Origin of the sequence: Lysinibacillus sp. IITD104 (genome assembly GCF_036698265.2) — a bacterium.
Classification (GTDB): domain Bacteria; phylum Bacillota; class Bacilli; order Bacillales_A; family Planococcaceae; genus Lysinibacillus; species Lysinibacillus boronitolerans.
On record NZ_JBAHYH020000001.1, the window covers coordinates 904,676 to 1,020,018 of the forward strand.

The 115,343-nt window shown below is 35.8% G+C and carries 98 protein-coding genes, 1 tRNA gene, 1 other RNA gene and 3 pseudogenes (2 of these 103 running past the window's edge); 79 read left to right on the top strand and 24 right to left on the bottom strand.

The genetic code is table 11. The features are described from left to right. From hprK to V1L66_RS04780, 18 genes are all read left to right on the top strand, one after another. Positions 1-485, top strand: partial view of an HPr(Ser) kinase/phosphatase gene (hprK, locus tag V1L66_RS04695; RefSeq protein ID WP_004227974.1) — the 3' portion only. 451 nt of this gene lie to the left of the window's left edge; only the last 485 of its 936 coding nucleotides appear in the window; its start codon lies off the left edge, out of view; the stop codon is at positions 483-485. A 46-nt stretch (positions 486-531) separates the two neighbouring features. Next, positions 532-1,353, top strand: coding sequence for a prolipoprotein diacylglyceryl transferase (gene lgt / locus V1L66_RS04700; RefSeq protein WP_016991708.1), 822 nt, complete (start codon positions 532-534; stop codon positions 1,351-1,353). 13 nt (positions 1,354-1,366) lie between these two features. Then, complete coding sequence (gene ppaX / locus V1L66_RS04705) at positions 1,367-2,008, top strand: pyrophosphatase PpaX (protein WP_016991707.1); 642 nt, start codon at positions 1,367-1,369, stop codon at positions 2,006-2,008. A 5-nt stretch (positions 2,009-2,013) separates the two neighbouring features. Continuing rightward, positions 2,014-2,556: a DapH/DapD/GlmU-related protein gene (locus tag V1L66_RS04710; RefSeq protein ID WP_016991706.1), complete on the top strand. Its 543-nt coding sequence runs from the start codon at positions 2,014-2,016 to the stop codon at positions 2,554-2,556. A 603-nt stretch (positions 2,557-3,159) separates the two neighbouring features. Then, positions 3,160-4,332, top strand: coding sequence for an ATP phosphoribosyltransferase regulatory subunit (locus V1L66_RS04715; RefSeq protein ID WP_333003749.1), 1,173 nt, complete (start codon positions 3,160-3,162; stop codon positions 4,330-4,332). Then, positions 4,325-4,960: an ATP phosphoribosyltransferase gene (gene hisG / locus V1L66_RS04720; RefSeq protein ID WP_333003748.1), complete on the top strand. Its 636-nt coding sequence runs from the start codon at positions 4,325-4,327 to the stop codon at positions 4,958-4,960. The genes V1L66_RS04715 and hisG overlap by 8 nt, the downstream gene beginning before the upstream one ends. A 42-nt stretch (positions 4,961-5,002) precedes the next feature. Next, positions 5,003-6,277, top strand: a complete 1,275-nt coding sequence (hisD, locus tag V1L66_RS04725; protein WP_016993563.1) for a histidinol dehydrogenase — start codon at positions 5,003-5,005, stop codon at positions 6,275-6,277. A 4-nt stretch (positions 6,278-6,281) separates the two neighbouring features. Continuing rightward, on the top strand, positions 6,282-6,881 hold the full coding sequence (gene hisB, locus V1L66_RS04730) for an imidazoleglycerol-phosphate dehydratase HisB (protein WP_333003747.1): 600 nt from the start codon (positions 6,282-6,284) through the stop codon (positions 6,879-6,881). After that, complete coding sequence (hisH, locus tag V1L66_RS04735; RefSeq protein ID WP_333003746.1) at positions 6,878-7,510, top strand: imidazole glycerol phosphate synthase subunit HisH; 633 nt, start codon at positions 6,878-6,880, stop codon at positions 7,508-7,510. The genes hisB and hisH overlap by 4 nt, the downstream gene beginning before the upstream one ends. Continuing rightward, positions 7,504-8,265 carry an imidazole glycerol phosphate synthase subunit HisF gene (hisF, locus tag V1L66_RS04740; protein WP_016993560.1) on the top strand — a complete coding sequence of 254 codons (762 nt, stop codon included), beginning with the start codon at positions 7,504-7,506 and terminating at the stop codon, positions 8,263-8,265. The genes hisH and hisF overlap by 7 nt, the downstream gene beginning before the upstream one ends. Further along, positions 8,262-8,879 carry a bifunctional phosphoribosyl-AMP cyclohydrolase/phosphoribosyl-ATP diphosphatase HisIE gene (hisIE, locus tag V1L66_RS04745; protein ID WP_016993559.1) on the top strand — a complete coding sequence of 206 codons (618 nt, stop codon included), beginning with the start codon at positions 8,262-8,264 and terminating at the stop codon, positions 8,877-8,879. Before hisF ends, hisIE begins: the two co-directional genes overlap by 4 nt. 90 nt (positions 8,880-8,969) lie before the next feature. Continuing rightward, a complete protein-coding gene (locus tag V1L66_RS04750; RefSeq protein ID WP_258860819.1) occupies positions 8,970-10,493 on the top strand; it encodes a tetratricopeptide repeat protein in 1,524 nt (507 codons plus the stop codon). 161 nt (positions 10,494-10,654) lie between these two features. Beyond that, entirely contained in the window at positions 10,655-11,599 is a 945-nt protein-coding gene (gene trxB, locus V1L66_RS04755) for a thioredoxin-disulfide reductase (protein WP_036078816.1), read from the top strand. 348 nt (positions 11,600-11,947) lie between these two features. Next, entirely contained in the window at positions 11,948-12,415 is a 468-nt protein-coding gene (locus V1L66_RS04760; protein WP_016993558.1) for an 8-oxo-dGTP diphosphatase, read from the top strand. A 9-nt stretch (positions 12,416-12,424) separates the two neighbouring features. Further along, complete coding sequence (rapZ, locus tag V1L66_RS04765; protein ID WP_026023440.1) at positions 12,425-13,318, top strand: RNase adapter RapZ; 894 nt, start codon at positions 12,425-12,427, stop codon at positions 13,316-13,318. 4 nt (positions 13,319-13,322) lie between these two features. Beyond that, a complete protein-coding gene (locus V1L66_RS04770) occupies positions 13,323-14,318 on the top strand; it encodes a YvcK family protein (protein WP_333003739.1) in 996 nt (331 codons plus the stop codon). 65 nt (positions 14,319-14,383) lie between these two features. Further along, the gene (whiA, locus tag V1L66_RS04775) at positions 14,384-15,331 is read left to right on the top strand and encodes a DNA-binding protein WhiA (protein ID WP_036078812.1); all 948 of its coding nucleotides are present in this window, start codon (positions 14,384-14,386) and stop codon (positions 15,329-15,331) included. Positions 15,332-15,443: 112 nt separating this feature from the next. Continuing rightward, positions 15,444-15,701 (top strand): HPr family phosphocarrier protein, encoded by a 258-nt coding sequence (locus V1L66_RS04780; RefSeq protein ID WP_004228023.1) that lies wholly within the window; start codon positions 15,444-15,446, stop codon positions 15,699-15,701. 54 nt (positions 15,702-15,755) lie between these two features. On the opposite strand, the gene clpP is transcribed toward V1L66_RS04780, so the two are convergent. After that, complete coding sequence (clpP, locus tag V1L66_RS04785; RefSeq protein WP_004228025.1) at positions 15,756-16,346, bottom strand: ATP-dependent Clp endopeptidase proteolytic subunit ClpP; 591 nt, start codon at positions 16,344-16,346, stop codon at positions 15,756-15,758. Between the two features lie 308 nt (positions 16,347-16,654). Here clpP and V1L66_RS04790 point away from each other — a divergent pair. The 4 genes from V1L66_RS04790 (at position 16,655) to V1L66_RS04805 (ending at position 19,541) form a co-directional block, all read left to right on the top strand. Beyond that, positions 16,655-16,729, top strand: a tRNA-Arg gene (locus tag V1L66_RS04790). A 497-nt stretch (positions 16,730-17,226) separates the two neighbouring features. Further along, complete coding sequence (locus V1L66_RS04795; RefSeq protein WP_016993913.1) at positions 17,227-18,021, top strand: basic amino acid ABC transporter substrate-binding protein; 795 nt, start codon at positions 17,227-17,229, stop codon at positions 18,019-18,021. A 90-nt stretch (positions 18,022-18,111) separates the two neighbouring features. Next, positions 18,112-18,822 (top strand): amino acid ABC transporter permease, encoded by a 711-nt coding sequence (locus V1L66_RS04800; protein ID WP_004228035.1) that lies wholly within the window; start codon positions 18,112-18,114, stop codon positions 18,820-18,822. Next, positions 18,819-19,541 (top strand): amino acid ABC transporter ATP-binding protein, encoded by a 723-nt coding sequence (locus tag V1L66_RS04805; RefSeq protein ID WP_048390865.1) that lies wholly within the window; start codon positions 18,819-18,821, stop codon positions 19,539-19,541. Before V1L66_RS04800 ends, V1L66_RS04805 begins: the two co-directional genes overlap by 4 nt. Before the next feature lie 51 nt (positions 19,542-19,592). On the opposite strand, the gene V1L66_RS04810 is transcribed toward V1L66_RS04805, so the two are convergent. Next, the gene (locus tag V1L66_RS04810; protein ID WP_036078811.1) at positions 19,593-20,207 is read right to left on the bottom strand and encodes a spore coat protein; all 615 of its coding nucleotides are present in this window, start codon (positions 20,205-20,207) and stop codon (positions 19,593-19,595) included. 133 nt (positions 20,208-20,340) lie between these two features. On the opposite strand from V1L66_RS04810, the gene V1L66_RS04815 reads away from it, so the two are divergent. The 13 genes and pseudogenes from V1L66_RS04815 to V1L66_RS04875 all read left to right on the top strand — a co-directional run. After that, entirely contained in the window at positions 20,341-20,922 is a 582-nt protein-coding gene (locus V1L66_RS04815; protein ID WP_036078810.1) for a LemA family protein, read from the top strand. Next, positions 20,922-21,671: a TPM domain-containing protein gene (locus V1L66_RS04820; RefSeq protein WP_333003731.1), complete on the top strand. Its 750-nt coding sequence runs from the start codon at positions 20,922-20,924 to the stop codon at positions 21,669-21,671. Before V1L66_RS04815 ends, V1L66_RS04820 begins: the two co-directional genes overlap by 1 nt. 142 nt (positions 21,672-21,813) lie before the next feature. Next, positions 21,814-22,008, top strand: coding sequence for a hypothetical protein (locus V1L66_RS04825; RefSeq protein ID WP_255601261.1), 195 nt, complete (start codon positions 21,814-21,816; stop codon positions 22,006-22,008). 83 nt (positions 22,009-22,091) lie between these two features. Further along, complete coding sequence (locus tag V1L66_RS04830) at positions 22,092-22,325, top strand: glutaredoxin family protein (protein ID WP_054549560.1); 234 nt, start codon at positions 22,092-22,094, stop codon at positions 22,323-22,325. Between the two features lie 261 nt (positions 22,326-22,586). Continuing rightward, positions 22,587-22,709, top strand: coding sequence for a hypothetical protein (locus tag V1L66_RS04835; protein ID WP_004228055.1), 123 nt, complete (start codon positions 22,587-22,589; stop codon positions 22,707-22,709). 175 nt (positions 22,710-22,884) lie between these two features. Next, the gene (locus V1L66_RS04840; RefSeq protein WP_333003729.1) at positions 22,885-23,937 is read left to right on the top strand and encodes a sugar-binding domain-containing protein; all 1,053 of its coding nucleotides are present in this window, start codon (positions 22,885-22,887) and stop codon (positions 23,935-23,937) included. 126 nt (positions 23,938-24,063) lie between these two features. Continuing rightward, complete coding sequence (gap, locus tag V1L66_RS04845; protein ID WP_333003728.1) at positions 24,064-25,080, top strand: type I glyceraldehyde-3-phosphate dehydrogenase; 1,017 nt, start codon at positions 24,064-24,066, stop codon at positions 25,078-25,080. A 542-nt stretch (positions 25,081-25,622) separates the two neighbouring features. Next, positions 25,623-26,807: a phosphoglycerate kinase gene (locus V1L66_RS04850; protein WP_333003726.1), complete on the top strand. Its 1,185-nt coding sequence runs from the start codon at positions 25,623-25,625 to the stop codon at positions 26,805-26,807. A 19-nt stretch (positions 26,808-26,826) separates the two neighbouring features. Beyond that, the gene (tpiA, locus tag V1L66_RS04855) at positions 26,827-27,588 is read left to right on the top strand and encodes a triose-phosphate isomerase (RefSeq protein ID WP_333003724.1); all 762 of its coding nucleotides are present in this window, start codon (positions 26,827-26,829) and stop codon (positions 27,586-27,588) included. Then, the gene (gene gpmI, locus V1L66_RS04860; protein WP_333003721.1) at positions 27,581-29,122 is read left to right on the top strand and encodes a 2,3-bisphosphoglycerate-independent phosphoglycerate mutase; all 1,542 of its coding nucleotides are present in this window, start codon (positions 27,581-27,583) and stop codon (positions 29,120-29,122) included. Before tpiA ends, gpmI begins: the two co-directional genes overlap by 8 nt. 2 nt (positions 29,123-29,124) lie before the next feature. After that, positions 29,125-30,417, top strand: a complete 1,293-nt coding sequence (gene eno, locus V1L66_RS04865; RefSeq protein WP_333003719.1) for a phosphopyruvate hydratase — start codon at positions 29,125-29,127, stop codon at positions 30,415-30,417. A gap of 585 nt (positions 30,418-31,002) precedes the next feature. Then, positions 31,003-31,530, top strand: a complete 528-nt coding sequence (locus V1L66_RS04870) for a DUF6241 domain-containing protein (protein WP_016994759.1) — start codon at positions 31,003-31,005, stop codon at positions 31,528-31,530. A 359-nt stretch (positions 31,531-31,889) separates the two neighbouring features. Then, positions 31,890-32,000 (top strand): annotated as a pseudogene (locus V1L66_RS04875) (hypothetical protein); the annotation flags it as partial. Positions 32,001-32,394: 394 nt separating this feature from the next. Here the strand turns inward: V1L66_RS04875 and dltD are convergent. The 7 genes from dltD to V1L66_RS04910 form a co-directional block, all read right to left on the bottom strand. Then, the gene (gene dltD / locus V1L66_RS04880; RefSeq protein WP_333003714.1) at positions 32,395-33,570 is read right to left on the bottom strand and encodes a D-alanyl-lipoteichoic acid biosynthesis protein DltD; all 1,176 of its coding nucleotides are present in this window, start codon (positions 33,568-33,570) and stop codon (positions 32,395-32,397) included. After that, the gene (gene dltC, locus V1L66_RS04885; RefSeq protein WP_016994756.1) at positions 33,567-33,800 is read right to left on the bottom strand and encodes a D-alanine--poly(phosphoribitol) ligase subunit 2; all 234 of its coding nucleotides are present in this window, start codon (positions 33,798-33,800) and stop codon (positions 33,567-33,569) included. Before dltC ends, dltD begins: the two co-directional genes overlap by 4 nt. A 42-nt stretch (positions 33,801-33,842) precedes the next feature. After that, positions 33,843-35,006 (bottom strand): D-alanyl-lipoteichoic acid biosynthesis protein DltB, encoded by a 1,164-nt coding sequence (gene dltB / locus V1L66_RS04890; protein WP_333003713.1) that lies wholly within the window; start codon positions 35,004-35,006, stop codon positions 33,843-33,845. Continuing rightward, on the bottom strand, positions 35,003-36,478 hold the full coding sequence (gene dltA / locus V1L66_RS04895; RefSeq protein ID WP_258860339.1) for a D-alanine--poly(phosphoribitol) ligase subunit DltA: 1,476 nt from the start codon (positions 36,476-36,478) through the stop codon (positions 35,003-35,005). Before dltA ends, dltB begins: the two co-directional genes overlap by 4 nt. A gap of 17 nt (positions 36,479-36,495) precedes the next feature. After that, positions 36,496-36,633 carry a teichoic acid D-Ala incorporation-associated protein DltX gene (locus V1L66_RS04900; protein WP_004228095.1) on the bottom strand — a complete coding sequence of 46 codons (138 nt, stop codon included), beginning with the start codon at positions 36,631-36,633 and terminating at the stop codon, positions 36,496-36,498. A 279-nt stretch (positions 36,634-36,912) separates the two neighbouring features. After that, positions 36,913-38,559 carry an alkaline phosphatase gene (locus tag V1L66_RS04905; RefSeq protein ID WP_333003709.1) on the bottom strand — a complete coding sequence of 549 codons (1,647 nt, stop codon included), beginning with the start codon at positions 38,557-38,559 and terminating at the stop codon, positions 36,913-36,915. A 148-nt stretch (positions 38,560-38,707) separates the two neighbouring features. Next, positions 38,708-39,955: a DUF5050 domain-containing protein gene (locus tag V1L66_RS04910; protein WP_016994801.1), complete on the bottom strand. Its 1,248-nt coding sequence runs from the start codon at positions 39,953-39,955 to the stop codon at positions 38,708-38,710. 205 nt (positions 39,956-40,160) lie between these two features. On the opposite strand from V1L66_RS04910, the gene secG reads away from it, so the two are divergent. From secG to ssrA, 5 genes are all read left to right on the top strand, one after another. After that, positions 40,161-40,388, top strand: coding sequence for a preprotein translocase subunit SecG (secG, locus tag V1L66_RS04915; RefSeq protein ID WP_004228101.1), 228 nt, complete (start codon positions 40,161-40,163; stop codon positions 40,386-40,388). 188 nt (positions 40,389-40,576) lie between these two features. Then, complete coding sequence (locus V1L66_RS04920) at positions 40,577-41,323, top strand: carboxylesterase (protein ID WP_016994797.1); 747 nt, start codon at positions 40,577-40,579, stop codon at positions 41,321-41,323. Between the two features lie 37 nt (positions 41,324-41,360). Further along, a complete protein-coding gene (gene rnr / locus V1L66_RS04925; RefSeq protein WP_333003707.1) occupies positions 41,361-43,835 on the top strand; it encodes a ribonuclease R in 2,475 nt (824 codons plus the stop codon). A gap of 71 nt (positions 43,836-43,906) precedes the next feature. Beyond that, positions 43,907-44,374, top strand: a complete 468-nt coding sequence (gene smpB / locus V1L66_RS04930; protein WP_016994795.1) for an SsrA-binding protein SmpB — start codon at positions 43,907-43,909, stop codon at positions 44,372-44,374. A 345-nt stretch (positions 44,375-44,719) separates the two neighbouring features. Continuing rightward, positions 44,720-45,075: a transfer-messenger RNA gene (gene ssrA, locus V1L66_RS04935) on the top strand. Between the two features lie 145 nt (positions 45,076-45,220). On the opposite strand, the gene V1L66_RS04940 is transcribed toward ssrA, so the two are convergent. The 6 genes from V1L66_RS04940 to V1L66_RS04965 all read right to left on the bottom strand — a co-directional run bounded on the left by V1L66_RS04940 (position 45,221) and on the right by V1L66_RS04965 (position 51,434). Then, on the bottom strand, positions 45,221-46,384 hold the full coding sequence (locus V1L66_RS04940) for a site-specific integrase (protein WP_333003704.1): 1,164 nt from the start codon (positions 46,382-46,384) through the stop codon (positions 45,221-45,223). 289 nt (positions 46,385-46,673) lie between these two features. Next, entirely contained in the window at positions 46,674-47,852 is a 1,179-nt protein-coding gene (locus tag V1L66_RS04945) for a tyrosine-type recombinase/integrase (RefSeq protein ID WP_333003703.1), read from the bottom strand. Between the two features lie 79 nt (positions 47,853-47,931). Beyond that, positions 47,932-48,117 (bottom strand): helix-turn-helix domain-containing protein, encoded by a 186-nt coding sequence (locus V1L66_RS04950; protein ID WP_258860346.1) that lies wholly within the window; start codon positions 48,115-48,117, stop codon positions 47,932-47,934. An 89-nt stretch (positions 48,118-48,206) separates the two neighbouring features. Then, positions 48,207-49,907, bottom strand: coding sequence for a YfjI family protein (locus V1L66_RS04955; protein WP_333003701.1), 1,701 nt, complete (start codon positions 49,905-49,907; stop codon positions 48,207-48,209). Between the two features lie 411 nt (positions 49,908-50,318). Continuing rightward, positions 50,319-50,723, bottom strand: coding sequence for a hypothetical protein (locus tag V1L66_RS04960; RefSeq protein ID WP_333003699.1), 405 nt, complete (start codon positions 50,721-50,723; stop codon positions 50,319-50,321). Positions 50,724-51,191: 468 nt separating this feature from the next. Next, entirely contained in the window at positions 51,192-51,434 is a 243-nt protein-coding gene (locus V1L66_RS04965) for a competence protein CoiA family protein (protein ID WP_333003698.1), read from the bottom strand. A 214-nt stretch (positions 51,435-51,648) separates the two neighbouring features. Between V1L66_RS04965 and drmA the strand changes: the two genes are divergently transcribed. The 9 genes from drmA to V1L66_RS05010 all read left to right on the top strand — a co-directional run bounded on the left by drmA (position 51,649) and on the right by V1L66_RS05010 (position 67,670). Then, a complete protein-coding gene (drmA, locus tag V1L66_RS04970; protein ID WP_333003697.1) occupies positions 51,649-54,756 on the top strand; it encodes a DISARM system helicase DrmA in 3,108 nt (1,035 codons plus the stop codon). Next, the gene (locus V1L66_RS04975) at positions 54,753-56,483 is read left to right on the top strand and encodes a DUF1998 domain-containing protein (RefSeq protein WP_333003696.1); all 1,731 of its coding nucleotides are present in this window, start codon (positions 54,753-54,755) and stop codon (positions 56,481-56,483) included. The genes drmA and V1L66_RS04975 overlap by 4 nt, the downstream gene beginning before the upstream one ends. An 18-nt stretch (positions 56,484-56,501) precedes the next feature. Then, a complete protein-coding gene (locus V1L66_RS04980) occupies positions 56,502-59,756 on the top strand; it encodes a helicase-related protein (RefSeq protein ID WP_333003694.1) in 3,255 nt (1,084 codons plus the stop codon). Continuing rightward, positions 59,753-60,484: a DUF4391 domain-containing protein gene (locus tag V1L66_RS04985; protein WP_333003693.1), complete on the top strand. Its 732-nt coding sequence runs from the start codon at positions 59,753-59,755 to the stop codon at positions 60,482-60,484. Before V1L66_RS04980 ends, V1L66_RS04985 begins: the two co-directional genes overlap by 4 nt. Continuing rightward, on the top strand, positions 60,474-62,558 hold the full coding sequence (locus V1L66_RS04990; protein ID WP_333003692.1) for a site-specific DNA-methyltransferase: 2,085 nt from the start codon (positions 60,474-60,476) through the stop codon (positions 62,556-62,558). The genes V1L66_RS04985 and V1L66_RS04990 overlap by 11 nt, the downstream gene beginning before the upstream one ends. A gap of 12 nt (positions 62,559-62,570) precedes the next feature. Further along, positions 62,571-65,525, top strand: a complete 2,955-nt coding sequence (locus V1L66_RS04995; protein ID WP_333003690.1) for a DEAD/DEAH box helicase family protein — start codon at positions 62,571-62,573, stop codon at positions 65,523-65,525. 18 nt (positions 65,526-65,543) lie between these two features. Next, positions 65,544-65,759, top strand: coding sequence for a YdbC family protein (locus V1L66_RS05000; RefSeq protein ID WP_333003688.1), 216 nt, complete (start codon positions 65,544-65,546; stop codon positions 65,757-65,759). 67 nt (positions 65,760-65,826) lie between these two features. Further along, the gene (locus V1L66_RS05005) at positions 65,827-66,603 is read left to right on the top strand and encodes a hypothetical protein (RefSeq protein ID WP_333003686.1); all 777 of its coding nucleotides are present in this window, start codon (positions 65,827-65,829) and stop codon (positions 66,601-66,603) included. Continuing rightward, positions 66,603-67,670, top strand: coding sequence for a DUF4145 domain-containing protein (locus tag V1L66_RS05010; RefSeq protein WP_333003684.1), 1,068 nt, complete (start codon positions 66,603-66,605; stop codon positions 67,668-67,670). Before V1L66_RS05005 ends, V1L66_RS05010 begins: the two co-directional genes overlap by 1 nt. Before the next feature lie 178 nt (positions 67,671-67,848). Here V1L66_RS05010 and V1L66_RS05015 read toward each other — a convergent pair whose 3' ends face one another. The 4 genes from V1L66_RS05015 to V1L66_RS05030 form a co-directional block, all read right to left on the bottom strand. Then, positions 67,849-68,265, bottom strand: a complete 417-nt coding sequence (locus V1L66_RS05015) for a hypothetical protein (RefSeq protein ID WP_333003683.1) — start codon at positions 68,263-68,265, stop codon at positions 67,849-67,851. Between the two features lie 1,326 nt (positions 68,266-69,591). Beyond that, positions 69,592-71,166, bottom strand: coding sequence for a helix-turn-helix transcriptional regulator (locus V1L66_RS05020; RefSeq protein ID WP_333003682.1), 1,575 nt, complete (start codon positions 71,164-71,166; stop codon positions 69,592-69,594). A 653-nt stretch (positions 71,167-71,819) separates the two neighbouring features. Continuing rightward, positions 71,820-73,058, bottom strand: a complete 1,239-nt coding sequence (locus V1L66_RS05025; protein WP_333003681.1) for a hypothetical protein — start codon at positions 73,056-73,058, stop codon at positions 71,820-71,822. A 518-nt stretch (positions 73,059-73,576) separates the two neighbouring features. Continuing rightward, on the bottom strand, positions 73,577-74,311 hold the full coding sequence (locus V1L66_RS05030; protein ID WP_333003680.1) for a DUF6615 family protein: 735 nt from the start codon (positions 74,309-74,311) through the stop codon (positions 73,577-73,579). Positions 74,312-74,371: 60 nt separating this feature from the next. On the opposite strand from V1L66_RS05030, the gene V1L66_RS05035 reads away from it, so the two are divergent. The 11 genes from V1L66_RS05035 to V1L66_RS05085 all read left to right on the top strand — a co-directional run bounded on the left by V1L66_RS05035 (position 74,372) and on the right by V1L66_RS05085 (position 87,038). Then, positions 74,372-74,602, top strand: coding sequence for a hypothetical protein (locus V1L66_RS05035; protein ID WP_333003679.1), 231 nt, complete (start codon positions 74,372-74,374; stop codon positions 74,600-74,602). Between the two features lie 315 nt (positions 74,603-74,917). Further along, complete coding sequence (locus V1L66_RS05040; protein ID WP_333003677.1) at positions 74,918-75,193, top strand: hypothetical protein; 276 nt, start codon at positions 74,918-74,920, stop codon at positions 75,191-75,193. A gap of 282 nt (positions 75,194-75,475) precedes the next feature. Further along, complete coding sequence (locus tag V1L66_RS05045; RefSeq protein WP_333003676.1) at positions 75,476-76,459, top strand: WYL domain-containing protein; 984 nt, start codon at positions 75,476-75,478, stop codon at positions 76,457-76,459. 80 nt (positions 76,460-76,539) lie between these two features. Beyond that, positions 76,540-77,406 (top strand): dynamin family protein, encoded by an 867-nt coding sequence (locus tag V1L66_RS05050; RefSeq protein WP_333003675.1) that lies wholly within the window; start codon positions 76,540-76,542, stop codon positions 77,404-77,406. Between the two features lie 9 nt (positions 77,407-77,415). After that, positions 77,416-79,668 carry a dynamin family protein gene (locus V1L66_RS05055; protein WP_333003674.1) on the top strand — a complete coding sequence of 751 codons (2,253 nt, stop codon included), beginning with the start codon at positions 77,416-77,418 and terminating at the stop codon, positions 79,666-79,668. After that, positions 79,661-80,125 carry a hypothetical protein gene (locus tag V1L66_RS05060; protein WP_333003673.1) on the top strand — a complete coding sequence of 155 codons (465 nt, stop codon included), beginning with the start codon at positions 79,661-79,663 and terminating at the stop codon, positions 80,123-80,125. Before V1L66_RS05055 ends, V1L66_RS05060 begins: the two co-directional genes overlap by 8 nt. A gap of 98 nt (positions 80,126-80,223) precedes the next feature. Beyond that, positions 80,224-80,544, top strand: coding sequence for a hypothetical protein (locus V1L66_RS05065; RefSeq protein ID WP_333003672.1), 321 nt, complete (start codon positions 80,224-80,226; stop codon positions 80,542-80,544). Position 80,545: 1 nt separating this feature from the next. Then, positions 80,546-83,629 (top strand): helicase HerA domain-containing protein, encoded by a 3,084-nt coding sequence (locus V1L66_RS05070; RefSeq protein ID WP_333003670.1) that lies wholly within the window; start codon positions 80,546-80,548, stop codon positions 83,627-83,629. Further along, entirely contained in the window at positions 83,629-84,186 is a 558-nt protein-coding gene (locus V1L66_RS05075) for an HNH endonuclease (RefSeq protein ID WP_333003668.1), read from the top strand. The genes V1L66_RS05070 and V1L66_RS05075 overlap by 1 nt, the downstream gene beginning before the upstream one ends. Positions 84,187-84,203: 17 nt before the next feature. Further along, a complete protein-coding gene (locus V1L66_RS05080) occupies positions 84,204-84,620 on the top strand; it encodes an SMI1/KNR4 family protein (protein ID WP_333003666.1) in 417 nt (138 codons plus the stop codon). Positions 84,621-85,250: 630 nt separating this feature from the next. Next, entirely contained in the window at positions 85,251-87,038 is a 1,788-nt protein-coding gene (locus tag V1L66_RS05085; RefSeq protein ID WP_333003664.1) for a hypothetical protein, read from the top strand. Positions 87,039-87,390: 352 nt separating this feature from the next. On the opposite strand, the gene V1L66_RS05090 is transcribed toward V1L66_RS05085, so the two are convergent. Next, positions 87,391-87,585: a tyrosine-type recombinase/integrase gene (locus tag V1L66_RS05090; RefSeq protein ID WP_333003662.1), complete on the bottom strand. Its 195-nt coding sequence runs from the start codon at positions 87,583-87,585 to the stop codon at positions 87,391-87,393. A gap of 680 nt (positions 87,586-88,265) precedes the next feature. Between V1L66_RS05090 and V1L66_RS05095 the strand changes: the two genes are divergently transcribed. From V1L66_RS05095 to V1L66_RS05120, 6 genes and pseudogenes are all read left to right on the top strand, one after another. Next, positions 88,266-89,294 (top strand): ATP/GTP-binding protein, encoded by a 1,029-nt coding sequence (locus V1L66_RS05095; RefSeq protein WP_016994210.1) that lies wholly within the window; start codon positions 88,266-88,268, stop codon positions 89,292-89,294. Continuing rightward, positions 89,291-89,794: a hypothetical protein gene (locus V1L66_RS05100; protein ID WP_016994211.1), complete on the top strand. Its 504-nt coding sequence runs from the start codon at positions 89,291-89,293 to the stop codon at positions 89,792-89,794. Before V1L66_RS05095 ends, V1L66_RS05100 begins: the two co-directional genes overlap by 4 nt. Before the next feature lie 629 nt (positions 89,795-90,423). After that, a pseudogene (locus V1L66_RS05105) lies at positions 90,424-90,561 on the top strand (Fic family protein); the annotation flags it as partial. A 280-nt stretch (positions 90,562-90,841) separates the two neighbouring features. Beyond that, complete coding sequence (locus tag V1L66_RS05110; RefSeq protein WP_333003659.1) at positions 90,842-91,600, top strand: hypothetical protein; 759 nt, start codon at positions 90,842-90,844, stop codon at positions 91,598-91,600. A 662-nt stretch (positions 91,601-92,262) separates the two neighbouring features. Further along, positions 92,263-92,748, top strand: a complete 486-nt coding sequence (locus V1L66_RS05115; RefSeq protein WP_333003658.1) for a hypothetical protein — start codon at positions 92,263-92,265, stop codon at positions 92,746-92,748. Positions 92,749-93,265: 517 nt separating this feature from the next. Then, the gene (locus V1L66_RS05120; protein WP_036078716.1) at positions 93,266-93,415 is read left to right on the top strand and encodes a hypothetical protein; all 150 of its coding nucleotides are present in this window, start codon (positions 93,266-93,268) and stop codon (positions 93,413-93,415) included. Positions 93,416-93,962: 547 nt separating this feature from the next. Here V1L66_RS05120 and V1L66_RS05125 read toward each other — a convergent pair. Then, positions 93,963-94,321, bottom strand: a pseudogene (locus tag V1L66_RS05125) (IS3 family transposase); the annotation flags it as partial. A gap of 342 nt (positions 94,322-94,663) precedes the next feature. Here V1L66_RS05125 and V1L66_RS05130 point away from each other — a divergent pair. The 10 genes from V1L66_RS05130 (at position 94,664) to V1L66_RS05175 (ending at position 107,865) form a co-directional block, all read left to right on the top strand. After that, entirely contained in the window at positions 94,664-95,041 is a 378-nt protein-coding gene (locus V1L66_RS05130; protein WP_333003657.1) for a DUF3221 domain-containing protein, read from the top strand. 1,592 nt (positions 95,042-96,633) lie between these two features. Next, positions 96,634-97,815, top strand: a complete 1,182-nt coding sequence (locus V1L66_RS05135; protein ID WP_333003655.1) for a DUF2399 domain-containing protein — start codon at positions 96,634-96,636, stop codon at positions 97,813-97,815. After that, positions 97,797-99,209: a hypothetical protein gene (locus V1L66_RS05140; RefSeq protein ID WP_312124124.1), complete on the top strand. Its 1,413-nt coding sequence runs from the start codon at positions 97,797-97,799 to the stop codon at positions 99,207-99,209. Before V1L66_RS05135 ends, V1L66_RS05140 begins: the two co-directional genes overlap by 19 nt. Next, positions 99,160-99,831, top strand: a complete 672-nt coding sequence (locus V1L66_RS05145; protein WP_016995229.1) for a hypothetical protein — start codon at positions 99,160-99,162, stop codon at positions 99,829-99,831. The genes V1L66_RS05140 and V1L66_RS05145 overlap by 50 nt, the downstream gene beginning before the upstream one ends. After that, complete coding sequence (locus tag V1L66_RS05150; RefSeq protein WP_333003652.1) at positions 99,828-103,028, top strand: AAA family ATPase; 3,201 nt, start codon at positions 99,828-99,830, stop codon at positions 103,026-103,028. The genes V1L66_RS05145 and V1L66_RS05150 overlap by 4 nt, the downstream gene beginning before the upstream one ends. A 182-nt stretch (positions 103,029-103,210) precedes the next feature. Beyond that, positions 103,211-103,759, top strand: a complete 549-nt coding sequence (locus V1L66_RS05155) for an XRE family transcriptional regulator (RefSeq protein WP_333003650.1) — start codon at positions 103,211-103,213, stop codon at positions 103,757-103,759. A gap of 137 nt (positions 103,760-103,896) precedes the next feature. Beyond that, the gene (locus V1L66_RS05160) at positions 103,897-105,153 is read left to right on the top strand and encodes a hydroxymethylglutaryl-CoA reductase, degradative (RefSeq protein ID WP_333003647.1); all 1,257 of its coding nucleotides are present in this window, start codon (positions 103,897-103,899) and stop codon (positions 105,151-105,153) included. A 3-nt stretch (positions 105,154-105,156) separates the two neighbouring features. Then, complete coding sequence (locus V1L66_RS05165; RefSeq protein WP_048394316.1) at positions 105,157-105,597, top strand: hypothetical protein; 441 nt, start codon at positions 105,157-105,159, stop codon at positions 105,595-105,597. Continuing rightward, the gene (locus V1L66_RS05170) at positions 105,594-106,949 is read left to right on the top strand and encodes a tripartite tricarboxylate transporter permease (protein ID WP_333003646.1); all 1,356 of its coding nucleotides are present in this window, start codon (positions 105,594-105,596) and stop codon (positions 106,947-106,949) included. The genes V1L66_RS05165 and V1L66_RS05170 overlap by 4 nt, the downstream gene beginning before the upstream one ends. A 19-nt stretch (positions 106,950-106,968) precedes the next feature. Then, entirely contained in the window at positions 106,969-107,865 is an 897-nt protein-coding gene (locus V1L66_RS05175; protein WP_333003644.1) for a hydroxymethylglutaryl-CoA lyase, read from the top strand. A 143-nt stretch (positions 107,866-108,008) separates the two neighbouring features. On the opposite strand, the gene V1L66_RS05180 is transcribed toward V1L66_RS05175, so the two are convergent. Further along, a complete protein-coding gene (locus V1L66_RS05180) occupies positions 108,009-108,740 on the bottom strand; it encodes a helix-turn-helix transcriptional regulator (RefSeq protein ID WP_333003642.1) in 732 nt (243 codons plus the stop codon). Between the two features lie 130 nt (positions 108,741-108,870). On the opposite strand from V1L66_RS05180, the gene V1L66_RS05185 reads away from it, so the two are divergent. The 3 genes from V1L66_RS05185 (at position 108,871) to V1L66_RS05195 (ending at position 114,181) form a co-directional block, all read left to right on the top strand. Next, positions 108,871-110,331, top strand: a complete 1,461-nt coding sequence (locus V1L66_RS05185) for an amidase (RefSeq protein ID WP_333003641.1) — start codon at positions 108,871-108,873, stop codon at positions 110,329-110,331. A 134-nt stretch (positions 110,332-110,465) separates the two neighbouring features. Further along, positions 110,466-111,752, top strand: coding sequence for an MFS transporter (locus V1L66_RS05190; protein WP_333003639.1), 1,287 nt, complete (start codon positions 110,466-110,468; stop codon positions 111,750-111,752). 200 nt (positions 111,753-111,952) lie between these two features. Then, positions 111,953-114,181: a 5'-nucleotidase C-terminal domain-containing protein gene (locus V1L66_RS05195; protein WP_333003636.1), complete on the top strand. Its 2,229-nt coding sequence runs from the start codon at positions 111,953-111,955 to the stop codon at positions 114,179-114,181. A 151-nt stretch (positions 114,182-114,332) separates the two neighbouring features. Here the strand turns inward: V1L66_RS05195 and V1L66_RS05200 are convergent, their stop codons facing one another. Next, positions 114,333-114,773, bottom strand: a complete 441-nt coding sequence (locus tag V1L66_RS05200; protein WP_004228176.1) for a cell wall hydrolase — start codon at positions 114,771-114,773, stop codon at positions 114,333-114,335. A gap of 134 nt (positions 114,774-114,907) precedes the next feature. Next, positions 114,908-115,343: the 3' portion of an ECF transporter S component gene (locus tag V1L66_RS05205; protein ID WP_048394329.1), read on the bottom strand. Its footprint extends 119 nt past the window's final position; the window shows 436 of its 555 coding nt (coding positions 120-555); the start codon falls outside the window, past its right edge — the gene reads right to left on this strand; the stop codon is at positions 114,908-114,910.

Consider the following 115,343-nt stretch of genomic DNA (forward strand, 5'->3'; position numbering starts at 1 on the left):
TAATTGGTAAAAGCGGTGTGGGTAAAAGTGAAACAGCTCTTGAGCTTGTAAAAAAAGGTCATCGTTTAGTAGCGGATGATTGTGTTGAAATTCGTCAAGAATCAGAGAACCTATTAATTGGAAGCCCTCCACCTTTATTAGAGCACTTATTGGAAATACGAGGCATCGGCATTATTGACATTATGACACTATTTGGTGCAAGTGCAGTACGCCCCTATAAACGTATTACCCTCATCATTGAACTCGAAATATGGGATCCACAAAAAGTTTATGATCGATTAGGCTTAGAAGAAGAAAAAATGAAAATAATCGATACGGAACTAACAAAATTAACAATTCCAGTAAGACCAGGACGCAATGTCTCCGTTATTATTGAAGTAGCAGCGATGAATTATCGTTTAAAGAAAATGGGCGTCAATGCGGCAGAGGAATTTTCAAGACGTTTAGATGAAGTGATTTCATCAAATGATGTGTTAGACGATTAAAAATTTTCAAACAATATTGTTAATGGCATATTGAGAGGAGTAGAAAATGGATTTATTACTATTGCAAATTGACCCGATTGCCTTTCATTTAGGCCCAATTCCAGTTCGTTGGTATGGATTACTGATTGTATCGGGAATCATTTTAGCCTATGTTGTTGGGCAGAGAGAGGCCGTTAAGCGAGGTTTGCCTGAAGACTTTCTCGCAGATTTATTATTATGGGCAGTGCCTATATCCATTGTCTGTGCACGTATTTACTATGTGTCAATGCGATGGGATTACTATAGCGAAAATCCAGGCAAAATCATTGAGATATGGAATGGTGGTATTGCCATCCACGGTGCACTCATCGGGGCATTTGTGACAGCTTACATATTTACTCGTATAAAAAATGTAAGCTTTTTACGAGTAGCGGATATTGCAGCACCTAGTATTTTAATCGGGCAGATTATTGGTCGATGGGGCAACTTTATGAACCAAGAGGCTTATGGTGGTGAGGTATCGAAAGCATTTTTAGAAAACCTAATGCTCCCAGATTGGATTATTAATCAAATGTATATCGAAGAATTAGGTTCTTATGTACACCCCACTTTTTTATATGAATCGGTTTGGAACCTGATTGGGCTTATCATTTTATTAGTTTTGCGCAAAGTGAACTTAAATCGTGGTGAAATTTTCTTTAGCTATTTAATTTGGTATTCTATCGGTCGCTTCTTTATCGAAGGAATGCGTACAGATAGCCTCTACTTAGTTGGAGATTTACGTTCAGCACAGGTTGTATCCATTATTGGTATTGTAGTGGGTCTAGGTGCCATTATTTATCGTAGAATAAAGGTGAAACCAGCCGTAAAATACTTGGATAATAAATAAGGGGTTGTAAAAAATGGCTGTAAAGGCACTACTATTTGATTTTGATGGAACTTTACTGAATACAAATGATTTAATCATTCAAACATTTATGCATGTATTAAATGAGCGATTTCCCGGGCAATATTCGCCAAAAGACTGCCTGAAATTCATCGGTCCATCATTGAAACAGACATTTAATGACATTGCACCAGGTGAAGAAGATACTTTGATAGAAATGTATCGAGCTTGGAATATTGCACACCATGATGAACTAGTTAGCCAATACCCTGATGTTGTGTCAACTCTAGAGCAATTAAAAGCGCAAGGTATACGATTGGCTATTGTTTCGACGAAACGTAATGAGACCATCGATCGTGGACTTGCTATTCTTGGTGCAACACATCTATTTGATGTACGTATTGGTACAGATGATGTGAAGAATGTGAAGCCTGATCCAGAGCCAGTATTACTTGCGTTGGAAAGATTAGGAATAGAAAAAGACTATGCGATTATGATTGGCGATAATTCGCACGATATTGAAGCTGGACATCGTGCTGGTGTAAGAGCAGCGGGTGTCGCTTGGGCAATTAAGGGAGAGGCTTACTTACAGCAGTATCAACCAGAATATATGTTGCAACATATGTCAGATTTATTTGATATTGTGAAAGAGGGGTAAGGTAGATGGCGCGTAAAACAGAACGTTACCGTGTCCAAGGAGCCAATTCACTTTGGAATATATATGACACGGTGTCCTTTTGGAAGGTGATGAAGTGTTTCATTGTCATTCAAATCGGACGCTTCACACCATTTTTACGTGTGAAAAACTGGCTTTATCGTACATTTTTAAGCATGACTATTGGTAAGCAAACGTCATTAGCCTTAATGGTCATGCCAGATACCATGTTTCCTGAACGAATTTTTATTGGAGACAACACTGTGATTGGATTTAACACAACCATTTTAGCACATGAATATTTAATAGAGGAATATCGCTTAGGTGATGTTCATATTGGAAATGAAGTAATGATTGGGGCAAATTCAACCATTTTACCAGGTGTAACAATTGGTGATGGCGCCATTGTTTCAGCTGCCACACTTGTACATAAGGATGTGCCAGCAGGCTGTTTAGCAGGGGGTAATCCGATGCAAATTATTTATACAGCTGAACAAATGGCAGAGCGCAAACGTAATGAGGTTGTAGAGTGGTGTACACCAAAGAAATAATAAAAACTCACGTAGTATGGTTCTATACTTCGTGAGTTTTTTAGCATAAAAAAGCTACTCCAAAACACACTAGTTTTTGGAGTAGCTTTTACTGTTTATATAAGAGCTATGTCATAGTCTGATTTGAATTTACAAGTGTCATGATCGCCTAAGCAAGTTGTTTCAACAAAAGTTAATTTAATTGCAGTTCCATCAATGTTTTCAGTTGAGTGAAGTGACACTTTGTCACCAGTATAAAATCACCTTTTCCATAATAAATCGCACCAATGTGTAGTGTAAATGGTTCTTTTTGTTATTAATGCTATTCTAAATTAAGTTTTTTGAAAGGTATTAATATAAAAGTTTGATAATTGTTTTGTCACATTTTAGACCTATTCTTGTTCTCGCTAAAGCATTTTGTCAAATTATAAGAAAAATGAGTCATGCTTTTTTTGCAAGTCTTTTCAATTCAATGTGTATAATTAACAGAATAATAAGTATTTAAAGATTTCGATAATTAATGAGGATAACGTTGACTGTTTTATTGAAATAAGTTAAAATTCTTTCATAATCTAATTCTCTAACACTCTAGTGAAATAAAGTGAAATGTGAGGAAGTGTCCATATGTCGTCGATAAAAATGTTTGAAAAACCACTTGGAATGCGCGATACATTTCCGCAAATCTATGAGAAAGTTGAAGCAGTTAGACATGCTGGTAGAGACTTTTTATATAAAAGGGGTTATGAGTTTATAAAAACGCCTGCGGTGGAGTATTTCGATACAGTGGGGAAGGCTTCAGCGATTGCTGATGCTCATTTATTTAAGTTAGTGGATAGCCAAGGGAATACGTTAGTGCTGCGACCTGACATGACTACACCGATTGCCCGAGTAGCTACATCGAAACTATTAAAGGAAATGATTCCATTACGCCTTGCCTATTTTGCCAGCGTTTTTCGAGCTCAGGAAGCAGAAGGTGGCAGGCCAGCTGAGTTTGATCAAATGGGAATTGAGTTAATAGGTGATCAATCAGTTTTTGCCGATGCAGAAGTTATTGTAACGGCAATGGAGCTATTAAAGCATTTTAAATTGGAAGAGTTTAAAATCACAATTGGACATGCTGGTATATTAAATTGCATTTTACAAGATTACACAGAGAGTATCGAACAGCAAACAACGCTTAGAACATTGCTTGTCCAACGAAATTACGTAGGGTTTGAAGAAGCAGTAGAGTCATTTGATCTGCCTAAAGCTAAATCCGATGCCCTCTTACAATTTATTGAAGAAGCCATGAATGTCAGAGATATACGAGATATTGAAAAATATGTCCGCAAAAATGATGCATTAGAATATATGCAACAACTTGCTCAACTACTTGAAATGGCTGATTTAGCTGATTATGTAGCTTTCGATTTCACACTTTCGAGTCATATGAGTTATTACACGGGTATGCTATTTGAAGTATTTGCTGTGGGAAGTGGCTTTTTATTAGGAAATGGTGGTCGTTATGATGGCTTGTTAGAAGTTTTTGGTTCAAAGGTTGGTGCTACAGGATTTAGTATTCGTGTGGATCGTTTATTAGAAACATTAAACGGGCAATCAGTGAAACGACAGGAAGCAACAGTTGTTCTTTTTGAAGAAGAACAATTTGAGGAAGCTTTACTAAAGGTTAAAACTTTACGAGCAGCAGGAAAATTAGCTACTTTGCAGTTACGTAGTAGTCTAGTCGATGAAGCGGCCTTTTTAGCATACTTTACAGAAGTGGTGGTAGTTGGACAGGAGGAAGTTGGCGGTGAATGAATTAACGATTGCAATGCCCAAAGGACGAATCTTTGAAGAGGCATATCAAATGCTGTTAGAGGCAGGCTTTAATTTACCAGAAGAAGTAGAAATGTCACGTAAATTAATGATTGAAATACCAGAGGAAAAAATTCGCTTTATTTTATCAAAGCCAATGGATGTTCCTGTCTATGTTGAACATGGTGTTGCGGATATAGGTATTGCTGGTAAGGATGTCTTGTTAGAGCAACAGCGAGAGGTGCATGAATTACTTGATTTGAAAATTAGTAATTGCTATATCGCTTCTGCAGGCTTACCAAACAACTCCATGAATGAGATTGCGCCAAGAATTGCTACGAAATATCCGAATATTGCAATGAAGTACTACAAAGGCATTGGTGAGCAAGTGGAAATAATCGAGCTCAATGGTTCTATTGAATTAGCACCAATGATTGGCTTAGCTGATCGAATTGTCGATATTGTTTCTACAGGTCGTACATTAAAAGAGAACGGCTTAGTAGAATATGAATTTATTACTGCTGTCTCTTCTCGATTAATTGCAAACCCAGTAAGTTATCGTATGAAAGGTGAGCGTATTATTGATCTTGTGAAGCGATTAAAGAAATGTGTGAATGAGCAGAAAGAGTAATCATTTTTAGCTACATATGAAGGACTAAAGGGGATTAATCCGATGAAAATAACAAAGCTTGAAAAAGGCATTTCCTTAAAAAGACCACTTGAAGGAGGAAATGAGGAACAAATAAAAGTTGTGCGACAAGTCCTTTCGGATGTTAAGGTACAGGGAGATGCGGCGTTACGTACCTATACTGAGATGTGGGATGGCTATGTCCCTAAGAGTTTGCGCGTCTCTGAAGAAGAAATACAAGAAGCAGTAAGTGAACTTGATCCTCAACTTTATAAGGACTTAGCGGAAGCAGCAGAAAATATTCGCTTTTATCATGAACAACAAATACGTTCAGGGTATCGCCTAGAACTGGGAGAGGGTTCTTGGTTAGGTCAACGGGTAACGGCCTTAGATGCAGTAGGACTATATGTTCCAGGTGGTACAGCAGCCTACCCTTCATCTGTATTGATGAACGTGATACCAGCGCAGGTTGCAGGGGTGAAACGTATTGTTATTACTTCACCTGCAGGGCAGAAAGGGAAACTACCAGCAGGTGTACTTGTGGCGGCTCACCTTTTAGGGATTGATGAGATTTATAAAGTTGGTGGGGCACAGGCCATAGCTGCACTTGCCTATGGCACGGAAACAATTTCCCCAGTCGATAAAATAACAGGTCCAGGAAATATTTATGTGGCACTTGCCAAACGTGAGGTATTTGGAGAAGTGGCCATTGATATGATCGCTGGACCGAGTGAAATTGCTGTGCTGGCTGATGATACAGCCTATCCTGATGAAATTGCTGCAGACCTTTTATCACAAGCAGAGCACGATCCGCTAGCTTGCGCAATTCTTGTCACAACCTCAGAGCAATTAGCTAAAAAAGTAGCTGAGGAAGTAGAGAAGCAGCTGCTGAACTTACCACGTCAAGAAGTAGCGCGTGCTTCTATAGAGAAATTTGGGGTAATTTATGTAGCTGAAACATTAGCGGATGCAGTGGAAGCTATTAATTCATTAGCACCAGAGCATTTAGAAATTGTGACAGAAAATGCGGAGGCACTAGCTGAGCAAATAAGACATGCTGGCGGTATTTTTATAGGTCGATATAGTTCTGAGCCAGTTGGTGATTATTTTGCAGGGACCAATCATGTACTACCAACCAATAGTACGGCTCGTTTTGCAAGTGGCTTAAATGTCGATGATTTTGTGAAAAAATCAAGTATTGTTTACTATAGTAAAAAAACCTGGAGTGACAATGCATCAAAAATTGCACGTCTAGCGCGTATGGAAGGCTTAGAGGGACATGCTCGTGCAGTGGAATCACGTGGATGGGAGAAGGAATAGGACGATGACAGAAAAGAAACGATATGCAAAGATAGAGCGTACAACGAATGAAACGCAAATTTCAGTAGCCATTGATTTAGATGGTGAGGGCAAGGTTGATATCCAAACAGGCGTAGGTTTTATGGACCATATGCTTGACTTATTTATTAAGCATGGACTATTTAATGGCACAATACATGCTAATGGCGATACTTATATTGATGATCACCATACAACAGAGGACCTTGGTATTGTATTAGGTCAGGCTGTTCGAGAAGCACTTGGTGATAAAAAAGGCATTAAACGCTATGGTAACGCCTTTGTACCGATGGATGACGCACTAGCTCAGGTAGTGGTCGATTGTTCGAATCGACCTCATTTAGAGTATCGTGTGCCAGCATTAAAAGAAAAAGTAGGAACATTTGATACAGAATTAGTGCATGAATTTTTATGGAAATTTGCCCTTGAGGCAAGGATGAATGTTCACGTGATTGTACCTTATGGCCAGAATACACATCACATTATTGAGGCAATTTTCAAAGCATTAGCACGTGCGATTGATGCCGCAGTGGAAATTGACCCGCGTGTAAAAGGCGTACCATCTACTAAGGGGCTGTTGACGTGAAAATAGGTGTTATTGATTATGGTATGGGCAATTTATTTAGTGTGGAGCAAGCATTAAAACGGCTTGGCTGTAAGGTTATTATAACTGCTGATGAGAAGGCGTTAGATACAGCTGACGCACTTTTATTACCCGGGGTGGGTGCATTCCCTGATGCCAGAAAGCGTTTAGCTGAAACAAACTTAGATCAATATTTACAGAAGGTACAAAGCGAAAACCGTCCTCTTTTAGGGATTTGTCTAGGCATGCAATTATTATTCGAGCAAAGTGATGAAGTAACCCCAACAAAGGGGTTAGGCTTTTTCAAGGGATGTATTAAACGCTTTAGTGGTAGCCAAGAGGGCCAAGCATATAGAGTACCACATATGGGGTGGAATGAACTGATTGTGGCAAATCGTCCTGCATGGTTACACAATGAAGTATCAGCCAAGCATGTCTATTTTGTTCACTCCTTTTATGCAACAGATATAGTAGAATCAGAGCTTGTTGCCTATGCTGATTACTATGGCATTAAAGTACCTGGTATTGTGACGAATGGTTCTGTGACTGGCATGCAATTTCACCCTGAAAAATCAGGGGAATTAGGTGTTTATTTATTAGAGCAATGGTTGAAAGGTGTGAAAGCATGCTAACAAAACGTATTATCCCATGTCTTGATGTGAAAGAAGGTCGTGTTGTAAAAGGTATACAATTTGTCTCTATCCGAGATGCAGGAGATCCTGTAGAGCTTGCGAAGTTCTATGATGAACAAGGAGCAGATGAGCTTGTATTTTTAGATATTTCTGCTTCACATGAAGGTCGAGAAACGATGGTAGATGTCGTTCGTCAAACAGCGGCTACGCTTGCCATACCCTTTACTGTTGGCGGAGGCATTCGTACGTTGGATGATATGAAGCGTATTTTACGAGCAGGTGCTGATAAAGTTTCGGTGAATACATCCGCGTTGGAAAGACCTGCACTTATTAAGGAAGGCTCTGATTACTTTGGCGCACAATGCATTGTTGTAGCAATTGATGCTCGCTATAGTGAGGAAGATGGCACATGGATGGTTTATACACATGGTGGACGCAACAAAACATCTTGGTCAGCTATTGAATGGGCAAAAGAGGCTGTACGCTTAGGAGCTGGTGAGATTTTATTAACAAGTATGAATCAAGATGGAGAAAAATCAGGCTTTGATTTAGCCTTAACCAAAGCAGTACGTGAAGCTGTGACAGTTCCTGTGATTGCCAGTGGTGGAGCAGGACATGCCGAACATTTTTACGAAGTATTAGCACATGAGGTAGATGCAGATGCTGCACTAGCAGCCTCCATCTTCCATTATAAAGAAACGAGTGTAGCGCAAGTAAAGGAATACTTACGTGAAAAAGGAGTGGCGGTAAGATGATAGAGAACATTCAATTTGATGAGAGAGGTCTTGTTACAGCTGTAGTACAAGATGCCAATACAAAAGAGGTATTAACAGTAGCATATATGAATAAGGAGTCATTAGCTAAAACCATTGAATCAGGGGAAACTTGGTTTTATTCTCGTTCCCGTCAAGAGCTTTGGCATAAGGGAGCAACAAGTGGCCATACACAAAAAGTAGTGTCAATCAAAGCAGATTGTGATCAAGATGCGTTAATAGTGGAGGTTCTACCGACGGGGCCAGCATGTCATAATGGTACAATTTCTTGCTTCACTGAAGTCATTCAGCAAAATGAGAAGGTAGGCTCTATTGACATCATTTCTAAACTTGCTCGTGTCATCGAAAAGCGAGAGCAGGAAATGCCAGAAGGAGCGTACACTACATATTTATTTGATAAGGGTATTGATAAAATCTGTAAAAAGGTTGGGGAAGAAGCAACAGAGGTGGTTATTGGTGCCAAAAACCGAGATGCTGAGGAAGTAAAATGGGAGGCTGCTGATTTAATTTATCACCTACTAGTATTATTACAAGAACAAAAAGTAAGCATTTATGATGTTCTACATGTGTTGGAAAAACGTCACGAGGAGAAATAACAGCATATTATTGATTGTGTGGTATAATAGGAGATACTGTGTAAAGGAACGTAAAATACGTTCCTTATTTCTTGTTTCGGAGGAAATATATTGGAAAAGAAACGTCAAAATGAGACTCAATCGAATATAGTGTCGTTCATTCCAACAGGCGACTATTATTATAAGAAATCAATTCAAGCAATGAACAGTGGACAAATGAATAAAGCCTATAAATATTTACAGCGTGCGGTAGATTTAAGCCCCGACGATCCAATGATTATCTTGCAGTTAGCCATAGTAGAGTTAGAAGGTCAACGCTTTGAGGAAGCGTATGATCTACTTCGTCGCGCCTATCAAATTGATCCAGATAATCCAGAAATCATATTTTACATGGCAGAAGTATCAGGATGTGTGGGCATCATGCATGATGCAAAACGCTTCGCTGAAGAATATTTAAAGCTAGAACCTGAGGGTGCTTATGCAGATGAAGCGGCAGAAATATTAGAGTTTGTCGCTTTTGAGCAAGATGATTTTGAAGAGCTTGAAGGCTCTGGTGAGGATTTATATCGTCAGGAGCAAGCTCGTCGTTGCATGGAAAAGGGAGATTTTCCTGAAGCTATTACTATTTTAGAAGATTTAATTGAAGATCGACCAGCATTTTGGTCCGCCTATAATAATCTAGCACTCGCTTATTTTTATGTTGGAGAAGAAGAGCAAGCAAAGGCTCTCTTGCATACAGTGCTACGTGAAAATAAGGGCAATCTACATGCATTATGCAATTTAACGGTGATTGCGTATTATGAAAAAAATGAAGAGGATTTACAGGAACTGTTAAATGTTCTTGTCAAAATTCAACCCTATACTTGGGAGCATCGATATAAACTTGGGGCTACATTAGCCTTAATCGGCCAATATGAATTAGCCTATAAATGGCTGCGCAGTATGCAAAAGAGAGGCTATGTAGGAGATGCAGGATTTTACTTTTGGTTGTCGCATGCTGCCTATTTCTCAGGACATGAGGAGATTTCGAAAAGTGCTTGGGATCAGCTTCTAGAATTAGACCCAGACAAAGAGGGCTTTGAACCTTGGCGTCAACAAGAAAATGAATTTGGGCTTGATGCATTGGAGCATGATCGTGATTTTATTGTTGAAAAATTAGAGAGCACTTATACAAGTGAGCGCATTTTTGGCTTGTTTTTACTGAAAGGCACAGCGCATAAGCAAGAAATTATTGCCCATCCAAAATGGATTAATATTGAACAATTAGGCTCTTTTGAGAAATTATTTTTGGCTTATGCACTAGGACATGAATTTGATAAGAAAAACAAAGTAGAAGCAAGCTTTTTACGGTCAGTACAGGTCTCAGAAATTTTATTAGAACAGTATGGAAAGCTATCATCATTAATAGTACCTATGTTTCAAATGTGGTTTGTGCTATGTGAACAAGCTTTAGTAGAAAATTATCGTTTTACAAATCCAACAGCAATTGCAGGAGCAAATGATTATTTATTCAGATCTTCACAAATGCTCAAAGTGACAAAAAAGGAAATTGCACAGCAATATGGAGTATCTGTATCTACATTATCGAAGTATATTGATGAAATCTTAACGTTTTTGCCAAACAGTCATAATTAAAGTATGAGCAACATAGTTGAATAACTTTATACTTTCACATACGATGAACATACTAACGCTATCACCAATTTTTTCGTAGCGTCATTAATCTTCTTCTATAATGACGTTATGTGTATTGGTTGAATGAAGATAAAAAGTATTCTGTTTAGGGGGAAGTATTTATGTCAGAAGAAAAAATTTATGATGTAGTAATTATTGGTGCAGGTCCTGCTGGGATGACTGCTGCCGTCTATACATCTCGTGCGAATTTGTCAACATTAATGATTGAACGTGGCATTCCGGGTGGACAAATGGCAAACACAGAAGAAGTGGAAAACTACCCAGGTTTTGAGACAATTTTAGGACCAGAGCTTTCTACAAAAATGTTTGAGCATGCTAAAAAATTTGGTGCTGAATACGCCTATGGTGATGTAACGGAAATCATCGATGGAGAAGAATATAAAACAATTAAATCAGGCGCAAAAGAATATAAAACACGTGCTATTATTATTACAACTGGTGCAGAATATAAAAAAATGGGTGTGCCAGGTGAAAAAGAACTTGGTGGCCGTGGTGTCAGCTACTGTGCAGTATGTGATGGTGCATTCTTTAAACAAAAAAATCTTGTTGTCGTAGGTGGCGGAGATTCAGCGGTTGAAGAGGGTGTTTATTTAACTCGCTTTGCAGATAAAGTGACAATTGTCCACCGTCGCGATAAATTACGTGCACAAAAAATTTTACAAGATCGTGCCTTCGCCAATGAAAAAATTGATTTCATTTGGAATGCAACTGTCAAAGAAATCAATGAAGCGAATGGTAAAGTTGGCAGTGTAACACTACAATCAACTGTTGATGGTACAGAATCTGAATTTGCTACAGATGGTGTATTCGTCTATATTGGTATGCTACCTTTAACTAAACCATTTGAATCATTAGGTATTTTAAATGACGCTGGCTATATTTTGACAAATGACACGATGGAAACAAAAATCCCAGGTATCTTTGCAGCTGGAGATGTTCGTGAAAAATCACTTCGTCAAATTGTAACAGCAACTGGTGACGGTAGTATTGCCGCGCAAGCTGTTCAACATTATGTAGAAGAGCTATTAGAGAAGATTAATGCCTAACATGGCTATTTTAAGGAAAAAAATACAATTTTAATGTGGTTTTAATATTGCTGTAACTTGAATGACATATAAAAGGTGTATGATTAAAAATGTAATTAGCAATCCCCCTTTTATTTTGTTTAGTAGGTTGTTTCCGCCTCCATTAGGTGGGAGCAGCCTACTTTTTTATGTGTAAAAAATCAAATAATAATATCACGAAACACGTAAATTTCGCCCAAGATGAGATGGTTATCTTTGAATAGAACTAAATTGTTAATAGTCTGCGTACAAGAGTTGTAAATGAGGACAAATCTTACAAGGTCTTGTTATAATGAAGAGTAGAATGCAAAAGTGATTAGAGGTGTGCCTATGCAAAGAATTGCAAATTTAATTGCCGTAAAAGACGGTAAAGTATTATTACTTCAGAAACCAAGACGAGGCTGGTATGTAGCTCCAGGAGGGAAAATGGAGAGCGGCGAGTCAATCTTTGAGGCTGCTATTCGTGAGTTTCAAGAAGAGACAAATGTCACACCTTTACATGTTCATTTAAAGGGTGTTTATACGATGATCATTAAAGAAAACAATGATGTAGTGGATGAATGGATGCTCTATACATTTGTTGCAAAGGATGTAGATGGAGTACCATTTGAAGAAACAAGAGAAGGCAAACTTGCATGGCACCCAGTAGAGGATTTAGCACATTTGCCAATGGCTGAAGGAGATCGAACTAATTTACAATTTGCTGTTTCGCAATCAGGCATTCAGTATGGCACGTTTGACTATACAACGGATTTTGAATTACTTCATCAAAAAATACAAATTTCAAAAGAACAATAAAGGAGTTGCATGACAGTGGTGGTTGAAGGCCAACAAAGTACACATGAATTGGTTATTATTACAGGAATGTCTGGGGCTGGGAAAACAGTAGCTATTCAAAGCTTTGAGGATTTAGGGTATTACTGTATTGATAATTTACCACCTGCGTTACTTACAACTTTTTTAACCTTACTAAGGGATTCTGGTAAAAACAGTACTCGAATTGCAGCAGTGATGGATATGCGCGGAGGCGACTTTTTTGATGCTCTAATTGGCGCATTAGACCATATACTAAAAGAAGGCGATATTGTTGCTCGTATTTTATTTTTAGATGCAGATGATGCCACATTAGTCAGACGTTATAAAGAAACAAGACGTGCACATCCATTAGCAGTGAATGGTTTACCTCTAGATGGGATTAAACAGGAACGAGAACTTTTATCTGTCGTAAAAGGTCGTGCCAATTTTGTTTATAACACATCTAACATGAAACCAAAGCAATTACGTGAAAAAATCGTCAAAGAATTTGCGAGTGAGGCAGATACTATTTTTACCGTTAATATTATGTCTTTTGGCTTTAAACATGGAATGCCGATTGATGCAGACTTAGTGTTTGATGTTCGTTTCCTTAAAAACCCGTACTATGTGGAGGAGCTACGTCCAAAAACGGGTCTTCAAACGGAGGTATCTTCTTATGTGTTAGCGTTGGAAGATACACAAATACTAATACAAAAACTAACGGATTTATTAGACTTTATGATTCCGCTCTATCGACAAGAAGGCAAATCACAGCTTGTTATTGCTTTTGGATGTACTGGGGGCCAGCATCGCTCCGTGACATTAGCAGAATTTTTTGGTGCATATTTTGCGGGCAAGGAAAATACGGTTATTACGCATCGTGATATTAATCGTAGAAAGGAATGAGTGAATGGGGAAAAAGCAAACAAAGCTTGTGGTAATTGGTGGTGGCACAGGGCTTTCCACGTTACTTCGCGGGCTGAAGCATCACCCATTTGATATAACTGCTATTGTAACAGTAGCAGATGATGGTGGATCTTCAGGTCGTTTACGTGATGATTATGATATCCCACCACCTGGTGATGTACGCAACGTGATTGCAGCATTATCAGATATTGAGCCCCTTGTAGAGCAAATGTTTCAATACCGTTTTTCGGCATCTGAAGATTTACGAGGTCACTCCTTAGGAAATTTAATGCTTACAGCCCTTACTGATATTACCGGAGATTTCAGTCATGCTATAAGTGAGATGGGAAAGGTTTTAAAAGTTCATGGTCGAGTAATTCCAGCTGCTAATAAAAAAATCACCCTACATGCTGTACTTGATGACGGCTCAATTATAGAGGGCGAATCAAAAATCCCTACAGCGACCAAACGCATTAATCGCGTTTTTTTAGTACCTGAAAATGTGCAACCGTTACCAGAAGCTATTCGTGCAATACTTCGTGCAGACTATATTTTAATAGGACCAGGAAGCCTATATACAAGTATTATTCCGAATTTGCTTGTGAAGGAAATAGGAGAAGCAGTTGTTAAGGCTAAAGGAAGAAAAATATATGTTTGTAATTTAATGACACAAAAGGGCGAAACTATTTCTTATACAGCAGGCGATCATGTAACAGCCATACATAAGCATGTTGGCCATGATTTTATCGATTCCATTTTAGTAAATGATGAAGAACTACCGAACCCTGTAAAAGAATTGTATAAAGAAGAAAGAGCGGAACCAGTAACATTTGACGTAACAAAGCTTGAAAGTATGGGATTAGAAGTTATTAAACGGGACATTGCTACAATTCGACCAGATGGAACGGTTCGCCATAATGCTACGAATGTTGCGGAATGGCTGGTAGATTATGCTGATATTTACCATCAAAAAGTAAGAGGACCAATAATAGAAACATAATGGCTTTATTGTATATGGTAAGATGAACATATACATAGAAATCATGATTGAAAGGGGGGCGTGATATGTCTTTTGCTTCTGAAACAAAAAAAGAATTGACACAAATAGAAGCGGACGATCATTGTATGAAAGCAGAAGTTTCTGCCCTAATTCGTATGAATGGTTCATTATCCTTTGCAAATAAACAACTAAGCTTAGACGTGCAAACCGAAAACGCTGCAATAGCCAGAAGACTATATACGATTATGAAAAAATTGTATCCGTACAATGTGGAATTACTTGTTCGAAAGAAAATGCGATTGAAAAAAAATAATGTGTATATATGTCGTGTAAGAGAAGGTGCGCGTGAGCTATTAATTGATTTAGAAATCATCTCAGACGACTTTCAATTTAACCATACTATCTCAAGAAAGCTCATTCAAAAGAGTGGCCAAAAAAGAGCTTATTTAAGAGGAGCCTTTTTAGCAGGCGGTTCTGTCAATAATCCAGAAACATCGGCTTATCATTTAGAGGTTTATTCTTTATATAAAGAGCATGGTGAAGCATTAATGGATTTGATGAATGAATTTGAACTCAATGCCAAAACAATCGAACGTAAAAAAGGCTTTGTGACGTACTTAAAGGAAGCGGAAAAAATTTCAGATTTCCTTAATATTGTTGGCGCACATCAGGCTATGATGAAATTTGAAGATGTTCGGATTTTGCGAGATATGCGTAATAGTGTCAACCGTATTGTGAACTGTGAAACTGCCAATTTAAATAAAACCATTGGTGCAGCATTACGGCAGGTAGAGAATATTCGATTTATTGAAAATTCAATTGGTCTTGATCAACTACCAGAGAAGCTTCGTGAAATAGCTCGTCTCCGTGTTGAATACCAAGATGTGACATTGAAAGAGCTTGGTGAAATGGTATCTAGTGGAACGGTTAGTAAATCTGGTGTTAACCATCGATTGAGAAAAATTGATGAGATTGCGGATGCATTAAGGCGTGGTGAAAAAATAGGTGGTTAAGTTATCATACTTTTCAGGTATGAATGTCATGCTAATCGCTTATTGTTCTTTTGCCTGTAAGTAAGGTAAGATAAAACTAATAGATGAACGGTAGTGAAGGGGAGTTTTGAGAATGATTGAGAGAAGAGTCCAGGTTAAATTAAAATTAGGACTACAAGCTAGACAAGCAGCACTATTTGTGCAGGAAGCAAATCGTTTTAGTGCTGATATCTTTCTAGAAAAAGACGAGAAAAAAGTAAATGCCAAATCCATTATGGGTGTCATGAGCTTAGCAGTTGCTAAAGGTACTGAAGTGACTTTAAGCAGCGAAGGTAACGATGCTGAGCAAGCGGTTACAGCGTTGGCAACAATTATTGAAAATGAAGATTAACATTCAATAAATACAAAAGGCATCACAGAGCAATTCTGTGATGCCTTCTCTTTTTTATTTATTATCGCTACGATGCATAATGTGGTCAATTAAGCCATATTCTTTTGCACGTTCAGCAGTCATGAAGTTATCACGATCTGTGTCTCTTGCAATGACTTCAAGTGGTTGACCAGTGCGTTCAGATAAAATGCCATTTAATTTTTCACGTAAGAATAAAATACGTTTAGCAGCAATTTCAATTTCTGTCGCTTGCCCTTGCGCACCACCTAGTGGTTGGTGAATCATAACTTCAGCATTTGGTAAGGCAAAACGTTTACCAGGTTCTCCAGCTGCAAGTAGGAAAGCACCCATTGATGCAGCCATACCAATACAAATTGTTTGTACCTGTGGTTTAATAATTTGCATTGTGTCATAGATTGCCATACCAGCCGTAATGGATCCGCCAGGTGAATTAATGTAAAGAGAGATATCTTTATCTGGATCTTCTGCTTGTAGGAAAAGAAGCTGAGCGACAATGGAGTTGGCAACATTGTCATCAATGGCACTTCCTAAAAGGATAATACGGTCTTTAAGTAGACGTGAATAAATGTCATATGCACGCTCACCACGACTAGTTTGTTCAATAACTGTAGGAATTAAATTCATGTTAAATCCTCCTTAAAAAGCTAAATTCGAATACCTTTGCTGAAAATTTTCCTTTGTTTTTCAGCTGTATCCTTATCATACACATTATAGTCAGGGAAGGTCAAATATTAACCCTGCTAAAGTGAAATTAAAAAAATAAATTGTTTTTGCAATCTATGGTTGAATTATATAGGATAGGCTTGTATAATGATTAAGGTTATAAGGTTTAAAGTACAGAACACTATTTTGCAGGTATGCTTCAAAAATGAGGGTTATCTACATCATGCTTTTCGTAAGCCTAGAGTGAGTACTTTTTTTTTGTGTCTTTTGCCCTCGTGGTGTAATGGATAACACGTAAGATTCCGGTTCTTGCACTGGGGGTTCGATTCCCTCCGAGGGCGCCATTTTACTGATTAATTGATATACTGTTATAGCTCATCTCCTAATAAGTAGTTTAGCAGCCTGCTTACTGGAGATCGAGAGGAAGAATAGGGAATACTGTCCTAGTTGGCATTATTCCCCTATTTATTCCTTTCAAACCTTCAAAAAAGCAACAACTCCAAATTATTTTTTAGTGAACATACTGTACGTGAGACTAGCAATAGTCGAAAAAAAAGAATCCTATCTGAGGGGATTCTTTTTTTTTGCCTAAATTTATCGAAATTTGGCATGGTTCTCATTGTATATATATTAGTTTTAGGTTTATTTTCTTGTTATTTATACATGTTTTTTCAAATTATATGAATTTCATATAAATTTATATGAAAAAATATTTAGTTTTATGCGAAAAGTTGTTGTCTAAATACTATAATGTTAATATAATTGACCTAATAGTCTAACATTTCCGAATTGCGAAAAATAATACGTAATTTGGAAAATTATCGAACTAGGGGGAAATATAATGAAAAAAACAGGTTGGATGTTACTGATGATTATTGCGGCATTAACATTAGCGCTTGCAGGATGTGGTACAAAAGATGGGGCATCTTCAGGTAGCTCTTCTTCAGAAGATGGTGGAGATGGCAAAAAGGTCTATAAAGTAGGTACTGAGGCCACTTTTGCACCATTTGAATCTGTTGACGATTCAGGGAAAATTGTAGGGATTGATGTCGATATTCTACAAGCTATTGCAGATGAGATGGACTTTGAGGTTGAGTGGAATAATATTGGATGGGAGCCAGTGTTCCAAACAATTAAAAACGGTGAAACAGATATCGGTGCTTCAGGGATCACAATTACAGAAGAACGTAAAGAATCGTTTGATTTTACAGAACCATACTATGAGTCTCAGTTATTAATTGTTGTGAAAGAAGATTCAAAAATTAAATCTCTTGATGAATTAAAAGATAAAAAAGTATCAGTACAAATCAATGCTACTGGTCATATGGCGGCGAAAAAGCTTCAAGGGGAAGCAAGTACAAATATTATGGCTTTTGAAAGTCAGCCAATCGCTATTCAAGAGATGCTAAATGGTAATGTTGATGCAGCTATCGGAGATAACGCAGTCGTTTATGAATATATTAAGGCTCATCCAGATCAAAAACTTAAAGTAATTGAAGATGACGCATTCGAAAAAGAATACTATGGCTTCATGGTTCAAAAAGGCAATAAAGAATTACTAGATAAATTAAACGAAGGTCTTAAAAAGATTAAAGAAAACGGTAAATTAAAAGAAATTACAGGTACTGATTTTTAGTAAGAAATGAATGACATGATGCTACTAACATAGTAACTGTGCTAACGGCTCATTTATTAATCGTAATTTAAAGGGGAATGGGGTTTTCGGATGGACATCTTTGACTTACGCTGGGACATTGTCTGGAACTACCGAGATATGTTTATACGAGGTATTGGCGTAACACTTATTTTGACACTTAGTGGTTATTTTGGCGGTATTCTATTAGGGCTATTTTTAGGCCTTGGAAAATTATCGAGTAAAAAATGGATCTATTGGCCATCTAAACTATATATCGATTTATTCCGTGGAACACCGATGCTTGTACAAATCTTGTTAATTCACTTAGCAGTTATTCCAACAATTTTTGGTCATTCTTTAGGTTATATGGTATCAGGGATTACAGCGCTTATTTTAAACTGTGCTGCTTATAATGCAGAAATTTTCCGTGCAGGGATTCAAAGTATTGCAAAAGGACAAATGGAGGCTGCTCGCTCTCTTGGATTAACGCATAACCAAGCGATGCGTAAGGTCATTTTACCTCAAGCATTTAGACGGATGATTCCACCATTAGGAAATGAATTTATCGCATTATTAAAAGATTCTTCACTCGTAACAGTAATTGCAGCACCAGATATTTTATACGCTAGTAAGGTCGTAGCTGGTGCAAGCTTCCGCTTCTGGGAACCGTATATCGTTGCAGCATTATTATATTTAGTTTTAACATATGGTGTAACGAAAATTGTGGCATTTATCGAGAAACGATTTAGCAATAGCTATGTCCCTCGTAAAGCTAAGGTAGAAGGGCGGGAAGCTAGATGATAAAAATTGAAAACCTACACAAATACTTTGGCAAGCTTGAAGTATTAAAAGGAATCGATTATGAAATTCAAGAAAAACAAGTTGTCTGTGTTATTGGGCCGTCTGGTTCAGGAAAAAGTACATTTCTCCGTTGCATCAATATGTTAGAAGAAGTAACGGATGGTGCTATTTATATTGAAAATGTAAAAATTAATGATCCTAAAACGAATATCAATGAAATTCGCGCTGAAGTGGGTATGGTGTTTCAACAATTTAACTTATTCCCGCATATGACGGTTATTGATAATGTCACGATGGCACCTATGCAAATTCGTAAAATGAATCGTACAGACGCAGAAGCTTTAGGACATGAGCTATTAAAAAAGGTCGGGCTCGACAGCAAGGCCTATAATTATCCTGAGCAGCTATCAGGTGGTCAGCAACAACGTGTGGCGATTGCTCGTGCCTTAGCAATGAAGCCAAAAGCTATTTTATTTGACGAGCCAACTTCAGCACTTGACCCTGAAATGGTAAAAGAGGTGCTAGATGTTATGAAAAATCTAGCAGCTGAAGGGATGACAATGGTAGTTGTGACACATGAAATGGGCTTTGCTCGTGAAGTTGGTGATCGAGTAGTCTTCATGGATGGGGGCTATATTGTAGAAGAAGGGTCTCCAGAGGAACTATTCGGCAATCCACAAAGCGACCGTACGAAAGCGTTTTTAGGAAAAGTATTATAAAGCTGAAAAAGCGAACGACATGCTCGTTCGCTTTTTTTGTGCTGTTCTTATTTAATGAAGGGGATTAGATGTTGTGTCGTATGCATTCAGCATCGCTTGCATATCCTGTTGAGAGTACTGAGGCACCTGATAATAGCCGTGTTTATTTTGATAAATGGATAATTCGTATCCCATTTCGATACAGTTAGGAATACTATCCGCAACAACGCGACGAACTACAGGGTTTGTTGTCTCCAACGCAGCAGTTGTCATGCATTTTGCTGCTCCTTTTTGAGCGCCAAGTAAAAATCCAGAAATGGCTTCATCATTGATTTCATTTGCGTTTTGCATTGGCTTTTTTGGTTGACCAGGATTTAGGCCATATTTGAAGTCATTTCCTGTTTCCATTTGGTAGCGTCCTGTTGGAACAGATGGATCGTGTCCTGTTTTGAAGGATTCTACGATCGTATTGTACATACCAAGAGTGAAATTATATTGGCGATCCAAAATATTGAGTAATTCAGGATCTTTTACATGGGGACGCAAAATAATCGCTTGGTTCATACCTGCAATAATTTCGCCAATTGTTTCATGCATGTCCATCATTTCATGTCCACCATGATTTAGGCTATGTTGTTGATTGAAATTTGTTTGGTTTGATGATTCATTGTAAAACGATTGTGACAAAAAAAACGCCTCCTCAATAATTTTTTGTTGCAGTATTTAGTATGTCGTGTCAATTCAATTTCATACGGTATAAATGTAAAGGTAAAAATGTAGACTAAAGATAGAAGGAAATGCAAGTCAAGGAGGCTTAAAATTGAAAAAGTTACTTGGACCAATTGGAATAATTGTCATCATTCTTGTTGTAATCGCCTTATTATTTATACCTAAATATAATAGCCTGGTGACAGCCGAGGAAAATGTTGATTCTAAATGGGCACAAGTTGAAAATCAGCTCCAACGTCGCTATGATTTGATTCCCAATCTAGTGGAATCTGTGAAAGGCTATGCGAGTCATGAGCAAGAGGTGATAGCGAATATTACGCAGGCACGTGCACAAATGGGAAGTGCAAGAACACCAGAGGAGCAAGCTGTTGCCAATGATGCTTTAACTGGTGCTCTTAGTCGTTTACTAGTAGTGGTAGAAAATTATCCAAACTTAAAGTCAGATGCAAACTTCCGCCAGTTAATGGATGAGCTAGCAGGTACCGAAAATCGTCTAGCTGTAGCACGTGAGGATTACAATAATGAGGTGCAACAATTCAATAAACATGTTAAACGTTTCCCGGGGAATTTAATGGCAGGAATGTTTGGCTTCGAACAAAAAGAATACTTTAAAGCCGCAGCAGGAGCTGACAAAGCACCATCTATCGACTTTAGCCAATCGGGTACCCATTAATGAAACGTTGCATTGTACAGATGATCATCGTTTGTTCGGTGCTTCTTTTTTTCTCAAATCTAGCGAAAGCAACGATGCCGTCACCTATGAAAAATACGTATATACATGACTTTGCTAATGTCATTTCGGCGAATGTCAAAGAAGAGATAAATCATTATTCCGAGCAATTGGATCAAGGCACAGGGGCTGAAATCATGGTTGTCACAATTGATAGTCTTCATGGACAAGAACCGAAAATGTATGCGACAAAATTGATTCGTTCATGGGGCATAGGAGATAAGGAAAAAAATAACGGTGTCTTGATTTTAGCTACCTTTGGTCAAGGGGAAGGAAATAACGACGTTGTAATTGCAGTGGGCCAGGGATTAGAAGGAGCATTACCAGATGGTAAATTAGGACGCATTTTAGATAATGCATTTTATCCCTCAGCAAGTATTGGTAATTTAGATCAAGCTTTTCAAGCAACTTATTCTGAAGTTTTTCGCGCTGTTGCCCAAGAGTATAATTGGAACGGTGATTTGCCGGCGCAAACAAAAGAAGAGGATGACATACCCACTTGGTTAATTATCCTAATCATTATCATTGTTATTATTATCTATTCATTCTTTTCGAAAGGTGGCGGAGGTCCTCGCTCTGGAGGCTATGGCGGTTATCCAGGTAGTTTTGGTGGAGGACATTCGAGTAGAGGGAGCTTTGGCGGGTTTGGTGGGGGATCTTCTGCTGGTGGGGGAGCAAGCAGGAAATTTTAATAGAGGTAATGGCGAACTATTCTATTTAGTTCGCTTTCATTTTGGCTAAATCAAAAACCTCTCAATTAATAATGCTAGAATTGTTATAATTTAAATATATCGACAATCGGTATAACGTAAACTGATATAGGGAGGAATCATTTTGAAAAAAAGATTTTTATCTGCATCGTTAGCAATTATTTTAACAACCTCTGTAGTTATTCCTGCAACAATGCAAGATGTTCGTGCTACCAATGAAACAAATAGCAGCGTAATAGCACAAGAAGAACGTGTGTCAGCGCAGGAATTTTTGAATTTAGCTGTAACAACTTTAACATTCCAGCACGGCTCAGGCTAAGACAGCTCAAATAACCATCATCAAAGAATAGTAGCCATTTCTTCATTGCCACATCGTTTATAATAAAGGAGGAGGTGCTATCTATGAAAATTAAATTTTTTAGTAGGGCGAATTGTCCTTTATGTGTAGAAGGGCTACAGACATTAAAGCTTGTTCAGGAAGATGTTCTATTTGATATTGAAATAATTGATATAGAGCAGGATGATCGTATACATGAAAAATATATGCTAATGATTCCGGTAGTTGAAAAAGAGGGTGTCGTCATTCAGTATGGTCATTTAGATTATGCCACGTTAATGGAGCGATTAGGCAGTTAATCTACTGAAAGTATAAAGAATTATTAACGGTATAAATGACTTTATTATTAGCTGTCATTCTCACAATTCACAAATTGTTCAATGAAAGCGGTTTGAATTTGAACAGTTTGTGAAGACCTTCACATTAGACTTTCTTTTCCTAAAAATCGGAGTAGAATAGGTATCAAGTAAGAAGTTGTTATAAAACAGTTTAGCAAATGTATCACAAATTTTAGTGGTTGTTATATTACAAAAATGAATGATGTGAAGGGAGATTTTACAATGTGGGTTATTACAGTATTTGAGAAAAAGGACGTTCGTATTTTTGAATTTACAAATAAAACTGAAGCAACAAAAGCTTTAGAAGGTTTTAAAAAGAACGCCATTTTATCTTTCACTAAATAAGTTCAACAAAGTCTTGTAGCTGTTTTTAGAGCTATGAGGCTTTTTTTTATCCAGAACAATACAACTACTTGCACTTTAAAACAATGCATATTATAATAAAACCATAAGTGGGACACAAAATAAATAAGTGGGTTAAAAACAAACCCACCACTATTAATTAGGGGAGTAGATAGATATGTTAACTGTTCCAGAGGCACAGCAAAGGCTACTTCCTGAAATGTATCCGCTTCTGCAAGCAAGATATCGAATATTGCAAGCCGTTCAACTTATGCAACCAATCGGACGACGTACACTAGCTGATTCACTGAAAATGACAGAAAGAGAAATACGCAAAGAAACTGATATTTTACGTGAACAAGGGTTATTAGATGCGCAAAAGTCGGGTATGGTATGTACAGATGATGGTGAAATAGTCATTGAAAAATTAAGAGCTATCGTTTATGAATGGTCTGGTTTAACCCAGCTTGCAAAAGTGCTTGAAAGCCACTTTGGCATCCAACGTGTAGTCGTAGTTCCTGGTGATTACAATGAGGATCATACAATCCTAAGCATGCTAGGCAAAGAAGCAGCATTGCAATTTATGTCGGCTGCTTTTGATGAGCAAGTTGTAGCTGTCACTGGTGGAAAATCTGTTGCCTCACTTGCGCAGTTTTTACATCCTTTAGACGGACAAAAGGATATCACTTTTGTAGCTGCACGCGGGGGGATTGGACATGAAATGCAAATGCAGGCCAATACACTTGTTGCAACATTTGCCATGCAAATGGAAACACAATACCGTACTTTATTTTTACCAGAGCATTTAAGTGAGCAAGCTTATCAAGCGATGCTAACAGAGCCGATGGTAACAGAAATGATGGCCTTCTATGATCAAGCAGATTGCGTCATTCATGGGATTGGCTCTGCAGAGGAAATGGCGATTCGTCGTAACTCATCTCCTGAGGATTTACGAATTCTTGAGGAAAAAGGCGCTGTGAGTGAGGCTTTCGGCTATTATTTCAATGCCGACGGAGAAATAGTACATCGTATACGCACAATTGGTATCCAGCTTGAGCAGGTACAAAACAGTGAGCAGATCATTGCAGTTGCAGCAGGAAAACAGAAGGTCAATGCAATGCTTTCTTATTTCAAAGTAGCACCTAAGCAAACCATATTTGTAACAGATGAAGCAGCGGCCAAAGCAATTGCTGCTAAAATATCTTCTATAGAAAATAAGCATCTTGAATGATGGCAAAGTTGTAAACATGTCACTCGATCTCAGAAAGTGCTAAAGCATTTTTTGAATGAGCATAAAGTAAATTTTGATGTCTCTATTCATAGAGACAGACATCACACATTATTGGAGGAATTAACAATGGCATTAAAATTAGCGATTAATGGATTTGGACGTATTGGACGTTTAGTATTTCGTGAGGCAATGAAGCATGATGAATTTGAAGTAGTAGCCGTAAACGACTTAACAGATGCTGGTCAGCTTGCGCACTTATTGAAATATGATTCAGTACACGGTATCTATGATGCTGAAGTCAATGCAGATGAAGATTCTTTCGTAGTAAATGGTCAACGTGTAAAAGTATATGCTGAAAAAGATCCTGCCCAATTACCATGGGGCGAATTAGGCGTAGATGTAGTGCTTGAATGTACTGGTCGATTCCGTTCAATGGAAGAAGTAGGCAAGCATATTGAAGCAGGGGCGAAAAAAGCGATTCTATCGGCACCAGCAAAAGGCGCAATGCCTACATTTGTTATGGGTGTAAACCATGAGGATTATAACCCAGCAACTGATGATGTGATCTCCAATGCTTCTTGTACAACTAACTGTCTAGCACCAGTAGCTAAAGTGCTTGATGAGAAATTTGGCATTGAACGTGGTATGATGACAACAATTCACTCTTATACAAATGACCAACGAATTCTAGACTTCCCACACTCTGACCCTCGTCGTGCACGTGCTGGAGCGGTGTCTATGATTCCAACAACAACAGGTGCAGCGGTAGCTGTATCAAAAGTATTACCACAATTAAAAGGTAAGCTAGATGGTTTCTCTATGCGTGTGCCAACGCCTAACGTATCATGTGTTGACTTAGTTGTAGAGCTAAAAGCAGATGTATCGAAAGAAACAATTAATGCAGCATTAAAAGAAGCTTCTGAAAATGAATTAAAAGGCATTTTAGATTACAATGAGCTACCATTAGTATCAATTGATTATAACGGTAACCATTATTCTGCTACGGTAGATGGCCTTTCAACAATGGTGTTAGAAAACAAAATGGTGAAAGTTTTAGCTTGGTATGATAACGAAATTGGTTACTCTACTCGCTTAATGGACCTAGCTTTATACATTGCTGAACAAGGCTTAAACCATAAATAAGTATCATATTTCGACATTTTGAGTAAAAAGTGTGACATATTACTGCTTTTTATGCACAAAAAGTATAGCCTTTATAATATCGAATAGATATAATATACAAGGGTATTGGGAGTAAGGGATAACCCTTACTCCTTTTTTTCTAGATTCAGCAGAAAACACCCACCTTTATAGGTGGTGAGATGCATACACAAATGACTCTCTTGGTTCATTGGTGTCCGATCACGACTGAATCAAGATAAAAGCCTCAGCGAATGTCACGGATTTTGAAGAGGAATGTTTCAAAGCAAGTTCTAAAAAAATCTGGACACAATTACGCTGAGACGTAATTGATACATGTTGATTGCAAGACATCGCAGTTAACTTTTGCTACTATAAAAACAAGTATTAGGGTTCATTATCAAAAGTTGGAGAATCATACTTACATGAGATAGTGACGCTGAAAGTACTAAACTGACTTTTCAATTTAGTAAGCATGGTGTAGAGCCAAGATGGGTAAAACACAAGGGTGTAAAACTAAAACAAACTTTGAAGGGAGTTTCTTCATGTTAAATAAGAAAACAATGAAAGATATTGATGTAAAGGGTCAACGCGTTTTTGTACGTGTAGATTTTAATGTGCCAATGGCAGATGGTGCTATTACCGATGAGACGCGTATTCGTGCAGCGATTCCTACAATTGAGTATTTAGTAGAGCAGGGTGCTAAAGTTATTCTAGCTTCTCACTTAGGACGTCCAAAAGGTGAGGTAAAAGAGGATATGCGTTTAACAGCTGTTGGCATTCGCTTAGGGGAATTAATGGGCAAGCCTGTTACGAAGCTTGATGAATCCATTGGGCAAGCAGTGGAAGAAGCCGTTGCAAACATGCAAGATGGAGATATTCTATTGCTTGAAAATGTACGCTTCCATGCTGGTGAAGAGAAAAATGACCCAACATTAGCACAGCAATTTGCTCAGCTAGCAGATATTTATGTTAATGATGCTTTTGGTGCAGCCCATCGAGCGCATGCTTCTACAGAAGGAATCGCTAAGCATATTCCAGCTGTATCTGGATTCTTAATGCAAAAGGAATTAGATGTACTAGGTAAAGCCTTGTCTAACCCTGAGCATCCGTTTACAGCCATTATTGGTGGTGCCAAAGTAAAAGATAAAATTGGTGTTATTGAAAGCCTATTAGAAAAAGTAGATCACTTAATTATCGGTGGTGGTTTATCCTTTACATTTATTAAGGCACAGGGCCACGATATCGGTAAATCATTGCTAGAGGAAGATAAAATCGAGCTAGCAAAGTCCTTTATTGAGAAGGCAAAAGCAAAAGGTGTGCAATTACATATGCCAGTCGATGCTGTTGTGGCAAATGAATTTTCACAGGATGCTGAAACACAAATCGTTGATGTAGATGCTATTCCAGCTGATTGGATGGGTCTAGATATTGGACCAAAAACGGCTGCAAACTATGCAGAAGTTATCAAAAACTCTAAATTAATCATTTGGAATGGACCAATGGGTGTCTTTGAAATGGACAAATTTGCAAACGGCACAAAAACTGTTGCTGATGCAATGGCAACAACAGCAGGCTACACAGTAATTGGTGGTGGCGATTCGGCAGCGGCAGTTGAAAAATTTGAAGTAGCAGATAAAATGGATCACATTTCTACAGGTGGTGGTGCTTCCTTAGAATTAATGGAAGGCAAAGAGCTTCCAGGGATTGTAGCACTAAACGATAAATAAGCTAATAGGAGGCAAAATGATGCGTAAACCAATTATTGCAGGTAACTGGAAAATGTTTAAAACATTTGAAGAGGCTATTCAGTTTGTAGATGCTGTACAAGAAAAACTTCCTTCCAATGACAAAGTAGATGCTGTTATTTGCGCACCAGCTCTTTACCTACCTACACTTGTGCAAGTTGCTAGTGAGTCAGAGCTGGCAATTGGTGCACAAACTATGCACTATGAAAATGAAGGTGCTTTTACTGGTGAAATTAGTCCAGCACAGCTAGCAAGTGTGGATGTTGACTATGTCATTTTAGGACACTCAGAACGTCGCGAATACTACAACGAAACAGATGAAGCGATTAATAAGAAGGTAGCAGCAGCACTTGCACACGCTATCGTGCCTATTATTTGCTGTGGCGAAACACTCGAAGAACGTGAAGCAGGCACAACAGAGCAAAAAGTGGCAGGCCAAATTAAAACGGCACTTGCTGGGTTTGAAGCACAGCAAGTAGAGCATATGGTCATTGCGTATGAACCGATTTGGGCGATTGGTACTGGTAAAACTGCTACAGCAGACGATGCAAATCAAGTATGCGGAGCGATTCGAGCAGTAGTAGAAGAGCTATATAATGCTGAAACTGCGAATGCTTTGCGCATTCAATATGGTGGCAGTGTCAAGCCTGATAACATTCAGGAGCTTTTATCGAAAGAACATATTGATGGTGCTTTAGTTGGTGGAGCAAGCTTACAACCAGAATCTTATTTAAAATTATTGGAGGCGGCAGCAAATGCCTAAAAAGCCAGTAGCATTAATTATTTTAGACGGCTTTGCATTTCGAGATGAAACATTTGGGAATGCAGTAGCACAGGCGCATAAGCCAAATTTTGATCGATATTGGCATCAATTCCCTCATGCGACATTAACAGCTGCGGGAGAAGCCGTTGGATTACCTGAAGGACAGATGGGGAATTCCGAGGTGGGGCACTTAAATATCGGTGCAGGACGTATCGTATATCAAAGCTTAACACGCTTAAATAAATCTATTCGTGATGGAGATTTCTTCACGAATCAAGCCTTTTTAGATGCAGTAGCACATGTTAAAGCTCATCAGTCAAAGCTACATGTTATGGGCTTATTGTCAGACGGTGGTGTCCATAGTCATTATGAGCATATGTTTGCACTATTGAAGCTAGCTAAACAGCAGGGATTAGATGAAGTTTATGTACATGGCTTCTTAGATGGTCGTGATGTTGGTCCAACAACAGCATTAGACTATATCGAAGAAACTGAAAAGCAAATGGCTGATATAGGCATAGGGCAATTTGCTTCAATTCATGGACGTTACTATGCAATGGATCGTGATAAACGGTGGGATCGTGTCGCACTGACTTATAATGTCCTAGTGGATGGCGTTGGTCAAACAGCAGAAAGTGCTAAAAGTGGTGTAGCAGCATCCTATGAGCGTGAGGTAACAGATGAATTTGTCATCCCATTTAGCATTCAAGAGCATGGCGAGCCAGTAGCAACAATTGGCGATCATGATGCTGTGATTTTCTTTAACTTCCGTCCTGATCGTGCAATTCAGCTGTCAACAGTGTTTACAAATGAAGCATTCGATGGCTTTGCTATATCTGCAAATCATCCAAAGAATTTAAAATTTGTGTCCTTCACACACTATAGTGATGAAGTCAACGCACAGGTTGCTTATGAAAATGACAACTTGAAAAATACAATAGGTGAAGTATTAGCGACGAATGGAAAAACACAGTTGCGCATTGCGGAAACTGAAAAATATCCACATGTTACATTCTTTATGAGTGGTGGACGTGAGGAAAAATTCCCAGGTGAAGAACGTATTTTAATTGCTTCTCCAAAGGTGGCGACATACGATTTAAAACCTGAAATGTCTGCCTATGAGGTGACAGATGCTTTACTTGCAGAAATTGCCGCTGAAAAATTTGATGGCATTATTCTTAACTTTGCCAACCCTGATATGGTTGGTCATAGTGGAATGCTGGAGCCAACTATTAAAGCCATTGAAGCAGTAGACGAATGCTTAGGAAAAGTAGTAGATGCACTCCTTGCAAAAGGGGGCGCAGCTATTATTACAGCTGACCATGGCAACTCTGATGAAGTGTTAACTTTAGCAGGTGAGCCAATGACAGCTCATACAACAAACCCTGTTCCAGTAATTGTGACAAAACCAAATATAATGTTAAGAAATGGTGGTATTTTAGCCGATTTAGCTCCAACCATGTTAGAATTATTAGAGGTGTCACAGCCTACTGAAATGACAGGACAATCATTAATTGAAAAAGAGGAGAATTAATTATGCCATTTATTACACAAGTTTATGCGCGCGAAGTTTTAGACTCACGTGGGAACCCAACAGTAGAGGTTGAAGTATTTACAGAATCAGGCGCATTTGGTCGCGCAATCGTACCATCAGGTGCATCAACAGGTGAATACGAAGCGGTAGAATTACGTGATGGTGACAAATCTCGTTACCTAGGCAAAGGTGTATTAAAAGCAGTTGAAAATGTAAACACAATTATTGCGGAAGAATTGGAAGGTAACTATTCTGTTCTTGATCAAGTAGTCATCGACAAAGCTTTAATCGAGCTAGATGGCACAGAAAACAAAGGCAAGCTAGGTGCCAACGCAATTCTAGGTGTATCCATGGCAGTTGCACATGCTGCGGCAGATTATTTAGATGTACCTCTTTATCAATATCTTGGTGGGTTCAACTCTAAGCAATTACCAGTACCAATGATGAACATCCTAAATGGCGGTGCTCACGCAGATAACAATGTAGACATTCAAGAATTCATGGTTATGCCTGTTGGTGCAGAATCATTCAGTCATGCATTACGTATTGGCGCTGAGATTTTCCATAGCCTAAAAGCTGTTCTAAAAGCAAAAGGCTACAACACAGCAGTAGGTGATGAAGGTGGTTTCGCACCAAACCTTGGCTCTAACGAAGAAGCGATTACAGTGATCTTAGAAGCGATTGAAAAAGCAGGCTACAAACCAGGTGACGAAGTGAAACTTGCAATGGACGTAGCATCCTCTGAACTATTCAATAAAGAGGATGGCAAATACCACTTAGATGGTGAAGGTGTAGTCAAAACTTCTGAAGAAATGGTGGATTGGTACGAAGAGTTAACAAATAAATACCCAATCATTTCAATTGAAGATGGCTTAGACGAAAACGACTGGGCTGGACACAAGCTATTAACAGACCGTATCGGCAGTCGCGTACAATTAGTAGGTGATGACCTATTTGTAACAAATACGAAAAAGTTATCTGCTGGTATTGAGCAGGGCGTAGGCAATGCCATCCTGATCAAAGTAAACCAAATCGGTACGTTAACTGAAACATTTGAAGCGATCGAAATGGCAAAACGTGCAGGCTACACAGCAGTTATCTCTCACCGTTCTGGTGAATCAGAAGACGCAACAATTGCTGATATCGCTGTTGCAACAAATGCTGGTCAAATTAAAACAGGTGCTCCATCACGTACAGACCGTGTAGCTAAATACAACCAACTTCTTCGTATCGAAGATCAACTTGGTTCAACAGCAGAGTATCTTGGTTTAAATTCCTTCTATAACTTAAAATAGGTATTTGATTGAAGAGAAAATAGGCAATACGGATGTATTGTTTCAACCTCTGATTTATAAGTGTGAGAAACACTTGTAGATTGGAGGTTTTTTCGTGCTTATTAAAGATTTGTTGAAAGAATTTACATTTGCAGATTAAAAATTATTCAATCAGAACAACAAAAATTTATAACTACAATACAACTCACTTCATTCAATATCTGGACGAGTTTCATGAGGTGAATGAAATTGAAAACGTTTCTACAGTTCATGTAAAAGGAGTCGCAAAACACGCCCCCCTTGTAAAAACGTTATGTACCTAGCAAAATGCTAGATACCTCAGCAATGTTTTTTTGAGGTACTCTCCTCTATAGAGAGCACCTGTGACGGATTAACGCATACAAAATTGTATTAGTTGTATTTAATTAAGGACGCAATTTTGCGTTGGTTAACATGCTGAATACAAAGTATATACCATTATCTACGAACAGTTTTCGTACTATAGTCATTGAACACTCTGTTATTATTATCCTAATTACATAATATAAACCAATACATAATTACATAATGATATAATGATATAAATTACAATGAGGAGTTAATAACATGAAGAGAAAAACAAAATCTGCAATTGTTATCATTGCAATATTGATAATTTTTGGAGGGATTTTTGGTTACATTAAATCCACCGAACAAAAGGAAAAACCTGTTACCAAAAAAGAAAGAGCCACTATTGTTGTTGACGGAGTAGCGCTTGAAGATAAAAAAGTTACAAAAGAAGAATTGCTTTATCCTGACAATTTAATGGAAAGCAAAGTAAATGAAACCATCCATAGCATGTCTCACCAAAAAGTGAAAGCTGCTTCTCAATGGGGTCGTGAGCGAATAACACAAGAAAAAGTTGACCGATTGTTAACTGTAGTTAAAATGAACGATTATAAATATAAAGATCTTTACATTTCAATATTAGAAAGATGGTCGAAAGGTGACTTTTCAAACGCCGTTGACGACCATAATAAAATTTGGGAATTGCAAGGTGGCGATGACACAACAAATTCAGGAAGAGCAACTCGTTTATTATCGCCCGAGGAAGAAGAGCAGTATATTGAACAATTTTACACAGATGAAAAATAGGTGAATTTTTAAATTGTATGCAAATTTTTCTGTTTGTTACCATTAATATTTATTACACAAAATCCACCAATTACTAGGATACAAAAACATTATCGGTGGAGGGTTTTATTAATGAACGAAGAAAGAACTTAACAGACAAAGGACTTTATCATTTAAATATCACTTTGAACGCAAAAGCCAATGGATTGAAGAACGTGTACAAGAAGAGTTTGGCGATTCAACCATTCATACAGTCACAATTTGGACCTTACAAAACGGAACAAGCGAAATCCGAAATTTCAAGTTTTTGTGTTCACTAAGACTCCCGAATTTATTGTAGACTTCATAGAATTGACCATAATCAATTAAGGTTCATGCCAGGTGCTCCATCACGTACAGACCGTGTAGTAAAATACAACCAACTTCTTCGCATTGAAGAGCAACTTGGTTTAACAGCTGAGTACCTTGGTTTACAATCGTTCTACAACTAAATAATAGACAAATAATACCTCAAAGTATGTACATACTTTGAGGTATTTTATTAGAAGTATGTATACCCCAAGCAGTCAAGTATAATAAAGAAAATTAGAGGGGGATAGGGCTATGGGGATCAAGAGGTAAGGAAGCTTTCTAGTGAGACAGCTACAGTAACAGAACAAATTGAAACCTCTCTTAAAACGATTACGAGTAATATTCAAGCACTTATGGAAAGCATGGAGCAAATTGAAGCAGCCTCTAATGATCAGGAAGAGCAGGTTCAACAATTAAGTGAAGCTATTGAAAAACCTAAATGAGATATAAGTGAGCAAATGGCGCTTTACATAAAAGGTCTCTTACGATAATAAGAAAAGACAGTCTACTAATATTAGACTGTCCTGACTATTGTTATGGCTGTGACCAATGCTGATCTAGTTCTTGATCGAGATAGACCCAGCCCTTCCAGGCAATATGAATCGTATCCATAATAAAGTAAGGATCATATTCATGATCTGAAAAATCAACATAGGCAACATTTGCATCCTTTAATACTTGCTCCATTTTATCGTAATACTTTTGACGACGTTCCTCAGGATAGCCATTATAATCATACCAATAGCCATTAACTGGAATGGAGACGAATAGTGGTTTGGCACCTGCATCCTTTAAAACATCGATAACTAGTTGGAAATCCTCATATTCAGGAGAGTTTGTATAATCCTCTTTTTTTCGTATATCTTTAAACTTTGAAAATTTAGCATTTACAAGTCGCTGATAGGCGCGATCTTCAATCATATAGTCGTTGGATACACGCTTCTCCCCATATGCCTCTGCATGCTGCAATTGTTGCTCAAAGCTTTGATTGGCAATGAGCTTGTCATTACTTTTTAATGCATGACCTTTACGTGGGAAAAGGGAATAATATAAATCCTTCTTTTCTAGTAACTCCTTGTGGAAACGCCCCGCGACCATGGCCATACGTCCAGTAATTGGTTTTTCCTTGCCGTTAGACATTTGATATTGGTACATGGTCTTTAAGAGGCGATCTCGTTTGACAGTATCAAATTCAAGTAGGCGCTCCATAGCTCTTTTACGAAGGTTGGCATCCATCTCCTGATTAAAGGCTAAATCATAAGCATGTAACATGGAATAATTCGGTGAAAAGTGAAATTCACCCATGCCCTTCTCTGTAAACCACTGCGGGGAGATGATAAAGACCACTTTTTTATCCTTTAAATTGTTTTCTTGTGCTGCGAAATTCAAGAAGTGGGTAATGGACTGCATGCCTCCACGCCCAATCATAAATGTCGAATACGGAGCATCAGTTGCTCGCGTATAATTGTATGGATGGAATGGATCAAATCGGTTTAATTCTGAGGAGCCATAAAGTGGCATGGAACTAGGCTCCTGCAACATTCGCTCCTGTAAATAGGTGCCCTGAAATACAAGTGGAGACATGTTTGTTTTGGCTTGCTCCACATCCTCATTGGATATCCATGCTTTAATCCAAGCATTAGGAAAAAAGACAAAGCCAGTAAAAAGAGCAAATGCAATAAATAAAGAAAGAAAGCCTTTTTTGATCATTGTCTTTCAGCTAATTTCCCTGCTATTCGATTAGGCGTATTCCATTCTTCACGATTGAAATCAGTAATAGGGACAGAAATATTAAAACGGTTTTCAATTTCAACTAATAAATTAATTGTCCCAAATGAATCTAGTAAACCTTCTTCAAATAAATCAATATCTGGATTTTCTACAATAATTTCATCTTCACATAACTCGACTAGCATTTCTAAAACTTGTTGTTGATCCATTAATAATTCTCCTTTAGTGAACAGGCTCTTACAGCCCTTTGTTTAAAATAATGTGCCAGAAAAAATATAGAAGCCAAAGCATACAGCATGAAACGTTATGATTACGCCAATAGCATGCGTCCATTTATTTTTTGGCCAACGCTTATGCTTTTTATTCCAGCGCTCAAATTTATCAAAGCTAATAATCAATAGGGCATGATAGAGTCCATAGACCACAAAGTGCCATTCCAGACCATGCCAAATACCCATTAAAAAGAATAGTAAAAAGAAGCCTATATACGAAATAGCAAATTTATTTTTTAACCATTTTTTCTTTGTCATCCAAAGGACAAAGCGCATATAGACATAATCCCTAAACCAGAAGGAAAGGCTCATATGCCAACGATTCCAAAAATCTTTAATATTGCGGCTGGCGAATGGGCGATTAAAGTTAATCGGTGTTTGGATACCCATTATCCGACTCACACCAACAGCAAATGCACTATAGCCAGCAAAATCAAAGAATAAGTAAAAGCTATACATATACATATACGCTAGCTGCCCCTGAAAAGGTGTCAAATAGTTATACGTATGGTTAGGCAAATAAATAAGCGTGTAGTTGTAAATTAAATAAGCCAAAATAAACTTATATAAAAAGCCGACAAAAATATAGTTAATGCCACTCAATAGCAGCTTTTGGTACTCCTCCGAGGAAGGCACGGTATGAAAATCCTTTGTAAAACGACGCCAACGATCAATAGGTCCCGATGATACGGTAGGAAAGAATAATAAGAAATAGACTAGCTCTACTACCGAAAATTTCTCTTTCATCAAGCCATCACGGGTTTCTAAAATCATTTGCACCGCTTTAAACGTAATGTAGGATACACCAAGGAAGCCAAATAAATGATGTAACCCGAGAATCGGCAAAACCTTCACAAGAATCAGGGGTAATATGGATAAAAGCACTGCTATTATAAAAATGGTTCCGCTATTTTGCTGAAGTCGGTAACGCTGATAAGCCACAATAAGAACTACCTGAAAGACAGTAAATAATACGAGCGAGATGGTCCCATTCATTGAATGTCCGAAGATTAATGCTAAGACAATGACCGAAACAAAAAGATTATAGCGTTTCGAAGATTTGCCTCGTAACCCTAAGAGGATGGTAGGTAGTAATAAAAGTCCGATGATCACAAAAAATGCTATATTTCCATAAGGCGTCATACTGTCTCCATAACCGCCAATCCTTTACGATCTACCTTACCATTTGGATTTAGTGGTAAAGCGTCCATATATTTAAACGTTTTCGGTATCATATAGGCAGGTAAGTACGCTGATAAAAGTGCCTTCAATTGCTTTGTTGTTTTAAAAGCACCGTCTGTTAATGGCTCATGTAAAACAATATGGGCACTAAGAGAAATGATTTCCTTCTCTTTATAAACAGGTACAACGACACAGCTTGAAACAGGTGGCAGGTTACTAATTTGTTTTTCAATCTCTTCAATCTCTAGACGGTAGCCATGTAATTTCACTTGGAAATCCTTACGACCTGAAAAGAACAAATAACCATCCTGCACATAGCCTATATCACCCGTTTGATAGATGCGATCGCCATCCACGATCGGGAAAGCTTTAGCTGTTAATTTAGGCGCCCCCAAATACCCTGCGCTAACGGTTGGCCCTGAAATAATAATTTCTCCATCTTCAGCTACAGATACGTTTGGCTCCGTTATAGGGGCAATCGGTAATTGTTCGAAGCGAGCTACTAGCTCTTTCGTCACCTTTACATAGGATACAGCGACGGTTGTTTCTGTAGGACCATATAAATTATAAATTATTGCCTGTGGAAAGCGGAGCATCAACTCGTTACATACCGCTATCGGTAAAACCTCTCCGCAAAATAAAAAAGTATCCAATGCAGGCATGAGTTTTTGATCCCATTCTTTGTTCATCAAACACATCTTGGCAAAGGAAGGTGTAGAAGTCCATACACGAGTATTTGACGTCGCTAATGAATCAAACAACGCTTTTGGATTAGCAATTTCTTGCTGTGTAATCGCATAAAGTGTGTGTCCACCAACAAGAGCTGGGTAGAGATCCATAACAGATAAATCAAAGGAATAAGGTGCTTGATTTAAAAATACGCCGTCTTCCTGTAAAGGAAAGTGCTCCTGCATCCACATAACAAAGTGTGTTAGATTACTAGCTGTTATTTGAACCCCTTTTGGTTGACCCGTTGAACCAGAAGTGTAAATAATATAATGGATATCCTCATCTTGAACCCATGTTGCGGATGATAGGATCACGTCCTTTGATGAGGCATCCAGAATATCATGCACTGCCATAACGGGAATGTTCATCTGCATCTGTAATAGCTCTGTTGTCAATACTAAACCTGCTCCAGAAGCTTCTGTAATGAGCTGTAATCTTTCCGATGGTGTTGATGAATCAACAGGTACATATGGATGGCCAGCCTTTACAGCTCCGATAAACGCAACAATTTGCAGGGGGGACATATGTCCATAAATGACAATAGGTTGTTGTCTCCGCAAGTTAAGCTTCATTAAATAATCGGCAAGACGATCCGATAAATGCCAAAGCTCACTATAAGTTAAGGAGGCATTGTGTGTCTGATAAGCAGTTTTTTGTGGCTGCTGGATGGCCACACGTTCAATAGCTGCCAAAATACTTAACATATTTTAATCTCCTTTATTTAAAATTCCGTATATATAAATGGTCCAGCGTTCATATCATGGAAGCCATGTATAAGAAACAACAGTACCAAAACAATCAAATAAAACAGCGTGAAGCCAATGAAGCGTAAATACTCATTATTTTTGATGGATTGCATTTGTCCACCTCCAATGAAAAAAAGTATAAGATTAAACTTTCAAAAAATAGTAATTTACTAGTTAAAAATCCTTACCTTATGTTTTTAACACTGATTTGACGGAATGTGGAGAAAAATGTTGCTGAATTAAGATGAATTCAGTAAATCATAAGATTAATTTAAGGTAAATTTAAGGTTTTGGGGGGATATGTAGAGTTTACAAATTATTGGCTGGTTTAGTTATGTAAAAAAAGCACGAACATAAGGGAATAATCTCAACTTATGTTCGCGCTATTATTTTTATTTCACTTCATTAATAACTTTTTTAGATACATAAAATTCAGAGCCATTGTAGACATTGATTGTATCAAATGTATGAGTCTTTGCCGTGTTTGTTGAAGTTTGTTCATAGATCATCGTGTTTTTATTGACTGGAATTTTCACTGTAACATCTGCTTTTTGTGCAATAAATGTTGGGTTTTCTTTATTCGATAAGTCAATTTTTGTTGTAAATCCTTTTTCCGTAAATGCCTTCGTTGCAGGCACATATAAATCATTTGTTAATGTGTTTAAGTCAAAGCCCATAAAGCGTGCCATTGTATGGGCTAAATCAGTGTTTTCTACTAATCCTGTCAATTTAGAAGGACCAAATGAATATAAGAATACATCTTCACCCGTATGGCCACCTGTTGTATAACCAATGTTTGCACGATTGGCTAGCATTTTTACCATTTCATTGCCTAAGTCTTTAGCAGAATGTAATGTTTTAAGCTCGTCCTCCGTTAATGAATCTAAGCCATAAAGAGCAGCGACCTCAACTAAATTCGAGCGATCTTCTTTTAGTTGGCTTAAAGCTCCTTCAATGGTCATTGTAGCTTTTTTTAACGGGTCGATGTACGCAGAGACTGGAATGCTGGAATAGGTACTAGTAGTGTTAGCGTTCCCCATCGTAATGCCACTATTTCCATGATCAGTTACTGCGATGACTAAAGTATTACCATCTTCCTTCGCAAAATCAACCGCTTCTTTCACTGCATCATCAAATGATAAAATATCGCTAATGATACCAATAGTATCGTTGGCATGTGCAGCCCAGTCAACTTTACTACCTTCTACAAAGAGGAAGAAGCCATCCTCATCCTTTTTCAGCGTATTGATTGCTTTATTTGTCATTTCAGCAAGTGTAGGCTCAGATGCTCTTGTTTTGGCACGATCTAAATCATAAGCAAGTGCACTTGGCGCAAAGCTTCCCCAAATTTTTGAGGATTGACTATTAAATAGCTCATCGCGCGTTTTAACGAGATCATAATTTTTTTCATTCAAAACCTTGATTAAATCCTCGCCATCTTGACGAGCATTTTTCGATGTGCCTGGTGATAGTGATTCCAGACCACCGCCTAAGACAACATCAATATTTTGATAAACCTGCTGCTCTGCAATATCCCCGTATTGACTTCTATTGTTGACGTGTGCAGAAAAACCAGCTGGTGTAGCATGTTGAATTTCGGAAGTAGAAATTAACCCAGTAGCCTTACCTTGCTGCTTAGCTCCTTCTAGCACATTGGCTACAGGTCGGAAGGCATCTTCCTTAGCGATTTGCGCTAATCCAGGGGAGTTGATCACAGAGGGGAGCACACCTATATATTTATCGTTCGATTTATGCCCAGTTGCTAATGCTGTAGCAGCAGGCGCGGAATCAGTAATGGCTGATTCAGCAGAATATGTGCGCATAGCACCTGATAAAATTTCATCCATTGCTAGGCTTTCACCTTTATACCAACGAGAAAGGGTGACAGCATTATTACTGCTACCATCCATCACAAGCATAATGACATTTGTCGGTTTCTTTACTTCGGCTGCATGTACCTCTTGCTGTGGGATACTAACTGCGGATAAAGTCACTGCACTTGCTAAAAACAATGAAGTCCATTTTTTTGCGTATTTCATGATTTTCCTCCTTTAGGTGAATTCAACTGTAAGTGTAAAGGAAGGGTGTAAAGCTAGCGTTAAAGGTTTGTTAATGAAAGATGGTAATTATGTAAATAAAGAGGAAGAAAAGAATCTGTGTAATAGTCACACAGATTCTTTTGGGGCATTACAAATTTTCCTGATGTTGTGCGCCATCAATCGTTTCATAATATAAAATGTCTTCTTCGATGTACAAGTTGAGGACTTCATCTTCAAGTAAGACTTCTTCTGAGCCGTCCTGAACATTAATTTTTGTTAAATAACCAGCATTGTCATAGTCACTGCAATAAATGGAATCATCATAAGTAGCTAAATAATAGCATGCCGCTTCTGTAATTTGATTGTTTTCATTGGTGGCTAAATTATAGGAATAGACCATATTATCATTGATACTATTATAATAAATCACATCATCCACAGTATTGGCATACCACATATCATGCATAAAATCATAATTGTTATTTGTAGCAGTAAAATAATTCTCTTTTACCCATAAATGATCTTGGCTTAGTTTTTCATCACTGACTAAAAAGTATTCATAGGAAATCGCGTAAGGCTCCGCTGAATCCACATCATTCCACGTTGTATCAAGATGATACCAATTGCCATCGATACTGACTAAATTCCAAGCATGCAGCTGATCCTCACTATAGCCATAAACATATTTCGCTTCTAAATCCGAAGCTAATAATAGGCGATAAGCTAGCAGAGCATAGGCTTGACATACCGCAGTTTCCTCGTCTATCAGCTCAAAAACCGTTTGTCCCTCAGTAGAGCCTTGTTCTGTATAAGTGGCTAACTGTACGACCGTATCATTAATGATTTTAGCACGTTCAAAATCTGTCATATCTGTCGTAATATACTGGTCAGCAAAAGCCTCTACATATTGATCGACCTTTTGCTCCTTTTTGGCATCTGTTAAGTAATCAATCGACAACTCTACCAGATAGCCATCATCTGTTTCCCAAGCCGTCCATTCATAAGTAAGAAAATAACCAGCTGTATAGGGATTAACGAAGGAAAGCAGGCTATTTAAGTCATTCAGCTGCACCTCAAAATCTTCGAAGTTTAGCTTCCCAGTATAAGGGACTTCAAAGTGCTGTTCAAACTTTGCTACTTGTTTTTCGACTCTTTTAGTGAATTGTAGTAAGGCAGGATCATCCTTAAATAATGAGGTTGAGAAAAGATCATTCGGTGAAAAAGAGGCAGATAACGCTTTACTTTCTGGTTTCTTCATATCATTCTCTGTATCTTCTGCTAAGGTTGTAGTTGTTACATCCTCTTCCTCAAGAAGTAGGTCAATGGCCTTTGAGCATGCCGTAAGAAAGGGAATCATGCAGCATAATACAAGCAGCGCTGCTATTTTTTTATTCATTTTCCCACCCTCCAAAAAAATTCATTTTTGCCATTATAATTTAATTTACAGGGAGTGACATCCACAAATAGTAGCATAAGTCGACAAGGATGGAAGCATGAGGCGGAAAATTTCCAGCAAAACATAAAGCGAAGTTTGTCATCGTAACCTTTTTTTGTTATAATGTAGTCTGTTGTGATGTTTCAAAGTTCGGGAGGTGCAGTGAATGCATACAGTAGTATTAGTTTCATTAGTTATCGTATCATTAGCGTTAATCGTTGTGGTATTACTTCAATCTAGTAAAAGTGCAGGCTTATCAGGTGCCATCTCGGGTGGAGCTGAGCAACTATTTGGAAAGCAAAAAGCACGTGGTATGGATTTAATCCTTCACCGTGCAACAATTGTGTTAGCTATAGTGTTCTTTTTATTAGCAATCGCTATTACAAAAATCTAATAGTTGAAGATATATCGCCTAACCGAATTGGTTGGGCGTTTTCTTTTATCATTGTTAAATGGTAAATTCTCTCTCAGTAGTTAAAAATGAATTGTGACGAAATAACCAATGCCATCCGCTGGGCATCATCGAGATGACGAGAATGGGTATAGTATGTATAAGTGTTTTAGAATGAAGGAGTGCTTACAGTGAACAAATCATTATCACAGCCATTTTTCTTTCAGGCAGGACCACGTGCTGTTTTATTATTACACGGCTTCACAGGAAGCTCTGCAGACGTACGAATGCTTGGTAGATTTTTAGAGAAAAAAGGGTATACTACATTAGCACCTCACTATAAAGGTCACGGTGTGGAACCAGAAGAACTAATCACAACAGGTCCAGCAGACTGGTGGCAGGATGTTGTTGCCGCCTACAAACAGTTACAGGATGCTGGCTATCAGGAAATAGCCGTTGCTGGCCTTTCATTAGGCGGTGTTATGGCATTAAACGTTGCATTAAATAATCCTGTTAAAGGAATTGTTACAATGTGTGCCCCTATGACAATGCGTACAACCGACGTTATGTTTGAGGGTGTCTTGAAATATGCAAGGGACTATAAAAAGTTCCAAGGGAAACAGGAAGAACAAATTGAAGCTGAAGTTGCAAGTATTGCTGACAAAGGCATGCCATCTCTACAGCAACTACGAGAATTTATAGCCCGCACTCGTCAAGAAATTGACATGATTTATGCGCCTATTTTTGTCGTACAAGCTACAAATGATGAAGTAATAGAGACAGAATCTGCCAACATTATATATAATCAAACTGAGTCACTTGAAAAGCACATCAAGTGGTATGAAAACTCAAAACATGTTATTACATTAGATCAAGAAAAAGATCAATTACATGAGGACATTTATCGCTTTTTAGAAAGCCTAAATTGGGCACAATAATTATAAATAGGATTTTCTCATGAAGGAGGGAATATGTATGAAAGATCAAAAAGATACACTACAAAGTCGTTTACTCGATTTTTTCAGCAAAGATGATTATAAACCACTAACCGTCGGTGAAATCGAGGATGAATTCGGCTTTGAGGATGCGGAGGAGTTCAAGGAGCTTGTAAAAACGCTTGTCCGCATGGAAGGGCAGGGCTTAGTTGTGCGTTCTCGCTCCAATCGCTATGGCCTACCAGAGCGTATGAATTTGCTAAGAGGTAAATTTATCGGACATGCGAAGGGCTTTGGCTTCGTGACACCTGATGTCGAGGGCATGGATGATGTGTTCATTCCACCGCATGAAATTAACGGTGCCATTAACGGAGACATCGTTCTGATTCGTGTTTTAAAGGAATCATTTGGTGATCGACGTGAGGGGACGGTTACAAAGGTCGTTGAGCGCGGTCAAACAAGCTTTGTCGGCACATTTCAGGCTAACCGTGGCTTCGGCTTTGTTGTCCTAGATGATAAAAAGCTACCAATGGATATCTTTATTGCCAAAGGAGATACATTAGGAGCTGTCGATGGACATAAGGTTGTTGTTGAGGTAGCAACATGGCCAGAGGATTTAAAATCTGCTACAGGCTATATTACAAAAATTTTAGGACATAAAAATGATCCGGGTGTGGATATTTTATCCATTTTGTATAAGCATGACATTCCACCTGAATTCCCAGATGAAGTCATTGCTGCTGCACAACGTGTGCCAGATGAAATTACCGAGGCCGATTTAGTAGGTCGTCGTGATTTACGTCATGAAACGATTGTGACAATTGATGGTGCAGATGCTAAGGATTTAGATGATGCTGTAACCGTAACGAAAAATGTAGATGGTACGTATAAGCTTGGCGTACATATTGCAGACGTAAGTTATTATGTAACGCAAGGCTCAGTCATTGACATTGAAGCTTACGATCGTGCGACAAGTGTTTATTTAACAGACCGTGTCATTCCAATGATTCCACATCGTTTATCAAACGGTATTTGTTCATTAAATCCACAGGTTGACCGTTTAACACTCTCCTGTGAAATGATTATTGATGCGAATGGTAATGTGGTTGCACATGAAATTTTCCAAAGTGTCATTAAAACGACTGAGCGTATGACGTATAAGGACGTTTACAAAATTTTAGAGGAGCAGGATGAGGCACTAATTGAACGCTATGAGCCACTTGTTCCAATGTTTAAAAACATGGCTGAGCTGTCTGGTATTTTACGCCGTAAACGCGAAATGCGAGGAGCCATTGACTTTGACTTCAAAGAATCCAAGGTGATCGTAAACGAAGAAGGATGGCCAGTTGATATTGAATTACGTGAACGAACAGTAGCGGAGAAATTAATTGAAGACTTCATGCTAGCTGCCAATGAAACAGTGGCAGAGCACTTCCACTGGATGAATGTACCGTTTCTATACCGTATTCACGAAGATCCAAAGCCTGAAAAGCTTCAACGCTTCTTTGAATTTGTCACGAACTTCGGTATTTTAATTAAAGGTACTGGTAATACCGTTCATCCTAAGGCATTACAGGATGTATTGAAGGCCATTGAAGGGATGCCAGAGGAGCCTGTTATTTCAACGATGCTCTTACGTTCAATGCAGCAGGCGAAGTACTACCCTGAAAGTCTTGGACACTTTGGCTTATCAACAGATTTCTATACACACTTCACATCACCAATTCGTCGTTATCCTGACTTAGTTGTACACCGTTTAATTCGCACGTATTTAATTAACAAGGATACATCGAGAGAAACCGTTGCACAGTGGAGTATGGCAATGGATGAAATTGCTGACCACACATCTGAGCGTGAACGTCGTGCTGTTGATGCAGAACGTGATACAGACGCACTGAAAAAAGCACAATATATGTCCGACAAAATTGGCGAAGAATTCGAAGGAATTGTTTCATCCATTACAAACTTCGGCATTTTCGTGGAGCTACCAAACACCATCGAAGGACTTGTCCATATTAGCAATATGACAGATGATTACTACCGCTTCGATGATCGTCAAATGATTATGATCGGGGAACGAACAAATCGCCAATTCCGTATTGGTGATGAAGTGACAGTTCGTGTGGCAAATGTCATTATTGAGGAGTCATCCATTGACTTTGAAATCGTTGGAATGGTAACTTCATATGGACGAACACGCAAAGCAGCACCAACTGTTATTCATGCACGTAAAAATTACAGCGATAACAAAGGTGGACGCAGTCGCCGAAGCACACGCAGTGATGAGGAAAAAGGCGGACGTGGTGGCAATCGTAGAGGTGGTCGTCAAGAGGATGACCGTGGAACTCGTAGCTCATCATCAAAGCAAGGTGAACGACGCGAAAGCGACCGTGATCCACGTGGACGCCGCAAAGATGACTCAAGCCCAGGTCCTAAAAAACGCGTGAAGCAAAAGCAAAAGTTCTATGAGGGCATTGCCAAAAAAGGCAAAAAGAAAAAAACAAAACGTAAATAAGCCTAAGCGAAAGTATCCATTGGAAGGGTGCTTTCGCTTAAGCTCAACCTTTTAAGTAGAGGGTGAAAGATATGGCAAAAGGTTCTGGTAAAGTATTAGCACAAAACAAAAAAGCAGGCCACGACTACTTCATCGAAGAAACAATCGAAGCAGGCATGGTCCTAACAGGTACAGAAATCAAATCCATCCGTGCAGGCAAAGTCCAACTGAAAGACTCCTTTGTCCGCGTCCGTAATGGCGAGGCATGGATCAACAATATGCACGTTAGCGCATTCGAACAAGGCAACCGTTTCAACCACGATCCACTACGCACTCGCAAGCTGCTGCTCCACAAAAAGCAAATCGGCGAGCTAGTCGGTGCCGTAAAACGTGACGGCTACACAATCGTTCCACTGAAAATGTACATCAAGGATGGCTACGCCAAGCTCCTAATTGGCATCGGTAAAGGGAAAAAAGACTACGACAAGCGCAACGACATGCGCAAAAAAGAAGCCAAACGCGAGATGGAACGTGCCTTCAAGGCAAAAAATCAATTTTAATAGATTTAGATAAAGCTCACTGCGAATAGCGGTGAGTTTTTTTCGTTGTTGGGTGGGGCGAGCGAGTGTGGCGGATAGAATGGCGAAAGTGACGGATAGAGGTTGAAAAGTGGTGGATAGAGTAGCAAAAGTAATGGATAGCAGACTTAATCTGGCGGATAGTATTTATAGCTAAGCCAATTTTTTCTATTAAAGCGGTACACTTGAACTCTCTCTCATTTTGTTTTATAATATGTATTACTGATTGCCAGATTTCATGGAAGCGTACTTTTAAGCTCCCACCGTACTAGAAGCAATTCTAGCTCTTTGTTTGAACGAGGCCAAGCTGCTTCGCTTCATATTCAAGGGGACGTTACGGATTCGACAGGGATGGTTCAAGCTTTGGTCGCGCGTCGGAGGGCTCGGCTCCGTCATCAACGACAGTTATATAATAACTGGCAAACAACAAAACTTAGCTTTCGCAGCGTAAGCTCGTAAGCGCTCTGCCTCTCTATCGCCCATGTAGAGAACGTGGGGCCCAACTTTAGTGGGATACGGTCGATGGTGCCACCTGAGTCATCGGCAAGAGATTTCCAGGTTAGCGTACAGGACGCCTGTTTGTCGGCATAATGTTACGTGAATCGTAAATAGGCAAACTACACGCGTAGAAGCTGAAGTATTGGAGTTTCTGGACGCGGGTTCGACTCCCGCCGTCTCCATACATTGAAATTTACCGAATTTCATGGAGTGTCATAAATGTTGATATATCAACGTTTATGGCACTTTTTTAGTGCCTTTGAGTTGTACTGAATTGGATTGAATCCTTATTAAAAACCTTATTAACCTTTGTTAATCCTTTGTTAGAAATTATTCGGATTCATTGTTTAAAAAGGCTGTAAATTTATTAATAGTACCTTCTTTCGTTTTTCGCGTAACATGAGCATAAATTTCTAATGTTGTTTTCACATCGTTATGGCCTAAACGATATTGTACTTCTTTAATCGAGGCACCCGCTTCGAATAACAACGAGCAATGTGTGTGACGTAGTCCATGTGTCGTAATATGCTCCAAACTGTGTTTTTCAAGGAAGTCTGAAAGCCATTGTACAGTTTTATTAGGGTCTTGTAGAACGTTGTAAATATTAGAGAACACTAATTGTTGCTTCTTATTAGTGTTAATCCCTTTCTCAGCAAAAATCTTTTCTTGCTCACTTCGCCATAATTTTAAAATCTCAATGGTTTCTTCATCAATTTTAATTGTTCGAGGTTTACCATTTTTGGTTGGTCCAAGATAAAGCCCTTTCTCGCCACGTTTCACTGCTTTAGTAATTCGAACATCAAAAGTATCAAAGTCGATATCCTTCCATTTTAAAGCGAAAATTTCCCCTTTACGCATTCCAGAGAAAGCGAGCAAACGAAAAACAGTTCGCTTTTTAATATTAGGGTCTTCTTGTAAAAGGGTTAAGAACTGTACAAGCTCCTCACGCGAATAAAAATTTTCAAATTCTTCACCGTCATCATCAATTGAAATTTTTGTTTTGATAATAGGCATTTCAATTAATTCAAAAGGGTTATTATCAATGATGCCATGTTTCATAGCGTACTTCATAACAAGAGCTGCGTAGTTCTTCACCATTTTGAAACGCTTTAGTTTTTTGGCCCATTGGTTTACATGCTTTTGACAGATTGCGGCATCAATATTAGCAATTCGATATGATCCGAAGGCAGTTAAAATGTGATTGGTAAAAATACGTTTAGTTTTTAATAGGGTGCTATCTTCTACTGTATTTTCATATTGTTCTAACCATAATTCATAGACCTCTTGATACGTGTCTTTAGAAACTTTTCCGAAAGTACCATTTTTAATTTCTTGTTGCAACTCATAATAAGCCTCTTTAGCTTCTTTCTTTGTTTTAAAGCCGCTACGAGTAGTTGTTTTTTCCTTGCCTGTTAATGGATCTGTGCCAATATAAATGTGGAATTTATATCGGATTTCATTAGTTTTTAGTTTATAACTTTTAATATTAACCATATGTTCCTCCTGTTTCGTGCTTACGGAGACAAAGAGGTTGTAGTAACTAGTACTACAGTTTCAGTTTATGTGATAGGCGACGCTTTAGCAAATAAGACATTGTAAGACAACAAAAAACGCAATAGAGTTTTGAGGCTCTATTGCGTATTAAATAAATATTTATTCGATTAAATATCGGGAGGTGCAGAGTGGAAAGTCATCGAATGAGAATTCCTTAGAGGCACTCTTCGTAACATTTTAAGTCCGGTATTTTCTTTTAAATTTCATTTTTCATCTGTTTTTTTCCTGATTAATTGATATCAAATTCTTTATAGTAATCAAGTAAACATTGTAAAGTATTTTGTTTTATTTTATTTGTAGCATGCGAATAAAACATATGAGTCGTATTCTCCTTTTTTGAATGTCCTACACGATCCTTAATACCAAAAAAGTCTGCTTCGGCTTCAAGAAGGTGTGTTACATGGGTATGGCGTAAACCATGAACTGTAACATACTTGATATTAGCTTTATCAATAGCTTCAGTTAGATATTCATTTGGAGAACTTGTTTTTAAATATTTATTGACTGTGTTATTGAAAATTATCTGTTCGTTATCCGATTTACGAGGTAGACCCAATTGCTTCAACTGTCTAAATTGTAACTCTTCCCATGTTTTCAACATCTCTAAGGTTGTAGGGTCTAAAGGAATAATATGACTAATTTTACCTTTGGTAAGACCAACATTTTTACCCCTGTTATGTTTTGAATAGGAGTAAGCTGAATGAATCGAAAGTTGTCCGTTATCAAAATCTACATCAGACCAGGTTAAAACCAATAATTCGCCTTTACGCATCCCTGTATACATAAGAAGACGTAATAAACATTGTTTTTTATAAGCTAGTTCGGGTAAAACTTGAAGTAATTTTTTGAAATCTGCTACTTCGATGTAATTGTCGTTTTGAGTATGAGGTACTTCCTTTGGAATTCGTGCAAACTTGAAAGGATTTTTATGAATATCTCCGAGACGAAACGCTGTTTCCATAACATCTGAAGCATAGTTAACAATGTGATGAAAATACTTCAGTTTTTTTGAAAGTCCGATAGCAAATTGCTCGCACATTGCGACATTAATTTTTGCTAATTTCTTTTCGCAGAAGAACGGTAAAATATGATTTTTAAAATAACCCTCTGTTTTAGAATAAGTACTCATCGTAATTCCTGATACTTTATATGCTTCTTCCCAAAATACATAAGCATCTTTAAACGTCTTTAACATATTTGAGGGATTTAGCCCGTTACTAAATTCAAATTTTAACTTTTCAATTGCTCGCTCCGCTTGTTTTACAGTTTTAAATTTACTTCGGGTTACGATTTTTTCTTTACCTGTTAAAGGATCAACGCCAAGGTATACGGTAAAACGAAATACTGTTGTTCCATCCTTTAATTGATATGATTTAATTTGTGGGTACTTTTTTGAAATATTTAGCATGTTATATATCCTCCTCGATTGAATTTTATTTAATTGAAGAGATTAGTTTTGCGAAGTAATTCCCCTCAAATCTCTAGTTTTAAAAGCTATTTTGTTTCATAAATTCATCTAATGCTGATTTTGATACACGTCGAATACGACCGATCTCTGCTACCTCTAATCCCTTTGCACGAAAAGACATTAGCGTTTTGTAAGATACATTTAAATACTCAGCAGCGGTTTTTAAATTCATCCATTCTTCATTTTCTAATTCACGTGGTTGCATTGAATTTCCTACCTTTCTCTAATCTAGCTTTGCTGTTTAAAAGCTGGAAATATAATAACAGCCGTTTTTTCATATTCGAATAGCTACTGTTAATTTTTTTTATCTTTGTTTACAAAAGGTGATAAGATAATAAATTCTTTTCGTCCTGATTTACCACCTAAGTCAAACTGGATAAAACCGCGCTCTTCTAAAATTTTTAATGATAGGTTAAAGGTTGGGGCAGTAGTAAAAATCTTTTTTGTCTTTTGCCATAAATCTTGCTTAGAAACTTTACGCTGTTTCTTTTCTTCTGTTAGTAGTTCTAACTTACCTAGTAAATATTGAGCCATATCGTTCGATTCTTTGCTAAACATGATGCCATAAGCGTTAATAATTTGGGAATCAAAATATTCCTTTAACTTTAGTGCCTCCTTTAACGTTTTTACTTCAATTGTTGTAGGAATATCTGATTTATCCTTTGCAATGTCGGTGTGTTTAGCAACATGTAATAAACCTGTAATTCTTAATAAATTACCGATAATTTTTCCACCCCAACTTTTTAAGGAGTCACAATATAGCTGTTCTGGTAAAAATAATGTCTCCACATGGTGTTCAAATTTCTTCAGGACATCGTATGATTCCGAGGAAAGTTCAAGTGCAACTGAATCTTTACCTTCGAAATTTAGTAGTTTAGAAATTAAATTGTTATATAAATATTTAGTTTCTGAATCTACTGGTTTAGCATTGTACACATCTCGTTTACCTAATAAATCTTCAGGCATAGAGATTAAAAAACGAGGAATTAAGCCTCGATCAATGATTTTCTGAGGCATATCCTGAATAACGGTCGGCTGGGCTGAGATGCAAATTGTTACTAAAGGTTCTTCTATTCGTTCAGTATCTCTTGAGATTCGGTCAGTTCGCAGGGAGTCACCCGAATAACCCTTTAAATACACATCTAGTTTACTTGCTTCAAATTTAATAGATGATTTTAACCGTTCAAATAAATCTCCTTCTGAAGAGGCAATCGCAATACGTTCAGAATTTTGGGAAATCCTAGATACTATTACTTCTTCAGTTGAGTTATCTAAAATGAGAGTTGGAGCTGGCTTTGGTTTTAATTTTTCTCTTAAGGTCCACAAATTTTCCAAATCGTCTAGTGGCTCAGTGTCACCTGATTTTGCATATTCATTTTCAAGTTTATCTATACGCCTATTTAGTAAAGATAGATGTTTTTCATTCTTTTTCTGCACTTCTTGATGCGATTTTATAAGATTCGATTCATAATCGAATAAAGGTCCCATCATTAATCCAAAAACAGCCGACTTACGATTTGATGCTTGTAATAGCACGGCTGTGTATGTGTTTAAAGGTTCTTTCCATCCTTTGATTGGTTCAACGTGAAACTTTTTTTGTAAAACAGTTGATAGTACACCAATTAAACAAATTGCAGCAAGATCTACTGGGGTCTGTGTAAAGCGACTTACTGCTAAAACCATACTTTTTAAAGTGTTAGGAAAAATATTAACGTCAAATTGCCTTAGAGCTGATTCTTCAAATGTTATGGGTGGTTGCCATTCAAACCCATACTCATCTAGGCTATTAATACTTTCGTACAACTCTTCATACAATTTAATACTTGATTGTTGTCCGTCGCTTTGAACATTAGATGGCTTTTCCTTAGCATGTTTTTTTTCACTTTTAATATCTATTTCTAATTTAGCTTCAGCTAATTTTAGTTCTGAAAAATCGTCTTCTACTTCTTGATTTTCTTCTTGTTCGAATTCATTACATTCCTGATTGTTTTGCATATCGAATTTTCCTCCGTTATTACTAATTTCATGCCTAGGTACCTAAAGATTAAAAAAATGCATTAATAGCAACCCTTCCGGATAGGATGCTGTTGAATCCTAGAAGGACTAAAAAGGCTTGTCCTACTAAAATTTGAAGTATTCTACCATGGCTTTTTAAGTATTCGAATAACTTTGATCATTTTTTTTGATTATTTTCGAAAATGTAAATGCCAGTGAATTGTTTCAAATCTGCAAATCATTATATCTTTAAACTTTTTAATTCTTATAGGTCTAAAGAATCTTTTTGAAGGTTGTAAAATAGTATTGTAATTAGCAATGAAAAAAGCAAAAAGGGTCACCCGTTAGGACAACCCTTTTCGCTTTTTGATATATGATTTGGTTTCAATTGAGGAAAAATAAATTTTGCATTTAATTATTAGAAAGGAAGGCTTTCATTACTAGTTCACGCTTTTTATCCTTATCTGATTTTACATAGTTACTTTGACTATATCTTTCTAAAAATGTTTGCTGGTTTTCGATAGCTTGTTTTCTGTTTTCTTCCGCCGCTAACTTAGCTAAAAGAGCCTTTTCTTCAAGTTGGCGTTCAAAAGCTTCCTTTGCCTGTAAAAAATGTTCAGCGTATTTTGATTGATTATTAATTTCGAAGTCTAGGTCCGCTAGGCTAAGTTTTTCATTGTTTATTTTAAATGCTTGAGCAAATGTTAGTTTATAAGGCATTGAGAAGAAGTGTGCTTTAAGTGGTAAAGTGTTTGGGTGTTCTAAAACATGGAAAGCTTCAATAGAAATGGCTTCATTAGCAGGCGTAATATACATTATACTTTTCACGTTTAAGTCTGTTTTAGGTAACTTTAGTACTGCCTGTAGGTCCCCTAATTCCCCTAGTTGTTTTAAAAAATTCTTCCAATGAATATCCGCTTTTTGACTTGTTAACGCCTGTAGTTCGGTTTTCCATAGAACAAGTGATTGTCCATCAATATCAATGCCCAGATGGTTGCGCTCAATGAAAAATAGTGGTTCATAACCTAATGATGCATAATAATTTTTTTGATTTTGAATGGATTTTGCAATAGCTTGATCTGTAGAAGCAGTAATGTGAGTGACAACTATAATTGCGTACTTATAATTATTAATTTTTAAAGTGATGTCTGGAATGTGTTTTGAAAAGTCCTGGTTTAGATATCCTGGGTTGACTGTAACGTGTGGATAAAGTTTTGCTAATACATTTAATTCGTCGTTTATTAAAGCTACTATATGTGGTTGTCGTGGTGTGTCGTTCTTCTTTTACTTTTCATACTTGTTATAACGTGCTTCGCTTTGTTTGGATGCTTCACAACTCTCCCTATGCAAATGTGAAAAGAAATTCCCTAAAATTTCTCCGCTTTTTACATATAACTTTGCTTTGCAGTATGGGCAAATAAACGTACCTTTTTTGGCAATTTGCTTGTAATTATCTATTTCAACGGCGGGTAAATTTTGTGGGATTATGTATAGTTTCTCTTCGTTCGTATGCCAAGCTTCTCTCATAATATAACCTCCTATAAAATGATATTTATAAGGTATACGGGTAATATCAGTAGAAGGTTTTAATATTTTTACATTTAAATAGGTTGTATTCTAAATATAGGGAATTTATACAAAATATTTTAAATTATCATTATTCTACACAAAATTTACTTCCTTTAATTACAAGGTGCTATAATAGTAGAAACTACCTAAAGTGAAAGGCTGTGTAAGTCAGATGGAGCAATATTCAATTTTACGTAAAGACTTAATTCATGAATTAGAATCATATTTAGTTGGCCCACGCAGAGAAGATGAAATACTTGGTGAAAACATTAGACCGATGCAGTTTTATTTAACAGGTAAATTAGTTCCGTTAGGTTCAACATCGGATGTAGTAAATGAGCGAGATAACGCAATAGAAACGCATATACAAGTAAGTGAAGAAGAGTTAAGTGAGCAACTTACAACAAAGAAGCTCTTTCGTCCTTCTACGATGGGATTTAGTTTTAAATTACAGGAATTAACGACTGTTGAAATAGAAGCATCTTGGGCTATCTATGAGGATAAAGAACATAAACGTATGTCACAATCAGAAAAGTGGCAAATTGACCTTTCAAAAAATAGAACCGATACGCTGGAAAATTTGAATGACTCTAAGTACGGCAAAGTACGTTATACCGTTACTTATCGAAATAACTTGTATCACGTAAATATTTTTTTAATGAATAGTTTAAAGCGGGAACAGTACCCATTACAAAATGAGGTCATGTTTCAAAGCTCGTTAAAGGTACATATACCTACAATTCATGTTGCTAAATTTACATCAAAGGCTGATAAGTATAATGTCCAAAATGAACTTCTTTATCGTGATAAAGAAGAGCTAGCAATAGGGCATGGTGTAGGGGTTGATTGGGAAGTAGTTGGAAATATTACAACGATTTATTCAACATGGATGCCACGATATGAATTGCCGAATGTGGAGCATTGTAAAATCGAAAATCAGTCATTTAAGATGAAGGATTTAAGTGAATATACTGCAGATATATTGAAAGAAAAATTAAGTGTTATACCAGCAGCTTATAAATTGTGGTTGAATCATGAAATGCAAATAGTAAATGAGCTACCAGATTATTTAAAAGTTGAGGCAAAACAAAATTTTTTAAAAGTAAATGAAATTATTCAGCGTTTAGAAGAAGGTATTTCACTTGTGACGGAAAGTAACAACTCTCTATGTTATCTAGCGTTTCAGTTTGCTAATCGTGCGATGTTATTGCAACGTGCGCAATCTTCGGTGGCTCAAACATATCGTACAACAGGCGAGCGAATAAAACCTACATTAGATGGCGAATGGCGTTTATTCCAATTAATATTCCTACTCATGAATATTGCTGGCGCATCGGATGAACAACATCGAGATAGAGAAATTGTTGATTTAATTTGGTTTCCAACTGGTGGCGGTAAAACAGAGGCGTATTTAGGAGTAGCTGCTTATGTCATGGCTTACCGTCGATTATTAGCGCCAAATCAAATAGACAAGTACGCTGGAGTTACAGTTTTTATGCGATATACATTACGTTTATTAACAACTCAACAATTCCAACGGGCTGCAGCTTTGATTTGCGCGGCAGAAGTTTTGCGTAAGCCAAATGCAAAATTATTTGGAGAAGAGCCGTTTAGTATAGGACTGTGGATTGGAAAGGATTCATCACCTAATAAATTTGAAGATGCAATGGAAAAGCTTGAACAATTACTAGAAGGTAAGGAAGTTAAAACTGGCAATCCTATTCAGCTAATGCATTGTCCATGGTGTGGGACGGAACTAGGTCCAGAGCAGTATGAAATTAACTATAATTCTCAGAAAATATGTTGTTCTAATAATGAATGTACTTTTAAACATGGGATTCCTGTATATACAATCGATGAGGCAATTTACAAGAAGTTACCAACATTGTTAATAGGCACAGTGGATAAAATCGCACAGTTACCATGGAAACAAAATATGCATGAGCTATTCGGAAATAAAAATGTTTATCACCGAGAGAAAGGATTTGAATATAGCGAATCTACTCCAAGAGGATACAGTCGTATTAATCGTTTGAAACCACCTGAACTAATCATTCAAGATGAGCTTCATTTGATTTCAGGTCCACTTGGCTCTTTAACAGGCTTATATGAGGTAGCGATTGATTTATTAACAAGACATAATGGAAGACCGGCTAAAGTCATCGCTTCAACTGCGACGATTAGTGGTGCGGACGAGCAAATTCGAGCGCTCTATGGACGAAAAATGCAGCAATTCCCATTAGCTGTGCAAAAAGTAAATGATAATTTTGTCTCAAAGGAAGTCCCTACTTCTGAAAAGCCAGGGCGATTTTATGTAGGAATATGTGCGCCAGGGGTAAGTAATAAAATTCAAGCGATTCAAACATATAGTGCTTATGCAACAATTACCAGAAGTGAACCAAAATATAAACTAGATCCATATTATACAATGCTAGGTTATTTCAATACGGTTAAAGAATTGGCAGGGATGGTCACTACGTTTAAAGACGAAATAAACTCACGATTAAATATGTTAGATCCAACTAACAAATTTGAACACGATTTAATAGTTGAAGAATTAACTAGTCGAAAAAAAGCGCAAGAAATTCCTCAATTACTCACGCAAATGGAAAAAACAATGGATGAAGCGGGCGTTCTAGACGCAGTACTCGCAACGAATATGATTTCTGTAGGCGTCGATGTGGATCGTTTAGGAACGATGATTGTACAAGGACAACCTAAAACGACTTCAGAATACATTCAAGCAACAAGTCGTGTGGGGCGTAAATATCCAGGGATTGTATTTATTCTATTAAATTCACTGCGTTCTAGAGACTTATCACATTTCGAACGTTTTAAAGTGTATCATCAAGCGTTATATCGTCATGTAGAAACGATGAGTGTGACCCCGTTTGCTAAAGGGGCATTATATAAAGGGTTGACAGGTACATTTATTGGGTATATTCGTCAAACGATTATGGAAATCAATGCTGAGCAAAGTCCGAAAAAAATAGTACAGCTACAAAACAAAATAGATACTGCTACCGTTCAATTTTTAGAAAGAGTCCAGGAAGCTTACGGTGCAACAATCGAATCGGAAGTAAAGGATATATTAGAATGGTGGCAAGAGCTAGCTTTCAAATATGCAGAAAATACATTAGCCTATAAAGAATCGAAATATGTAAAAGCATATTTATTAAAAAACTTTAATGAAGAAGTAAAAGTAAAAGATGCTCGTCCAGCTATGATGTCACTGAGAAACGTAGAAGCAGCTATTGAAATTGAGGTGTTAAAATCATGACCAAACAAAATGAAACAATCAGACCGTCCCAATTAATATATCAATCAGGACCAGGGGCAATCGTTGAACTATTAAATCAAAGTGTTATTGTTAAATCTGCGGATCAGTGGCAAACAAGAAGGGCGCCACAAGAAAAGGATGTCCGAATTACATCTTTTCTAGATGTAGATCATGTACGTATTTTAAATGAAAATCCTGATAAACAAAAAATAAAAGCAGTTGAATTCCCAAAATGGAAAATCTGTCCGAAATGCCACAATATGACGAGGTATGATAATGCTACGTGTTACTATTGTGCGCGCAAAAATGAAGACGATCTACAGGAGCTATATGCAAGCCGTTTTGTATTAGCATGTGAAAATGGACATCTTTCGGATTTTCCTTATGATGAATGGGTTCATCGAAATAAGCCTTGTACAGAACAATCTAAAGATCCACGATTAATGTTGAAAACACGTGGATCAAGTGGATCATTATCAGACTTACACGTAATTTGCTTGCATTGTAAGCATAGTGAAAGTTTGGGGAATATTATGAAGCCCGAAGAAAGAGATAATCACAGTTTATTTGATTGCCAAGGGGAAAGACCTTGGATTAGTGAAAGTGCTAAACAGAAATGTAACTGCAAAATGAAAACAACATTACGCGGGGCCTCTAATGTATATTCACCGTCGATTGTGAGCTTTTTGCAGGTTCCTTTAACAACTACTAGCTCTGAATTCGATGTTCTATATTTAGTAGAAAAAGATAAAGAAAATTTTAGTAAAGCGTATCTAGGTATGGGTGAATCAGGTCTTGAGATGGCGTGTAGTTTCAAAAATATCCCTTCTTCATTTGTACCTATTATCAAACAATATTTAGAGGGGGAAATAACGCTTGAAGAAAGTTCGACCTATGAATCGATTAAAAAGCAGGAGTGGAATACATTAATACAGGATGAAATAAACGAAGAACTTTTTTCATCTAAAAAAGTCGACATTGCACCAATTTTAGTGCCGTATTTCGATGGCATTTTCCGCATAGATTCTGTACCGGAAGTTCAAGTGCTAAAAGAATTTACTCGTCTAGATTACATTGACCGATTTTCAGATGATGAAGTGAAAACACAGCCAGTCGTTATAACAAATGAAGCCAAATGGCTACCTGCTGTGCGAAATTACGGCGAGGGTATTTTCTTTCAATTTAATATAGAGAAGTTACTACAATGGGAACAAACCGAACAGGTAACGAGCGCTATTATTAAGTCATATAATGCTTACCGTGAAGAATTTAATAATACTCAATTAGATATTTTGCCACGTCAAATCTTGCTGCATACATTTAGTCACGCATTGTTACAACAATTAGCTGCTCATTGTGGTTACACAACGACATCTTTAAAAGAGCGTATTTACGCGAGTGAAGATATGTATGGCGTATTTATTTATACTGCTTCGGGCGATTCAGAAGGAAGTTTAGGTGGTTTAACAAACTTAGCACAGAGTGAGAAATTATTACCTATTATTATTAGGTCGTTGGAGAAAATGAGCTATTGTTCTTCAGATCCAATCTGTTCAGACGGAGAATTTGAATATCATACGTCAGCGAACGGAGCGGCATGTCATGCATGTACTTTCGTATCTGAGACATCTTGTGAATGGGGCAATTTATTGTTAGATCGTCGCACATTAATCAATATTAATCCGAATGAAAAAGATGGTTATTTCGATCAGTTATTAGAAATGTAAGATAAGAGGTGTAGATGGTTGAAAATAGATTTAGTCGATAATAAAGGGAACAACACCCTTGTCCAAGCTATGAAAAATGAAATAATAAAAGGTTCGAAAATTGCAGTTGCTTCTGCAAAATTTAGTATGAATGTCTTTCAAGAGTTAAAAAAAGCGTTAGCTAAAGGAGAATCTTTTCGATTTCTCTATACAGAGCCAACTTTTTATAAACAAGAAATCGATGAAAATAATCAATTTAAATTGGTAGAAAGAAAAGGCCAACAGATTCAGTTAGAAGGAAATCAGTTTGAAATTCCTTTACGAAATCAGATGCTAGCTAAACAAATCGCAAGAGAATTATCAGAATGGATTCGTGAAAATGCGGAATTTAAAACGATTTTAGGGGAAGTAACGTATCCTAAACAAATTATGATTAAAAACAAAACAGATGAAGACGTTTTTATTCAATCGGAAATTGAATTTACAGCGGACGGATTAGGCATTACTCCTTCGAATCGACAAGCTAGTTATACAGTCATGAAAGAATCGATGGGCGTTACACAAAACATGCTCTCAGAGTTTGATCGACTTTGGCAGGATGAAACAAAATCTAAGGAAATTACTGCTGAAGTATTGCAACAACTGGACGCTTTTCAGAAAGAAAATGCGCCAGAGTGGCTCTATTTTGTCACGCTTTATAATATTTTTTCTGAAAATCTAGAAGGTCTTTCAGAGGACAATATTATTAAAGAAGGAACCAACTTTAAAGATACGGTCATTTGGAATAAGCTTTATCCATTCCAACGTGACGGTGTACTTGGCATGATCGATAAAATGGAGAAATATAATGGCTGTATTTTAGCGGATAGTGTTGGATTAGGGAAAACATTTTCAGCACTAGCAGTCATCAAATATTATGAGTTGCGAAATGACCGTGTATTAGTGTTATGTCCGAAAAAGCTGCGAGATAACTGGACTGTTTATACACAAAATGATAAACGAAATGTGTTAAATGAAGACCGTTTTAATTATGATGTGTTAAATCATACCGATTTAAGCCGTGAAAGTGGCATGTCAGGTGAAATACGTCTCGATACGGTAAATTGGTCTAATTATGATTTAGTTGTAATTGATGAGTCGCACAACTTTCGAAATAACAATGCGCACAAGGGCCGACTAACGCGCTATCAAAAACTTATGCGGGATATCATTAAAAAAGGTGTAAAAACGAAAGTGCTATTACTTTCTGCTACACCTGTAAACAATAAAATGAATGATATTAAAAATCAAATTGCCTTTATAACGGAAGATAACGACCATGCACTACAACAAGAAGGTATTGAAAGCATTGAGCAAACGTTACGCGCGGCTCAAGCGGCGTTTAATCGTTGGACAGCTTTACCAGCACCGAAGCGAACGACAGAAGAGTTTCTGAATATGGTTGAGCAAGACTATTTCCAATTGCTTGATTTTCTAACCATTGCTCGTAGTCGTAAGCATATTGAAAAATACTATAACGTCAAAGATATAGGTAGTTTCCCAACACGTTTAAAACCGATTTCTATTAAAGCCGATGTAGATATAGAACAACGCTTTGTTGATATGAACGAAGTCAATGAGCGCTTAGAGTCATTAAGTTTTAGTATTTATCAACCGATGAAATATGTCTTACCACATAAACGTAAGCATTACGAAGAACTGTATGACACAAAAGTAAAAGACGGTCAATCGACTTTTAAACAAACTGATAGAGAATATGCAGTAGCAGCATTAATGAAAGTTAACTTGTTCAAACGTTTAGAAAGCTCAATTCATGCATTTAGGCTTACACTTGAAAAATTAGTCGCACGAGTTGAAGGGACACTACAAACTTTACAGCTTCAAACGCAACAAACTTATTCGGAGAATTATGAAGATGCGACAGAGCTTGATGATGAGCAACTTGAAGCAATCACAGTTGGTAGTGATAAAGTACAAATTCAATTAAATGATATTGATGCATTAAAATGGGCAGGCGATTTACGTGCGGATTTAGCGACATTGCAAGATTTATTACAGCAAGCAACGCAAATTTCGACTACGCGCGATGCAAAGCTCGAACAATTAGTAAATTTAATTCGAGAAAAAATCGATAACCCAATAAATCCAGGAAATAAAAAGGTTATCATTTTCTCAGCCTTTGCTGACACAGCCAAATATTTGTACGATCATTTATCAGAGCGTTTACTGAATAAGCAGCTTCATTCCGCGTTAGTTGTAGGAAGCGGTGCGAACAAATGTACATTAAAAGGTGTCCGTGTAAAAGACATTAATGACATATTAATCAATTTTTCACCGAAATCGAAAGAACGTCACAAGGTGGACAATAAACGTACAGATGAAATTGATATACTTTTTGCGACAGACTGTATTTCGGAAGGGCAAAACTTACAGGACTGCGATTATTTAATTAACTATGATATTCACTGGAATCCAGTACGTGTAATCCAACGCTTTGGACGAATTGACCGTATCGGATCAACGAATACACAAATACAATTGGTGAACTTCTGGCCGAACATGGATTTAGATGAATACATCAACTTGGAAGAACGTGTAAAAGGACGTATGAAAATATTAAATACTTCTGCTTCGGGGGAAGAAGATATTTTAGATACGTCATCAAAGGAAATGAATGATTTAGAATATCGTAGAAACCAGCTAAAAGCGTTGCAAAATGATGTATTAAACTTAGAGGATGTTTCCGGTGCTATTTCCATTACTGACTTAACGTATACGGATTTTAAAAGCGATTTAAGTACAGCGCTAAAATCGTATAAAAAAGAGCTAGCAATTGCACCAATAGGCTTATATGCAGTTGTTAGTAACGAGGTTCTGCCAGAAGCAAAGCCAGGTGTTATTTTCTGCTTTAAACAGTATAAAGACGTAGCGATAGAAAGTAATAGCCTTGCCCCATACATCTTATTGTATGTTACTGATGCAGGTGAAGCGTTTATTCATTACACACATGCGAAAAAAGTTTTAGATGTTTATCGTAAACTAGCACTTGGGAAAAAAGAGCCAGAGATTGATGTAGTTAAATGGTTTAATGAGCAAACAAAGGATGCAGCGTATATGGAGCATTATCAGGATTTACTGAAGCAAGCAATTAATATTATTAAAGATAAGCAAGAAGAGGTTGGATTTGAAAGTTTGTTTAGCTTCGGTGCAAATACATTGCAAGCTCAGTTAGACTTAGGTGATGATGAAATCGAATTAATTTCATTTTTAGTTGTAAAGGATGAAACGCAATGAATGAAGGCCAGTTATTAAAAGCAATCAGTTTTCCCAAAGCAACACAAATACTGAAAACATTGCCGTATAATCAAATGGAAAACAAGCTAACAACTGCTCAAAAAAAAATCATTTCTGAACATGTTGTTTCGAGAGGTATTCGCATATTAGCGACAATCCAAACTAGTAATACTAATATCGACGTATTTGAAAGTGCAACAGAGCGTTATGATTCAATCGTTTTTTTAGCCATAAACGTAAAAGAATTAAAAAAGTCAGCACAAATTTATAAAGTGTTTATGAGCATTATGCCGAATCCTTTGGTTATTTTATTCTTTGATGAAACACGCACAAAATGGGTGTTTGCGACACATGAGAAGAAAAAGGATGGCTTGTTAGCAAGTAAAACTCTTTATGAGGTGCAAGAAATTGTAACACTTCAACAAGTGGAAGAACAGTTGAACTTTGAAAACCTTAATAAAACGAATTTAAAAACGTTTTATGAATCGTGGCTTGAGCGATTGTTACAAATTGAATTACAATCACGTTATAACATTTATTCACCAGTTTCATTAAAAGATAATGTGCTAGAGAAACTTGTTGTCATGGAAGCACAAATTGATGATTACGTGAAGCAGGCAAAGAAAGAAACACAACTTAATAAGCGTATTGAGTTACAACAAGCAGCAAATAAAGTAAAGCTTGCAAAACAAGCATTAATAGAAAAGGAGCAAGACAATGGTAAATAAAATGAACGGGGATTCAGTAGACATAACAGCACAAAACATTGCACGTTTAAAAGAGCTATTTCCAGAAGTCTTAACAGATGGCGAGAAAATTAATTTTGATATGCTTAAAACGGTATTAGGGGAAGTCGTAGAAACAGAACATGAACGCTACCAATTTACATGGCATGGCAAGAAAAAGATGATTGAAGGCGCACAAAAGCCTTCAAAAGGTACGTTACGTCCAGTGCCAGAAAAAAGTAAAAACTTTGATACGACAGAAAACCTTTATATTGAAGGGGATAACTTAGAAGTATTGAAGTTATTACAAAAATCTTATAATGGCAAAATTAAAATGATTTATATCGATCCGCCTTATAATACGGGGAAAGATTTTATATATAAAGATAACTTTAAAGATGGAGTTCAGAATTATTTAGAGCAAACAGGACAAGTAGATGCTGAGGGCAATGTGTTTTCAACGAATACTGAGAGTAATGGACGATTCCATACGGATTGGTTGAATATGATTTACTCTCGCCTAAAAATTTCACGAAATTTGTTACAAGATGACGGATTAATTATTATTCATATCGACGAACATGAAATCGATAACTTATTGAAGATTACTAAAGAAATTTATGGTGAGAAAAACGAATTAGGTATAATTATTTGGAATAAATTAAACCCAAAAGGCGATGCGAGAGGCGTATCCAATCAAAACGAATATATTATTCTCTTCTGTAAAAATAAAGAACAATTTTTAGCGAATAACGTAATGCAAAAAGAAAAAGCAAATGCCGTTAAAATACTAAAAAAGGCAGAATCGTTATTTAAACTTTTAGGGACTAAAACGGTTCCAAAATCAATTGTTTCGTTAGGGAAAAAATACGGTTTTTCTGCCGCGGATTTTAGTAAATTCGAAATTGAATATACCCTAGAAATGATTAACCGCGAGTTTTCAATTTGGATTTCGGAACAAAAAGGGTTCAGTGGAGGCGAAAAAGCTTATTCAAACATCGATGAGTTTGGCGAAGTATATCAACCAGTTTCGATGGCTTGGCCAAATAATACAAAAGCGCCTGACGAGTACTTCATTCCTCTTATCCATCCAGTGACTCAAAAGCCATGTCCAGTTCCTGCAAAAGGTTGGCGTAACCCGAAAAAAACAATGGAAAAGTTACTGGAAGAAAATAAGATTTTATTTGGTGTAGATGAAACAACTCAGCCGCGTCGAAAGTATTTATTAAAAGAAAACATGATGGACAATATTAATTCGGTCCTATCGTTTGGTGGAACGGATGATGCATTTTTTAAAGATGTAAATTTAAAGTTTGATAATCCAAAACCAGTACAATTAGTGAAAGATTTTATTAAAAGCTTCGTAAAACCTCATGAAATCGTATTAGATTATTTCTCTGGATCTGCAACGACTGCACATGCGACGATGCAAATGAATGCTGAAGATGGCGGGAATCGCAAGTTTATTATGGTACAGTTACCTGAAGCACTAGATGAAAATTCTGAAGCCTATAAAGAAGGTTATCGTACCATTTGTAATATCGGTGAAGAACGTATTCGTCAAGCTGGTGAAAATATTAAAGCTGAATTACTAGAAAAGAATAAGAACGCTGGTATACTCGATGATAATTTTCAAGATCCAATTGCTTTAGACATTGGCTTTAAAGTGTTAAAACTTGATGTGTCGAATATTCGTGAATGGAATGTTGATTTTTTAAATTTAGAAGACGAGCTAGATTTATATGAAACACCATTTATCGACGGCCGTTCCGAGTTAGATATTGTGTATGAAATTATGCTAAAGCAAGGTTTAGAGTTAACATATCCAATTGAGACGTTTGAAGTAAACGGGAAAATGATTTACGATATCGCTTTTGGAAGTCTATTTATTTGTTTAGCGAAAGGGATTACAACGGATATTGCAAGAGCGATCATTTCACGTCGAGATGAGCTTGGAACAGAGACAAGTAGCGTCATTTTCAGCGATGCAGGTTTCAACAATGATTCAGAAAAATTGAACTGTATTGAAATTCTAAAAGATGCGGGTTATCCAGAAGATAACTTTTTGACGATTTAGAGGTGAGCAGTAATGAAAATTCAATTTGATGAATTAACGTATCAAACAGATGCCATAAATGCCGTATTAAGTGTATTTGAAGGACAACAAATTCGTAAATCAGAATTTACGATAATGGACCAAGATGCCCAAGGGAAATTGTTTGGTGAAAAAGGTATCGGTAATAAAATTGATGTCTCGGAAAGTAAGCTTTTACAAAATGTACAGCAAATTCAGATTAAGCAAGGTATTCCGATTGCTCAATCTATACCATCCCCATTTCCGCAATTTAATATTGAAATGGAAACGGGAACAGGGAAAACTTTCGTATATTTAAAGTCGATTTTAGAAATGAACCGTAAATATGGATTTACGAAATTTATTATTGTCGTACCGTCTGTCGCCATTAAAGAAGGTGTCATGAAAACTCTACAAATGACAAAGGATTATTTTAAAACACAAATGCAAGGGTTAGTATATCGTGCGTTTATGTATGATAGTTCTAAGTTAAACGATGTCCAAGCATTTGCAACAAGCGATGATGTAGAAATTATGGTTATTAATATTCAAGCATTCAATAGCGAAGATAATATTTTCAACCGTAATGATCGTGATAGCTTATATGGCATTTCACCAAAAGATTATATTGCAGAAACAAATCCAATTGTTGTCATTGACGAGCCACAAAGTGTAGATAACACGACGAATGCTAAGGCTGCAATCGCTGCGTTAAATCCGTCATTCGTTTTCCGTTTCTCTGCAACACACAAAGAGGAAGGATATCCTTTACTCTATAAATTAGGCCCAGTTGAGGCGTATCAACACAAACTCGTTAAGCAAATTGAAGTTGCAGGTGTTAAACGTTCGATTGATGGCAATGAAGCTCACTTACGATTATTAGGTATTAAAGCGACAAAGACTTCTGTTACAGCATCCGTAGAGGTTTTAGAGAAAACGAAAACAGGCATTGTGAAAAAGACTATTTCGCTAAAGAAAAACGATGATTTAGTGAAAAAGATAAAGTTAACTTCTTATGAAGAAATCGGATTCGTGCGTGATATTTCGGCTGAAAAAGGTAATGAGTACATCGAGTTTTCTGGTGAACCAGCTATTATTTATTTAAGTCAAGCACACTTTGCGGATTTAGAAGTAAAGCGCGGTCAAATTCGAAAAACAATTGAGGAACATTTAAACAAAGAATTAAAATTAAATTCATTAGGGATTAAAGTATTAAGTCTGTTCTTTATCGATAACGTTGCGAACTATCGCCAATATGATGAGGAAGGTAAGCCATATTTAGGGGAATATGGCCGCATTTTTGAAGAAGAATATAAGGATGTATTAAAATCTGCGAAATATAAAAAGCTACGTGATTATCATATTCCAGCTAAAGAAGTGCATAACGGATACTTCTCTATAGATAAAAAAGGTAAGTTTAAAAATGGTGGAGAAAAGGATGAAAGTGCTTTCCAAGTCATCATGAAAGACAAAGAAGACTTACTGACGATGTATGATGAAGAAAAAGGTAAGACGAAAACAGCTCATAAATTACGTTTTATTTTCTCACACTCAGCTTTAAAAGAAGGATGGGACAACCCAAACGTCTTCCAAATTTGTACGTTAATTGATTCGAAAGATGAACTTACGAAGCGCCAAAAAATCGGCCGAGGTCTCCGCATAGCTGTTAATCAAAATGGTGAACGTGTGCATGGATTTGAAGTAAATACATTAACGGTTATGGCAAACGAAAGTTATGAGGACTTTGCAAGTGGCTTACAACATGAGTATGAAAAAGATGGCATGGAGTTTGGTATTTTCACGAACGAAACCTTTAGTTCTCTTGTGTTAGAAGTAGATGAGCTTACTGGATATCAAAAACCATTAGGTCATGAGTATTCGAAAAAGCTTGTAGAATATTTAACAGATCAAAATTACATTGATTCAAAAGGTAAAGGAACCGTTGCATTAGCGAAAGCCATTAAAGATCAAGTGTTTGAACTGCCAGAAGAATATACTGTTCTTGCACCAGATATGACGGAGAAGGTTATTGCTGCAATTGAGTTGAAGTTTAATACGGAAAAAGTTGAAATTAAAGATCATGCGAAAAAAGAAACGGTTCGATTAAATAAAGAAGCATTATCTGGATCATTTATAGAACTGTGGGAACGCATTAAATATAAAACGACTTATTCGATTCATTTTGATAGCGAGCAATTTATTAAAGATGCAGCAGACAAATTACGTGATGAACTCCTAGTACGTATTCAAAAACTCGAATATGAGCGTAGGCAGTTAAAAATTGAAGAAGCGGGAATTGAGGAGAAAACGACTGTTAAAACAAGCTTTAGCACGGTTCAGCGTGAATATACGAAAGCACCAGATATTTTAACAGAGTTACAACAAGATACAAAGCTGACTCGTAAAACGTTAATTGCTATTTTAAAGCAGAGTGGCACGTTACATGATTTTAAACGTAATCCACAAATGTATATGTTAGAGGCTGCACGCATTATTAATGCTGCTAAGCGATTAGCGATGGTTGATGGCGTTAAATATGAAAAACTAGAAACAGAAGAAGTGTACGATCAAAGCTTATTCAATCAAGAAGAAGTCGAATCGTATGAAGATAGTATTGTAAAAGTTTCAGACAATCGTTCGCCTTATGATCATGTTATTGTTGACTCTAACATTGAACGAGCTTTTGCAGAATCGTGCGAACAAGATCCGAATGTAAAGTTTTATATTAAATTGCCAGCAGATTTTAAAATCAAAACACCACTCGGAAACTATAATCCTGACTGGGCATTATCTGTTGAAGAAGACGGTAAAGAGAAATTGTACTTTATTGTGGAGACAAAAGGAAGTCTAGCTGCAGAAGATTTACGCAAAACAGAATTAGAAAAAATCCGATGTGGGGAAAAACACTTTGCTGCAATCAATACAGGTATTACATTCAAGCGAGCAGTTGAACTTGAGCAAGTTTATTAAAATTTAGGGGATTATTAAATGGCAGAAATCAAATATGAAGTTGTTGAACACATCGGCGTATTATCTGAATCCGTAAAAGGTTGGAAGAAAGAATTAAACCGTATTAGTTGGAACGGTAATGCACCGAAGTATGACATCCGCGAATGGGCGCCAAACCGTGAGAAGATGGGGAAGGGTGTTACATTGTCGGAGGAAGAGTTTGAAGCGTTAAAGGCCTTATTAAATCGAATATAACAATAAGAAAGCGTATCATGTTTTTATACTGGTACGCTTTCATTTTAAAGATATGGAGGGATGTTTTATGCACTTAGAACTAATCAACAATACATTAACGACTATGCTACTTGACTGTATTAGTCATTATCCAAATTGCGGTCAGCAAAAGGAATGCTTTGGTTTAATTTTTGGTGAGCAAGATAGAAATGCAGTTGGTGAGTATACATTTCCAGTTGCGAATGTACTGAATAAAACAGCTTCAAGTGTAAAGGCTAATGAGCAAGTAAATGATATTGTGAAGGAAGCGAGAAAGCTTGTGACAACAAGTGACTTTGTTGCTTATTATCATAGCCATCCATATGATGAAATATTTGATGAATGGGCAGATCCGAGTGTTGGAGATCTTCGAGTAGCAAAGGATATTAACTCTAATATAGAAGTAATATTTGCGATTGTGAAAAGTAAAGATGTGGATACAAGTGCAACGTTAAAGTATGAATATTTAACAGATATGCAGTATCGTTTTTTTGAAGAAAAAAGTGCAAAAAATAATGAAACACCTAAGGCAGAATTAATGGGAAAAGACGGTCACGTTATTCACGGTCACTATAGAGACTATGATTTTGCAGTACGTGCCTACATATGGACAGGAAGTGCTTTTGAAGAAATTAAATTATATTCGTCTGAAGTAGAAATGAGTCTGCTACTATATGAACAAGGCATAATTATAGAAGAACTATCCAAAGAAGCAATGTATCATTTGAAAAAGCTAGAGTACTCTTTACGCTTAGCAAACAAAGATAAGTATAAAGAAAAAATACCATATTTGATTGAAAAAATTAAGTCGGTAGGTGTGAAATAGTGTCGCAAAAATTACAAGAGATTTTATACGGAATTAATCCGAGTTTAGCTGAGCTAACGCAAGATATCGAAAAGCTCCTTTTTGTTTCACCTAGAGCAGCGATGCAAACAGCGCGGACAATGGCGGAAACACTAGTTCGTCAAGTTGCACAGTTGGAAGGGCTTGAGCATAGTGAGTTAAATTTCGGTGAAGTACAAATGAAGTTAAAAAATGAAGGCATCATTACGCCAACAACGGATAATGCGATTCACTTAGTTCGACGCCAAGGTAACATAGCAAGTCATGATGGTACGCGCAAAATGTTAATTCGAGAAGCATTAACTTGTTGGGAGTATCAGCATTTGATTTTGACATGGTTTATCGAAACATATGCTTCACCGGATATTGAGGTGCCAGAGTATATTGAGCCGGTTCCTGAAAAAAGCGCGGCTGATAGTGAATATTTAATTGAACATATTGAAGCATTAATGCAGACGTTTGTGCAAAAAGAGCAGGTGCCAGTAAATGTTGTAACCGAGCAAAAGGTTAGTCGTAGAATTTACTATAAAGATCAATTTGTTGAGATACCTGATTTTTCACGAGATGCATTTTTATTGCCACAGCGTTTCCCAAAATCTACAACGTTTTTAATTCGTTTGAATGGCGAACAGCAAGCGCGTATTATGAGTGAACTACCGTATCAATTAGACGGTATGCACCAGCATGTAAAGCGATTTAAAGAAGCTAATGATGAATGCTTCTTTGAAGAATTACGATTATTCGTTGAAGAAGAACAAAAACGCAAAATACTAATGGAGCAATATCGCGGGGAAGTCTTGTTATTTTACAAATCAGATTTTGTTATTTTAACAGAAGCATTAGGAAATGTTGCGTTAACGAAGGACAACTTTCCTGGCCAAACAAGCTTGCTTAACTCGTTACAAGAGCAAGGCTTCTTACATGTTAAGGATTTCCCAAAAGAGCTAGTACTATTAGGCAAGTACCGCAATGTCGGCGAGACGGCATTAGCGAATTTATTTAATCAGTTGAAGGTGAAAGGAATGGAGTTTACAAAGGTTGAAATTTAACGTTCGTAAGGAATGATAGAACTGGCTTTAATTAATATGTGTTATTCCAATATGGAGAAGCGGAACTAGTGCAGCAATACTGTCGTCTTGATACATTAATTAAGATAACAGTGTTGCTGCTTTTGTTTTATAAATTAACCTTTGATGTTTTTCAAAAATATGTTAACCATAAAGTAATTTATAAAGAGTTAGATCCTAAAATTGAAATTGCCTTTGGATTTAAGAGAATCAATTGCTTTCGTCCAGATACGCCACCCGAAGTTAAATAGATATAACCAAGCTCACATAGATAAGCAAGTGTCTTATTTAATTGATCAACAGAAGAAAAAATGGCTTTTGTTTTTTTATAGATTACTTGTTTAGACAATGTGATGTTATCTGTCAGTTGTGCCACTTTAATTATTTTATCTAACAATAGCTTGGATTGAATTCCAATTTTGCCTCTAGAAACAATTGAGCAACACTTTTTAAAAGCAATTGGATCTATCCAATCAGTTTCAGTAATACATAATTTGTTATTACAGTTAATATAGAAGAATGATGGGTGTGGAACATTAGTTAGTGCAGATGCTAAGAAATTGTTTTGTTTTTTCATACATAAAGATCTCCTAGATTTTTAAATATTATAGTCCGAAAAATTCCATATTTTAATAAGGATTTGAAATGAAATTAAAATTTTAGAGTGAATATTATAGAAACTAATATATAACGGGATTATTCATCAACCACAACACAAAATTTCACGGAAAACCTGACTTATTTGCTTTTTCATGGGATTTTCTTTAGAAGTTTTGCATTCAGCTCATGAAATTTGAGATGTGTCCATGACAGAAAGCTATGTAGAAGAATTGATCTATCTAGCAACCTCTTGGTCGAAGACTTGTCCACTCCCCCAGCTAATGAGCTGTTAATTTCGGATGCTTTTTTGGCGATTTTTGGTGGAAGGCTTCAATTCACGCTATTACCATGTCGAGGTACCTTGAGGGATTTTATAAAGAAGCGGAAGATGATTTTGGCTTAGATAAATGAAATTTTAAGGGATTCAAATCTAAACGATTCGAACATGTCTGATCAAAGTAGTGAGCATATTGATATATATTTAGATGCTTACGACAAGACTGTATTCTACTAGAGAAAAATAGAATGCCTTTAATTCTTAGGTATTTGAAGTCACTAAAAGACTCTGATTAAGAGCATAAATATTACAAAATAGTCCCCAAAAATGTGATGTGAATTAGATATGTTTTTTTGATCATTTTAGGGGTTTCCCAGAGATATTTGTCTGCTCGGAAGCCTTGTAATTGCACGTATGAAACATAGACGTATCATGGCCTTATAAAGGTTTGGGGTTATGAAGTTGGTCATACCCTTAAAAGGGTATACTTAGCTATACCCTTTTAAGTGTATGAAACGATGGTTAAATAGATTAAAAAAATTAGAAATATATTATATGGAGGCAAAGAGTATCAGAAGTTTGGATGGGCATTAAATAATCCAGAAGAAGGAACAACGGTAGATGATTATATAAATTTGAGTTATTCAATTTATGATGAGAATGGATAATTAATCTTTGCAACTATTAAAAATCGCTATAGCCTTCTATCATTTAAAATGTAAGGCAAATATTAGTAATGCCATTTACATCATAACAGATAGCTAGATCCCTAATTATTAGAGAAACCGCTTCATTTGAAATCCTAAATGATATCGAATAGATATTATTGAAAGTACTTAATTGCCAATATGATAACTAATAATAGTTACTATAAAACATGCTATAGTCACCATTATTGGTGACTATTCAGAATCCCTTCTGTAAAGAGGAGCTGACCAGTTTAGTCAAGTAGCAATATGATTAATATTATCAATTGAAACTATTGGTTATTATAAAAGAGCCAGTAATGGTAACCACTATTGGTAACTATTCAGAATCACTGTTATTAGGATGCATAGTGTTTTTTAACCAATCTGATATGGTTGGCTGACTTCGACCTAAAATTTTTCCAATTTCTACTTGTGTTAAACCCAGTTTTTTATAGTCTATAGCTTTAAGTTTTAGTTCACTAATATAATCAAAATTTTTATTTGCACATGTCGGACATCCCATAGCACCATTCTTTGACTTATTATAATTTTTAACAACTACATGGACATATTGATACCATTCTTCATTACAAGTTGAACAAATAAAAGGTCTTTTAACATCTTGTTCTGATGTAGTAATATAATTTCCTAATTGCGTTCTTACATCTTCTCTAAGTTGATCGTAAATAGGTTTTAATTTTAAATTATCTTTTAATAATTTTCCAGATTTGTGAAGAAAATTTTGAAATATATATTTTTCGTCTTCAATTACATTTGCAGTTTTCATTTCTAATAATACAGCATTTTTTAACGCTTCAAGTTTTGGGTTTTGTATATTTAAATTAACTGCCCAATTCATAAATCGTTTTAATAATTCTACTATAACGTTATTTAGTTCCTCTTTATCTTTACTATTTCGTTGTATTATATTATGAAAATCATTTAAAGTAATTCCCTTCAATGCTACATCTCTTACACGTTCAAGATGTGTCTCACTTCTCGAAGCATCATTGTTTTTATCTTCATCGCCTTTAATTGTATAAGAATGTTGAATCCCATCGACTTCTACCGCGAAATAGGAGTGTTTATTATTATCGGATACTGTCACATAAATATCAAATTCACGCTTCCCATTATATTTATACTTATGGGAAATACCGATGAATGGAAGGTTTGATAAACAACGAAAAAAAGATAGAAATATCGCCATTTCTGCAAAAGAGGTTCCTTGTTTAACTTTGTGCTCAGAACATCTTGCTGAATTTCTTATAGCATTAATTACTGTCATCGGGGTATCAATAATATTTCCGCAAACAAAACAATAGAAATAAAATTTGCTACGATATAAGTTTTGATCATTAGCCTGCAATGTAAATATTTGTGCTTTATTCTTATTTTCATTCCAAAAAGGTATAAGATTAGGATGTTTTTCGCCTATAGAATAGCATCTACGTCTGCAAAAATTTTTAAAATTTTCTCCAAATTTTAAATGATAAAGAACCCATCGAGCTTCTTTATAAGGGGTATCCTCTTTACAATCTTGACAAGTTAACAAAAGCGTATGATTTCTATAATTTATATTACTTAGTGGCGTTTTATTTTGAATAGAATAGAGTTTTGCAAACTGTTTGTAATTGATCTCAGAATTGACAAACCATTTGCAAATTCGGCAACATAATGACTCTTGTCTATAAATTTTCGTTCTCAGTTTTGTTAAGCTTATAAACTCAGGATGTCCGCAAAGAGGCATTCGGAAGTAATAATATTTTTTAGTTTTCAGCTCAGAAAAGTGTATTGGATTCGTATTAATTATTTCTTGTATATCATGTAAATGTTTTTCCAAGTTGTATTTTTCTATATATTGAGGATAGATGTAAAATTGTTCTAGATGTCTGTATTCATGTTTTTGCATAAAATATATCTCCTCCTGATTTCATTAATATTTCAGGAGTAGTTTTTTCCAAAATGTTTATACTATACTTCGTTTTATTCAAAATTTTATTACGGATCTACAAGTACTTATAATTCATATTTATTGAGTATAATACTTCCGACTAAGGTGTAATTTCATCCTTTACTGTTCCTATAAATACAACTATTACTAGATGCCATGATTTAAACGGCAACCGTCGGATGTTATCTTCTTTAACAACAGAGATATATGGTTGTATAGCATATAGACTTGTGAAATTTAGCGGTTGTATATGCACAGTATAATTAGAAGAAAGATTCAAAGTTTACTAAGGAGCGTTTTTTAGATGAGATTATAGATGCAATTGGAGTAGTATGAAAAGTGGTGAATATGTTAGATTATGCGTTTGTGTATCAAACAATAGTTTTATGGAAAAGGCATTTAAACAGAAGTATGGGGAAGATAGGTATTTAAATATAGTTAACCATCCAAAGTATATTGAGCTATAGGACTGAAATTTTCACTAAGAGTTAAAAATTATAAAATAAATTATAATAAGAAAAGATCGCAGAATTTTACGTTGGTACATAGGAGGTAGGGTTAGAAAATAAAAACTAGCAAGTAGGAAAAGCTTGCTAGAGGGTGAGGTATGACTACATATAATTCTTCTTTAAAAACTTAACTAATTCCATGGTGCCTATTAAACCCAAATTTTGATAATCTAAAAATTCTGTTGCAATAACGATAGTATTAGAGCTAACTTTCTCTTTAGAAACATAAATAGTTTTATTACTTTCTTCCAAAGTTACTTCATTAAATTCAATTTCTGGCCAAATCTTTTTAAAGAGTGTTAGTTTGGATTTAACTGCTCCAAATGAAAGTAAAAATGGAATATGGTATTTATTCAGAACGTTTTTAAAAATAGAAACTCTTTTATTCACCCATTCATTGTATGGGTTTTCAGCGCCTCCTTCAAAATTAAATGCTTTTAGATATAAATTACTATCTACATTAAGATAAGGAAAATCATAGTTCTTTTCATCTCTCCTAGGTAATGGCCTCCAATCTAATAATGCACTTTTTAATCCTGGTTTGTTGGAGTAAAGACCGCCACTTGCTATTAATTCTTTAACTTTACCTAATTTTTTTGAGTCGCCTTTTTTGAACCAATCATCAACTGATGATTCTTGATCTTCAAGTGCTAATAGAATACGAGCAGTTAAGTAGAGAAATGGACTATTAGGTACAATTGAACGTTTATTTAGATCATAATTGTTGACAGTCCAATATCCTAGTTTCCAATTCCCTTCATTAAAGTAATTTGTATTATTTTTCTTAAATTCATTACATAAAAGGTCAATATTATATCTAGGTGATGAATTTCCTAAACCTCCCTCGTTTCCTAAAAAGGCAATGAATGTTTTAGGAAAATCACCATGCCCGATAAAAGAGGTAAGGGATGATATTTCCTCATCGGAAAGATTAAAATGATACTCATCTGTTTGTTTATCATCATCATCGATATCAAAATCATCAACTAATTCTTCTTCGTATTCCTCGGGTTCAGGAGTTTCTACTCCTTGAGAACATACATACGAATTGTTCATTAGGAGAATTCCTCTAAAAACTTCATCTTCCTTTGCATCTTTTGAGAATTCATCAATAGATACTCTATTTAGATAATCGAAGTGTTGTCTCAATGCTGATGGAGTACGAAGACTAAAGATAGGATATTGATTTATGAGTTCTGCAGCATAATTTTCTCTTTTTCTTATTGATTTTGAACCAGAATTAATAAAATTAATATAATCCTTTAATTCATAAAAACAAACTGTATTTTCAGCAGTTGTCCATTTAATATTTCCCTTTTTATTTCTCATCTGATTTTCCATTATTATAAATCCTCTCTTAAAGATTAAGAATAATTTCATGCTTTTCATTATACTATATAGATATTGTTAATAAATGTATATTCATTAATTTATTCGCAAATTTCCTTAATAAGTAAATAGTCTAGTTGATTAAACGTATGAAATGAATAAAGTATATTGCTTGCTGGTAAGCAGAATTAAGTTGTTTATTGTTAGAAATTCATTAATGAGGAGGAAGTCAATGTTTAAATGTGTATAGGTAGGTTAAATGTACTGTAGAAAAGACTTCAATAATAACTATTTAAACAAATTATTAACAGCGTTATGTTTAACTTGAATTCCATAATGTGGCCAGATTGTGGAGCAACGAAAAGCCAAAATTCTAATGCTGAGAAATTTAGTATTTCAATATATTTTTAGGGGAAATAATAAAGGAAGAAGTTTAAGAATGAATGACCAATTAAGTAGAAAAAAATTTTTATTTAGACGATGAAGACTTATTAAGAGCAACTTCGGGTTGAAGTGCTCCTTTTGTGAAGTTATATATTCTTATCTTTAATCTTTGTAAGTAAGATAAATTTTGGTATCGGAGTATCTTGAAAGTATGTACTTATATTATCCTTGCTTTGTTTCTTTAACACATAGACTGGTAATTGATGTTCATTTTTAATTACATCTTGATAATTCGGACGCTCATAACCAGCATTCTTATAACCCGAACCATTTATAAAGTCATTTATTTTACTATTATCGCAAAAACAAGAATTCATTTCATATAAAGCGTTATTATTTTGTAAGTATATAGGATCTTTGTATTGCGTAGTAATACTTTTTATATATTTAATATCTTCTGCAAATGAAAAAGTCCATGAATTCTTAATAGTTTTACCTACAAAGTTATAGAAACAATATAATGGAATCATTCTCCTTGTATTTGAATAGTTTATTAGGCGATCAATCTGTGGAGTGTGTCCTCCAATTTTATGAGCTATTTTATCGTATTCAATACTATCCTTATACCGTTTTTTGGCTTGTATGTTTAATCCAATATAACAATCTTGGTAGATTTCTATCCACCATTCTATATCAGCACCTGTAGTAGCTTCGCTTGTTGAATGTATTAATCTAGCATCACTACAATTTTTTTGAATCTGATAAACAATTTCTTCAGTTAATGATGGTTCATTATATTTACCGCCAGATTTATAATAATCCATTCTCTCTTCAATGATTTTTTCAAGTTTCAATACATTTTTACATGTACATGAAGTCATAATATCTTCTCCTATCAATATTAATTAAGTAAATAATATCATTATTGAATAGAGTATAGTATGGTCACTACAAAATCCGAAGTATTTGTGGCTAACATACTCGATAAGATGGAAATTGAATATTACTATGAAGAACCATTAGACGTTAGTGGTAAAACCTATATTCCTGATTTTACTTTACGCTATCAGGGAAAAACTGCTTATTTAGAGCATCTTGGAATGCTAAGAAATAAATTAAATAAAAAGCATTGGGACAAGAAAAAAGCAAATTATAAAAGAGTGGTAATTTAGGTAAATATTACTAATATGATAATTACAGATGATTGATTAAAAGGAAGCTTTGATGCGACATTAATGGAGAGGAAAATTTAAACATGGATAAAAAATAGTTGATTAATTCCCACCAGCAAACATGTTCCTTTATACCCGTATCTAATTCATCATCTTATTCCAGTGCGAGACTGTCGTGAGGTAGAGGTTAGTTTAATAAAGCCTGTAAGAACAAATCCTAAATTGTAGGGATTTAGTCCCTTAGTGCTAATTTGTAAAATTTTATTCATCATATGGAAACTTAGAAGTTGTAGATTTTTATTGGAGGGAACATTTATGGAAGATGGAAATCGTTCGATAGCATACTTCAAAATGCATAAAAATCTTACTACAGATTTGAAACCGAATGAAGGTTATTTAAGTTGGTCAGAAAAATGCCACAACGAAGCAAATGCTTATTTTGAAGTATTATTTAGATGTAAGGGTATGATTCATAATGATTATAGGAACGCTTTTTTTACAAATGTTTCATTTAACCCCCACCGTATTTACACTAATCATTTTGAGATTATCAAAGCTGACTACAAGAACTTTTATCGTTCTTTTAATTAGCTTTTTTACATCAGAGTCTCACTAAATGACCTATTTATTACCTCTAACCGAATATCCAAATAATAAAATGCATTTATTTATGTTATTGAAATAGTATCTAAATTATGTCTGTGGCACGCAACTTTATTATATGGTCCTGGTATAATATCACGTTAAGAGACTGAATAAAATGTCATGATAAAAATGAAAATACTGGTATAATAAAGGTGTATAGTTTTATTTATTTGAGTGGTCATATTATGTCCAACTACATATGTAAGATTGATATAACGAGGTGATGCAATGAGCCAAGATAAGGGGTCGCAAATTTATCGTATTTTGTCGATGTATGAGCGTCTTACGAAGGGCGAAACGCTTATTAAAAAGGAAGAGGCAGCACGGTTCCAAATAAGTGGAAAGTCGATTCAGCGAGATATTGAGAGTATCCGTAATTTTCTAGAGTTAGAAAAGTGCAATGAATATGTTGATTACGACCGCTCGAAAAAAGCGTATGTTTTAGAAACGCGGACGCCAAGTTGGCTAAGAAATGAAGAGATTTTCGCTATACTAAAAGTCCTGATTGAATCACGTGCATTTCCTAAAGGTGAGATGGACAGCTTGATTGATAAACTAACGCATCTTGCAAAAAAAAGTGACCAAACAGTGATTAGGAAAATGATGGCGAATGAAAAGCATCTGTATGCCGAGTTGTTTCATAAGAAGGAATTGCTTGATACTTTGTGGCAGCTATCATTAGCAATCCAAGCGAATAAAGTCATTATTATGCACTATAAACGCGAATTTGACGAACAAGCAAGTGAGCGAAAGGTAAAACCGGTCGGCATTATTTTTTCGGAGTACTATTTTTACTTGACTGCTTATCCTGTCGATAAAGAATTTGATTTTCCAACAATTTATCGGATTGATCGAATCGAGAAATTTGAACAAACATCTATTTCATTTAAAGTGCCGTACCATGAACGTTTCCAAGAAGGGGAATTTCGCAAACGCGTGCAGTTTATGTATATGGGTGAGCTTATAAATGTAAAGTTCAAATTCACTGGTCCTTCACCGCAAGCCGTTGTTGACCGATTACCAACAGCAAAAGTTGTAGAAAAGCTAAACGATGGTTTAATTTTTGAAGCAGAAGTTTTTGGTAAGGGGATAAAGATGTGGTTGTTGAGTCAGGGAAGAAACGTAGAATTATTAGAACCTAAGAGTGTAAGAGAAGATATAATAAATGATTTTCATGCAATCAATAAACTGTACAAAATTACTTCTAAATAAGTATTCACTGTCAATTTAGCAGTAGTAAACACTTCGGCGTAAGCAATAAAGAAATTATTTTAAAGATTGGATGTTAGATAATGGCTAGCACAATGAATTTAGAACAATCAATCATTTTAAATGATAAAGATGTCGATAAATATTTAGCAATAGGAACAATGAGTTCAGGTAAATCTACATTTTTAAATAGTCTTATAGGGTTCGAACTATTCCCTTCAAAAAATGAAGCATGTACAGCTAAGATTATTTCTTATTATGCTAATCCAGTAAGAGATGAATTTCTATATAAAAATAAGAGATCCAAAAAACCTACCTTGCGAAAGAGATTAGATTATAAGCAGATTGAAGAATGGAATGAAAGTTTGAGAATAGATGAAATTTTTATAGAAGGTCCACTCCGTTCAGGCAAGAAAAAAAGCTTTGGAATTATTGATACACCAGGGCCAAATAATTCAATGGATAAGTCACATCGTGAAATGATGCAAAAAGCTTTAAGTAAAACAGATTATAGAAAAGTTTTTTATATTTTAAATGCTACTCAACTTGGTACAGAAGATGATTGTAATTTATTAAGCTTCGTGAAAGACAAGTGTGCAAAGTCTAAATTGGTATTTGTCGTAAATAAATCTGATGAAATTGATGATACTGAGGAAGAAAATTTAAATTTGGTTTCAAAAAATGTCAATGCATATCTACAGAAAAATGGATTTGAAAATCCAGAAATTTACTTTGTTTCATCATTAAGTGCTTTGTTAGCGATAAAGACAATTAATAACTATGAGCTAACAAGAAAAGAGTCAACAGATTATAAACGATTAAGTATTTTATTAGAAGAAAACCTAGCCTCGTACAATATCAATAATTTTGTTAAGAAACCTAGTAAATCAAAAATAGAAAATGAACTATGGAATAATTCTGGAATACCAGAGTTATTAAATATAATTTGAGGTGAAAAAATGAAGGTAACAATGAAATATAACCCATATAAAGTCGAGACTCAATTATATGTGGATAATGAAAACTTAATGGATAGTACAAAGTTTTCAGCTTATAAAAATGAGCGTTTACAAGTTTGGATTGAAATACTATTCCCAATGTTAGTGGATGAAATAAATGACGATATTTTTGATTTTGAATTTATTGGTACGATGCCTGATTTTGAAGACATTCAACTATACTCTTCATTTTATCCAAATGTAACTTTAACTCATATACAAGTTGAAGAAATTGATGATAAATTTAGCAGTCTTGAAGAGCTGGTTCAAATGATGAAGGTTGGTCCATTCGAACAATTACGCGATGAACGTATTGAACATAACTTCCAAAAAGCTTTAAATAGTGAATTTGAAATTGCTGTAATAGCTACGATGAGTTCAGGTAAATCAACATTGATTAATGCTATTTTAGGACAAGAACTAATGCCTTCAAAAAATGAAGCTTGTACTGCTAAAGTATCACGCATTAAAAATAATCCTAATATTACAAATTACTCAGCAATTGCCTATGATAAAAACGGCGAAGTTTTCAAAACAATTACTAATGCTTCGGTAGAAGATTTTACAGCATTTAATGATGATCGAGAAATTCATTTGATTGAAATTGAGGGGAATATTCCAACAATAAAATCTGGCAAAATGAATCTAGTATTAGTAGACACGCCAGGTCCAAATAACTCGATGGATGCATCACATAGACAACATACATTGTCCGTTATTAAAAGCGATGATAAACCAATGGTACTTTACGTGCTGAATGCTACTCAGTTAAGAACAGACGATGACTTAGCTTTATTAAATATCGTGGCTGAAGCAATGGCGGTTGGAGGTAAGCAATCTAAAGACCGTTTTATTTTTGCAATGAATAAAGCTGACGCTTTTGATCCTGAAAAAGGTGAAAGTATTGCTGGCGCTATCGAAAATGTAAGAGACTATTTAGAGCAACAAAATATTGAAAATCCAAATATTTATCCAGTGTCGTCTCAAGTTGCCAAGGTTATCCGTAAGCAACAAAACGGTTTAAAACTTACGAGATCTGAAAAAGCAGATTTAATTAATGTTGATTTATTTATTGAAGAGCCTTCAATGCACTTAAATCAGTATGCTCCAATTAGTCCTTCTTTAAATAGGGCTATTGAAGAAGCTGTTGAGAATACACGGGATGAACATATTCAAGCATTACATTACACAGGTATTACAAGTATTGAGGCAGCGATTAATGAGTACTTAGAAAAATATGCAGTAACTTCGAAAATTACAAATGCGGTTAATACATTCCAACGTATTGTGGAACAAGAAGATATGCAAAATAAACTCGAGCATGCCATCTTGGAAGACTCACAACAACGTGAGGAAATTAAAATGATTATGGAATCGATTAATGCTGAACTTGAAAAAGGGGATAAGGCAGCTGAGTTTAAGTCTAAAATTGAAAATATGGATGTTAACATGAGTAATTTCTTTTCTGATGTTAATAAAAAAACATTTAAAAAATTAACTGATATTCCAAACAAGCTAAAAGGTAAAGTTAAAAAATTTGAGGCAGAACGTATTTTAAGTAAGGTTCAGTCTGATGTTCTGATGTTACAAGATGAGTTAGTAACAGACTTAGAAAAAAACATTAGTCTAGCTCTACGTCAAAAAGCGGAGTCTTATGTGTCCGAATATCAATCCTATATCGAAGGTATTACAAGCTTTGAATCTAATTCTATTAAATTATCAAATTGGAATAAAGCTTTCACATCGGGAGAAATTAATGTTGAGAATTTAATTGATCGTTATTCAACTAATGAGAGGATTGTAGTAGGAACTCGAACAGTATCAAATTCAGATCGGAAATGGTACACATTCTGGAGACCGAAATATGTGGAAGAAAACGTTTATGAAGATATTGAGTTTGTAGATTTAGAAGCGATAGGGATAAACACAATGGACCCAATCGAGGATGCAATTGAAAAGAATATAAAGGATGCAGTTCAATTTACTGAAAGTGAATTGAAAAAATTGAAGCAATTCTTTATATCAGAAATATCTCGTTTAGAAAAAATTATGCAAGCTAGAATAAATGAAATAAAGGATTTAGCAAGTGAAACAGAAAATTTAGATGAACAATTGAGAGAGCATTATGTCAAACGTGAATGGTTAGAAGCATTTATTTATAAACTTGATAACGTATTAGAATTAAAAGAAAAGGAAGTGGCTTTTTGTGAGTAAATTATTACATGCTATTGAAACAAATAATATTGAAGATATTCAAAAGTTTTTGAAAGCAAATATTACTGTAAATCCAAATGATTCTGAAAACAGTATGAAGACAGCATTAAAAAAAATCGAACAAAAAAACTTACCAATTTGGGAACAACATGATGATGCTACATTTAACACTAACCGTACTGAATGGACTCAAGATTATTTTGTAGAATTACAAGTAGATTTACGTATGAACTTTTCAAAAGAGCGTTTTATGCACATGTTAGAAGTTGGTAAAGTAGCGTTCCCTGTCTTAATTGAAGAAAAGCAAACACAACAAAAAGTAACTATTAAACAAAATCAAGAAACAGATAATGATGGTACTAGCGAAAAAAAGAACCGAACGCTACTGGCGGGGCTAGTGGGGGTAGCAGTAATAGTTCTAGTAGCAGTTTTAATCAAAATGATCAAGAACGATTAAAGACAAAAGGAATTAGGCAAGTTTTTGAAGAGTATTGGGATGTATTTTTAGAAAAGGGGAAATTACCTCCACAAAAAATTGTAGATTTAGTATGTATTATGGTCGGAGGAAGATTTTTAACTGATTCTGATTTGCAAAAATATAAATTGCTACAATATGAAATGGAAAAACAGAAGCTAGAAAATGATGATTTAAAATTTGAAACAGATTGTTTGAAAAAACAAATAAAATCATTGGAAGCAATTGTTGCTACTACAAAAGTGGAAAACGATAAGTTGCAAAAAGCGTATACAAATTTACAGTATGATTTTGACCGGATTCAAAATGAATTTGATTCAAGAAAGAAAAATATGGTTGTTTCAGAAAACAATATTGAGAGTAAATCAGCAATAAATTCTATTCTTCAATGGGAGGATTAAAATGAATGAAATTACACAATTAAAGGAGCAAGTTGAGCCTGCTCTACAAAATGCAGTTCAATTAATGGAAAAATCCTACCTTCATAATTTAACACAATATAGTATTATTCCTTTATCAGATTCAACGATGATTTCACAAACTGAATCGTTAAGACAAATTCGATTATTTGAAATTGAAAAAATTGTTTATGATAAAACAGAGGATATTACCGAAAAACTAGTTAATGTATATAACACTTTAGGGAATTTAAGCAATTCCCTAGTGTTAATTATTGATAGTGATGGTAGTGAAGTGAAATTTTATGTAGGTACACGCTCAAATCAAATTTCAACTGCTCAAGAAAGCTTAATAAAAAGTATGAAGGGAAATTTCCCAGGTACTAAGCTTTCAAAAATTTCAAATACGCAGTATACGGATATAATTAATTCTGTAATAACGGGTAAAAAGGAAAGACTACGTCGAACAGTAGCAAGTGTATCAGGAATCCCAGCATTTAAAGATACAGAGAAGACAATGTATGTACAGGGACTTGAAAAATTTATTAATGCTATGCATGGTGAAAAATTTTCAACAATTTTAATTGCTGATGCAGTATCCAATGATCAAGCGTTAATTATTAAACAAGGCTATGAAAATATGTTTTCTTCATTATCCAAGTTTCAGAAAGTTGATTATACAGTTGGGAAAAATGAAAGCCAAGCATTGGCAGAGAGTCTAAGCGAAGGTATAACTGAAACGATAAATGAAAGCATTGGCCAAACACAAAGTTATACTAATACAGATACTCATGGTACGAATGAATCTAAAACTAAAGGTAGTAGTACAGGTGGATCCTTCGCACCTATGGGGATTGGTGCTAACAGAAGTCAAAACTCTAGTAAAACGGTAGGAGTTAATCGTTCTAAAGCATTTGCTGACTCTAAAGGGACTACAACAACACGTGGAAGCTCGAATGCTACGTCAAAAAACATTTCAAATAGCACAACTAATACTGAGGGTTCGTCTCAAACAATACAAGTACATGTTGAAGATAAGCGTGTGACAGAACTATTGGATAAAATTGATTTACATTTAGATAGATTAAATAGCGCAGCTGATTTAGGTTTATGGCATTATGCGGCCTATTTCTTAGCAGACGACGAGCAAACGGCAACTGTAGCAGCTACTAATTATCAATCAATTATTCGTGGGAATGAATCCGCAATCGAAGGCGCGGCTATTAATATTTGGAATAGTGAGCATATTTATAATGTACCAGTAAGAGAATCTTTAAAAAAACTACAACATCCAAAATTCCAAGTAAATGAAGCGGGTTTAAGTTCTATTACCCCTAGTTCATTAATTAATACAAGAGAATTATCTATTGCTTGTGGTTTACCTCGCAAGTCAATAAACGGGTTACCAGTTGTAGAAATGGCTGAGTTTGGTCGGAATGTATCTTACTTAACTGGGCTAGAAAAAGGAAAAAGTATCGAACTTGGTAATATTTATCACATGGGTGAAACCGAGGAAACCACGGTTGATCTAGATGTTAAAAGCTTAGCGATGCATACATTTATTACAGGTTCAACAGGTTCTGGTAAATCAAATACGGTCTATAAATTGTTAGACTCTTTATTGAAGCAGCAAGTGAAATTTTTAGTTATTGAGCCAGCAAAAGGGGAATATAAATATGTATTTGGTGGTTATGAAAACGTAAATGTATTCGGTACAAATCCAAAACAAACAGAAGTTTTACGTATTAATCCATTTTATTTCCGTCCTGAGATTCATGTACTTGAACATATTGAAAGGCTAATTGAAATTTTTAATGCATGTTGGCCGATGTATGCGGCGATGCCTGCTATTTTAAAAGAAGCGGTAGAGGAAGTTTATCGTAAAACGGGTTGGCAACTTGAGTCATCAATAAACTTCAATAGTGTACCTCAATATCCAACAATGAAATTGTTAGCAGAAGTGTTACCCGATGTTATCGAAAAATCGGGTTATTCAGAAGAAGTTAAAAGTAACTATGTCGGCGCACTCGTAACGCGAGTAAAATCATTAACTACAGGCATTTTAAGTAATGTATTTGTTGATAATGAAATTGAAAATGAATTATTATTCGATGAAAATTGTATTGTCGATTTAAGTTTAATTGGATCTGCTGAAACAAAATCTATAGTTATGGGTATTTTGTTCATGCGTTTACAAGAGCATCGTATTGCATCAGCATCAACTATGAATACACCTTTAAAACATGTAACTGTGTTAGAAGAGGCACATCATTTATTACGTAGAACTTCTGATACACAAGCAGGTGAAGGTGCTAATATGCAAGGTAAATCAGTAGAAATGATTACAAACGGAATAGCTGAAATGCGTACTTACGGTGAAGGATTTATTATTGTTGATCAATCGCCTAATTTACTGGATCCGTCAGCAATTCGTAATACTAATACTAAAATTATATTAAGATTACCAGATGAAGCAGATCGAGTTTTAGTAGGGGCAGCGGCAGCTTTAAATAATCTTCAATACAATGAAGTTACTAAACTTGAAACTGGGGTTGCAGCTATTTATCAAAATAACTGGTTAGAACCTGTGCTATGTAAAGTACATGCGTTTAATAATGAAAAACCATATAGTTACGAATTTAATATGGTTAATTATTTAAAAGAAAATAGGGAACATGCGGCAGAGATAATAACTAATATTGTAACTAATAGTTTTAATGCAAAAGAAATGTCATCAAAACTGCTGATAAATAATAAATTAAGTACGTTTTTAAAACAGCAAATCTTAACTGAAATAATTGATAATGAAGAATTATCCATTTTAAAGAAAGGGAACGAAGCCCTTTTGGGCGAATTCTTTGCTAGCTACATACCGTTACAAGAAGTAATAGCATTTGCAAATACCGCTTATTCTATCGATGAGTTTAATAAAAAATTCCAAAAAGCATTATCAATGTATGTGGGACATCATGAATTTAAAGACCTGATACAAGAATGTCTAATGCTTTATTATTGTAAATTAAATTCATCCTTTGTTGAATACTATATAAAATGGTTCGACCATAAAAAGGAAGGTGTAATTATATAATGTCAATAATAGGAGCCTCTTTATCAGAAGTTGCAAGTATACAAGAGATTCCAAAAGTGGAGGATGTCAAAGACTTACCTACATCTACTACCGAAAGAACTGAATGGAATTCAAATGCAGAAAGTTCTGGGGAATCTAGATATATTATTTGTAGAAATGAATCATTAGATGGTGATTGCCATCCTATTTCAGGTGTCGAATTCGAAAAGAAAACGGTTGAGTTACCTGATGGATCACAAGTTGAGGGGGTATTTCCTAAATTTGACTCCAAATTTGATGCTCAATTAGATGAAACACAGTACAATGAATCTGATGCGAAACAGTTTAAAGAAGCAAATAGTCAATTAAAAGAAGCTATTGAAAGTAACCCAGAGTTAAGAGAACAATTTACTGATGAACAATTAGAACAAATCGAAGCTGGCGATACACCTGAAGGGTATGTATGGCATCATTCAGAAGAACCAGGAACTCTTCAGTTAGTAGATACAACAGCCCATGCGCAGACTGGTCACACAGGTGGACGTTCTGTATGGGGTGGAGGTAGTGACAATCGTTAAAATTGGAGGGGCAAAATATGAATTGGGTTTTAGCTAAGCCATTAATAAATTTAGAATTAATCAATGAATTTGAGCAAAAATATAATGTTAAATTTCCTACTAGTTATGTTGAAATAGTCCAAGAATATAATTTAGGACGCCCAAGACCGAATGTATTTAATACGAATAAAAGTAAAGAGCGTATTGCAAAATGTTTATTATCATTTGATACTGAACACAAAGAAAATATTTGGGATATTTATTCAGTGTTAAAAAAACAATTACCTGCTGATGTAATTCCTTTTATGGTAGATCAATTTGGTAATTTTATATGCTTCTATTTTGATTCATTAACATTAGAAGTAACGATTGTTTTTTGGAATGTTGAAAATCAACAGATTGAAAATATTGCTGAATCGTTTGATGAATTTATTGCAACATTTTATGAACTGTAATAGTTAATAATACAGGTAGGGGGGATATCCACCATCTCCATAGTGCTAAATATATTTAGTTTCATTTTACGTCAAAATCCGTAGTTTCAAGGATTTTGGCGTTTTAGCATAATATGACCTAAATAAAGATCTTGCTCGATTCGAGCGACTTTCTTAATATTGCCTCTGTCTTTCTACTATAGAGGATGCGTAAATATTAATAGCAAAGCATAAGGGAATACTTTGTTAAATTTGGAAAATGTAGAAATTTCCGTTCTGGACGAATAAATGGATAAGATATGATGAAAAGCTATAAATAGCCACTTGATGGCAATCAAATAAACAATATTTACTGGTCAGTGAGAAATATTAGACAAACAATAAACGATTTATCAAAACTATGTAAGCATATCAGCCGAGTATAATTATACGAATGATCCTGTGACGTCGAAAAAGTTAGTAGTTAATTTATTTATAAATATTCTTGAAGGACAATCGTAAATGGATATAAATAAAAAAGGTGGAGTAAGAGTTAAAACAGTAATTAATACTGAGATTTAAGTACTTACTTCACCTTTTGGATTTGTGTTGTTATTATATGTATTAATAATAATAAAATACATTATATTTGTCAAGGGAAGGGGAAAATTAATGTCATTACATACAACGTTGTTCATTGAATTACTTGAGTCAAAATTAGAAACAAAAGATGATCTGAAATTTGATAGTTTTTTTATGTTAATAGAAGAATACTTAAACTTGGAAATTGATTTAGACAATGCTACAAAAGAAACGATAAAGTTATTACAAAGAGCAAGAGAGGATTATCTTGAAGATATATTGTTTGAAATAGATAATTCCCCATATTTGAAATATAGAAATTTTTATACGGATGATTTAAAAGTGATAAAAGCGATGCTTCAAAATTGCAATTTAGATTATGAAATGATAAAAATTGTATTTACAACATTTCACAAGAAGCGCACTGTAAATTATTTTGGGAATTTAAATGAAATGTTGGAAAAGAATAAACGTATAGATTTTGAAGATATTTTTAAGCTGGTAGATAATCTACTTCAAGAGATAATATATCATAATTTTTCATACGAAAAAATTCGTGTTATTATCAAACACTCTGACAATAAAAATAAAGTTTGCAAAGAAATACAAAATATTTATGATGAGAGTAAAGATAAAAAATATCCTTTATGTCTAATAAATGCAGAGGTCCCTAAGGAGTTAGAGGATAAAGAAGTACTGATAGTAGAAAATATTAAGCTATATAAAATTTTTAATGAAAAATGGGAGTTCACTAATTCGCAATTTGCTCAATTATATAAAGATTCTTTAGAAGAGTACTTTTTAAAGAAAGATAATAAGTCCAAATATAATTTTAAAGGAAGTCTTTATATCTTTGAAACATATAATTTAAATGGTGCTGATTATCAAACAAGGATTAGAAAGGCTGTTAGAAGTTTAGAAGTAAACTTAAAAGGATTAATGAGCCGAACTGGGCAAAGGAAAAAAAATATTATTCATAATACAGCTTTTACATTTCTAGAAGATAGCCCAACTAATTATAAGCGGTTAAATGTTTCTATTGGTAGTTCAAAGTATGTTTCTATACATAAAAATAGAAGTATTAATGACATTGAAGAATTTTATAAACACTACGTAATTTCTTATTATCAAGAAAATAATAACTATACTTCATTTAGAACTATATATAACTTATTGGATTTGATAAAAAATGCCTCTGAAATGACTTTAGAGAATAAACTAGTAATTTTGTGGTCTTGTATTGAAAAAATCTGTGTAGATTTAAATATGCGTTCAATTATAAATAAGGTGGTTACTATAACAAGTAAGTCACACTTAATGTATATTTTAAAAAGAGATTTAAATGAGATTTGGCAGGAATTGGTTCAGTATGGCTATAATGAGAAAATTGCATCATTGAAAAATGTGGGGATTTCACAAAGTGGGGAAATTAATAAATATAACCCTGAACTTTTATTGACAGCTATAAAAGAAATGAAAGAAGCAGAAAAGAAAGTAATCATCGATGAGAATATAATATTAGCTGCTAAAATTTATGTTTTTCAAGAAAATGTGAAGGATAACCAAAGTATAAAAGAATACTTATTAAAGGAAAAATTACTTGTTCAGCAAAATATACGTAGAATATATAGACATCGAAATATATTAACACACACTCATAATCAGGAAAGTTTTAATTTGCAATATTTTACTGATTTATTGGAAAAGTATCTAAATGGTCTTTTATCTACAATAATTCATTATACTTTACGAAATCCTAATGTTACCATTAAAGATATTATATACTCTATTGATAAAACATATGATTACTATGAGTCAGAAATAATTAGTAGTAATGATTATAAAAAAATATTAAAACCGCATTATTTATTATTATAATGTTATAGTCTCCGTAAGCGTTTTTAGCAAACCTTATTAATTCCTTTGTAAGAGCTATTCTTCACCATCAAAAAAGCCTCTCAAACGTTAATATAATAAGGTTTGTCTGTTTTGTATACTTAACACCCGCCGTCTCCATTTTATGAAATCAAATGATTTCAATGAACGTCAAAATCCTTGATAAATAAGGATTTTGACGTTTTTTCTATATCATGTGACTTCATTGTTCAATCGAATGTAGTCAATTATGTTACATATTAATATAGTCAGCGAACTTTAATATTGCCTCTTCTTTCGCCTTTTGCGTAACCATGTGCATAGATGTTCATGGTTGTTTGCACATCATTATGTCCTAACGATTCTGTACTTCCTTCAAGCTAGCACCCGCTTCGAATAATAAGGAGCAATGTGTATGACGTAAGCCATGTGTAGTAATTGTTTCAAGCTGATATTTCTTTTGCACATGTAAAATCATCCATTTACGAGTTTTTGTTGGCTGTAAATATGCATTCTTCTCTTTGCTAAATACAAGCTGCTTTGTCTGCATTGTGTTAAAGCCTGTTACTAAATAATCCCTCTTCTGTTTTTTTTTTCACTCTAAATAGCCATTGTTTTATCGTCCATTTTAAACGTGCGAGCAACGCCTGTTTTTGTGGATTTAACATACAGCTTATTATTTTTCCCTCGTGAAAGTGCTTTGTTAATATGCAATCTATTTATCGAGAAATTTAATTTATGGGGAATGTAATGAAATATACAATCAAGTATATATTGGTGAAGCATTTATGTATACTCTCATATTTAATTCATTTTAAAATGTTAATAATCCAGATATAGATAGATTTCATATTTTGTAAGTTAAAAGTTGAAAATGGTATAATATTTTAAAGAAATGTAAATCACTAATGTATGTATAATTGGTATAGCGTATCATGAAAATGTCCTTTAGCTAGAGGTGAATCTACTAATGAAAAATGTCTTGGAATTTTAGAGACTTTGAAGATTTAACCTTAAAATTAAATGGTAAAGTGCTGTAATAGTTGGAGCTAATGATGTGGGGAAATCATCCATTATCAATGCAGCCGTAACCTCGCTATCGGTGATGATGGATAAAATTTCATATAGTGTTTCAAAAAAGGTGGTTTTGATGAACGTCAAACTTCTTGATAAATAAGAGGTTTGGCGTTTTTTCTAATAGCAAGTGATTGCATGAAAGGGGTTGTGAGTATGACTATTCAAAAAATTCAATTGAGTAATTTTACCGTTTTTGAGCAGTTAGATATTGAATTTTGTGAAGGAATTAATTTATTTATCGGTGACAATGGTACAGGAAAGACACATTTAATGAAGCTAATCTATTCTGCTTGTAAGGCGGCAGATCCAAGAATTTCATTTTCACAAAAAATCGTAAATACGTTTAGACCAGATGATTTTAAAATTGGAAGACTCGTTCATAAACGACATGGGACAACTAGTTCAAGTGTGAAAATTTATGCCAAAAAAGAGGAAGTGCTTAAAACATTATCAATAAACTTCAGTACGAGAACAACTAAATGGGATGCAGAAGTGAAGAATGAAGAAAACTGGGAAAAAACATTAAGTAACATCGAGAGTACCTTTATTCCCGCAAAAGAAATTTTATCGAATTCGTATAATATCATTTCGGCAAATGAAAAAAATAATGTTGATTTCGATGATACGTATATTGATATTATACATTCTGCAAAAGTGGATATTTCAGTTGGACGGAATGCACAGGGTAAAAAGAAACAACTTGAACGACTTGAAAAAATTATCGAAGGCAAAGTATTCTTTGATGTGCCAAAAGATAAGTTTTATTTAAAATATGGTCAATCGAAAGTAGAGTTTAATTTGGTGGCTGAGGGGATTCGTAAAATTGCTTTACTTTGGCAATTAATGAAGAATGGGACCCTAGAAAAAGGATCTATTTTATTTTGGGATGAGCCTGAGGCAAATATTAATCCGGTGCATATTCCTCTACTTGTAGATATGCTATTAGAATTACAAAACGGTGGCGTACAAATCTTTATCTCCACACATGATTATACATTATGTAAATATTTTGATATCAAAGCAAGGACTGAAGGCACAGTTAAATTTCATTCGCTCTATAAGACAGAGCGTGGTGTGAAATGTGAAAGCAATGAAAAATTCAAAAATTTAGAGAGAAATACAATTCGAGATACATTTATTCAACTCTATAAAGATGAAGTCAAGATGGAGATGGAATCATGATACAGGTCAGAGAATCTAACATGTTATTTGAATTTGAAGAAGATCAAATTTTTCCTATTGAAAATTCTCAGTTGCATACTGAAATTGGTGAGGGCATTAAATCAGTTGAATTTGTTGTTTCGTTAAAGGAACAGGAATTTGCTTTTATTGAAGCGAAATCAAGTTCGCCACAGCCCACAAAGGACAATCAAGAAAAATTCGATACCTTTATAAAGGATGTATCAGATAAATTTGTTCACGCCTTCAATATGTTTTTAACGGCTATTTTGCGAAGATATCATGATGAGGCAATCCCTACAAATTTTTTAGAGATGAATAAAGAGCAAGCTGTGTTTAAATTTATTTTAATCATTAAAGGGCATCGAATGGAATGGTTGCCACCACTTCAAGATGCCTTTTCAAAACATTTACTATACCATCGTAAAATTTGGGGAAGTCATGTAGTTGTGATGAATGAAGAACTGGCGAGAGATTATAGCTTAGTGAAAGAATGGATATAGATGTTGTATATTTAGTGTTCTAGTGTATAAATTGTCTCTACACCATATACTTTATTAATTGAAGTCAAAAATCCAAGAAGTGCTGAAATAATTGATATTAGTGTAGTGATCAATACTTTTTACTAAAAATGGTAGAAGGAACTTGCATGAAGAAATTTCATTTGGAATCGCAGGAGTACAAACGTGTTGAAAAAAATTAAACATTAGAAAATTTTCAAGTTGATAAACGGCTTACATTGAAGGCAATTGAAATGGTAAACTATGGAAAAATATTATCACCAAAAATGATTAAAGAAGTGATTCAGTTTGGAAAAATATAATTTTGGAGAAGATGAACGTACTTGCTTAAACAATGCCATATAGCATTTGATAATTTTTATGATATAGAACAGGCTGAACAATTGGCTTTTACAGTAAGGTCTTTAGATCTTTAGCAAGGGAAATATACAATTCAACAATTTGATTTTGATTCACACTTAAATGTATAACACTATTTATTTTAAGATATATACAAGTTTGCTTGTAAAATTCGAGATGTACAGTTAGTAAAAGGAAGTACTTTTTTTGTCAAAAGAGGTTTATTTTAACTACAGGAATTTTATCTAAGTTGCAAGAGGAAGGAACTTGAGGAACACTTGAGGAAGCTGCAAAAAAAACTAGCATACTATAAAGCTGAATTCAATCTACTTCATCCTTTTAGAGAAGGAAATGGTCGAACAATACGTTTGTTTATTTACTTGTATGCTTTAAGTAAAGATTTTATGTAGGAGTATATGGATTTGGGTAGCGAAGAATATATGAAAGCAATTATTGCTTCAAAGACAGATGAAACAATGTTAGAAGGGATTTTTTAAAGACATTAAAAGGGCTTGATAGATAATTTATGACGCTCTTTAGAGATAGTTCCATATAAAGAAATTTTACTAACTTAGTCAAAAGCGAAGTTAGAAAAATCAATTGCCCCAGTAATCATTGATATAATAATGTTTTAGATGGTTGGTTCGCCATTACATTCTCCATATAAAAAAAGAATAGGTGGGATTAAATATGCTAGTAAATGGTAATACGGATCTTTACAACAGAGAAACTGAAGAATATATAGTAGCTTATATTGATTTAGTGGGAATAAAATCAGAAATGAATAAAGGTAATAAAGAGCAACAATTAGCCATGAATAAATTGTATAACTTATATACTCACTCCATTGATACAACAAGAATGATAGAGTGGGAAGAAAATAAGGAAATAAATTTTAAAATTTTTTCGGATAATATTTTGATTAGTAGAAAATTATCTAAGGATAACGACAAACGCAAATTAGAGGTTAAGACATTAATTTATTGTGTTGCACACTTTCAAGCACTTGCTGCTTCAGACTCGGTTGGGTGGCTTTTAAGGGGAGGGATAGCAGTCGGTCAGTTATTCGTTGATGATATTATGGTCTGGGGTCAAGCATTATTAAAAACCTACGATTTAGAAAGTAATATAGCTATTTATCCAAGAATAGTATTAGATTCTACTGTTGTTAATGAAGTACAGAAAAATGACGAGTTATCTGATTTTATAAGAAAAGACTTTGATGGAGTATATTTTTTAAATTACCTATCAATGTGCCATTTTTATGGGGAAATGCTTTCAAGTGGATTTGAAATGATACAAGAAAACAATTTACTTTATAGAAATGAAAGGATATATCAGAAGCTTTATTGGCATATGGAGTTTATTAACAGGGAACTTGATAGAAAAAATGAGCAAAAAGATAAAAAATACAGATTGAAATTTTCTCCTGACTATTTAATAAAATAATTCATAAAATAGAGATTGAATGTCTCTCCAAGCATAGGAAGTACATTGATTTCTTGAAATTTGAAGGATAAGGGGGTGATGTTGTTTATTTCTGCTTTCGCAGTTCAGTGATATATCGGCGAAATGCAGAGAGTTTGGTTAATCCTTCTTCCATCAATTATTCCTACATAGCTGGAATCGATTTTCCGTCTAACTGGATAGTGCATACAAGGTGTATATGAATAAAATATAGAAAAACACTTAATACATTGGTATGACAACGTTTAAGTGTTTTATTTCGTCCCAAAATTTCATTTTGGAACTTCTTTGTGCTTAACGTTTTAAATGCGTACATGCCACCCTTATAAAATAATTCGAAGTTGCAAGAAATCTCGATTTCAAAATACTGGAGAAAGAGGGGAAAGCTAAACTTTCAAAAAGTAAACCAAGTTACGGAAGACTACCCAAATCCTATGCTTATAACAAAGTGCAAGGTCGTAAAGATATAAATGGAAATTGGGAATGGCTAGTAGATTGGGATGATAAAAAAGGATATCATATTAATATTATTATTGGTAAGAAAAAGCCATACAAAATAGCGATTCCTTTTAAGTGCACTCAAAAACAATATAAGGCTATTATAGATAGCTACAACAAAAAAAGATGATAGGAAGAATATATCTGTGAATGCAGAAGAACGTAAAAACAAATTAAAGTCCTTATTAGAAAAGCAAAAACAAAAAGCTATAGAAGATGATAAAAAAGCAGAGATTTCCTTATTAATGGAGCCTTTCTCTAATAAATCAGATTTAGAAGTTGTCGATCTAGAAGAGTTGTTAAAAGTTAAAGAAGAATTTAGCCAATCTTTTCCTGTTGAATTTTGGGCTAGTAGAATCCATTGGGAAAAAGTAGATAAAAAAATCGAACTACCAGTCGATGATTTTAATAAAATTGAATTAATTTTAAAAGACCAGGGTTTGTTAACTGATATACCAGTTTATTTCTTTTTTAGTGACAATGCTTATTGGCTTAGAACAGATATAAAGAACATTTTGCAAAACTTAGAAGATATAGCTTGGTATAGAGGGGATCGATACGTCTTTTCCAGTAATCCTAAATTTGTTATTGAATTTTTTCATGATGATTTAATTACAATCGGATGGCATTAGAGATAATTCGCATTACGGACCATTAGAAAACCTCAAGATCCATATCTATCATTCCACTTGTATTAATGAAATTAAGTTATAGGTAAGTGGGCGAAGTTATTACAGTCTTTTGAAATATTGCTAAAACTTACACATCTAATATATATTAATAAATATTGTTTACTGGGATAAGGATCATCGAATTTATAGCTTAGATAAATAATTATGGCTATTTATTATAAATTAACCTTTTATAAAGTACCTTAAACCCTTATGGCTCTGAGTCTGGAAAGTTTATTGTTTATTAATTGAAATTATATGCTTCACGTCACAAATAAAAATAAAGGTATCTACATCTAAAATGTGTGCGGATACAGATATTTTAAATACATTTGGCTATGAATTATTTACTAAGCTTTTACTGAATTTAAAGTTAAGCGGTACAACAATATAGGAAAAAGGTTTACATCAGCAAAATAAGGTATACTATATTTGTTGAATAGATTTCTTTAAAGGCAGGAAAAGTAGGTGAACCAAAGTGGGGAAATATCAATTGGATACTAAAGGTAAGGTGGCTGTGGCAAAGTATCATGAAAAAAACAAGCCAGCCAAATTTGATAAAAAGCAGCAACTTGAGAAAATACGTGCGGCGTATTTGAAAAAGAAGCAAGAACAAACAGATCAATAATATGGATGAAAACATAGGAAGACTAAAATCTCCCTATGTTTTTCTTTTTAAATTGATGACATAGACATATAAATGGGAGTCACCATCTACAATTGAGGACAAAAAATTACATGATTTGAATGCATTTTTCTGTTTTGATAATAATCTTAAAACTACATCTTAGCCCCAACGACGATTGAGTGGGAGTAGTCATAAAGCGAGATCGAGATAACCACCCGTCTATCTCTTTAAACTGATATCCATCGTTTTTGGTTAAATGTGAAAGAATTCATGTGAATATATGCATATCAAACTCTTCAAAGGCTCTATTTTGGGTATTATTTTTATAATTGTTTTTACATCTGAATGTCTCAGTCTCTTAGTATTTTTTTTTATTTGCATCTGCTTTCAATAATAGAGACTAATGTCTTTAGAGGTAACTAAGGTTTTTCTAATAAAAAATTATCTTTATTTGTAGCATTCCTAAAATCAGAGCGCAATTAAGTAGGTTACACATAAATGAATTAAATAGTTAATTCATTTATGTTAGCTTCGTTATTTCATTTGGCTACTTGGGTAAATGAGTTCGGTATTGCACCGAACTCGTTTTTTAATTTTGCCTTGATCCGTTTCATATTATAGTAGTTTATATATTTTCCTAATTCTATTTTTAATGCTCTATACTTTCTAATTCCCTCATGTAAAGGAATTCGGATTTCCAAAGAAATTCTCCATGACTGAGTTGTCGTAACAATTTCCTTTACGAGACATACTTTGAACACCCCCTCTTGATTCTAAGGCGCGACGATATTTATTCATTTAATAATGCCAGTCTTGATCGGTATACATAAGTAACTGGTGGTGCTCAGGTAAACGTTCGAGTGCTTTATCCAACATGTCTGAAACAAGTGAATAGGTTGGTCTAGAGTAAACTCTAGTGTTTAATTTGTATACGGCTGAATAATAGCTTCAACTACACTGTATTTCATATTGCTTAGCTATAGCATAGGAGCTTTCCGTTCCATTCCTCTTAAGCAGCGCTCAACAGCTTGTAATTTATCTTCGGCAGTTCAATATAAGTTTTTTTATTTTCCTAATTCCATCCAATTGCATTGGAAATTTCAAAATATTTTCTGTATTCCTTCTTTAGGAAGTATAACAAGTGAAGTATTTTTTTGTATTGTAGAATAGAGGTGAGCACAGTATTTGGTATATTATGTACATTTAAAATGATATGAAAATTACTAAATGTATAAGGTGGTGGTTTGAATGAAGAACAGAATTCCCAAACCTATTATCAACACAGTCTTATTGTTACTTTTTCTTATTGCTTTATGGTTCTTAGGTAATGCTAGCCAACTATCAGCTAGTAAAGAAAATACCGAAAGTGAAATTGGTTATATAGTAATACATGAAGGAATAGTCTATTTTATTCAAGGAAAGGACGTTCAACAATCAGATATAGAGAGTTTCTCTAGCGAAAATCTCATGTACTTAAATAAATTTGATACAGTTTCAATTTTAATTAATGAATCGAAACTTTCTATGAAAGTAATTAAAAGTGGAGATGAAGTGAGGATTTGGTATTCTGAAATTTCGGAGTCAAATCCAGCAAAAATCAAAGTTATTCGTATAGAAAAACTGTGACCAAAATTCTATTTTTACTAAATATAAACTAATTACCATTTATTGATAATAACTTTGTTTATTTCCTTTATTTATTAGATTGTTAATTAACAACAGTTTAGAAGGAAGAGTCTCACATAATGTCGATAAGTTTTTCAAAAGCTATAACGAACTTGGAAGTCACACGATGATTGTTGAGAGAAATAAATAGAGTGGACTAAGGGGAAAAATATTGTATAGGTATAGGAATTATTAAGATGATAATGGTTATTGGGAGTATGAAAATTATCTTGTAAACGATATCGATATGCCCATTAAAAAACCGTATTGAAATGAAAATATTTACATATCAATCACTGTGAGGTTGAAAGTGTAGAAAAATTGGTGATTATTTTACAATAAAAAGACATGAGGAACTATAAAAGTTGATGATTTATTACAAATTAAACGAGGGTAAGTTGAAGAACAAGAAAAAAGTAAAAAATATGGCAAGCAGTGAACGGTTATTGGTAGTGAAGAAAACTATTATTATGGATAAAATTAAAGAGGTAAAGATACCTATATCATGAAGAGAGAAAGAGAGTCTGTTTAACAGGCTCTTTTTTGTATTCTTTTGAAAGCCTCTTACAATGCTAATGGTTCCATTGAGCTTTTAGCTATGACAAGAAAAAAATCCCAAGCCGTACAATGAATTAAGGTCTGGTCAAACGACTTCAGTACGAAAGGGAATCCAAATGGATAATAAAAGTTTAGCATATATCATGAAGTATCACATCGTCTTTATACTAAAGTATAGAAGGTAAATTTTTTAAGGTTAATTTAAAACAGTTATAGATAGAATTCTTCGCCAATTATAGGAGGTGTAGAAATTATTGAATCAAGTGCATATCCTAATCGTTTTCATATTTGGTAAGTATCACACCAAAAATAAGTGTTTCATCATTTGTAGGTTATTTGAAAAGTTAAAGTAGTTTCATGATATTTAATCGACATGCGAACGGCTACTTGCTCGCCTTTAGCGGATAGTGAGAAAATGGAGTGCAGTTGGTGGACCTTTCAGAATGTTGTTAGACATGGGCCCGTACCACAGTTTTTTTATGAGCAAAGCAAACTACCAGTTAAATAAAGGTTATTGCTTGAGTTTTCAGACGATTTTTATTTTTGCAGCAATTTGGGAGTAAAATAAGGCTATTTAATTAAATTACTAGTACTTATAATAAAATTAAATTTAGAGGTGTTACTTATGGTGAAAAAAATCAAAGGGGTAAAGAAAATTTAATCTAATAATGTTTAGTAATTTTATAATTATTTATAATTTAGAATTTGGGTGATCTAATTATAGGGCGTTATATTACTGAAGATCATTAATTAGACAATCGTCTAGTTCAAATTTAACCATGAGTGCTAAAACACTAGCAGCGACATTTATTAATTAGTCCGCCAATGATTCTTACTAAATTTAGAGAATGACCCTCAAAGAGATGTACCAGCAGGAAATGGGCGGTAGGAAAAGATGCAATCGATTGTCATATTGTTTCGAGGCTGCCGACGACAAACAAACATATGGAACGCTACTACTATATAATGGAACAAAGTAAAAGGAGGGTTTTACGATGCATGAGGCATTTATCCAAGTGTATTTTTTGAAAAAAGATGAAATAATTGAAAAGGTAGAACAACAAGAGCAATTAATGGTTGCGACTATAGTTAAAAAGACTGCGCGTACATTTCGTAAAGTCGCGCATTTAAAGTTGACAATGCATACAGAATTTACTTCCCCTCTTCCTAAAAAATTAGCATCCTATAAATTCACACCAAATGCGAAGCGAATGTTAGATGAATCGAATGACACGATTCAACAGTGGCTACAACAGGGCTGGATAGTGCGCGAAATTCGTTATCATACAGATGGTATAAGCATCAAGGAGGATTATTACCGCATTGGCCCAGCTTACATAGAAGAGCAACAAAAATCCGAGCAGCAACAGTTCACAAAACAACAGCAACAGATGCAGACGTTACAGCAAAAGGCTGAGAAACTAGAGTTACCAAAGATATTTCAACAGGCGATTGAATGGAATGCGCTGCCTATACAGTGGACAATGAAAAAGAGGATGAAATATATCGAGTTTTGTTTAGCGTTCTATGCATTATCCTTGCAAAAGGAGCTATTTGATTTTAAGGAAATCGGCGCGACTTTACACGATAAGATTGGGGGCTCAAAGGTATTTGACCAACAGCGCGAGGCTTTTTTAGCGCAGCTAGAGCAAAGTGGAATTGACCCGACGCTTTACGGGCTAGTGAGCATCGGGAAAATTGTGCCAATTTATTTTACTGGTAATGTGCAAAATAGTATGGCAACGTATACGATTGGCGTGGTGCATGCGACGACCGATAATGCGGTCTTACTCTCCCCTTTTACTACGACAAATACAACATTATGGCTTGTTGAAAATCGAGCAATTTTAACGCGTATGGCTGTAGAGACAGAATTTTTAAGGCAAACGAATTCCTGCATCGTTTGTTTAGATGGCCAAATTCGTTCTGCACACAAGCAATTTATAGAGCAATTACTGCAATCAGCTATTAAACAAACGATCATTTGGACAGATACTGATAGCGAGGGTATCACGATTGCTAAGTACGCCGCCGCATTGGCTAAAGGAACGGTAAAAATAGTTGGGCGTGATTATGAGCTGTATCATTCAATTGAAAGCTATATAAACCAGGTGCAAGAGGCGCATGAACAGGAACAGCAGTTAGGAGGGGTGGAACAATGGATAAAATGGATATAAAAGCACCAATTTCTATTTTTACAAGTGATTACCAAACTGCAGAATTTATGAAGTCAATGCGTGATTTAGCATCATTAGCAGGTGTCTTAAAGGAATTAAGCACAGAAAAAATGTACGATTCCCCAATCGAAATTATTCGTTTTTTAAATGTTATTCAGTTAATTAACGAAGCTTCTCTCGGTATTAAAGATGCCATCGATAATGAGGAAGTATTATACTACCGATATCAGTCCACGTATTTGCAAGATAATGATCCTCCAACATTAGCGCACATTACAAGAATGCTCACAATTTTAGAACGCAATAATTGGATAATCAAACAGAGCCGTCAAATTAAAATGCGTGACCGTGGTAAAAATTTAATGGACGGATTAATTCGCATGGGGAACGATGCACTTGCTTACTATTTGCAAGATGATATTGGTCGCTCGCTATTTCAAGCAAGACGCGATGCTGAAATAAGCGCTGCCTACGACGACCAAGGGATTTCTGGAGGCAATAAAATCGCATCAATGATTTACAATGTTGAAGAGGCGATTAAGCAATTAGAGGAACGCCAGCTTGAACTCCTTGCTGATCGCAATGCCTTACCGCAGTTGGAGAAAATTAATCTGCTTATGCTTGAGCTTGAAACAAAATTAAATGAACGCTTACAACAGTTTGGCACTGTCGAGGAAAGTACGAAAATGAGCGATTTAATGCTCCGAGGAACGGCTGCAATTTCAAAAGGGACTTCACTTAGCTTAAGCTTGCTAACAAAATATATACGCTTTGTCAATATGCAGCTCACACCTACCGCTAACACCATTTCACCTGAAAAAGTGCGCCAGTTTATTTTGGCGATGCATTCACCAGAAGCTAATCCGAATATCCCGACAGCCCATGATATTTTAAGTTTTATGGAACAAAATCAATATGAAGAAGAGGCGATGGATGGCCTGTGGGTTCCTGTGAAATTTGCTGCACCAATTGGTCCACATGATATTACAGATGCCATACATTATTTGCAAACGTATGAACCGAAGCTAGAAAAGCCGATTTCTCATCAGCTTGAGCCTGAATATGAAGAGGCTGAAATGGATGTTCGTCCAATAAAAGAAGCCCTTGAGGAGGTTTCATGGAAAATGACCCAATCACTGATTGATACTGAGCGAATTGAAAATTATTTAAGCGAGCATGGTGAAACAGAAATGGAAGAGCTCATTGTGGAATCAAGCTCAAATAGATGGCATGATGCAATTCTTTCATTACTAGCTGTCTCCGCATTAACTAGTAACAATAAGGTTGAACAGCAGCCTGTCGAACAAACGAAAGATTATGACAAACAATGGGAGTGGATAGACGATGACGACAAACGATTTACCGTTCGACAATACCCTCATGATGATGAATAGTTTAAAGGGTTATCTAACTACCCAAGAAGAATTAGCATTTATGCAGTTATTATTTTCTTCATCTGCATCGATCAAAGGGGCCAATTACGGCTTAGGAAAGAAGGATTTAGAAAAGCTACTTGGCATTAAAAGTGGAGATGATGATGCTTTCCATTCATTCATTAATCGTTTAAATGCTGCGCTAAGTCGCTATTTCCGTATTATTTATGATGATCGTCGAGACCGAGTGATTGTCATGATGCATGTAACCGCAAAACATGCGAAATCAACATTAAGCAGTGAGGCGCTCGCCATTATGCTGTATTTGTTTTATCACCAAGAAGTACTTGGCCATGAATTTACACTGCTGCATCAAATTCTAGTTGATTTTGGCCATGAATCATTGAATGCCAACCGCAAGTTGAAAAATAATATCGATCAACTGAAAAAAATTGGCGCGGTTACAGACTACGAATCCGTTTCTGAAGAGGCCTATATGTTAACAGCCATAGGTGTACATATGTTTTCAGAGTCATTTTTACGACGTACAACGGAATTTGCCCAGGAAACACAGCTTAGTAAAGAAGAAGTAATGAAGTTTTTCAATCGTTATAACCTACATATTAAGGAGGAAAACGAATGATCCCGTATCAATTGAAAATTCATGGCGTTCGCGACTACTCACCGCGAAGCATTCATTTTGGGGAAGCAAACGAGCATATTTTAATTACTGGTCCAAATGGTGTAGGGAAATCGACATTAACATTTTGCCTTGGTGCCGTGCTATATTCTTCGAAGGTAGAATTAGAGGGACTTCGTTCAACAAATTTAAAAGTAAATGACCCTTGGTATGCACGTATAACGCTCGTATTTCTAAATGAAGGCCCAACAAAAATTGATGGTCCAAAATTTATCGCCTTTCAGCTGACGGTCAATCAAGATACGAAAAATAGCCCAATTCAGCGTGAGTATGAGGTGTTAAATGGGCAAGATACGGAGAATTTAACATCCCATGCACGCTATACATCAGGTGGGACAGCGGGACGTACATTCAAGGCGTATCGTGAAGATTTGCGTGTGCGCTATAAAATTGAACCAGATGTTTATTATTTAATTTGGTATCAGCAAGAAGTCAATCAATTTGCGGCGATGTACCCGGAAGAGCGTTTCCGCAAATTTAGTGATATGTTTGAGATTTCTGATATGCAAAAGGAATGGGAAGCTTCATTAGAAAAAATTAAAGAAGTTCGCACGGAAATTGAATATTTAAAGGGTATTCAAAAAGGTGCGGAGCTAAGTGTGAATGCGGCTCAAACCGAGCTCAATAAATATTTAGATAACAAAAGGCGTATTTTCACATCTGGTCAAAAATACTATACATTGCTCCATCACATCATTACGTATTATAGCACCTCAATGGAAAGGATGGCCGAGCAAAAGGCTAAATATCAAGTGGAAAAGGAAAAATTAACGGTTACTCAGCAACAATTAAAGAGTAATATTGATAGGCTAAAGCAACAAAAATCACAATTATTGGAGAATGTTGCGACATTGTCACAGCAATTAATCATCATTACAGATAACTTACAGCAGCAAGAAAATGAAGACACACAGCAACAAGCATTGCAGCTGCAGTTAGAGCAGCAGCTCGAAGAAATCGATGAAAAGCGAAAGCAATTACGTTTTGATGCCGAAACGACACAACGAAAGCTAGAAGAAACCAATGAACAATTAGCTATAATTACAAACCAAATAGGTGAACTTAGAAATCTGCAAAGCCAATTACGCCAGCAACAGCGCGAGCTCGAACAAGAAAAAGTCCATATAGAAATCACTTCATCAGAGCTAAAAGAAAAAATGATAAATGCAGAAAAGCACAAAGCAATTTATGGAAGCAGTGCGCAAATCGAGCAGCAAATTAACACTCTATCATGGCAAAATGAACAAGGTTTTGAACAGATACAGCGTCTATCAATGGACCTAAAAATGTTGGAGCAGAAAGTGACACTGTATGAACAAAAAAAGGTTATATCCAAACGCCAGCAGCAGGGACTACTTCATTTAAAGCAGCAGCAGCTAGAGGCGTACACATTACGTGAGTTGATCGAGCTTATGCCATCTGCTCCATTGGCGTTAGAAAAGCAACTAGAGGTGATTAAATATACCATTTTTTATGTCGGAAAAAATTATAAGCCGGTCAATGATTTGTACTATGTATCACTTCAACAGCTTGTGCCGACTGAAAGTATCTCTAAGCTACCAGATTATGGCTTACAAATTCGTGATGATTTACCAGAACAGCAGCAAAATTATGCGAATAAGGCGCTATGGTGGGTGAAGCAATTTTTCTTAGAGAGCCCTAGAATCGAGCAAGGTCTATTATATGATACGCGCGGTATTCGCGGTGCGCAGGAAGCGGCTCAATATATTTTAAGTGATATGGCCATCGAAAAGTTGTTACAGGAAGTACAACAGAAATATACAAAAACAATGAACGAGAAGCAACATTTAGAACAACAATACGAAGAAAATCAACAACAGTTGAAACAGCTACAAGGTCATCTTCATACGATGCAATTAGCCGAAAGTACTTTATTAAAGCAAGCAGATTATGCATCTTATAGGCAGCAGCTTGAACTTGTTGAAGAAAAATTGTCAGCCCTTTATGATGAGCAAACCGTACTTGAAATCCAACTAGATAAGCTGAAAAGCGAGCAAATTGATGCACAGTATCATCAGAATATTTATAAGCAACAATGGCAAATTCATGAGGAGCTAGGTGCCTTTGCAGAGCAGCAAATGCAGCTACAACGGATTGAGCAGGCAAGAAAAGAGTTACAGCAAAATATTCGAAAACTTACTAAGGAACAAGAGACGAGAGAGCAGGAAATACATCAGCAAAAACGTAAGCAATCGCAACTTGGTGAACAGCAACAACTTTTCGAGAGCGAGTTAAAAATTGTCGAAAGTCAACTAACTGGTTATGATTTATCGATTCAAAAGGCTAGGGACAAACTGGAGTTGGATGAAACGATGAAAAATCGCTGTGAGCTTGATATGATTGAGCTTGAGCAGGTGCTACCACAAGAAGCACAGCAACTAGACGAACAGCTCACGACGAACTTATCACTGACAATGCTACAGGCTGAAATTGAACAGGCAAAAGCAGAGCTACGTAATGCTCGCCTAGAAAAAATTAACGAAAATGCCCAGCAGAATTATGATCAACAAAAGGCTGATTTCGATAAGAAAAATGCTGATCTAGCGCAATCGGAGCAATTACTTGAAAGCAATACAATTCGTGCAAAAGACCTAGAGGACCGCTTAGAAACCACGATTACGATGCACCTGATCAAAATCAATACGCTTTTCCAAAAGTATATGGATTTGTTTCAATTTGAGGGGCAAGTCGAAAAGGAACGCATTGAGGATAAATCAGGTCGCGTCAATTTCCGACTTTATATTAAAGCGCGTAAAATTGGGCATCAAGGTGCGCTTGAAGATGTGAGTATGAAGGCTCGTAGTGGAAAGGTGGGGCTAGGTGTATCAGGTGGGGAGGAATCACTAAGTTCACTTCTTTTCGCACTTGCGCTATTACAAAACTTAACTACTTCACCAGGCTATATCGTGCTCGATGAGTTTGATAGCGCATTAGATGATGAGCGGAAAAATAAGGTGTTTAATCTTTATGCTAAGGAGCTACAACGTAAGCTAATTATTGTGTCACCAAAGGGGCATGATGAAATGTATTACAACTGCTTCTCAAAAGTATTCATTGTGGAGCATGATGCAACAATTCCGAAAAGTACGATTCGCGGGATTCAGCCAAAAAAGTTGTGAATGTCATCACTATAATGTATAAGGGTGTGCTAAAAGTCGAGAAACTTTCAGCACACCCTGTTGTATTTAATTGAACAGACGAAAAATGAAGGAGTATTATACTCTCCGTATTTTTCGATCCATCATTTAAAAATATAGTATAGTTATTGTAAAAACCGAAATGATCGAGGGGACTGGAATAGATGAACTTACTAGAAGTTGGAGTAAAAATAAAGCAGATGCGGAAGAAAAATAAAATGTCTCAGGATGATTTAGCTTCGCAGATTAATTTAACGAAAAGTCATATTTCAAAAATAGAAAATGGCAAAGCGACACCGAGTCTGGTGACATTGTCTAAGATTGCGGAAATATTTGATGTGCCAATGGCTTGGTTTGTTATTCAGGATCAATTTGATGGCATTTCGATTGTATCGAAAAAAGAACGCCATGAGACGATTGAGACGAATGAACTTGGCTATCAATATGAGCTGTTAGCGAATAAGAGCTATATGAGCAATATCAATCCTTCTATTGTTACTGTACATAATGGGGCGGAAAATTTAGCTCCTTATACTCACGATAATGATGAATTTATTTATGTCATTTCGGGTAGTATCGTCTTGAAATACGATCATAAATTTTACCATTTAGAAGAGGGGGACTCTGCGTATTTTTCTGGGAAAAAGGAGCATATCTTTATTAATAATTCTGCAGAAAACTCAAAGGTATTAACGATTTATGTTGAGGATTAAATCTTTCTTTTAAGCGTAAATATTATCGAAAATACAAATTTCTTGTTTACAATACTATTCAGACAATTTACAATTGGTGTAATGTTATTCAACTAAGTTGAATTATATTACACTTTTTTAATTTTGGGGGTATGGGGATGACTTCACGTATTAAGGGATTTTATTTACTTTCAGTAGAAGAGCGAATTAAGTTAATCGCTGAAAAATCAAATTTAACCAAAGAGGAAGTTGAAGCTTTAAAAAGTGGAATTTCATTAGAGCTTGCTGATGCAATGGTTGAAAATGTTATTGGACATATTTCAGTGCCTCTAGGGGTAGCGGCCAACTTTAAGGTGAATGGCAAAGAGGTATTTATTCCGATGGCTACGGAAGAGCCATCAGTAATTGCTGCGGCTAGTAATGCGGCCCGTGCAGCATATGAGTTAGGTGGTATTTTTACTTCCAGCTCGGGCACAGTTATGCGAGGACAGATTCAGGTATTAAATATTGAGGATCCTCATGCAGCGAGGGCGAAAATTTTTGAACATAAAAATGAGATCATTGAGCATTGTAATGAAAAAGATCCAACGTTAGTCAAGTTAGGCGGTGGAGTGAAGGATATAGAAGTGCACTTAATCGACACAGCAAAAGAAACAATGGTTGTCGTCCATTTAATCGTTGATACGAAGGATGCAATGGGGGCAAACGCTGTCAATACGATGGCGGAATCTGTGTCACCATTAATCGAACGTATTACAAATGGGCGAGTTGTGCTACGGATTATTTCAAATTTAGCAGATAAGCGTATTGTTCGTGCGCGTGGTGAATTCTCGACAGAAATGCTCGGGGGGATAGAGATTGCGAAAAATATTGTAAGTGCTTACGAATTTGCAGATGCTGACCCGTATCGGGCTGCCACACATAATAAAGGGGTTATGAATGGTATTACTGCTGCAGTATTAGCATCGGGTAATGATACACGTGCTGTTGAGGCTGGTGCTCATGCCTATGCTGCTCGTTCTGGTAGATATCGTTCTTTAACAACGTGGGAGTTGAATAAAGCAGGCAATCTTGTTGGTACGTTGGAATTGCCATTAGCTGTTGGTATTGTGGGAGGGGCTACGAAGACTCATCCTGTTGCAAAAGCAGCGCTAAAAATTATGGATGTGCAAACAGCAGAGGAGCTAGCCAGCTACATTGCCGCAGTAGGATTAGTAGAAAATCTAGCAAGCTTACGCGCACTTTCAGCAGAGGGTATTCAATCTGGTCATATGCGTCTGCATGCGAAAAACTTGGCTGTAATGGCTGGGGCAACAGGCGATATTATTGATCGAGTTGTGCAGCAGGCGGTAGAAGAGAAGGATTTCCGTTATGATCGTGTTTTAGAGATTACAAACTCTCTGCGAGGTGAATAATACATGGCGAATACTCCATACAATGAGCAAAAAAATGTAGAGGAAAAGAAGTTTATTGAAATTTTAGGAGACACGGTTTCTGGCAATCAGTTAATTATTTCAATTATTTTAAGCGTTGCCGCAAGCTTTTTAGGCTATCAGTTTGGTCAGTGGGTTTTTCCGAAGTTTGCAGACCCTCAGATGATTAACTCTTATTCACTGTTAACAGGAATCACGGGAATTCTGATTGTTGTCGCTATTAATACGATTCTTTTTAAACCAAAGCGTATTTTAGTAGAGGATGAAGCATCTAGTCATTCTTTAAAGGAAGCATTTGAGGATTTACAGATTGATATAGACGAGGAAATACGTTTAATCGAGGAAGATCCGGTGACAAAAAAAGAGCTTGAGGATTTTGGCATTCTTTCTAGCTTACAAGGCTTGAAAGGAGCGGATAAAAAATGAGTATTTATGTAATAGCTCTTTTATTTGCACTTCTTGGTGCAGCAATCTTTACTATAATTGGACTTATTTCAGGTACAGATGAAACAGCAATTATGGTACCCATTACATTGTTAGTTATTTTGCTGGGAGCGCCTCCTGAAGGGGTATTCGCCTTTTTCATGGCGGGCGTATTAGCTAAGCATTTAACACATGCTGTCCCAACTGCGTTATTAGGCATTCCAGGGGATACAACGGCTGTACCATTGATCGATCATGCCAATACATTACGCCGTTTAGGCATGCCGCACGTTGCACTACGTAAAATGATTTCTGGCGGTGTTATCGGTGCATTTATCGCCCTGCCAACCGCTGTATTGTTAGGTCAGTTTTTAGGTCAATTTGCCGACTTTTTTAAATCTTCATCAGGCATCATTTTTACACTTGCCGCAATTTTAATCGCATTCTTTTCAAAAGGAAAATGGGCAAGTATTTTAATCATTATTCCATTTGCATTTTTCATTAAAGCTTTAGATAGCGTTAGCTTTGCGATGCTGGATAAACATTTAAGTATTACATTCTTTTTAGGAATTGCGATTGGACCGATGTTTTGTAATATTTTAATGGCGGCTTCTTCTGTTGCTAAAAATGATCTAGCACGCAATAAGCCAAATCAATATAATCTTGCTCCCGAAACGAAATCATGGAAAGGCTATTTCCCGAATCCATTTAAAATTTTATCGAAAAGGCAGACCATTTTTACGAGTATTACAACGTTTCTTTCCTCCCTTACATTTGTCTTCAGTCCTGTCGGGATGACGTCATTGATGGGAGAAATTGTAGGCTCTCGTACAAAAGGTGCCTATAAGAAATCAACAACGAGTCTTACTGTTATGAATGGTGTAACGGAATCGACATATATAGCTGAAGCGATTATTCCATTAATTGCATTCGGTATTCCGTTAAGCCCAGTAGCACTTGGACCAGCATCACCATTATTTAATGCACCACCGATTTTTACAGTAGATCCAGTTAACAACCTACACACGCTAATGTCTTCATGGGACTTTTTCATTTTTGGGTTAATCGGTATTAGTGTAGCCGCTTTAATTGCTTATCCATTTGCGATGAATTATGCACGTAAAGCATCTGTATTAGTATTGAAATATATTAGCCAGGAAGCAATCGTAGCCATGTTCATCGGATTAGCATTTTTGCTTGCCTATAACGAGGCACAATTGCTAGGAGTAGTGCTAACATTTACAGTCGCAACTGTTGGTGGTTTATTAAATCGTATTTTAGGTGTAGGGGCTGGTGTGCAATTCATGGTATTCTACGCATCAAGCTGGATTATGCTACAGCTGTTCGGCATTTAATTAAAGGAAGTGTATTTTGATGAACTTACCAAAAGCAGTGGAGATAAGAGAAGTAGGTCCTCGTGACGGCCTACAAAATGAGAAAATTTTTATTCCAACTGATTTGAAAGTGCAATGGATTAACTTAATCAGTGAAACAGGTGTCCGCCATATCGAAGTATCCTCTTTTGTTAGTCCCAAGTGGATACCAGCTTTAGCCGATCATCATGAAGTATTTGAGCAAATCACACGTCATGAAAAAATAACGTATGCAGCTCTTGTGCCTAATTTGAAAGGGGTAGAAGGAGCCATTCAACAAAAGGTTGATGAAATTGCGTTATTTATCTCTGCCTCTGAGGAGCATAATCAAAGTAATGTAAACGCTTCAATTAACCAATCTTTACAGAACTTAAAAGCTGTAGCTGAAGCAGCAAATCGTGAAGGTATATCGTTAAGAGGCTATATTTCAACTGTATTTGGCAGTCCGTTTGGTGATGAAGTAAAGCTTCAAAAAGTAAGGGAAATCATTGATGCCTATCTAGCAATGGGCGTTTCTGAAATTTCACTAGGCGATACAATTGGGGTAGCAGATCCTGTACAAGTAAAGGCTATTTTATCAGAGCTGCTCACTCAATATGATCGTGATTTATTTGCCCTTCATTTTCATGATACGTATGGCCGTGCTTTAGCCAATATATTTGCAGCACTTGAGCTGGGGATTACAAAATACGACAGTGCTATTGGAGGTTTAGGGGGGTGCCCCTATGCCCCTGGTGCAAGCGGCAATGTGTCAACGAATGATTTAGTAAATTTCCTGCATCGTTTAGGCATTCAAACGAATATTGATGAAGAAAAACTATTTACCGCCACACGATTTTTACAGCAGGCAATAAATAGACAGCTTGATAGTAAAGTGTATAAAGTGCAAAGTAATTAAGTAAAAGAGCGCCTCTATAGTTAGAATTAAAATGAGAACTGCCCCACCCAATTGGTGGGGCATTTTTTACTGAGGAAAAATAGTTTTATGCCAATTAATCAGCAAATTAATAATACTACCTTTGAATTCAATAGATGACCTTATTAAACATGATCACTATACTTCAAACACTTTGCCAGCAGTTGGGTACGATTGGTTACTTGAAACCTTCTATATAGGTTTTGAAGGTGTTTTTTAATTGTATTTTCACTGACGAATAATTGCTTGGCAATATCTATGTTTTTCAAGCCTTTGAATACAAACTTTAAAACTTCTCGTTCTCGATCTGTCATTTCCAACACGATGGAGGGCTGTGAAAAGTGATGTAAGGAATACATGTTTTCGATATTTCTTTTCAAATACACTAACTTTAAAATATCTTTTTCATTAAATAGCTTCTCTCCTGTTTTCCTTAAAAAGCCAATAACGGCTACGAGCTTATTGTCTATTCTTAAATACATGGCCATTTCATCTTCATAGCGATTTTCTTTCAAAAAAACTTCTTTATAGTGGGTTTGTTTTTGCAGGCACATAACTTCATTCCTATTCATTAGCTGAATGGAATGCTGTGTATTTATATTTTGAGGGTGTAATGGATCAAAGTTTTTATATCTTTGTAAATATTCATTAATCGTATGACGCTCTATATTAAAAAGCACAGGGGCGGTTAACTCATTATTTGCTATTTCCCAAAATAACATATGGTGATAGCCGAGATGCTGACTTATTGTATGCAATAGTTCATGTTTAAACCCTTCATTACTTTGTTTCACATTCATATTTGAAATATGATAGCTCGCTTTAAGAATGTTTTCTAAATCATTTTCTAAAAACATGAAAACACCTCATTTCTCTATTATGCTTTTATATTCTACTTAAAACAGAATTATCCTTTTGGGTAATATCTTAAATTTAGAATATTCAGTACATTATAGTTGCAAGATTACTATTATACGAGGTGAGAATATGAATTTACAAGAGTATGCATCATATGACGGTATTGGGTTAGCAGAGCTAGTAAAATCAAAGGAAGTAACACCACAGGAATTAAAGGAGCTAGCGTTAGAAGGAATAAAAAAAGTCAATCCATCCATTAATGCAGTTGTTAGTGTGTTAGAAGAGCAGGCTGACAAAGCAATTGAGAAGGTTGATGAAAATGCGCCGTTTGCAGGTGTTCCGTTTTTAATTAAAGAGCTTGTGTTACATGCAGAGGGTGTTCCGCATAGTATGGGGAGTCGTATTGGAGAAAATACGGTTATACCCGTCGATAGTGAATTAATGGCGCGCTTTAGAAGGGCTGGCTTGATTTTAGCAGGTACTACGACAACACCTGAGTTTGGCTATAATGCAGCGACTGAAGCGGTTATTTATGGTGCAACGCGCAATCCGTGGAATTTAAATCATAGTCCAGGCGGTTCGAGTGGAGGGTCAGCAGCCGCTGTGGCAAGTGGTATTGTGCCAATCGCTCATGCTAATGATGGCGGAGGTTCTATTCGTATCCCCGCTTCCTGTAGTGGGTTAGTGGGATTAAAACCAACACGGGGAAGAGTTCCAGCTGGTCCATTCAATAGTGAGCCTTTAAATGGTATTGCCATTGAGTTCGCTGTGACTCGTACAATTCGTGATACAGCGGTGCTATTAGATCAAGTAGCAGGTCCTGACTTAGGGAGCTATTCCAAATTAGAGGTAACACATGCACCGTATGGACAACTTATCCAGGAAACAGTGCGCCCGCTAAAAATTGCTTGGACAACTGAAACAAATTCTGGGGCATTTGTCGATCCGGAATGTATAGAAGCGGTTCATAAAACAGTTCAAGTATTAAAAGAACTAGGACACGAGGTAGTAGAGGCGCGTCCGAAATATGAACAAGCATCATTCACAAAGGCGACGGTCGATATTTGGACAGCGAATATTTATCAAATGATTAAGGGGGCTGCAGCGGGAACTGGTAAAGCAGTTTCTCCAGACTATATTGAAGCCGCCATTTGGAAATGCTATGAATATGGTGGTCAATTAAAGGCGGCTGATTTATTGGAAGCTATTCATACAAATGCAGTCGTTTCTCGTCAAGTTGCAGGCTTCTTTGAAGATTATGATATTTTATTGAGTCCAACTATTGGCACACTTCCTGCTAAAATTGGTGAATTAAATGCCAACAATCCTAACATTTCGGCTGTTGAATGGACAGAGCAAATTTTCACGTATGCACCGTTTACAAATTTATTCAATGCTACAGGTCAGCCCTCCATATCATTGCCTTTAGCAGAAAGTAAATCAGGTCTACCAATTGGTCTACAAATGACAGGTAAGTTTGCAGATGAATTGACGTTATTACAGCTAGGTAGACAGCTAGAGGAAGCAATGCCTTGGAAAGACCGTCAACCAGCAGTACATGTCAGTGAACAGCCTCAGCCAGCAGTATAATATAGCATGAACGCACTTAGTGTAGACTGGGTGCGTTTTCTTTCTGTCGTAATTTTCAAGCTTCCTCAAAAGCAGGTTTTATCCTGACCTCGAACTCATATACATAACATAAAAGCTAATAGGAGTAGTGATTATTGGACAAACAACAACATAAGTACAGATGGATTGTGTTTGTTGCTGTATTGTTTACCTATTTGTTAATGGCAAGTCAGCGAACTGCTCCAGGGTTAATTACAGATCAATTGATGGAGGATTTTGGGGTAACGGCTTCGACAATTGGCTTATTGACGAGTATTCAATTTTTTGTGTACACGAGTTTGCAAATTCCAATGGGGATTCTAGCTGACCGATTTGGGCCAAACCTTTTCCTCATCATTGGTGCCACCCTTACAGGTATAGGAACGATTCTTTACAGTCTAGGTACACATGAATTCATTCTATTCTTTTCTAGAATACTTACTGGTGTAGGAGATGCCACCATATGGGTGAATATGGTGCTTATTTTGGCACAATGGTTTCATAAAAAGGAGTTTGTACGATTAATTGGCTTTGCAGGTATGACAGGGAGCTTAGGCTTCTTATTGGCAACAGTGCCTTTTGCTACATTGATTCTTTTATTAGGTTGGCGAATCACCTTTTTCTCTACAGGACTTTTACTATGCTTATGTGGTGTACTTCTTTATTTTGTGCTCGTACAAAACACAAAACGCATCTTTTCAAAGGAACCAGTCTTCAAAACTGAAGAAATACAACGTGAAAAAAGCTCCAGATTATTACGAAGAATATTTTCAAGCAGGCAAGCATGGGCTTTATTTTTTTGTCATTTTGGCGTTGTTGGCGGGTATGTTGGCTTTATTAGCTCGTGGGCAGTACCATATGGGATCAATATGTATGAGATGTCACGGTCAGAGGCTAGTCAGCTAATTATGATTGGTCTAGTCGGAGCACTAATAGGAGCACCCTTAATGAGCTGGATTGCTGGCTGTTTAGGTACAATTAAGAGACCCTATATTGTAGTGCACATTGCGGTTTTAGCGAGTTGGTTTGCCTTTCTTTTATTGAAAGGGCATCCGTCCATTTTCATGCTCATTGTCCTGTTCTTTATCATCGGCTTTGGCTATGGTGCAAGTGCTTTAACCTTTGCGGCAGTTCGTCAAACTTTCCCTTTAAATGAATCAGGCATTGTTTCTGGGTTTGCCAATACAGGGGGCTTTCTAAGTGCCGCATTGCTACCCATTATTTTTGGGTATATTTTAGATTACTTTCAAGCTGCCACAGGCAATGTAAGTGATGGGTACTACTATGGCTTCATTTCGCCTGTTATATTCTCCTTCATTGGTTTGATGGGAGTATTGTTATTAAAGGAAAAACGTGTGAGAGTGGCTGTAGCATATCCAGATGAATCAAATAAATCCTATTAAAATAGGGATATTGGACGGGAGTGAAACTTTTGTTGAATATCGATTTTCTATTGCTTTTTCCTCTTTAATCACGCTAATATCTGTTAAATTTATGAAATTATATTACTTTTATGATAGATTTTACCTGGTTAGACATCTCCATAAATGCTACACTGATTAGGAATCTTAAAATTCAGAATAAAAAGGGAGAAAACTAGGAAATGAATCAATTGAAACAAGTTATAACAATACTAAGTATGGCTGTATTGATTCTGGCAACAGGAATTGTCTTTACACAAACGCCTGTCAATGCACAAGAGGAAGAGGAAGAGAAAGATATTCATATTACACTCCTGGCTACGTCAGATATTCATGGCCGCTCTATGCCTTGGGATTACGCAGTGGATGGACCAAATCTCACAGGAAGTTTAACGCAATTATATACAATTATTAAAGATATCCGTAAAGATCATCCGAATACCATCCTATTGGAAAATGGAGATTTAATACAGGATAATTCTGCAGAATTGTTCAATGACCAGCCGCAGTCACCAATGATGGTGGCTGTTAATGAAATGGGCTATGAAGCTTGGACATATGGTAATCACGAGTTTAATTTTGGTTTGGATGTATTAGATAAAGTTTCCAGTCAATTTAATGGAGCAAGACTTGCTGGGAACGTTTATAAAGAAAATGGCGAACGCTATTTACCTGCATATACAATTATTGAGCGTGAAGGGGTTAAAATCGGGGTTATTGGCATGGTTACACCTTTGATTACAGAGTATGAGAAGGGGACAAATCATCTTGATGGTTTAGTTGTCAAAAACCCGATAGAAGAGACTAAAAAGGCAGTTAAGGAATTAGAGGGTAAAGTAGATGTCATGATTGGCCTTATGCATATGGGATTGGAAAATGAAAATGGTGTTCCAGGAACGGGTGTGAAGGAAATGGCTAATGCCGTACCAGAACTAGCTGCTATTTTTGCAGGACACAATCATGTACTGATAAATAAAGAAGAAGTGAACGGTGTTTTTATAACAGAGCCTAATAAATATGGAACACATATTTCACGAATTGATTTAACATTTACTCGCCAAGGTGAGAAATTGTTGCTTAAAGAAAAAGATGCTTCAACTATTCCAGTAAAGAATGAAGACGGGACCTTTGTTGAATCGGATAAAGACCTAGAAAAAACGTTGAAGCCATACCATGAGTATGCACGTGAAGATGCTAATATCGAAGTAGCACAGCTTAAAGGAACAAATCTTGTTCCCAAAAATGAAATTAAGGGTATACCAGCTGTACACATCCAAGAAACACCTTTATCAGATTTTTTCCATGAGGTCATGCTACATTATAGTAAGGCAGATGTGGTAGCACATCAGATTGATAATGACAAAGCTTCAGTGGATGTAGGTCCTATTAAGAAAAAGGATATCGCCTATAATTATCAATTTGCTGGTGGAGAAGTATCAGTTTATGAAGTAACGGGCAAAGATTTAAAAGATTATATGGAATGGGCAGTTGGCTATTTTAATAGCACACGAGATGGAGATGTGACGATTAGTTTTGATAAAACGCGTCGTTCCTCTAAATATAGTACGAATGATTATTTCGGAAATGTAAAATATGACATCGATTTAACTGAGCAGCCAGGTAACAGAATAAAAAATCTACGCAAATTAGATGGTACCCCGATTAAGCTAGAAGACAACTTAAAGCTTGGTATGAACTCTTATCGTATGGATTTTCTTGTATCAAAAGGTCAGGCACTTGAAGGGCGTAAGTTTAATATGATTTGGTCCTCTAAAGAAGAAAGTTCCTATGGAGAAACAGGCGGTACAATCCGTAATCTAGCTATTCGATATCTAAAAGAAGAGATGAACGGTGTGTATGAGCCAGTGATCCAACATAACTGGAAAATCGTTGGTGTCGATATGAAATCGCCTGCCCGTGCTGCTGTTGTTGAATTAATCAATAAAGATATTTTAGCCATTCCTACAACGGAAGATGGTAAATATACAAATATAGCATCGATTAATGTTAAAGCTTTGATTACAGAAGAAGAAATAAAAATGCTAGCAACAAAAGCAAAAGTAGATGCTAGCCAATTTACTGGGGTAAAAACGTCAGGTGAATTTTATCAAAAGCTGGTAAAAGCATTGAATAAACCTAAAGATGAGCCAGTAGAAAAACCGGTGAATCCAAGTAAGACAGCACCAGACAAATCGAAGCCAACTATTACTCAGCCAGAATCACTTAAAGGGATTGTTACGGCTTATCACTTAAATGTTCGTTCAAAGCCATCGAACTCAGGAAAAGTATATGGGACAATTTCAAAGAATACCGAAATTACAATTTTAGAGGAAATACAAGGCTGGTATAAGATATCTTATAATAATAAGTCGGGGTATGTTTATAGCAAATATGTAACGATTAAAAAATAAGAGCTAGCATAAGGCTGAAGGAACTAGATTCGCATCTATTCCTTCAGCCTCTTTACATATGGCGATTTATAGTCAATTAACACGTTTGGCTTTGTATTGTAGTAGTACGTTATTAAACTTGTGAATGTAGGTTATTAAAAGTCAAAAAACCTTATCCCATATATACACTGGCACAAGTATCTGGAGCAGGTTCATAAAAGCAATGATTCTTAAATTGTCCTGTAAACGGCTGACCATACCATGTTGGGGGACATGGTGCATATGGATTGAAGTACCAGAGTGCGTATTTTGCTGGATGCTCTCGCCAAAAATCTAAGTTTTGTTTCGCCAATCTTTTTTCCGTTTCTCTCGCTCGTTGGTAAAACATATTGCCTTTTTGAACAGCTTCAAAAGAATAGTTTCCACCTTGTACCTGGTAAATAACCTGCTCAATCGTTCTTACATCATTGAAGTCTAAACAGGACGCCACTGCACGATTTACAATGACATTGCCCACATAAAGCATACCTTGTTGACCTTCACCCTCAGCTTCTGCCCTCATCATCCTTGCCATTAAAGCAACGTCTGCATCACGGTATTTTACTCTTGGCATTTTTCCACCTCCACCTTATAGTATGAAAAAAATCAAGGCTAGTTTCACGTTATCTTGAAATTCATTGTTTCTACATCTCACACCATAAAAAACGCCATCTTTACTGTATTGAACAGCAAGATGGCGTATTCTCATTAAAAGTTCTTTTTGAAGTATGGCGTTTTCTTCAATACAACACATACCGGGATGGCGATAACTAAGCCTACGATGTTTTGAATGACGTCTCCTGGAATGGATGCCAGCGGGGCAATCCAGCTGTTGAACATAATGGCTTGCCCAACATAGTAAACAGCAATCATCACGGGCATTGATACTACTGCTCCTAAAATATTCAACCCAAGATTATCACCTTTATGTCCTTTTGACCAAGCAATTTTACCAACAATGAAGCCTTGTAATGCGCGTGAAATAATGGTTGTGGGTGCCCAAATTAACCAGCCACCTACGATATCGAATAAGCCCATTCCAATAGCTCCAGCAAGTGCTCCTTTTTTTGGCCCAAATAAAATAGCGGAGATAAACAGCATAGATGTTCCTAAGTGGATAAGACCACCTTGCCCTATCGGTAGC

Excerpts from the sequence above, each read along its gene's own strand:
- lgt (WP_016991708.1), top strand. The coding sequence starts at position 532 with ATGGATTTATTACTATTGCAAATTGACCCGATTGCCTTTCATTTAGGC.
- ppaX (WP_016991707.1), top strand. The coding sequence starts at position 1,367 with ATGGCTGTAAAGGCACTACTATTTGATTTTGATGGAACTTTACTGAAT.
- V1L66_RS04710 (WP_016991706.1), top strand. The coding sequence starts at position 2,014 with ATGGCGCGTAAAACAGAACGTTACCGTGTCCAAGGAGCCAATTCACTT.
- V1L66_RS04715 (WP_333003749.1), top strand. The coding sequence starts at position 3,160 with ATGTCGTCGATAAAAATGTTTGAAAAACCACTTGGAATGCGCGATACA.
- hisD (WP_016993563.1), top strand. The coding sequence starts at position 5,003 with ATGAAAATAACAAAGCTTGAAAAAGGCATTTCCTTAAAAAGACCACTT.
- hisB (WP_333003747.1), top strand. The coding sequence starts at position 6,282 with ATGACAGAAAAGAAACGATATGCAAAGATAGAGCGTACAACGAATGAA.
- hisF (WP_016993560.1), top strand. The coding sequence starts at position 7,504 with ATGCTAACAAAACGTATTATCCCATGTCTTGATGTGAAAGAAGGTCGT.
- hisIE (WP_016993559.1), top strand. The coding sequence starts at position 8,262 with ATGATAGAGAACATTCAATTTGATGAGAGAGGTCTTGTTACAGCTGTA.
- trxB (WP_036078816.1), top strand. The coding sequence starts at position 10,655 with ATGTCAGAAGAAAAAATTTATGATGTAGTAATTATTGGTGCAGGTCCT.
- V1L66_RS04760 (WP_016993558.1), top strand. The coding sequence starts at position 11,948 with ATGCAAAGAATTGCAAATTTAATTGCCGTAAAAGACGGTAAAGTATTA.
- rapZ (WP_026023440.1), top strand. The coding sequence starts at position 12,425 with ATGACAGTGGTGGTTGAAGGCCAACAAAGTACACATGAATTGGTTATT.
- V1L66_RS04770 (WP_333003739.1), top strand. The coding sequence starts at position 13,323 with ATGGGGAAAAAGCAAACAAAGCTTGTGGTAATTGGTGGTGGCACAGGG.
- whiA (WP_036078812.1), top strand. The coding sequence starts at position 14,384 with ATGTCTTTTGCTTCTGAAACAAAAAAAGAATTGACACAAATAGAAGCG.
- V1L66_RS04780 (WP_004228023.1), top strand. The coding sequence starts at position 15,444 with ATGATTGAGAGAAGAGTCCAGGTTAAATTAAAATTAGGACTACAAGCT.
- clpP (WP_004228025.1), bottom strand. The coding sequence starts at position 16,346 with ATGAATTTAATTCCTACAGTTATTGAACAAACTAGTCGTGGTGAGCGT.
- V1L66_RS04795 (WP_016993913.1), top strand. The coding sequence starts at position 17,227 with ATGAAAAAAACAGGTTGGATGTTACTGATGATTATTGCGGCATTAACA.
- V1L66_RS04800 (WP_004228035.1), top strand. The coding sequence starts at position 18,112 with ATGGACATCTTTGACTTACGCTGGGACATTGTCTGGAACTACCGAGAT.
- V1L66_RS04805 (WP_048390865.1), top strand. The coding sequence starts at position 18,819 with ATGATAAAAATTGAAAACCTACACAAATACTTTGGCAAGCTTGAAGTA.
- V1L66_RS04820 (WP_333003731.1), top strand. The coding sequence starts at position 20,922 with ATGAAACGTTGCATTGTACAGATGATCATCGTTTGTTCGGTGCTTCTT.
- V1L66_RS04830 (WP_054549560.1), top strand. The coding sequence starts at position 22,092 with ATGAAAATTAAATTTTTTAGTAGGGCGAATTGTCCTTTATGTGTAGAA.
- V1L66_RS04835 (WP_004228055.1), top strand. The coding sequence starts at position 22,587 with ATGTGGGTTATTACAGTATTTGAGAAAAAGGACGTTCGTATTTTTGAA.
- V1L66_RS04840 (WP_333003729.1), top strand. The coding sequence starts at position 22,885 with ATGTTAACTGTTCCAGAGGCACAGCAAAGGCTACTTCCTGAAATGTAT.
- gap (WP_333003728.1), top strand. The coding sequence starts at position 24,064 with ATGGCATTAAAATTAGCGATTAATGGATTTGGACGTATTGGACGTTTA.
- V1L66_RS04850 (WP_333003726.1), top strand. The coding sequence starts at position 25,623 with ATGTTAAATAAGAAAACAATGAAAGATATTGATGTAAAGGGTCAACGC.
- tpiA (WP_333003724.1), top strand. The coding sequence starts at position 26,827 with ATGCGTAAACCAATTATTGCAGGTAACTGGAAAATGTTTAAAACATTT.
- gpmI (WP_333003721.1), top strand. The coding sequence starts at position 27,581 with ATGCCTAAAAAGCCAGTAGCATTAATTATTTTAGACGGCTTTGCATTT.
- eno (WP_333003719.1), top strand. The coding sequence starts at position 29,125 with ATGCCATTTATTACACAAGTTTATGCGCGCGAAGTTTTAGACTCACGT.
- V1L66_RS04870 (WP_016994759.1), top strand. The coding sequence starts at position 31,003 with ATGAAGAGAAAAACAAAATCTGCAATTGTTATCATTGCAATATTGATA.
- dltD (WP_333003714.1), bottom strand. The coding sequence starts at position 33,570 with ATGATCAAAAAAGGCTTTCTTTCTTTATTTATTGCATTTGCTCTTTTT.
- dltC (WP_016994756.1), bottom strand. The coding sequence starts at position 33,800 with ATGGATCAACAACAAGTTTTAGAAATGCTAGTCGAGTTATGTGAAGAT.
- dltB (WP_333003713.1), bottom strand. The coding sequence starts at position 35,006 with ATGACGCCTTATGGAAATATAGCATTTTTTGTGATCATCGGACTTTTA.
- dltA (WP_258860339.1), bottom strand. The coding sequence starts at position 36,478 with ATGTTAAGTATTTTGGCAGCTATTGAACGTGTGGCCATCCAGCAGCCA.
- V1L66_RS04900 (WP_004228095.1), bottom strand. The coding sequence starts at position 36,633 with ATGCAATCCATCAAAAATAATGAGTATTTACGCTTCATTGGCTTCACG.
- V1L66_RS04905 (WP_333003709.1), bottom strand. The coding sequence starts at position 38,559 with ATGAAATACGCAAAAAAATGGACTTCATTGTTTTTAGCAAGTGCAGTG.
- V1L66_RS04910 (WP_016994801.1), bottom strand. The coding sequence starts at position 39,955 with ATGAATAAAAAAATAGCAGCGCTGCTTGTATTATGCTGCATGATTCCC.
- secG (WP_004228101.1), top strand. The coding sequence starts at position 40,161 with ATGCATACAGTAGTATTAGTTTCATTAGTTATCGTATCATTAGCGTTA.
- rnr (WP_333003707.1), top strand. The coding sequence starts at position 41,361 with ATGAAAGATCAAAAAGATACACTACAAAGTCGTTTACTCGATTTTTTC.
- smpB (WP_016994795.1), top strand. The coding sequence starts at position 43,907 with ATGGCAAAAGGTTCTGGTAAAGTATTAGCACAAAACAAAAAAGCAGGC.
- V1L66_RS04940 (WP_333003704.1), bottom strand. The coding sequence starts at position 46,384 with ATGGTTAATATTAAAAGTTATAAACTAAAAACTAATGAAATCCGATAT.
- V1L66_RS04945 (WP_333003703.1), bottom strand. The coding sequence starts at position 47,852 with ATGCTAAATATTTCAAAAAAGTACCCACAAATTAAATCATATCAATTA.
- V1L66_RS04950 (WP_258860346.1), bottom strand. The coding sequence starts at position 48,117 with ATGCAACCACGTGAATTAGAAAATGAAGAATGGATGAATTTAAAAACC.
- V1L66_RS04955 (WP_333003701.1), bottom strand. The coding sequence starts at position 49,907 with ATGCAAAACAATCAGGAATGTAATGAATTCGAACAAGAAGAAAATCAA.
- V1L66_RS04960 (WP_333003699.1), bottom strand. The coding sequence starts at position 50,723 with ATGTATATTACGCCTGCTAATGAAGCCATTTCTATTGAAGCTTTCCAT.
- V1L66_RS04965 (WP_333003698.1), bottom strand. The coding sequence starts at position 51,434 with ATGAGAGAAGCTTGGCATACGAACGAAGAGAAACTATACATAATCCCA.
- drmA (WP_333003697.1), top strand. The coding sequence starts at position 51,649 with ATGGAGCAATATTCAATTTTACGTAAAGACTTAATTCATGAATTAGAA.
- V1L66_RS04975 (WP_333003696.1), top strand. The coding sequence starts at position 54,753 with ATGACCAAACAAAATGAAACAATCAGACCGTCCCAATTAATATATCAA.
- V1L66_RS04985 (WP_333003693.1), top strand. The coding sequence starts at position 59,753 with ATGAATGAAGGCCAGTTATTAAAAGCAATCAGTTTTCCCAAAGCAACA.
- V1L66_RS04990 (WP_333003692.1), top strand. The coding sequence starts at position 60,474 with ATGGTAAATAAAATGAACGGGGATTCAGTAGACATAACAGCACAAAAC.
- V1L66_RS04995 (WP_333003690.1), top strand. The coding sequence starts at position 62,571 with ATGAAAATTCAATTTGATGAATTAACGTATCAAACAGATGCCATAAAT.
- V1L66_RS05000 (WP_333003688.1), top strand. The coding sequence starts at position 65,544 with ATGGCAGAAATCAAATATGAAGTTGTTGAACACATCGGCGTATTATCT.
- V1L66_RS05005 (WP_333003686.1), top strand. The coding sequence starts at position 65,827 with ATGCACTTAGAACTAATCAACAATACATTAACGACTATGCTACTTGAC.
- V1L66_RS05015 (WP_333003683.1), bottom strand. The coding sequence starts at position 68,265 with ATGAAAAAACAAAACAATTTCTTAGCATCTGCACTAACTAATGTTCCA.
- V1L66_RS05020 (WP_333003682.1), bottom strand. The coding sequence starts at position 71,166 with ATGCAAAAACATGAATACAGACATCTAGAACAATTTTACATCTATCCT.
- V1L66_RS05025 (WP_333003681.1), bottom strand. The coding sequence starts at position 73,058 with ATGGAAAATCAGATGAGAAATAAAAAGGGAAATATTAAATGGACAACT.
- V1L66_RS05030 (WP_333003680.1), bottom strand. The coding sequence starts at position 74,311 with ATGACTTCATGTACATGTAAAAATGTATTGAAACTTGAAAAAATCATT.
- V1L66_RS05035 (WP_333003679.1), top strand. The coding sequence starts at position 74,372 with ATGGTCACTACAAAATCCGAAGTATTTGTGGCTAACATACTCGATAAG.
- V1L66_RS05040 (WP_333003677.1), top strand. The coding sequence starts at position 74,918 with ATGGAAGATGGAAATCGTTCGATAGCATACTTCAAAATGCATAAAAAT.
- V1L66_RS05045 (WP_333003676.1), top strand. The coding sequence starts at position 75,476 with ATGAGCCAAGATAAGGGGTCGCAAATTTATCGTATTTTGTCGATGTAT.
- V1L66_RS05050 (WP_333003675.1), top strand. The coding sequence starts at position 76,540 with ATGGCTAGCACAATGAATTTAGAACAATCAATCATTTTAAATGATAAA.
- V1L66_RS05055 (WP_333003674.1), top strand. The coding sequence starts at position 77,416 with ATGAAGGTAACAATGAAATATAACCCATATAAAGTCGAGACTCAATTA.
- V1L66_RS05065 (WP_333003672.1), top strand. The coding sequence starts at position 80,224 with ATGGTCGGAGGAAGATTTTTAACTGATTCTGATTTGCAAAAATATAAA.
- V1L66_RS05070 (WP_333003670.1), top strand. The coding sequence starts at position 80,546 with ATGAATGAAATTACACAATTAAAGGAGCAAGTTGAGCCTGCTCTACAA.
- V1L66_RS05075 (WP_333003668.1), top strand. The coding sequence starts at position 83,629 with ATGTCAATAATAGGAGCCTCTTTATCAGAAGTTGCAAGTATACAAGAG.
- V1L66_RS05080 (WP_333003666.1), top strand. The coding sequence starts at position 84,204 with ATGAATTGGGTTTTAGCTAAGCCATTAATAAATTTAGAATTAATCAAT.
- V1L66_RS05085 (WP_333003664.1), top strand. The coding sequence starts at position 85,251 with ATGTCATTACATACAACGTTGTTCATTGAATTACTTGAGTCAAAATTA.
- V1L66_RS05090 (WP_333003662.1), bottom strand. The coding sequence starts at position 87,585 with ATGCAGACAAAGCAGCTTGTATTTAGCAAAGAGAAGAATGCATATTTA.
- V1L66_RS05095 (WP_016994210.1), top strand. The coding sequence starts at position 88,266 with ATGACTATTCAAAAAATTCAATTGAGTAATTTTACCGTTTTTGAGCAG.
- V1L66_RS05100 (WP_016994211.1), top strand. The coding sequence starts at position 89,291 with ATGATACAGGTCAGAGAATCTAACATGTTATTTGAATTTGAAGAAGAT.
- V1L66_RS05110 (WP_333003659.1), top strand. The coding sequence starts at position 90,842 with ATGCTAGTAAATGGTAATACGGATCTTTACAACAGAGAAACTGAAGAA.
- V1L66_RS05130 (WP_333003657.1), top strand. The coding sequence starts at position 94,664 with ATGAAGAACAGAATTCCCAAACCTATTATCAACACAGTCTTATTGTTA.
- V1L66_RS05135 (WP_333003655.1), top strand. The coding sequence starts at position 96,634 with ATGCATGAGGCATTTATCCAAGTGTATTTTTTGAAAAAAGATGAAATA.
- V1L66_RS05140 (WP_312124124.1), top strand. The coding sequence starts at position 97,797 with ATGGATAAAATGGATATAAAAGCACCAATTTCTATTTTTACAAGTGAT.
- V1L66_RS05145 (WP_016995229.1), top strand. The coding sequence starts at position 99,160 with ATGACGACAAACGATTTACCGTTCGACAATACCCTCATGATGATGAAT.
- V1L66_RS05150 (WP_333003652.1), top strand. The coding sequence starts at position 99,828 with ATGATCCCGTATCAATTGAAAATTCATGGCGTTCGCGACTACTCACCG.
- V1L66_RS05155 (WP_333003650.1), top strand. The coding sequence starts at position 103,211 with ATGAACTTACTAGAAGTTGGAGTAAAAATAAAGCAGATGCGGAAGAAA.
- V1L66_RS05160 (WP_333003647.1), top strand. The coding sequence starts at position 103,897 with ATGACTTCACGTATTAAGGGATTTTATTTACTTTCAGTAGAAGAGCGA.
- V1L66_RS05165 (WP_048394316.1), top strand. The coding sequence starts at position 105,157 with ATGGCGAATACTCCATACAATGAGCAAAAAAATGTAGAGGAAAAGAAG.
- V1L66_RS05170 (WP_333003646.1), top strand. The coding sequence starts at position 105,594 with ATGAGTATTTATGTAATAGCTCTTTTATTTGCACTTCTTGGTGCAGCA.
- V1L66_RS05175 (WP_333003644.1), top strand. The coding sequence starts at position 106,969 with ATGAACTTACCAAAAGCAGTGGAGATAAGAGAAGTAGGTCCTCGTGAC.
- V1L66_RS05180 (WP_333003642.1), bottom strand. The coding sequence starts at position 108,740 with ATGTTTTTAGAAAATGATTTAGAAAACATTCTTAAAGCGAGCTATCAT.
- V1L66_RS05185 (WP_333003641.1), top strand. The coding sequence starts at position 108,871 with ATGAATTTACAAGAGTATGCATCATATGACGGTATTGGGTTAGCAGAG.
- V1L66_RS05195 (WP_333003636.1), top strand. The coding sequence starts at position 111,953 with ATGAATCAATTGAAACAAGTTATAACAATACTAAGTATGGCTGTATTG.
- V1L66_RS05200 (WP_004228176.1), bottom strand. The coding sequence starts at position 114,773 with ATGCCAAGAGTAAAATACCGTGATGCAGACGTTGCTTTAATGGCAAGG.